General features: G+C 71.9%; 112 protein-coding genes, 1 pseudogene and 1 riboswitch (2 of these 114 only partly in view). Of the genes and pseudogenes, 84 read left to right on the top strand and 29 right to left on the bottom strand.

From position 1 onward, the window contains the following. Positions 1 to 648: the 3' portion of an anti-sigma factor gene (locus AC4H2S_RS13940; RefSeq protein WP_491497577.1), read on the top strand. The gene continues 129 nt to the left of window position 1, outside the view; only the last 648 of its 777 coding nucleotides appear in the window; the start codon falls outside the window, past its left edge; the stop codon is at positions 646 to 648. Positions 649 to 709: 61 nt separating this feature from the next. After that, on the top strand, positions 710 to 2,284 hold the full coding sequence (locus tag AC4H2S_RS13935) for a glutamate synthase-related protein (RefSeq protein ID WP_491497576.1): 1,575 nt from the start codon (positions 710 to 712) through the stop codon (positions 2,282 to 2,284). Positions 2,285 to 2,306: 22 nt separating this feature from the next. On the opposite strand, the gene AC4H2S_RS13930 is transcribed toward AC4H2S_RS13935, so the two are convergent. Further along, positions 2,307 to 3,749: an alpha,alpha-trehalose-phosphate synthase (UDP-forming) gene (locus tag AC4H2S_RS13930; RefSeq protein WP_491497575.1), complete on the bottom strand. Its 1,443-nt coding sequence runs from the start codon at positions 3,747 to 3,749 to the stop codon at positions 2,307 to 2,309. Between the two features lie 202 nt (positions 3,750 to 3,951). Here AC4H2S_RS13930 and napA point away from each other — a divergent pair, with 202 nt between their 5' ends. The 5 genes from napA to AC4H2S_RS13905 all read left to right on the top strand — a co-directional run bounded on the left by napA (position 3,952) and on the right by AC4H2S_RS13905 (position 7,542). Beyond that, positions 3,952 to 4,245: a nucleoid-associated protein NapA gene (napA, locus tag AC4H2S_RS13925; RefSeq protein ID WP_186340256.1), complete on the top strand. Its 294-nt coding sequence runs from the start codon at positions 3,952 to 3,954 to the stop codon at positions 4,243 to 4,245. A 37-nt stretch (positions 4,246 to 4,282) separates the two neighbouring features. Then, a complete protein-coding gene (locus tag AC4H2S_RS13920) occupies positions 4,283 to 4,831 on the top strand; it encodes a LytR C-terminal domain-containing protein (RefSeq protein ID WP_491497574.1) in 549 nt (182 codons plus the stop codon). Positions 4,832 to 4,909: 78 nt separating this feature from the next. After that, positions 4,910 to 5,746 (top strand): trehalose-phosphatase, encoded by an 837-nt coding sequence (otsB, locus tag AC4H2S_RS13915; RefSeq protein ID WP_491497573.1) that lies wholly within the window; start codon positions 4,910 to 4,912, stop codon positions 5,744 to 5,746. 76 nt (positions 5,747 to 5,822) lie between these two features. Further along, a riboswitch (SAM riboswitch) is annotated at positions 5,823 to 5,963 on the top strand. 10 nt (positions 5,964 to 5,973) lie between these two features. Further along, the gene (thrC, locus tag AC4H2S_RS13910) at positions 5,974 to 7,251 is read left to right on the top strand and encodes a threonine synthase (protein WP_491497572.1); all 1,278 of its coding nucleotides are present in this window, start codon (positions 5,974 to 5,976) and stop codon (positions 7,249 to 7,251) included. A 15-nt stretch (positions 7,252 to 7,266) separates the two neighbouring features. Further along, entirely contained in the window at positions 7,267 to 7,542 is a 276-nt protein-coding gene (locus AC4H2S_RS13905) for a MoaD/ThiS family protein (RefSeq protein ID WP_491497571.1), read from the top strand. Positions 7,543 to 7,574: 32 nt separating this feature from the next. Here AC4H2S_RS13905 and AC4H2S_RS13900 read toward each other — a convergent pair whose 3' ends face one another. Both AC4H2S_RS13900 and AC4H2S_RS13895 read right to left on the bottom strand, forming a co-directional pair. Next, a complete protein-coding gene (locus AC4H2S_RS13900) occupies positions 7,575 to 8,051 on the bottom strand; it encodes a GDYXXLXY domain-containing protein (protein WP_491497570.1) in 477 nt (158 codons plus the stop codon). Then, entirely contained in the window at positions 8,048 to 9,292 is a 1,245-nt protein-coding gene (locus AC4H2S_RS13895) for a DUF2157 domain-containing protein (protein WP_491497569.1), read from the bottom strand. The genes AC4H2S_RS13900 and AC4H2S_RS13895 overlap by 4 nt, the downstream gene beginning before the upstream one ends. Before the next feature lie 165 nt (positions 9,293 to 9,457). On the opposite strand from AC4H2S_RS13895, the gene AC4H2S_RS13890 reads away from it, so the two are divergent. The 24 genes from AC4H2S_RS13890 (at position 9,458) to AC4H2S_RS13775 (ending at position 38,214) form a co-directional block, all read left to right on the top strand. Beyond that, the gene (locus AC4H2S_RS13890; protein WP_491497568.1) at positions 9,458 to 10,330 is read left to right on the top strand and encodes a hypothetical protein; all 873 of its coding nucleotides are present in this window, start codon (positions 9,458 to 9,460) and stop codon (positions 10,328 to 10,330) included. Further along, entirely contained in the window at positions 10,327 to 11,187 is an 861-nt protein-coding gene (locus tag AC4H2S_RS13885) for an ATP-grasp domain-containing protein (protein WP_491497567.1), read from the top strand. Before AC4H2S_RS13890 ends, AC4H2S_RS13885 begins: the two co-directional genes overlap by 4 nt. Before the next feature lie 201 nt (positions 11,188 to 11,388). After that, positions 11,389 to 12,039, top strand: coding sequence for a TadE/TadG family type IV pilus assembly protein (locus AC4H2S_RS13880; protein WP_491497566.1), 651 nt, complete (start codon positions 11,389 to 11,391; stop codon positions 12,037 to 12,039). 5 nt (positions 12,040 to 12,044) lie between these two features. Beyond that, a complete protein-coding gene (locus AC4H2S_RS13875; RefSeq protein ID WP_491497668.1) occupies positions 12,045 to 13,805 on the top strand; it encodes a hypothetical protein in 1,761 nt (586 codons plus the stop codon). 355 nt (positions 13,806 to 14,160) lie between these two features. After that, complete coding sequence (gene groL / locus AC4H2S_RS13870) at positions 14,161 to 15,789, top strand: chaperonin GroEL (protein ID WP_491497565.1); 1,629 nt, start codon at positions 14,161 to 14,163, stop codon at positions 15,787 to 15,789. Between the two features lie 314 nt (positions 15,790 to 16,103). After that, positions 16,104 to 16,631 (top strand): hypothetical protein, encoded by a 528-nt coding sequence (locus tag AC4H2S_RS13865; RefSeq protein ID WP_491497564.1) that lies wholly within the window; start codon positions 16,104 to 16,106, stop codon positions 16,629 to 16,631. Between the two features lie 303 nt (positions 16,632 to 16,934). Then, on the top strand, positions 16,935 to 18,197 hold the full coding sequence (locus AC4H2S_RS13860; protein WP_491497563.1) for an MFS transporter: 1,263 nt from the start codon (positions 16,935 to 16,937) through the stop codon (positions 18,195 to 18,197). Between the two features lie 29 nt (positions 18,198 to 18,226). Further along, positions 18,227 to 21,928: a nitrate reductase subunit alpha gene (locus AC4H2S_RS13855; RefSeq protein WP_491497562.1), complete on the top strand. Its 3,702-nt coding sequence runs from the start codon at positions 18,227 to 18,229 to the stop codon at positions 21,926 to 21,928. An 18-nt stretch (positions 21,929 to 21,946) separates the two neighbouring features. After that, a complete protein-coding gene (narH, locus tag AC4H2S_RS13850) occupies positions 21,947 to 23,602 on the top strand; it encodes a nitrate reductase subunit beta (RefSeq protein ID WP_491497561.1) in 1,656 nt (551 codons plus the stop codon). Beyond that, on the top strand, positions 23,602 to 24,300 hold the full coding sequence (narJ, locus tag AC4H2S_RS13845; RefSeq protein WP_491497560.1) for a nitrate reductase molybdenum cofactor assembly chaperone: 699 nt from the start codon (positions 23,602 to 23,604) through the stop codon (positions 24,298 to 24,300). The genes narH and narJ overlap by 1 nt, the downstream gene beginning before the upstream one ends. Continuing rightward, entirely contained in the window at positions 24,297 to 25,025 is a 729-nt protein-coding gene (gene narI, locus AC4H2S_RS13840) for a respiratory nitrate reductase subunit gamma (RefSeq protein ID WP_491497559.1), read from the top strand. Before narJ ends, narI begins: the two co-directional genes overlap by 4 nt. Positions 25,026 to 25,028: 3 nt before the next feature. Further along, entirely contained in the window at positions 25,029 to 25,499 is a 471-nt protein-coding gene (locus tag AC4H2S_RS13835; protein ID WP_491497558.1) for a hemerythrin domain-containing protein, read from the top strand. A gap of 16 nt (positions 25,500 to 25,515) precedes the next feature. Next, positions 25,516 to 25,848 carry a cupin domain-containing protein gene (locus AC4H2S_RS13830; RefSeq protein ID WP_491497557.1) on the top strand — a complete coding sequence of 111 codons (333 nt, stop codon included), beginning with the start codon at positions 25,516 to 25,518 and terminating at the stop codon, positions 25,846 to 25,848. 28 nt (positions 25,849 to 25,876) lie between these two features. Beyond that, a complete protein-coding gene (locus AC4H2S_RS13825; protein ID WP_491497556.1) occupies positions 25,877 to 26,422 on the top strand; it encodes a nucleotidyltransferase family protein in 546 nt (181 codons plus the stop codon). Positions 26,423 to 26,512: 90 nt separating this feature from the next. Beyond that, positions 26,513 to 27,391, top strand: coding sequence for an AAA family ATPase (locus tag AC4H2S_RS13820; protein ID WP_491497555.1), 879 nt, complete (start codon positions 26,513 to 26,515; stop codon positions 27,389 to 27,391). After that, positions 27,388 to 28,521 carry a vWA domain-containing protein gene (locus AC4H2S_RS13815; protein ID WP_491497554.1) on the top strand — a complete coding sequence of 378 codons (1,134 nt, stop codon included), beginning with the start codon at positions 27,388 to 27,390 and terminating at the stop codon, positions 28,519 to 28,521. The genes AC4H2S_RS13820 and AC4H2S_RS13815 overlap by 4 nt, the downstream gene beginning before the upstream one ends. Further along, complete coding sequence (locus tag AC4H2S_RS13810) at positions 28,514 to 29,647, top strand: XdhC family protein (protein WP_491497553.1); 1,134 nt, start codon at positions 28,514 to 28,516, stop codon at positions 29,645 to 29,647. The genes AC4H2S_RS13815 and AC4H2S_RS13810 overlap by 8 nt, the downstream gene beginning before the upstream one ends. Positions 29,648 to 29,710: 63 nt before the next feature. Then, positions 29,711 to 30,613, top strand: coding sequence for an exonuclease/endonuclease/phosphatase family protein (locus AC4H2S_RS13805; protein WP_491497552.1), 903 nt, complete (start codon positions 29,711 to 29,713; stop codon positions 30,611 to 30,613). Between the two features lie 515 nt (positions 30,614 to 31,128). Further along, positions 31,129 to 32,346, top strand: coding sequence for an AfsR/SARP family transcriptional regulator (locus AC4H2S_RS13800; protein WP_491497551.1), 1,218 nt, complete (start codon positions 31,129 to 31,131; stop codon positions 32,344 to 32,346). Between the two features lie 141 nt (positions 32,347 to 32,487). Continuing rightward, positions 32,488 to 33,549 (top strand): ScyD/ScyE family protein, encoded by a 1,062-nt coding sequence (locus AC4H2S_RS13795; RefSeq protein WP_491497550.1) that lies wholly within the window; start codon positions 32,488 to 32,490, stop codon positions 33,547 to 33,549. 138 nt (positions 33,550 to 33,687) lie between these two features. Next, positions 33,688 to 34,173 carry a (2Fe-2S)-binding protein gene (locus tag AC4H2S_RS13790; protein WP_491497549.1) on the top strand — a complete coding sequence of 162 codons (486 nt, stop codon included), beginning with the start codon at positions 33,688 to 33,690 and terminating at the stop codon, positions 34,171 to 34,173. Further along, a complete protein-coding gene (locus AC4H2S_RS13785) occupies positions 34,170 to 36,650 on the top strand; it encodes a xanthine dehydrogenase family protein molybdopterin-binding subunit (RefSeq protein WP_491497548.1) in 2,481 nt (826 codons plus the stop codon). Before AC4H2S_RS13790 ends, AC4H2S_RS13785 begins: the two co-directional genes overlap by 4 nt. Further along, entirely contained in the window at positions 36,647 to 37,492 is an 846-nt protein-coding gene (locus AC4H2S_RS13780; protein ID WP_491497547.1) for an FAD binding domain-containing protein, read from the top strand. Before AC4H2S_RS13785 ends, AC4H2S_RS13780 begins: the two co-directional genes overlap by 4 nt. A 2-nt stretch (positions 37,493 to 37,494) precedes the next feature. Beyond that, positions 37,495 to 38,214 (top strand): SRPBCC family protein, encoded by a 720-nt coding sequence (locus AC4H2S_RS13775; protein WP_491497546.1) that lies wholly within the window; start codon positions 37,495 to 37,497, stop codon positions 38,212 to 38,214. 3 nt (positions 38,215 to 38,217) lie between these two features. Here AC4H2S_RS13775 and AC4H2S_RS13770 read toward each other — a convergent pair whose 3' ends face one another. Further along, positions 38,218 to 38,829, bottom strand: a complete 612-nt coding sequence (locus AC4H2S_RS13770) for an alpha-ketoglutarate-dependent dioxygenase AlkB (protein ID WP_491497545.1) — start codon at positions 38,827 to 38,829, stop codon at positions 38,218 to 38,220. A 120-nt stretch (positions 38,830 to 38,949) separates the two neighbouring features. On the opposite strand from AC4H2S_RS13770, the gene AC4H2S_RS13765 reads away from it, so the two are divergent. Continuing rightward, a complete protein-coding gene (locus AC4H2S_RS13765; protein WP_491497544.1) occupies positions 38,950 to 39,672 on the top strand; it encodes a GntR family transcriptional regulator in 723 nt (240 codons plus the stop codon). Here AC4H2S_RS13765 and AC4H2S_RS13760 read toward each other — a convergent pair. The 5 genes from AC4H2S_RS13760 to AC4H2S_RS13740 are packed head-to-tail and all read right to left on the bottom strand — an operon-like array spanning position 39,659 to position 45,626. After that, a complete protein-coding gene (locus AC4H2S_RS13760) occupies positions 39,659 to 40,243 on the bottom strand; it encodes an HD domain-containing protein (protein ID WP_491497543.1) in 585 nt (194 codons plus the stop codon). The two genes, AC4H2S_RS13765 and AC4H2S_RS13760, sit on opposite strands and share 14 nt — an antisense overlap. Next, entirely contained in the window at positions 40,240 to 41,106 is an 867-nt protein-coding gene (locus AC4H2S_RS13755; RefSeq protein WP_491497542.1) for an oxygenase MpaB family protein, read from the bottom strand. Before AC4H2S_RS13755 ends, AC4H2S_RS13760 begins: the two co-directional genes overlap by 4 nt. Positions 41,107 to 41,143: 37 nt before the next feature. Next, positions 41,144 to 42,790 carry a DNA repair helicase XPB gene (locus AC4H2S_RS13750; RefSeq protein ID WP_491497541.1) on the bottom strand — a complete coding sequence of 549 codons (1,647 nt, stop codon included), beginning with the start codon at positions 42,788 to 42,790 and terminating at the stop codon, positions 41,144 to 41,146. Between the two features lie 19 nt (positions 42,791 to 42,809). After that, on the bottom strand, positions 42,810 to 43,334 hold the full coding sequence (locus AC4H2S_RS13745; protein WP_491497540.1) for a CGNR zinc finger domain-containing protein: 525 nt from the start codon (positions 43,332 to 43,334) through the stop codon (positions 42,810 to 42,812). Positions 43,335 to 43,355: 21 nt separating this feature from the next. Continuing rightward, positions 43,356 to 45,626 (bottom strand): helicase-associated domain-containing protein, encoded by a 2,271-nt coding sequence (locus AC4H2S_RS13740; RefSeq protein ID WP_491497539.1) that lies wholly within the window; start codon positions 45,624 to 45,626, stop codon positions 43,356 to 43,358. Positions 45,627 to 45,694: 68 nt separating this feature from the next. Between AC4H2S_RS13740 and AC4H2S_RS13735 the strand changes: the two genes are divergently transcribed. Genes AC4H2S_RS13735 through AC4H2S_RS13725 form a run of 3 tightly spaced genes read left to right on the top strand, consistent with a single transcriptional unit; the run spans position 45,695 to position 48,877 of the window. Next, a complete protein-coding gene (locus tag AC4H2S_RS13735; protein WP_491497538.1) occupies positions 45,695 to 46,510 on the top strand; it encodes a PP2C family protein-serine/threonine phosphatase in 816 nt (271 codons plus the stop codon). Next, on the top strand, positions 46,507 to 47,691 hold the full coding sequence (locus AC4H2S_RS13730) for an FHA domain-containing protein (RefSeq protein ID WP_491497537.1): 1,185 nt from the start codon (positions 46,507 to 46,509) through the stop codon (positions 47,689 to 47,691). The genes AC4H2S_RS13735 and AC4H2S_RS13730 overlap by 4 nt, the downstream gene beginning before the upstream one ends. 10 nt (positions 47,692 to 47,701) lie before the next feature. Then, entirely contained in the window at positions 47,702 to 48,877 is a 1,176-nt protein-coding gene (locus tag AC4H2S_RS13725; protein WP_491497536.1) for an RDD family protein, read from the top strand. A gap of 34 nt (positions 48,878 to 48,911) precedes the next feature. On the opposite strand, the gene AC4H2S_RS13720 is transcribed toward AC4H2S_RS13725, so the two are convergent. Continuing rightward, complete coding sequence (locus tag AC4H2S_RS13720) at positions 48,912 to 50,981, bottom strand: S8 family serine peptidase (protein WP_491497535.1); 2,070 nt, start codon at positions 50,979 to 50,981, stop codon at positions 48,912 to 48,914. Positions 50,982 to 51,219: 238 nt separating this feature from the next. On the opposite strand from AC4H2S_RS13720, the gene AC4H2S_RS13715 reads away from it, so the two are divergent. Further along, complete coding sequence (locus AC4H2S_RS13715; RefSeq protein ID WP_186342489.1) at positions 51,220 to 51,615, top strand: cold-shock protein; 396 nt, start codon at positions 51,220 to 51,222, stop codon at positions 51,613 to 51,615. 18 nt (positions 51,616 to 51,633) lie between these two features. Here the strand turns inward: AC4H2S_RS13715 and AC4H2S_RS13710 are convergent, their stop codons facing one another. Further along, positions 51,634 to 53,037 (bottom strand): MFS transporter, encoded by a 1,404-nt coding sequence (locus tag AC4H2S_RS13710; RefSeq protein WP_491497534.1) that lies wholly within the window; start codon positions 53,035 to 53,037, stop codon positions 51,634 to 51,636. Between the two features lie 108 nt (positions 53,038 to 53,145). Between AC4H2S_RS13710 and AC4H2S_RS13705 the strand changes: the two genes are divergently transcribed. Further along, positions 53,146 to 53,928: a DUF3027 domain-containing protein gene (locus AC4H2S_RS13705; protein ID WP_491497533.1), complete on the top strand. Its 783-nt coding sequence runs from the start codon at positions 53,146 to 53,148 to the stop codon at positions 53,926 to 53,928. Positions 53,929 to 53,938: 10 nt separating this feature from the next. Here AC4H2S_RS13705 and AC4H2S_RS13700 read toward each other — a convergent pair whose 3' ends face one another. Both AC4H2S_RS13700 and AC4H2S_RS13695 read right to left on the bottom strand, forming a co-directional pair. Continuing rightward, positions 53,939 to 54,538, bottom strand: coding sequence for a class I SAM-dependent methyltransferase (locus AC4H2S_RS13700; protein WP_491497532.1), 600 nt, complete (start codon positions 54,536 to 54,538; stop codon positions 53,939 to 53,941). After that, positions 54,535 to 54,822, bottom strand: a complete 288-nt coding sequence (locus AC4H2S_RS13695) for a DUF2530 domain-containing protein (protein WP_491497531.1) — start codon at positions 54,820 to 54,822, stop codon at positions 54,535 to 54,537. Before AC4H2S_RS13695 ends, AC4H2S_RS13700 begins: the two co-directional genes overlap by 4 nt. A gap of 67 nt (positions 54,823 to 54,889) precedes the next feature. Here AC4H2S_RS13695 and AC4H2S_RS13690 point away from each other — a divergent pair, with 67 nt between their 5' ends. From AC4H2S_RS13690 to AC4H2S_RS13655, 8 genes and pseudogenes are all read left to right on the top strand, one after another. Beyond that, positions 54,890 to 56,377: an NCS2 family permease gene (locus tag AC4H2S_RS13690; RefSeq protein ID WP_491497530.1), complete on the top strand. Its 1,488-nt coding sequence runs from the start codon at positions 54,890 to 54,892 to the stop codon at positions 56,375 to 56,377. Between the two features lie 114 nt (positions 56,378 to 56,491). Further along, complete coding sequence (locus AC4H2S_RS13685; protein WP_491497529.1) at positions 56,492 to 56,935, top strand: MarR family transcriptional regulator; 444 nt, start codon at positions 56,492 to 56,494, stop codon at positions 56,933 to 56,935. A gap of 56 nt (positions 56,936 to 56,991) precedes the next feature. After that, a pseudogene (locus tag AC4H2S_RS13680) lies at positions 56,992 to 58,248 on the top strand (MFS transporter); the annotation flags it as partial. A 198-nt stretch (positions 58,249 to 58,446) separates the two neighbouring features. Further along, positions 58,447 to 58,818 (top strand): 30S ribosomal protein S12, encoded by a 372-nt coding sequence (rpsL, locus tag AC4H2S_RS13675; RefSeq protein ID WP_135266726.1) that lies wholly within the window; start codon positions 58,447 to 58,449, stop codon positions 58,816 to 58,818. Further along, positions 58,818 to 59,288 carry a 30S ribosomal protein S7 gene (gene rpsG / locus AC4H2S_RS13670; RefSeq protein ID WP_135838828.1) on the top strand — a complete coding sequence of 157 codons (471 nt, stop codon included), beginning with the start codon at positions 58,818 to 58,820 and terminating at the stop codon, positions 59,286 to 59,288. The genes rpsL and rpsG overlap by 1 nt, the downstream gene beginning before the upstream one ends. 86 nt (positions 59,289 to 59,374) lie before the next feature. After that, positions 59,375 to 61,492 (top strand): elongation factor G, encoded by a 2,118-nt coding sequence (gene fusA, locus AC4H2S_RS13665; protein ID WP_491497528.1) that lies wholly within the window; start codon positions 59,375 to 59,377, stop codon positions 61,490 to 61,492. 74 nt (positions 61,493 to 61,566) lie between these two features. Continuing rightward, entirely contained in the window at positions 61,567 to 62,760 is a 1,194-nt protein-coding gene (gene tuf, locus AC4H2S_RS13660) for an elongation factor Tu (protein ID WP_491497527.1), read from the top strand. A gap of 108 nt (positions 62,761 to 62,868) precedes the next feature. Next, on the top strand, positions 62,869 to 63,459 hold the full coding sequence (locus AC4H2S_RS13655) for a mismatch-specific DNA-glycosylase (protein WP_491497526.1): 591 nt from the start codon (positions 62,869 to 62,871) through the stop codon (positions 63,457 to 63,459). A 67-nt stretch (positions 63,460 to 63,526) separates the two neighbouring features. On the opposite strand, the gene AC4H2S_RS13650 is transcribed toward AC4H2S_RS13655, so the two are convergent. The 10 genes from AC4H2S_RS13650 to AC4H2S_RS13605 all read right to left on the bottom strand — a co-directional run bounded on the left by AC4H2S_RS13650 (position 63,527) and on the right by AC4H2S_RS13605 (position 75,008). Continuing rightward, positions 63,527 to 63,820 (bottom strand): VOC family protein, encoded by a 294-nt coding sequence (locus AC4H2S_RS13650; protein WP_491497525.1) that lies wholly within the window; start codon positions 63,818 to 63,820, stop codon positions 63,527 to 63,529. Further along, positions 63,817 to 65,181 carry a transaminase gene (locus AC4H2S_RS13645; protein WP_491497524.1) on the bottom strand — a complete coding sequence of 455 codons (1,365 nt, stop codon included), beginning with the start codon at positions 65,179 to 65,181 and terminating at the stop codon, positions 63,817 to 63,819. The genes AC4H2S_RS13650 and AC4H2S_RS13645 overlap by 4 nt, the downstream gene beginning before the upstream one ends. 7 nt (positions 65,182 to 65,188) lie before the next feature. Continuing rightward, positions 65,189 to 66,646: an NAD-dependent succinate-semialdehyde dehydrogenase gene (locus AC4H2S_RS13640; RefSeq protein WP_491497523.1), complete on the bottom strand. Its 1,458-nt coding sequence runs from the start codon at positions 66,644 to 66,646 to the stop codon at positions 65,189 to 65,191. After that, on the bottom strand, positions 66,646 to 68,022 hold the full coding sequence (gene gabT / locus AC4H2S_RS13635) for a 4-aminobutyrate--2-oxoglutarate transaminase (RefSeq protein WP_491497522.1): 1,377 nt from the start codon (positions 68,020 to 68,022) through the stop codon (positions 66,646 to 66,648). The genes AC4H2S_RS13640 and gabT overlap by 1 nt, the downstream gene beginning before the upstream one ends. Beyond that, positions 68,019 to 69,302, bottom strand: a complete 1,284-nt coding sequence (locus tag AC4H2S_RS13630) for a saccharopine dehydrogenase family protein (RefSeq protein WP_491497521.1) — start codon at positions 69,300 to 69,302, stop codon at positions 68,019 to 68,021. The genes gabT and AC4H2S_RS13630 overlap by 4 nt, the downstream gene beginning before the upstream one ends. 31 nt (positions 69,303 to 69,333) lie before the next feature. Continuing rightward, complete coding sequence (locus AC4H2S_RS13625) at positions 69,334 to 70,224, bottom strand: ABC transporter permease (RefSeq protein WP_491497520.1); 891 nt, start codon at positions 70,222 to 70,224, stop codon at positions 69,334 to 69,336. Position 70,225: 1 nt separating this feature from the next. Beyond that, positions 70,226 to 71,140 carry an ABC transporter permease gene (locus tag AC4H2S_RS13620; protein ID WP_491497519.1) on the bottom strand — a complete coding sequence of 305 codons (915 nt, stop codon included), beginning with the start codon at positions 71,138 to 71,140 and terminating at the stop codon, positions 70,226 to 70,228. Further along, positions 71,137 to 72,237, bottom strand: coding sequence for an ABC transporter ATP-binding protein (locus AC4H2S_RS13615; RefSeq protein WP_491497518.1), 1,101 nt, complete (start codon positions 72,235 to 72,237; stop codon positions 71,137 to 71,139). Before AC4H2S_RS13615 ends, AC4H2S_RS13620 begins: the two co-directional genes overlap by 4 nt. 1 nt (position 72,238) lies before the next feature. Beyond that, positions 72,239 to 73,492, bottom strand: a complete 1,254-nt coding sequence (locus AC4H2S_RS13610) for an ABC transporter substrate-binding protein (RefSeq protein WP_491497517.1) — start codon at positions 73,490 to 73,492, stop codon at positions 72,239 to 72,241. Between the two features lie 70 nt (positions 73,493 to 73,562). Beyond that, positions 73,563 to 75,008, bottom strand: a complete 1,446-nt coding sequence (locus AC4H2S_RS13605) for a gamma-aminobutyraldehyde dehydrogenase (protein ID WP_491497516.1) — start codon at positions 75,006 to 75,008, stop codon at positions 73,563 to 73,565. A gap of 196 nt (positions 75,009 to 75,204) precedes the next feature. Here AC4H2S_RS13605 and AC4H2S_RS13600 point away from each other — a divergent pair, with 196 nt between their 5' ends. The 3 genes from AC4H2S_RS13600 (at position 75,205) to trmB (ending at position 77,844) form a co-directional block, all read left to right on the top strand. Continuing rightward, entirely contained in the window at positions 75,205 to 75,663 is a 459-nt protein-coding gene (locus AC4H2S_RS13600) for an Lrp/AsnC family transcriptional regulator (RefSeq protein WP_491497515.1), read from the top strand. Then, a complete protein-coding gene (locus AC4H2S_RS13595; protein WP_491497514.1) occupies positions 75,660 to 77,048 on the top strand; it encodes an aspartate aminotransferase family protein in 1,389 nt (462 codons plus the stop codon). Before AC4H2S_RS13600 ends, AC4H2S_RS13595 begins: the two co-directional genes overlap by 4 nt. A gap of 64 nt (positions 77,049 to 77,112) precedes the next feature. Then, a complete protein-coding gene (trmB, locus tag AC4H2S_RS13590; RefSeq protein ID WP_491497513.1) occupies positions 77,113 to 77,844 on the top strand; it encodes a tRNA (guanine(46)-N(7))-methyltransferase TrmB in 732 nt (243 codons plus the stop codon). Here the strand turns inward: trmB and AC4H2S_RS13585 are convergent. Further along, the gene (locus AC4H2S_RS13585; RefSeq protein ID WP_491497512.1) at positions 77,820 to 78,242 is read right to left on the bottom strand and encodes a hypothetical protein; all 423 of its coding nucleotides are present in this window, start codon (positions 78,240 to 78,242) and stop codon (positions 77,820 to 77,822) included. The genes trmB and AC4H2S_RS13585 overlap by 25 nt on opposite strands. Positions 78,243 to 78,742: 500 nt before the next feature. On the opposite strand from AC4H2S_RS13585, the gene rpsJ reads away from it, so the two are divergent. The 25 genes from rpsJ to AC4H2S_RS13460 all read left to right on the top strand — a co-directional run bounded on the left by rpsJ (position 78,743) and on the right by AC4H2S_RS13460 (position 92,715). Then, positions 78,743 to 79,051, top strand: a complete 309-nt coding sequence (rpsJ, locus tag AC4H2S_RS13580) for a 30S ribosomal protein S10 (protein ID WP_008360994.1) — start codon at positions 78,743 to 78,745, stop codon at positions 79,049 to 79,051. Positions 79,052 to 79,059: 8 nt separating this feature from the next. Beyond that, the gene (gene rplC / locus AC4H2S_RS13575) at positions 79,060 to 79,725 is read left to right on the top strand and encodes a 50S ribosomal protein L3 (RefSeq protein WP_491497511.1); all 666 of its coding nucleotides are present in this window, start codon (positions 79,060 to 79,062) and stop codon (positions 79,723 to 79,725) included. Between the two features lie 2 nt (positions 79,726 to 79,727). After that, positions 79,728 to 80,609 carry a 50S ribosomal protein L4, sunset domain variant gene (gene rplD / locus AC4H2S_RS13570; protein WP_491497510.1) on the top strand — a complete coding sequence of 294 codons (882 nt, stop codon included), beginning with the start codon at positions 79,728 to 79,730 and terminating at the stop codon, positions 80,607 to 80,609. After that, complete coding sequence (gene rplW, locus AC4H2S_RS13565; RefSeq protein WP_186342465.1) at positions 80,606 to 80,911, top strand: 50S ribosomal protein L23; 306 nt, start codon at positions 80,606 to 80,608, stop codon at positions 80,909 to 80,911. Before rplD ends, rplW begins: the two co-directional genes overlap by 4 nt. Before the next feature lie 24 nt (positions 80,912 to 80,935). After that, positions 80,936 to 81,772 (top strand): 50S ribosomal protein L2, encoded by an 837-nt coding sequence (gene rplB / locus AC4H2S_RS13560; protein ID WP_491497509.1) that lies wholly within the window; start codon positions 80,936 to 80,938, stop codon positions 81,770 to 81,772. Positions 81,773 to 81,777: 5 nt separating this feature from the next. Further along, entirely contained in the window at positions 81,778 to 82,059 is a 282-nt protein-coding gene (gene rpsS, locus AC4H2S_RS13555) for a 30S ribosomal protein S19 (protein ID WP_090969263.1), read from the top strand. Continuing rightward, the gene (gene rplV / locus AC4H2S_RS13550) at positions 82,056 to 82,499 is read left to right on the top strand and encodes a 50S ribosomal protein L22 (RefSeq protein WP_491497508.1); all 444 of its coding nucleotides are present in this window, start codon (positions 82,056 to 82,058) and stop codon (positions 82,497 to 82,499) included. The genes rpsS and rplV overlap by 4 nt, the downstream gene beginning before the upstream one ends. Next, complete coding sequence (gene rpsC / locus AC4H2S_RS13545; protein WP_491497507.1) at positions 82,499 to 83,317, top strand: 30S ribosomal protein S3; 819 nt, start codon at positions 82,499 to 82,501, stop codon at positions 83,315 to 83,317. Before rplV ends, rpsC begins: the two co-directional genes overlap by 1 nt. 4 nt (positions 83,318 to 83,321) lie before the next feature. Continuing rightward, a complete protein-coding gene (gene rplP, locus AC4H2S_RS13540) occupies positions 83,322 to 83,741 on the top strand; it encodes a 50S ribosomal protein L16 (protein WP_491497506.1) in 420 nt (139 codons plus the stop codon). Next, positions 83,741 to 83,983 (top strand): 50S ribosomal protein L29, encoded by a 243-nt coding sequence (gene rpmC, locus AC4H2S_RS13535; protein ID WP_491497505.1) that lies wholly within the window; start codon positions 83,741 to 83,743, stop codon positions 83,981 to 83,983. The genes rplP and rpmC overlap by 1 nt, the downstream gene beginning before the upstream one ends. Then, the gene (gene rpsQ / locus AC4H2S_RS13530; RefSeq protein WP_491497504.1) at positions 83,980 to 84,261 is read left to right on the top strand and encodes a 30S ribosomal protein S17; all 282 of its coding nucleotides are present in this window, start codon (positions 83,980 to 83,982) and stop codon (positions 84,259 to 84,261) included. The genes rpmC and rpsQ overlap by 4 nt, the downstream gene beginning before the upstream one ends. 103 nt (positions 84,262 to 84,364) lie before the next feature. Beyond that, positions 84,365 to 84,733, top strand: a complete 369-nt coding sequence (gene rplN, locus AC4H2S_RS13525) for a 50S ribosomal protein L14 (RefSeq protein ID WP_056887123.1) — start codon at positions 84,365 to 84,367, stop codon at positions 84,731 to 84,733. A gap of 3 nt (positions 84,734 to 84,736) precedes the next feature. After that, entirely contained in the window at positions 84,737 to 85,090 is a 354-nt protein-coding gene (rplX, locus tag AC4H2S_RS13520) for a 50S ribosomal protein L24 (protein WP_491497503.1), read from the top strand. Between the two features lies 1 nt (position 85,091). Continuing rightward, positions 85,092 to 85,658, top strand: coding sequence for a 50S ribosomal protein L5 (rplE, locus tag AC4H2S_RS13515; RefSeq protein WP_186342458.1), 567 nt, complete (start codon positions 85,092 to 85,094; stop codon positions 85,656 to 85,658). A 1-nt stretch (position 85,659) separates the two neighbouring features. Further along, positions 85,660 to 85,845, top strand: coding sequence for a type Z 30S ribosomal protein S14 (locus AC4H2S_RS13510; protein ID WP_011757321.1), 186 nt, complete (start codon positions 85,660 to 85,662; stop codon positions 85,843 to 85,845). Positions 85,846 to 85,914: 69 nt separating this feature from the next. Further along, entirely contained in the window at positions 85,915 to 86,334 is a 420-nt protein-coding gene (rpsH, locus tag AC4H2S_RS13505) for a 30S ribosomal protein S8 (protein WP_135838853.1), read from the top strand. Positions 86,335 to 86,368: 34 nt separating this feature from the next. Next, complete coding sequence (rplF, locus tag AC4H2S_RS13500) at positions 86,369 to 86,911, top strand: 50S ribosomal protein L6 (RefSeq protein ID WP_491497502.1); 543 nt, start codon at positions 86,369 to 86,371, stop codon at positions 86,909 to 86,911. 1 nt (position 86,912) lies between these two features. Next, positions 86,913 to 87,296, top strand: coding sequence for a 50S ribosomal protein L18 (rplR, locus tag AC4H2S_RS13495; protein WP_491497501.1), 384 nt, complete (start codon positions 86,913 to 86,915; stop codon positions 87,294 to 87,296). A gap of 40 nt (positions 87,297 to 87,336) precedes the next feature. Beyond that, entirely contained in the window at positions 87,337 to 87,951 is a 615-nt protein-coding gene (gene rpsE, locus AC4H2S_RS13490; protein ID WP_491497500.1) for a 30S ribosomal protein S5, read from the top strand. Continuing rightward, a complete protein-coding gene (gene rpmD / locus AC4H2S_RS13485; protein WP_056599717.1) occupies positions 87,951 to 88,133 on the top strand; it encodes a 50S ribosomal protein L30 in 183 nt (60 codons plus the stop codon). Before rpsE ends, rpmD begins: the two co-directional genes overlap by 1 nt. Position 88,134: 1 nt before the next feature. Beyond that, positions 88,135 to 88,575: a 50S ribosomal protein L15 gene (gene rplO / locus AC4H2S_RS13480; RefSeq protein WP_491497499.1), complete on the top strand. Its 441-nt coding sequence runs from the start codon at positions 88,135 to 88,137 to the stop codon at positions 88,573 to 88,575. A gap of 190 nt (positions 88,576 to 88,765) precedes the next feature. Next, the gene (gene secY, locus AC4H2S_RS13475; RefSeq protein WP_491497498.1) at positions 88,766 to 90,061 is read left to right on the top strand and encodes a preprotein translocase subunit SecY; all 1,296 of its coding nucleotides are present in this window, start codon (positions 88,766 to 88,768) and stop codon (positions 90,059 to 90,061) included. Then, positions 90,062 to 90,637 carry an adenylate kinase gene (locus AC4H2S_RS13470; protein WP_491497497.1) on the top strand — a complete coding sequence of 192 codons (576 nt, stop codon included), beginning with the start codon at positions 90,062 to 90,064 and terminating at the stop codon, positions 90,635 to 90,637. It abuts the gene before it with no gap. 15 nt (positions 90,638 to 90,652) lie between these two features. After that, on the top strand, positions 90,653 to 91,477 hold the full coding sequence (gene map, locus AC4H2S_RS13465; protein ID WP_491497496.1) for a type I methionyl aminopeptidase: 825 nt from the start codon (positions 90,653 to 90,655) through the stop codon (positions 91,475 to 91,477). Between the two features lie 206 nt (positions 91,478 to 91,683). After that, the gene (locus AC4H2S_RS13460; RefSeq protein WP_491497495.1) at positions 91,684 to 92,715 is read left to right on the top strand and encodes a TerC family protein; all 1,032 of its coding nucleotides are present in this window, start codon (positions 91,684 to 91,686) and stop codon (positions 92,713 to 92,715) included. A 27-nt stretch (positions 92,716 to 92,742) separates the two neighbouring features. Here the strand turns inward: AC4H2S_RS13460 and AC4H2S_RS13455 are convergent, their stop codons facing one another. After that, on the bottom strand, positions 92,743 to 94,170 hold the full coding sequence (locus AC4H2S_RS13455) for a serine/threonine protein kinase (RefSeq protein WP_491497494.1): 1,428 nt from the start codon (positions 94,168 to 94,170) through the stop codon (positions 92,743 to 92,745). Next, on the bottom strand, positions 94,167 to 95,339 hold the full coding sequence (locus AC4H2S_RS13450) for an FHA domain-containing protein (RefSeq protein ID WP_491497493.1): 1,173 nt from the start codon (positions 95,337 to 95,339) through the stop codon (positions 94,167 to 94,169). Before AC4H2S_RS13450 ends, AC4H2S_RS13455 begins: the two co-directional genes overlap by 4 nt. Before the next feature lie 184 nt (positions 95,340 to 95,523). Here AC4H2S_RS13450 and AC4H2S_RS13445 point away from each other — a divergent pair, with 184 nt between their 5' ends. From AC4H2S_RS13445 to rplQ, 11 genes are all read left to right on the top strand, one after another. After that, complete coding sequence (locus AC4H2S_RS13445; RefSeq protein WP_491497492.1) at positions 95,524 to 101,775, top strand: Ig-like domain-containing protein; 6,252 nt, start codon at positions 95,524 to 95,526, stop codon at positions 101,773 to 101,775. Between the two features lie 19 nt (positions 101,776 to 101,794). After that, positions 101,795 to 102,766 (top strand): AAA family ATPase, encoded by a 972-nt coding sequence (locus tag AC4H2S_RS13440; protein ID WP_491497491.1) that lies wholly within the window; start codon positions 101,795 to 101,797, stop codon positions 102,764 to 102,766. A 7-nt stretch (positions 102,767 to 102,773) separates the two neighbouring features. Beyond that, positions 102,774 to 103,955 (top strand): DUF58 domain-containing protein, encoded by a 1,182-nt coding sequence (locus tag AC4H2S_RS13435; protein ID WP_491497490.1) that lies wholly within the window; start codon positions 102,774 to 102,776, stop codon positions 103,953 to 103,955. Continuing rightward, on the top strand, positions 103,952 to 106,414 hold the full coding sequence (locus tag AC4H2S_RS13430) for a transglutaminase-like domain-containing protein (RefSeq protein WP_491497489.1): 2,463 nt from the start codon (positions 103,952 to 103,954) through the stop codon (positions 106,412 to 106,414). The genes AC4H2S_RS13435 and AC4H2S_RS13430 overlap by 4 nt, the downstream gene beginning before the upstream one ends. Before the next feature lie 201 nt (positions 106,415 to 106,615). After that, positions 106,616 to 106,837: a translation initiation factor IF-1 gene (infA, locus tag AC4H2S_RS13425; protein WP_056599768.1), complete on the top strand. Its 222-nt coding sequence runs from the start codon at positions 106,616 to 106,618 to the stop codon at positions 106,835 to 106,837. A 64-nt stretch (positions 106,838 to 106,901) separates the two neighbouring features. Beyond that, the gene (rpmJ, locus tag AC4H2S_RS13420) at positions 106,902 to 107,015 is read left to right on the top strand and encodes a 50S ribosomal protein L36 (RefSeq protein ID WP_004008316.1); all 114 of its coding nucleotides are present in this window, start codon (positions 106,902 to 106,904) and stop codon (positions 107,013 to 107,015) included. 260 nt (positions 107,016 to 107,275) lie between these two features. After that, entirely contained in the window at positions 107,276 to 107,650 is a 375-nt protein-coding gene (rpsM, locus tag AC4H2S_RS13415) for a 30S ribosomal protein S13 (RefSeq protein WP_491497488.1), read from the top strand. A gap of 82 nt (positions 107,651 to 107,732) precedes the next feature. Continuing rightward, the gene (rpsK, locus tag AC4H2S_RS13410) at positions 107,733 to 108,128 is read left to right on the top strand and encodes a 30S ribosomal protein S11 (protein ID WP_056906616.1); all 396 of its coding nucleotides are present in this window, start codon (positions 107,733 to 107,735) and stop codon (positions 108,126 to 108,128) included. A 29-nt stretch (positions 108,129 to 108,157) separates the two neighbouring features. Continuing rightward, positions 108,158 to 108,766: a 30S ribosomal protein S4 gene (rpsD, locus tag AC4H2S_RS13405; RefSeq protein WP_491497487.1), complete on the top strand. Its 609-nt coding sequence runs from the start codon at positions 108,158 to 108,160 to the stop codon at positions 108,764 to 108,766. A 122-nt stretch (positions 108,767 to 108,888) separates the two neighbouring features. After that, the gene (locus tag AC4H2S_RS13400) at positions 108,889 to 109,905 is read left to right on the top strand and encodes a DNA-directed RNA polymerase subunit alpha (RefSeq protein ID WP_056599781.1); all 1,017 of its coding nucleotides are present in this window, start codon (positions 108,889 to 108,891) and stop codon (positions 109,903 to 109,905) included. 102 nt (positions 109,906 to 110,007) lie between these two features. Continuing rightward, entirely contained in the window at positions 110,008 to 110,577 is a 570-nt protein-coding gene (rplQ, locus tag AC4H2S_RS13395; protein ID WP_491497486.1) for a 50S ribosomal protein L17, read from the top strand. Between the two features lie 72 nt (positions 110,578 to 110,649). Here rplQ and AC4H2S_RS13390 read toward each other — a convergent pair whose 3' ends face one another. The 3 genes in view from AC4H2S_RS13390 to AC4H2S_RS13380 are tightly spaced (at most 30 nt apart) and all read right to left on the bottom strand, a layout consistent with a single transcriptional unit that may run on beyond the window. Continuing rightward, entirely contained in the window at positions 110,650 to 111,606 is a 957-nt protein-coding gene (locus AC4H2S_RS13390) for a ketopantoate reductase family protein (RefSeq protein ID WP_491497485.1), read from the bottom strand. A 30-nt stretch (positions 111,607 to 111,636) separates the two neighbouring features. Continuing rightward, a complete protein-coding gene (locus AC4H2S_RS13385) occupies positions 111,637 to 112,203 on the bottom strand; it encodes a maleylpyruvate isomerase family mycothiol-dependent enzyme (RefSeq protein WP_491497484.1) in 567 nt (188 codons plus the stop codon). Continuing rightward, positions 112,203 to 112,697: the 3' portion of an SRPBCC domain-containing protein gene (locus AC4H2S_RS13380; protein WP_491497483.1), read on the bottom strand. It continues 24 nt past the right edge of the window; only the last 495 of its 519 coding nucleotides appear in the window; its start codon lies off the right edge, out of view; the stop codon is at positions 112,203 to 112,205. Before AC4H2S_RS13380 ends, AC4H2S_RS13385 begins: the two co-directional genes overlap by 1 nt.

Genomic DNA, 112,697 nt, shown 5'->3' with positions numbered 1-112,697 from the left:
CGCCGCCGCACCGGCGCCGACGCGCTGGTCGCGCCGCCCCCGGGTCTGCGCGAGCGGGTGCTCGCCGAGGTGCGTGCCGGCGAGGCGCCGGTCCCGCTCCCGGCGACCACGTCCGACCCCGCCCAGCCGGAGACGTCCGAGACGTCCGGGAGGGCCGGACGCCCGGACCGCTCCGACCAGGCGCCCGGCCGCCGCGGCGTGCCCCTGTGGCTGGCCGGGATCGCTGCCGCACTCGCCCTCCTCGCGGGCGTCGGGCTCGGACGCGTCGGCACGGGCGAGGAGGTCCCCGAGGCCGTCGAGCCGCCCACCGACACCGGCACGGTGGTCGCGGCCGCGTCCCTGACCGCCCTCGACAGCGACGCCGCACGCGGCGAGGCCAGCGCGGTGCGCCACGACGACGTCTTCACCATCCGGGTCTCCGCCAGCGAGCTGGGCGACGAGCCGGGCGTGCGCGAGGTCTGGCTGATCAACGTCGATGGCAAGCGGATGATCTCGATCGGCCTGCTCGCCGCCGGCGACGAGGGCGAGTTCGCCGTCCCGATGCGGCTCATCGACGAGGGCTACCGCATCGTCGACATCTCGATCGAGCCCGACGACGGCGATCCCACGCACTCCGGGGTGAGCCTTGCCCGCGGCGAGCTCGCCTGAGCCCCCCCCATCGGGACGGGTCGTCCTCGACAACGCGTCGCGGGACGGCTAGGAACGAGGGATGAAGTGGAGGTACGCGATCCTCGGCGGCACCGCGGCGGCGGCGGCCGCGACGACGGTGCACGACCTCGTCCAGACCAAGCACGCGATCATCCGCAACTTCCCGGTGGTCGGCCACGCCCGCTTCTTCCTCGAGAGGTTCGGGCCCGAGCTGCGTCAGTACATCGTCACCAGCAACGACGAGGAGCGCCCCTTCAGCCGTGACCAGCGGAGCTGGGTCTACGCCAGCGCCAAGCTGGAGAACAACTACTTCGGCTTCGGCACCGACAACGACGTCGAGCGCGTCGAGGGCTACCCGATCATCAAGCACCGCACGTTCACCGGCCCGGGCGCGGCGACCATGCCGCACGCCCAGGAGGAGATCGTGCTGCCGTGCGCCAAGGTGATGGGGGCCGCGCGCGGGCGCACGCACGCCTTCCGCCCGTCGTCGGTCGTCAACATCTCCGGCATGAGCTTCGGCTCGCTCTCGGGCAAGGCCGTCGAGGCGCTCAACCGGGGCGCGGCGATGGCCGGCTGCCTGCAGAACACCGGCGAGGGAGCGCTGTCGCCCCACCACCGCCACGGCGGCGACATCGTCTTCCAGATCGGCACGTCCTACTTCGGCTGTCGCGACGAGCAGGGCCGCTTCGACCTCGACCGGCTGGTCGAGGTCGTGCAGTCGGCGCCGGTGCGCGCGATCGAGATCAAGCTCAGCCAGGGCGCCAAGCCCGGCCTCGGCGGGATGCTGCCCGGGGAGAAGGTCAGCAGGGAGATCGCGGAGATCCGCGGCATCGAGGAGGGCAAGGACTGTGCCTCACCGAGCCGCCACACGGTCTTCCACGACATCGACTCGCTGCTCGACTTCGTGGAGACGGTCGCCCAGGCGACCGGCCTGCCGGTCGGCATCAAGTCGGCGGTCGGCAACCTCACCATGTGGGACGAGCTGGTCGAGGCGATGTCGGCGGGCAGCGGCTCGGCGCGGCGCGGCGTCGACTTCGTCAACATCGACGGCGGGGAGGGCGGCACCGGCGCGGCGCCGATGATCTTCGCCGACTCCGTGGCCTACCCGTTCCGCATCGGCTTCAGCCAGGTGTGGCGGCGCTTCGCCGCGGCCGGTCTCAGCGACGACGTGGTGTTCGTCGGGGCGGGCAAGCTCGGCGTGCCGGAGAACGCGGTGGTCGCCTTCGCCCTCGGCGCCGACATGGTCAACGTCGGCCGCGAGGCGATGATGTCCATCGGCTGCATCCAGGCCCAGAAGTGCCACACCGACCACTGCCCGGTCGGCATCGCGACGCAGAGCCCGCGCTACACCCGAGGCCTCGACGTGAGCCTGAAGAGCGTCCGCGCCGCCAACTACATCCGCTCGCTGCGACGCGACCTGCTCAAGGTCTCCGAAGCGGTGGGCGTCGTGCACCCGGGCCTGATCGGGCCGGGCGACATCGACATCGTCGACGGCACCCGCACCGCAGTGGGGCTGGCGGAGGTCTACGGCTACGACCCGGCCTGGCCGCGGCTGCGCGACGACCTGGCGCGCGGGATCGAGGAGATCATGGTCGCCCAGGACGAGACGGCGCCATCGCGGCGCGCGCCGGCCTGAGCGCCGGTGCGGCGCGTCGCGGCTAGCGAGCGCTGGAGCGGCGCACCGTCTTGTCGTGGTGGTCGGGCAGCTCCTCGAGCTCGCGCAGGAAGTCGGCGGCCCACCGGGCCACGTCGTGCTGCACGACCGTCTTGCGCATGGCACGCATCCGGCGCGAGGTCTCCTTGCTGCCCGCCGCGTAGGCGTCGAGCAGGGCCGCCTTCATGCCGTCGATGTCGTAGGGGTTGACCAGCCAGGCCTGGCGCAGCTCCTGGGCGGCCCCGGCGAACTCCGAGAGCACGAGCGCGCCGTCGTCGTCGAAGCGGCACGCGACGTACTCCTTGGCGACGAGGTTCATCCCGTCGCGCAGCGGGGTCACGACCATGATGTCGGCGGCGCGGTAGAGCGCGGCCATCTCCTCGCGCGGGTAGGACGAGTGCATGTAGGAGATCGCCGGCCGGCCGATGCGGCCGTGGTCGCCGTTGATGCGCCCCACCAGCAGCTCGATGTCGTCGCGCAGGATGCGGTACTGCTCGACGCGCTCGCGCGAGGGTGTCGCGACCTGGACGAAGACGGCGTCCTCGACGTCGATCTGGCCGTCGCGGATGAGCTCGCCGAAGGCACGCAGGCGGGAGTGGATGCCCTTGGTGTAGTCGAGGCGGTCGACGCCGAGGAAGATGCGCCGCGGGTTGCCGAGCGCCTCGCGGATCTCGGCCGCCCGCGTGGCCACGCCCTCGGACCGGGCGAGCTCCTCGAAGCCGGCGGTGTCGATCGAGATCGGGAACGCCGTGGCCCGCACCGGGCGGCCGTCGGGGAGGTAGATGGTGTCGCGGTGGGTCTTGTGGCCGACCCGGCTGCGCACCAGCCGGACGAAGTTGGCCGCGGCCCCCGGGAGCTGGAAGCCGATGAGGTCGGCGCCGAGCAGCCCCTCCAGGATCTGGCGGCGCCACGGCAGCTGGGAGAACAGCTCGGCCGGGGGGAACGGGATGTGGAGGTAGAACCCGATGCGCAGGTCGGGGCGCTGGGCGCGCAGCATCTGCGGGACGAGCTGGAGCTGGTAGTCCTGCACCCACACGGTCGCGCCGTCGGCGGCGACCTCGGCGGCCCGGTCGGCGAAGCGCTGGTTGACCGTGACGTAGGAGTCCCACCACTCACGGTGGAACTCCGGCTTGGCGACCACGTCGTGGTAGAGCGGCCACAGCGTGCCGTTGGAGAAGCCCTCGTAGAACTCCTCGACCTCGCGCGCGCTCATCGACACCGGCACCAGCGAGAGCCCGTCCTCCACGAACGGCTCGAAGTCGTCGTCGTCAGCCGATCCCGGCCAGCCGATCCAGGCGCCGTCGTTGGACCGCAGCACCGGCTCGAGGGCCGTCACCAGCCCGCCGGGGGAACGGCGCCACGAGTCCGTCCCGTCGGGAAGGCGTACGCGGTCCACGGGCAGCCGGTTGGCCACGATCACGAGGTCTGCCTGCGGGGCTTGGCTCACGCCGCAACCCTAGCGACGAACCCGAGGCGCGCAGACCACCCCGCGGTGTCCCCGTCCTACGGTCGCCGTGCGGGCCGCACGGGCGCCGGAGGTTTTGTCCAGACGACTCGCCGGAGGCGAATGACATGGTTGTCGTTCGTCGCCTAGACTCGTCCTCGTCCGCCCGGTCACGGGCGACGTGGGGTCGAGGAGGAGATGGCACATGGACGCCGCCAAGCACATCGCAGCCGAGCAGGAGACTGCGGCCGGGCTGAGCCAGCGCGACCGCGACATCCTCGAGTTCGAGCGGCACTGGTGGAAGTACGCCGGCGCCAAGGAGCAGGCCGTCCGCGAGAAGTTCGACATGTCCTCGACCCGCTACTACCAGGTGCTCAACGCCCTCATCGACCGTCCCGAGGCCCTCGAGGCCGACCCGCTCCTCGTGCGCCGGCTGCGCCGCCTGCGCGCCTCCCGGCAGCGCCAGCGCTCCGCGCGGCGGCTCGGGTTCGAAGTCTGACGCCGCACCCGCCCACTCACGATTGGTCACCTTCCCCATGACCTCCTTCCCCAGCCCCAGCCCCAGCCCCGGCCGCACGCCGTCGCGTGGTCGTGACGAGCGCGGCGTCGCCTTCCCGTCGCCGCTCGTGATGCTCTCGGTCATCGCCGTCGCGATGGCCTCGATCACCTTCGTCGCCACCCGCGACCAGGCGCCGACCGAGCGCCGTGTCGACACCGCCACGATCGCCAGCGCCAGCCAGGAGCCGTCGGCCGAGCCGGCCCCGGCGCCGTCGGAGAAGCCGAAGCCCAAGCCCAAGCCGCAGGTCAAGCGCGGCGAGGTCTACGTCGAGGTCTACAACAACTCCGGCATCCGCGGCCTCGCCGCGGAGACCGCCGCCAAGGCGACGGGGGTGGGCTGGGCCGTGGTCGGCGAGGACAACTGGCAGGGCCTGATCCCGACCAGCACGGTCTACTTCCCGCCGCGGCTCAAGGCGGCCGGCAAGCAGCTCGCGCTCGACCTCGGCATCACGCGCACCGTGCCCGCCGTCGGCGTGATGAAGCGCGATCGGCTCACCGTCATCCTCACCGCCGACGCACCCCGCTGACCCGACCCGGCGTGCCGATCCCGGGCGGGGGGCGGACGACGTCCGCGCGCGGGCGCGTCGCATGGTTGGGTTGACCCCATGGAGTTCACCTCCGACGACGCGCGCGCCCACTACGACGCCGTGCGTGACGTCCTCGCCGGCGCGGTCGTCGGCCTCGACTTCGACGGGACGCTGTCGCCGGTCGTCGACGACCCCGAGGCGGCCCGGCTCCACCCCGCGGCGCCGGGCGTACTGCTCGACGTCGCCGAGGCGGTGCGCGCCGTCGCCGTGATCACCGGGCGCCCGGCGCGCCAGGCGATCGCGATGGGCGACCTCGACGCGCTGGGCGACGCCATGCTCGACCGCGGCGCCGAGCTCTTCGTCTTCGGCCAGTACGGCAACGAGCGCTGGTCGGCGACCGAGCCGAGGATCAGGTCTCCGCGACCCCCGGCGGGCCTCGCCAGCTTCGAGCGCGAGCTGCCCGCGGTGCTGCGCGGCGCCGGCGCCGCCGACGCCTGGGTCGAGGAGAAGGGCCTCGCGGTCGCGGTCCACACCCGGCGGATGGACGACCCGGCCGGCGCGTTCGCGCGCCTGGTCGAGCCCATCGCCGCCCTCGCCCAGCGCCACCGGCTGAGCATCGAGCCCGGCCGCAACGTGATCGAGATCAGGTCGTCCGACATGCACAAGGGCCACGCCCTGCGCACGTTCGTCGCCGAGCAGGAGGCGACCGGGGTCGTCTTCGCCGGCGACGACCTCGGCGACGTCGAGGCGTTCGAGGCGGTGCGCGCGCTGCGGGCCGACGGGCTGCCGGGCCTCGTGGTGTGCTCGGCCTCGACCGAGCAGCCCGCCCTCGTCCGGCTGGCCGACGTGATCGTGGACGGGCCTCCGGGCGTCGTGGAGCTGCTGTCCGCCCTGACGGCGCCCTCGCTCGCCTGACCATCCCTCGGCCTCCGACGTGACCACATCGTGGACTCGATGTGCACATGGTGAGACGGCCTGCCTAGGCTGAGCGTGCTCATCACGAGGGACTGAGGGAACGGCCCGACGAAGTCCCGGCAACCACCCGTGTGCCTCCTGTCCGGACACCCCTCCGGCAGTCACGGGAGCAGGTGCCAAATCCGACCCCAGCGAGAGTCGCGGGGACAGATGAGAAGGAGGACTTCATGAGCACCCTGCTGGACCAAAGCACCACCGAGTCGCCCCGGTTCCGCGAGCGCGCCTTCGGCAACGCCCGCGCCCTTGCCTGCCGCGAGTGCGGCCACGAGGTCGTCCTGGGCCCGTCGTACGCGTGTCCGGAGTGCTTCGGGCCGCTCGAGGTGGCCTACGACTTCCCGGCCGTGACCCGCGAGGAGATCGCGGCCGGCCCGCCCAACATCTGGCGCTACAAGGCGCTGCTGCCGGTGCCGTCCGACATCGAGCAGAGCCCCAACACCGAGCCGGGCTTCACCCGCCTGCTGGAGGCGAAGAACCTCGCCCGCGAGCTCGGTCTGGACAAGCTGTGGGTCAAGGACGACTCGACCAACCCCACCAACTCCTTCAAGGACCGAGTCGTGGCCTGCGCGCTCAGCGCGGCGCGCGAGCTCGGAGCGAAGGTCTTCGCCTGCCCCTCGACCGGCAACCTGGCCAATGCCGTCGCCGCCGCGGGCGCCCGCGCCGGGATCACGACCGTCGTCTTCATCCCCAGCGACCTCGAGAAGCCCAAGCAGGTCAACTCGGCCGTCTACACCGACCGTCTCGTCGCCGTCGACGGCAACTACGACGACGTCAACAAGCTCGCCTCGGAGATCGCGGGCGAGGAGGAGGGCTGGGCGTTCGTCAACGTCAACGTGCGCCCCTTCTACGCCGAGGGCTCCAAGACGCTGGGCTACGAGATCGCCGAGCAGCTCGGCTGGCGGCTTCCCGACCAGGTCGTCATCCCGGTGGCCTCCGGCTCGCAGCTCACCAAGGTCGACAAGGCCTTCCAGGAGCTGGTCGCGCTGGGCCTCGTCGAGGACAAGCCCTACCGGATCTTCGGCGCCCAGGCGACCGGCTGCTCGCCGGTGTCGGTTGCCTACAAGGCGGGCACCGACGCCATCCGCCCGGTCAAGCCCGACACCATCGCCAAGAGCCTCGCGATCGGCAACCCGGCCGACGGGATCTACGTGCTCGACATCTGCCGCCGCAGCGGCGGCGCCGTCGAGGACGTCACCGACGAGGAGGTGCGCGAGGGCATCCTGCTGCTGGCCCGCACCGAGGGCATCTTCACCGAGACCGCGGGCGGCACCACTGTGGGCGTGCTCAAGAAGCTCGTCGAGACCGGGCAGCTCGACACCTCGCTCGAGACCGTCGTCATCAACACCGGGATGGGCCTCAAGACCCTCGACGCCGTCGCCGACCGCGTCGGACCCGCCGCCACCATCGCACCGTCCTACGACGCCTTCGTGGCGTCCGGCGTGCTCTGAGAGGAAGATCAAGGCATGAGCGTGTCCGTCCGCATCCCGACGATCCTGCGCACCTACACCGGCGGTGAGTCGGAGGTGAGCGCCGAGGGCGCCACCCTGGCCGCCGTCCTCGACGACCTCGACGCGAGCTACGCCGGCATCAAGGGCCGCATCCTCGACGAGGCCGGCCAGCTGCGGCGGTTCGTCAACGTCTACGTCGGCAACGACGACGTCCGCTTCCTCGACGACCTCCAGACCGCCACCCCGGACGGGGTCCAGATCTCGGTGATCCCGGCGGTCGCCGGGGGCTGAGCCGAGGGCGCTCCGACGACCGCCCGCGGGCGTCAGGGCGCTCGTACGTCGACGACGGCGGCGTTGCCGCGCGAGTCGATGCGCAGCTCGGCGAGCGCGCCGTCGCGCAGCCGGTCCTCCATCTCCTGCGCCCGGTCCTGCGGCAGGAACCAGCTCTCGATCCCGCAGCGGACCTGCCACGACCGGTCCTCGCACGCGAGGTAGGGGCCCCGGTCGGGCCGGGTGCGCGACCACCGGTCGCCGACCCACACCCCGTCGTCCTCGACGAGCGTGAGGTAGACGTCGCCCGACTCGCCGCGGTCCGGCGCGTCGAGGCGCAGGTCGGGGTAGTCCAGCGCGACGTAGGCGCCGCGGAACGGGTCGATGGGGTCGAGCGGTGCCACCCGCACGACGTAGCTGTCGCCCGCCAGCCGGGCCGAGAGCTGCGGCGCCACGGCCACACCAACGAGGGCCAGCTGGCACACGGCCACCACTGCGGTGGTCAGGGCGGGGGACAGGCTGCGGGTCATCGGTCGGTTCCCTTCGGGGTGGTCGGTGCGGCGGCCTCGACGGCGTCGAGGGCCTGGGCGAGCTCGCGGCGGGCCCGGTCGAACAGGAAGCCGGTGCCGAGGAAGACGGTGCCGAGCACCACGAACAGCCAGGCGCCGGTGACGATGGGGGCGAAGACCGCGAAGCTCTGGAAGGTCGTGAACACGACCAGCCCGAGCATCGCCATCCAGGTCAGCGACGGGTGCTCGCGCACGGTCCCGATGGCGACGAGGGCCACGGCCAGCACGACGTAGGCGAGGATCGAGATCGCGGCGCGGGCCCAGTCGGCGCCGTCGACGTCGGAGGTGTCGGCGCCGGTGTCCCAGAGGCTGAGCGCCACGGCCACGAGGAGGACCGCGAGGGCGCCGAGCGGCTCCAGGACCGGCGTCCCACGCCGGACGACGCTGGCGGCGACCGTCGCGACTGCGGCCAGGGCGAGGGCGAGCACCAGCCAGGTCGACCAGGCCGGGCCGTCGCCGCCGACGCCGGGGATCGCGGCGACGAACAGGGCCAGCAGGGCCGCGCCGCCGGCGACGGTGCGCCAGGTCCACGCGAAGGCATCGACCCAGCCGTCGTGCAGGACCGCGAGCGCGGCGGCGAGGACCGAGCCCGCCCCGAGCAGCACGACGACCGTGGTGGCGTCCTGCGCGTCCCACAGCGGCTGCATGAACCACCAGGTGACGCCCGTGGCGACGCCGACCAGGAACGGCATGTGGGCCCGGGCCAGGTAGGCGTGGAGGAGCGCCGCCACGGACCACAGGCCGACGAGGCGGGGCTCGTAGGCCGGGACCTGCAGGGACTGCGCCGCCTGGAAGACCAGGGCGCCGGCGCCGAGGGCGGCGAGGAGCCGCAACGCGCCGACGAGCGGCCGCGAGGCGTGCCGCGCGGCCAGTGCCTCGCCGCCCACCAGGAACCCGAGCCACAGCGCCGCCACGGTGGCGAAGCGAACCGCGGGGGAGAGCTGGTCCAGGTTGGCGGCGACGAGCCACACGAGTCCGACGCCGACGAAGCCGGCGCCGAGGTAGAGCAGGGCGCGACCCACGCCGACGCGGGCGTGCTGATCGGAGCGGTAGCGCGAGGACAGGCGCGCGGCCTGCTCCTCGGTGAGGATCCCCTCGGCGGTCCAGGCCGCGATCTCGCCGCGGAGCCAGACGAGCTGTCGCGGCGCGACCGCTCGGGGGGCGGGAGGCGGCGCCGTCGTGGAGGAGGAGGTGTCGGTCATGGCCCTACCGTGGCGTGGACCGCGCGGGTTGTCCTGAGTACATCGACCCATCTCGCGCCGCCGTTCGGGCACGACCCGCCCCAGTGGGCGTCGTACGCCCCGTGGAGCCGGGCGTGCGGTGCGGGGATCGCGCTCGGGGTGGGTGGGTCAGGCTAGGGTTCGCGGGTGCGCACCACTGCCCGACGAGCCAGCCAGGCCGTCAAGAAGGCGGCCAGGAAGGCAGGCCGGATGCAGGCATCGCCCGTGCCTGCCGAGCCCGAGCCGCTCGACCCCAAGGCCGAGCGCCGTCGCCGGCTGCTGGCGAGCAACCTGACCGAGCTCGCCATCGAGTTCCGCACCGACAAGTGGGGCGTGCACCGCTACACCCCCCACTACGAGCGCCACCTGCAGCACCTGCGCGGCGAGTCGTTCACGCTCCTCGAGCTCGGGATCGGCGGCTACAAGAAGCGCCGCAAGAGTGGTGCGTCGATGAAGATGTGGCGCTGGTTCTTCCCCAAGGCCCGCATCGTCGGCCTCGACATCGAGGACAAGTCGTGGCTCACCCGGGGCCACATCCACACCTACCTGGGCGACCAGACCGATCCGGAGATCCTCCAGCGGATCATCGACGAGCAGGGTGCCCCGCTGGTCGTCATCGACGACGGCAGCCACATCCCCGCCCACGTCCGTGAGTCCTTCCGCATCCTGTTCCCGCTGCTGCCCGACGGGGCCATCTACTGCATCGAGGACATCCAGACGTCCTACTGGCCCGCCTGGGGCGGCCAGTTCGACCCGCGGGCTCCGGGCACGTCGATGGATCTGGTCAAGGACCTCATCGACGGCCTCAACCACGAGGAGTTCCTGCTCGAGGGCTACGAGCCCACCTACACCGACCAGTGGGTCCGGGCCGTGCACTGCTACCACAACCTGGTGATCATCGAGAAGGGCGACAACCGCGAGGGCACCAACCGCGACCGGGTCGCCCACGAGCTCTACGGCGCCTCCGAGCTGCCCGACGACACCGACACCGACGCCGCCGGCGGCTCCGACCCCGCATGAGCGTCCTGCTCGCCACCAGCGGTGACCTGCCGCAGGGGGAGCCCGGCGCGGGCGTCCTCGACGCCGTCCTGCGCGAGCGCGGGCTGGACGCGGCCTGGGCGCGGTGGGACGACCCCGCGGTCGACTGGGACGCGGCCGAGCTCGTCGCCGTCCGCTCGACCTGGGACTACGTCACCCGCCACCGCGACTTCCTCGCCTGGGCGGCCTCCCTCGACCAGTCGCGCCTGCTCAACGGCGCCGACGTGTTCGCCTGGAACCACGACAAGCGCTACCTGACCGAGCTCGGCGACCTGCCGGCCGTGCCGACCCTGCTCGCCGACGACCGCGCCGAGCTCGCCGAGGGCGTACGCCGCTTCGGCACGGCGGTCGTCAAGCCGCGGGTGGGAGCCGGGGGAGCGGGCCTGCTGGTGGTCACCGACCCCGACGACCCGCGCCTGGGCCGGCCGGTGCGCAGCCACCCCGACTACCCCGAGGTCGACGGCCCGTGGGTCGTCCAGCCGCTCGTCGAGTCGATCCGCACCGACGGGGAGGCGTCGGTCTACGTCCTCGACGGCCGCGTCGGCCAGCGCTTCGACAAGCGGCCCGGCGAGGGTGACGTCCGGGTCAACGAGGAGTTCGGCGGCAGTGTGCGCCCCGTCGCGACCGGCGACGTCGCCGACCTGGTGGCGCGGGCCCACGACGCCATGAGCGAGCGCTTCGGCCGCCTGATCGACTACCTCCGCGTCGACCTGCTGCGCTGGGACGGCGACTGGGTGGTGAGCGAGCTCGAGCTGATCGAGCCCGGGCTCTACCTCGACGTCTCGCCCGCCAACGCCGAGCCCTTCGCCGACCTGCTGGTGGACCGCCTCCAGTGCTGACGGACGCGCGGGTGCGACCCGGTGTCCGGGCGGCGGAAAGATAGCCCGAACGGGCTATGTGAAAGGTCTCGTTGGGCGGCGCGGTGACCACGCTCCTGCCCCGATGATGAGTCGACCTGTCTGCGGCGCCTGATGGCACCGCCCCAGTGGCAGGTCGACAAGTCGCTGCGCGAGGGTGCGCGGCACCATGGGAGGAACGTCATGGGACAGTCGCGACAGCGCGTACGCGGAGAACGAGGTGCCGCCGCCGTCGAGTTCGCCCTCGTCGTCCCGATCCTGCTGCTCTTCATGCTCGGAACGCTGGAGCTCGCACTCTTCATGAAGGACAACGTGTCGATGAGCAGCAGCGTGCGCGCGGGCGCTCGCACGGCGTCAGCTGCGGCGGATGCCGGCCCCGGCACCTGCGAGGCGAGCGCCAGTCCGCCGCCGTGCAGCCCGGCGTCCGCCCCGCGCTTCGCCCAGCTGGCGGCCGACACGATGCAGACCGCCGGCACGGCGATGAGCGCCGAGGACATCCAGTGGGTGATGGTCTACAAGGCGAACGCCCAGGGCTTCCCCGGCACGGGCTCGAGCATCCCCACGAGCTGTCCGGCCAAGTGCGTCAAGTACGTGTGGGACGCCGGCCTGGGCAAGTTCCGCTTCTCGAGCGGGTCGTGGGCGTCGAGCTCGGTGAACGCCTGCGTCAACGCGGCGGACGGGGACGCGGTCGGCGTCGCCCTGCGCGCGGACCACAAGTGGTTCACCGGCCTGGTGAGCGGGCTGATGGGTGGCGACACCGAGATGACCGAGCGGACCGTGATGAAGTTCGAGCCGCTGGAGAACGACCTCTGTGCGCCCGGGGAGCACCCGTGACGAGGATGATGGTGAGGCCTTTCAAGCGGTTGCTCCAGCGGCGTGACGAGGTCGGGGCGACGGCCCTCCTCGTGGCGCTCTTCTTCTCGTTCATCGCTCTGCCCCTGGGTGCGGTCAGCGTCGACATCGCTCGTCTCTACGTGGAGATCCAGCGCGTGCAGGCAGCGGCCGACGCGGCCGCCACCGCCGGCGTGACCTTCATGCCCGACGACTTCGACCTCGCTGCCGCGCGGGCTCGCGAGATCGCGGAGGACAACGGCTTCCCCAACAGCGGTAGGACCAGCGTGCACGTGGAGGTCGGGGCGAAGCCGACGCAGCTCAAGGTGACAGTGAGCTCACGTGTCGACAACGCCTTCGCTAGCACGTTCGGGGTCACGGACTCGGTGATGTCGCGCTCCGCCGTCGCCGACTACAACGGACCGGCGCCCATGGGCAGTCCGTGCAACACCTTCGCCAACGAACCGCCGGGCACACCCATGCTCGGCCCGGCCGGGAGCAAGCTCTCCGCGCCGCCATACGCGAGCTGCTCCACCAACCCTGAGTTCTGGGCCAACATCGGCGGGCCCGACTGGCCGAAGGACAATGGTGACCGTTTCATGACTCGGACGTGCGCCAGTGGCACGTCCGGATGCTCGGGCACCACGAACAACGAGTTCGACCCGCGGGGCTACTTCTACATCGTCCGCATCGCTCCGTCCGCGGTGGGACGCCAGGTGCGCATCCAGCTCTTCGACCCGGCCTTCGTGGAGCAAGGTGACTATTGCGAGGCGGGGCCGGGGGGAGGCACTCCGACCGCCGACAGCTGGAACCCGTTCGTCCACGACGCCAGGACCCGCTACAAGGTGCAGTCGCAGACCGACACGAACGAGTTCTGCACCGGCGACGTGCTCTCGTCGTCGTCGGGCACGGCGCCGGTCACGTCGTTCGGACTCCGCGGGGCGACCATCACGAACGACCCGCGTGTTGCGCCCCCGATCACCGCTTGTGCGCGCCAGTATCCCGGCTACAAGAAGGCCGCCGCCACGCGAGATCGACTGCGGAGCACGCACGCGACCTATGACGCGAACGTCGCTCGTCTGTTCCACCAGTGGGTGACGTTCTGCGACTTCACGCCCTCCCATCCCGGCGACTACTACCTTCAGGTGCGGACCAACGTCGCCCTGAACACCTCAAGCCCGGACCCCAACGGGGGGTACAGGGGGAACGCGGCCGTGTTCGAGGCGGCCGACAACACGTCGGTCCGCGGGCACGGTGCCAACCGCTTCGCCATCCGCGCCTACCCGGTCTCCGGATCCCTCCCGGCCGGAGCGGTCTCGGTGTCTGCCTACGAGCGCATGGCCATCTACGCCAACGCAGATGGCGCGACCACACAGTTCAATCTGGTCCGCGTCATTCCCGCGGCGGCCTCGAAGACGCTGGTGTTCAGCTTCTTCGACGTCGGTGAGGGCGCCAATGGCGGAACAATGCGGGTGCTTGCCCCGACGGACTCGAACATGACTGGATCGATCCCGAACTGTCGAGGATCGGGCAAGGTGACGGGCCCTCTCGTCCACTGCCAGATCTCCGGCATCTCGAGCGCTGCGGGTTGGAACGGCAAGACTCAGGAGATCCGGGTGCCGATCCCGAGCACCTACGAGTGCGCGGTGACGAGTCCCGGAGGGTGCTGGTTCCGGGTGGAGGTGAACTTCGGCCCCGGCAAGCCGGTCAACGACTCGACCACGTGGACCGCGGTCATCGACGGGGAGCCCGTCCGGCTCATCGAGTAGGCGCCTCTCGCCCGTGGGGTAGTCAGGGACATACAGGTAGGTCGGCGGGTCGAGAACCGACCAGGCCGTCCCTGACTACCCGAGAAGGACCAGGCCAGCAGCTCGGTCGACTCGCTCGTGCGCAGGATGTCGAGCCGACGAGCGGCCTTCGGCCCGACTCGCAGCGTTTGCACTCTCCCGGTGCGAGTGCTAAACATGAGGTTGGCACTCTCGTCACGAGAGTGACAACGACCTGGGTGACGCTGAGGTCTGCAGAAGCCGGCGTGAATGGATCGCCGGCGGAGCGGATCGTCCGTCGCGGGCAGCCCGCCCGGCGTCGACACACAGACTCATGTCGATAGGAATCGCACGCGATATGGCCAAGCTGATTGCTTTCAACGAGGAGGCCCGCCGCGGCCTCGAGCGAGGGATGAACACCCTTGCCGACGCGGTCAAGGTCACCCTCGGCCCCAAGGGCCGCAACGTCGTCCTGGAGAAGAAGTGGGGCGCCCCCACGATCACCAACGACGGTGTCTCGATCGCCAAGGAGATCGAGCTGGAGGACCCCTACGAGAAGATCGGCGCCGAGCTGGTCAAGGAGGTCGCCAAGAAGACCGACGACGTCGCCGGTGACGGCACGACGACGGCCACCGTCCTGGCCCAGGCCATGGTTCGCGAGGGCCTGCGCAACGTCGCGGCCGGCGCCAACCCGATGGGTCTCAAGCGCGGCATCGAGGCCGCCGTCGCCGCCGTGTCCGAGCAGCTGCTCGCCATGGCCAAGGACGTCGAGACCAAGGAGCAGATCGCCTCGACCGCCTCGATCTCCGCCGCAGACACCACCGTCGGCGAGATCATCGCCGAGGCGATGGACAAGGTCGGCAAGGAAGGCGTCATCACCGTCGAGGAGTCCAACACCTTCGGGCTGGACCTCGAGCTGACCGAGGGCATGCGGTTCGACAAGGGCTACATCTCGGCCTACTTCGCGACCGACCTCGAGCGCATGGAGGCCGTGCTGGAGGACCCCTACATCCTCATCGCCAACTCCAAGGTGTCGACGGTCAAGGACCTGCTGCCGCTGCTCGAGAAGGTCATGCAGTCCGGCAAGCCGCTGCTGATCATCGCCGAGGACGTCGACGGCGAGGCCCTCTCGACCCTGGTGGTCAACAAGATCAAGGGCACCTTCCGCTCCGTGGCCGTCAAGGCCCCGGGCTTCGGCGACCGCCGCAAGGCCATGCTGCAGGACATCGCCATCCTCACCGGTGGCCAGGTCATCTCCGAGGAGGTCGGCCTCAAGCTCGAGTCCGCCGGCCTGGAGCTGCTCGGCCAGGCGCGCAAGGTCGTCATCACCAAGGACGAGACCACCATCGTCGAGGGTGCCGGCGACCAGGGCCAGATCGAGGGCCGGGTCAACCAGATCCGCGCCGAGATCGAGAAGTCCGACTCCGACTACGACCGCGAGAAGCTCCAGGAGCGTCTCGCCAAGCTGGCCGGCGGCGTGGCCGTCATCAAGGTCGGCGCGGCCACCGAGGTCGAGCTCAAGGAGCGCAAGCACCGCATCGAGGACGCCGTTCGCAACGCGAAGGCTGCCGTCGAGGAGGGCATCGTCGCCGGCGGTGGCGTGGCGCTCGTCCAGGCCGCCGACGTCGCGTTCGCCAAGCTCGAGCTCACCGGCGACGAGGCGACCGGTGCCGAGATCGTCCGCAAGGCGACCGAGGCCCCGCTCAAGCAGATCGCCGTCAACGCCGGTCTCGAGGGTGGCGTCGTCGCCGAGAAGGTGCGCAACCTCGAGGCGGGTCACGGCCTCAACGCCGCGACCGGTGACTACGTCGACATGATCGCCGAGGGCATCATCGACCCGGCCAAGGTCACCCGCTCGGCGCTGCAGAACGCCGCGTCGATCGCCGCGCTGTTCCTCACCACCGAGGCCGTCGTGGCCGACAAGCCCGAGAAGACGCCGGCCATGCCCGGCGGCGACATGGGTGGCATGGGCGGCATGGACTTCTGATCGACTGATCAGGTCCACCAGCTCCACCAGCTCCACCAGCAGGGCCCCCGCTCCGGCGGGGGCCCTGTTGCATGTGTGGGGCCCGACCTCCACGACCTGTTCGACGTCTCCGCGAGCTCAACGAGATCCTCGGCAGGATCCGGGCGTCGGCCGACTGGCGAACCGGGTCGAGGAGGAGGATGAGATCGAGACGGCGCAACGACCGAGCCCGTGACCCCGCCGCGAGCCATGCCGGGGAACCCGGCCACCCGCCACCACGTCGGACCGGAGAACGGGAGGCCCGCGCCGCCCGTACGACGAAAGGGATGCCCGCCATGAGCCGACACACCACCCGACGCCACCCGGCCCACCTGCTCCCCGCAGCGGCCGCGGGCCTCGTCCTCGCCCTCACGCTCGCCGGCTGCGGTGCGGAGGACGACGGCGCGCCCACGTCCGAGCCGACCGCGAGCGAGTCCACGACCCAGGCCGAGTCCCCGTCCGAGACCACCGCGGAGCCGCTGGTCCTCACGGTCGACGGCTCGAGCGCCGGCAAGTGCGCCATGCCCTCCCCGGAGGTCCTCTCGACGTTCGACACGGCGTTCGAGGGCACCGTGACCTCGGTGGCCGACGGGACGGCGACGCTCGAGGTCGAGCAGTGGTACGCCGGCGACGAGACGCCCACCGTCGTCGTCCAGGCGCCGAGCAAGGCCCTCGAGGACCTCCTGATGGCCGTCGACTTCGAGGAGGGACGCACCTACCTCGTCAGCGCCGACGGCGACCGGGTCACGCTCTGCGGCTTCACCGCGGAGGCCTCCCCCGAGCTCGAGGCGCTCTACGACCAGGCGTTCGACGCCGCGCAGTGACGGGCCCTGCGAAGGGCACCGACCCCGAGTGATTCGCCGAGTCGGCGCATCCTGACACCCATCGCGTGCAGGATGCGCCGACTCGGCGTCGTCTCGGCGTCAGGACGCGCCGCCTCGACCTGGGGGACCGGGCCGATCGGCCCGGGCCCAACGGGCGCCACGGGGGTGCGAAGGGGTGGTCCGGCCCCGGCAGTGAGGCCCTAGCGACCCTGATCGCGGCGCGCGTAACTTCGGGAGCACATCGCACAGAGCCCGAGCTGTCCGGTGGGTATCGGTTGGTTCCTCCACCACCAGGAGCACACGATGAGCGCCACGACCGCACCCCGGAGCCCGGGGAACCCGTGGGTGATGCTGGCCCTGGCGACGATCGGCTTCGCGGTCAACTTCTGGGCGTGGGCGCTGATCAGCCCCCTGGGCCCGCTCTTCCTCAAGCAGGGTGCCGACAGCCCGCTCGGCAAGCTCAGCCAGTCCGAGGTGTCGTTGATGGTCGCCGTCCCCGTGGTGGTCGGCTCGCTCGGGCGCATCGTGGTGGGGGCGCTGACCGATCGCTACGGCGGCCGGCTGATGTTCCCGATCGTGTCCGGCGTGTCCATCGTGCCGGTGCTGTTCGTGGCCTTCTTCGCCCTCGACTCCTACGCGCTGGTGCTGATCGGCGGCTTCTTCCTCGGCATCGCCGGCACGGCCTTCGCCGTCGGCGTCCCCTTCGTCAACGCGTGGTTCCCGCCCGAGAAGCGCGGCCTCGCGGTCGGCATCTTCGGTGCCGGCATGGGCGGCACGGCGATCAGCGCCCTGACGACCGTCCCGCTCTGGGAGGACCTCGGGCGGACCGCCCCCTTCCTCATCACCGCGGGGGTCCTGGCGGTCTACGCGGTGGTCGCCTGGGTGGTCATGCGGGACGCACCCGGCCGCGTCGCGCCGAGCACCAGCCTCGCCGCGCGGGTGTCGGCCAACGCCCGCCTGCCGATCACCTGGCAGGCCAGCGTGCTCTACGCGGTCGCGTTCGGGGGCTACGTCGCGTTCTCGGTGTTCCTGCCGACCTACCTCAAGACCGCCCACGGGCTCGAGCCCGCCGACGCGGCCAACCGGATGGCCGGCTTCGTGGTGGTCGCGGTCGTGATGCGACCCGTCGGCGGATGGCTGTCGGACCGGCTCGGCTCCATCCCCGTGCTCGCCGCCGGCTTCGCCGTGGTGGCCGTCTGCGCGGCGATCGCCGCGCCGAACCCGCCCGTGACGGCGGCCGACGGGAGCTACCTCACCCTCGGCACGGTCACCTTCCTGGTGATGGCCGCGGCGCTCGGCTCCGGCTCCGGCGCGACCTTCGCCCTGATCGCCCAGGCCACCGAGCCCGCCCGCGTCGGCGGGGTGACCGGCCTCGTGGGCGCGGCAGGCGGGCTCGGCGGCTTCGTGCCGCCCCTGCTCATGGGGTGGATCTACGGCCAGACCAACTCCTACGCCATCGGTCTGTGGCTGCTCGCCGTGACCTCCGCGCTCACCCTGGTGCTGACCGTCACCCTCGTCCGCCGCACCGCGGCGACGTCGGCCGCCGCTGCCCGCGTCGCCGCCTGAGCGTTTCGACCTCCACGAAAGGGCCCGACGTGACCGACCTCGAGAACCAGCTCCAGAAGGCCCTCATCGGCGGCCGCCGGTTCTTCACCAAGGCGGAGGTGAGCGACGACGATCGCACGCTGTACGCCCACGGCGGTCGCGAGGGCGACGCCTTCTACCGCGACCGCTGGAGCCACGACAAGGTCGTGCGGTCCACGCACGGGGTCAACTGCACCGGATCGTGCTCGTGGAAGGTCTACGTCAAGGACGGGATCATCACCTGGGAGGCGCAGCAGACCGACTACCCCAGCACCGGGCCCGACCGCCCCGAGTACGAGCCCCGCGGCTGCCCGCGCGGCGCGGCGTTCAGCTGGTACACCTACAGCCCCACCCGCGTGCGCTACCCCTACGTGCGGGGCGTGCTGCTCGAGATGTTCCGCGCGGCCAAGCAGAAGTACGGCGACCCGGTGGTCGCCTGGGGGTCGATCGTCCAGGACGAGGAGCAGGCCGGGGCCTACAAGAAGGCGCGCGGCAAGGGCGGCCTGGTGCGGGCCACCTGGGACGAGGTGACCGAGATCGTCGCCGCCGCCCACGTCTACACCGTCAAGCGGTGGGGTCCCGACCGCATCGCCGGCTTCTCGCCGATCCCCGCGATGTCGCCGGTGTCCTACGCGTGCGGGGCCCGGTTCCTCGAGCTCGTCGGCGCCCCCATGCTGTCGTTCTACGACTGGTACGCCGACCTGCCCAACGCCTCGCCGCAGATGTTCGGCGACCAGACCGACGTCCCGGAGTCCGGTGACTGGTGGGACGCCGGCTACCTGATGATGTGGGGCTCCAACGTCCCGCTCACCCGCACCCCGGACGCCCACTGGATGACCGAGGCGCGCTACCGGGGCCAGAAGGTGGTCGCGGTGGCGCCCGACTACGCCGAGAGCGTGAAGTTCGCCGACGAGTGGGTGAGCCCGGCCCCGGGCACCGACGGCGCACTGGCGATGGCGCTGGGCCACGTCGTGCTCAAGGAGTTCTTCGCCGACTCCAGCACGCCGTTCTTCGAGGCCTACAACAAGCAGTACACCGACCTCCCGCACCTGGTCTGCCTCGAGCCGGCGCCCGACGGGAGCTACCGCCCCGGCAAGTTCCTGGTCGAGGGCGACCTCGGCGGCACCAGCGAGAACGCCATGTGGAAGCCCGCCGTCGTCGACGCCACGACCGGCGCGGTGCGCATCCCGCACGGCTCGATCGGGCACCGCTACGGCGAGGCGGGAGCCGGGAAGTGGAACCTCGAGCTCGGCGACATCGACCCCGCCCTGAGCATGTACCGCGACCACGAGGGCGGCACCCGCGAGTCCGTCGAGGTCGTGCTGCCACGCTTCGACGCCCCCGGCGGCAAGGTCGTGCACGAGCGCCGGGGCGTGCCTGTGGCGCGGGTGGGGGACCACGTGGTGACCACCGTGCTCGACCTCATGCTCGCCCAGTACGGCGTCGCCCGCCCGGGCCTGCCCGGCACCTGGCCGCGCACGAGCGAGTCGGACCCGCACGGCTACGACGACCCGGCCGTGCCGGCCACCCCCGCCTGGCAGGAGCAGCACACCGGGGTGCCGGCCGCCCAGGTGGCCCGGCTCGCGCGTGAGTGGGCGCGCAACGCGATCGACACCGAGGGCCGGGGGATGATCCTGCTGGGGGCGGGCGTCAACCACTGGTTCCACTCCGACCAGATCTACCGCGCGATCCTGGTGCTCACCACGATCACCGGCGCGCAGGGCCGCAACGGCGGCGGCTGGGCGCACTACGTCGGCCAGGAGAAGATGCGCCCGCTCATGGGCTTCCAGAACATGGCCTTCGCCCTGGACTGGCACCGCCCGCCGCGCCACATGAACCAGACGGCCTACTGGTACGTCAACACCTCGCAGTACCGCTACGACACCTTCACCGCCGACGACCTCGACTGCGGCACGGGCGTCTTCGCCGGCCGGACGGTGATGGACCTGCTGGCCCAGTCGGTGCGGCTGGGGTGGTCGCCCTCCTATCCCACCTTCGACCGCAGCAGCCTGCAGCTCGCCGACGACGCCGAGGCGGCCGGCATGGAGGCCCCGGCGTACGTCGCCCAGCAGCTGAAGGAGGGCAGCCTGCGCTTCGCGGTCGAGGACCCGGAGCACGAGGACAACCACCCCCGGGTGCTGTCGCTGTGGCGCTCCAACCTCCTCGGGTCCTCGGCCAAGGGCAACGAGTACTTCCTGCGCCACCTGCTCGGCACCGACTCGGCCGCCACGGCGGTGGAGGCGGCGCCCGACAAGCGGCCCCGCGACGTCGTGTGGGCGGACCGGGCTGCGGAGGGCCGGCTCGACCTGCTCCTGACGATCGACTTCCGGATGACGTCGTCGACGATCCTCAGCGACGTCGTCCTGCCGGCGGCGACCTGGTACGAGAAGCACGACCTCTCCAGCACCGACATGCACCCCTTCATCCACTCCTTCAACCCCGCGATCGCGCCGCCGTGGCAGACCAAGTCGGACTGGGACGCGTGGAAGCTGATCGCGAAGAGGTTCTCCGAGCTGGCCGTCGACCACCTCGGCACCCGTCGCGACGTGGTGGCCAAGCCGCTGTGGCACGACACCCCCGAGGCGATGGCCACCGAGCACGGCGTGGTCCAGGACTGGAAGACCGGCGAGGTCGAGCCGGTGCCGGGCAGGACGATGCCGGTGATCGCCGTCGCCGAGCGCGACTACACCGCGGTCTTCGACAAGCTGACCTCGATCGGCCCGCTCCTGGAGAGGGCCGGGATGGTGACGAAGGGCGTCGCGTACGACGCGACGCGTGAGGTGGAGATCCTGCGCCAGCGCAACGGCGTCGTCCACGGCGGCGTCGGCGACGGCCAGCCACGGCTGGAGACCGACGTGCACATGGCCGACGCGATGCTGCACCTCTCGGGCGTCTCCAACGGCCACCTCGCCACGCAGGGCTTCCGCTTCCTCGAGAGGCGCACGGGCGCCGAGCTGGCCGACCTCGCGGCCGAGCACGAGGGCAAGCAGATCACCTTCGCCGACACCCAGGTGGCCCCGGTGCCCGTGATCACCTCGCCGGAGTGGTCGGGCTCGGAGTCGGGGGGACGGCGCTACAGCCCGTTCACGGTCAACATCGAGCGCAAGAAGCCCTTCCACACGCTGACCGGGCGCCAGCACTTCTACCTCGACCACGACTGGTTCCTCGGGATGGGCGAGATGCTGCCGGTCTACCGCCCGCCGCTCGACATGACCGCGCTGTTCGGTGAGGTGCCGTTGGGCGAGCAGACCGAGCTCGGCGTCTCGGTGCGCTACCTGACCCCGCACAACAAGTGGTCGATCCACTCCGAGTACCAGGACAACCTGTTCATGCTGTCGCTCTCGCGCGGCGGCCAGGCCGTGTGGATGTCCGACCGCGACGCGGCGAAGGTCGGGATCCGCGACAACGACTGGATCGAGATGGTCAACCGCAACGGCGTCGTGGCGGCCCGCGCGATCGTCAGCCACCGGATGCCGGAGGGCACGGTCTACATGCACCACGCCCAGGACCGCCTGATCGACGTGCCGCTGACCGAGCGCGACCGCAAGCGCGGCGGGATGCACAACAGCATGACCCGGATCCTGATGAAGCCCAACCACATCGTGGGCGGCTACGCCCAGCTGGCCTACTTCTTCAACTACATCGGCCCGATCGGCAACAACCGCGACGAGGTCACCATGATCCGCAAGCGGACCACGCCGGTCGAGTACTGAGCGGGACGGAGCACTGACATGCGCGTGATGGCTCAGATGGCCATGGTGATGAACCTCGACAAGTGCATCGGGTGCCACACGTGCTCGGTGACCTGCAAGCAGGCCTGGACCAACCGGGCCGGCACGGAGTACGTCTGGTTCAACAACGTCGAGACCCGCCCGGGGCTGGGCTACCCCCGGACCTACGAGGACCAGGAGGAGTGGCAGGGCGGCTGGGTCCGCAAGCGCGACGGTCGCCTGGCGCTCCGCGCGGGCGGGCGGATGAAGAAGCTGCTCACCATCTTCTCCAACCCCAAGCTGCCCTCGATCGAGGACTACTACGAGCCCTGGACCTACGACTACGAGACGCTGACGAGCTCGCCGCAGTCCGACACGTTCCCGGTCGCCCGGCCCAAGAGCCTCATCTCCGGCGAGAACATGAACGTCGAGTGGTCGGCCAACTGGGACGACGACCTCGGCGGCTCGCAGGAGCACGCGGCCCGCGACGTGATGCTCAAGGGCATCGAGGACAAGGTGCGCCTGGAGTTCGAGCAGACCTTCATGTTCTACCTCCCGCGCATCTGCGAGCACTGCCTCAACCCGTCGTGCGCCGCGTCGTGCCCCAGCGGCGCGATCTACAAGCGCGAGGAGGACGGCATCGTCCTGGTGGACCAGGACCGCTGCCGCGGCTGGCGCATGTGCGTCTCGGGATGCCCCTACAAGAAGGTCTACTTCAACCACAAGACCGGCAAGGCCGAGAAGTGCACCTTCTGCTACCCCCGGGTCGAGGTCGGCATCCCGACCGTGTGCTCGGAGACGTGCGTCGGACGGCTGCGCTACATCGGCCTGATGCTCTACGACGCCGACAAGGTGCTGGAGGCGGCGAGCATCGAGGACGAGCACGCGCTCTACGACGCCCAGCGCGCGTGCTTCCTCGACCCGCACGACCCCGAGGTCCGGCGCGCGGCGGAGCAGGCCGGCATCCCGGGCGACTGGATCGACGCCGCCGGGCGCTCGCCGGTGTGGGCGCTGATCAACACCTACGAGGTCGCCCTGCCGCTGCACCCGGAGTACCGCACGATGCCGATGGTCTGGTACATCCCGCCGCTGTCGCCTGTCGTCGACGTCGTGCGCGACACGGGGGAGGACGCCGAGGACCGGGGCAACCTGTTCGCGGCCATCGACACCCTCCGCATCCCCGTGGAGTACCTCGCCAACCTCTTCACCGCCGGCGACACAGCCCCGGTCGACCGGGTCCTGAAGAAGCTCGCCGCGATGCGGTCCTACATGCGCGACATCAACCTCGGCCGCGACCCCGACGAGTCGATCCCGGCCGCCGTGGGCATGACGGGCGAGCGGATGTACGAGATGTTCCGGCTGCTCGCCATCGCCAAGTACTCCGAGCGCTACGTCATCCCGCCGGCCCACGCCGAGCAGGCGCACGCGCTCGAGGAGCTGGCCACCGACTGCCCGGTCAACGACTACGGCGGCGGGCAGCAGGACCTGTTCGGCGAGGGGTCGGGCTATCCGACGCCGGTCGCGGTCGACAACTTCCGGATGCTGCAGGACCGTCAGACCTCCGACACGCTCGCCACTCCCGACGACAAGGGCTCGCGGGTCAACCTGCTCAACTGGGACGGCAAGGGCACCCCGACCGGGCTGTTCCCGCCGCGCGACGGCGAGGGCGGGTCGTGATGCTCCGTCGTCGGTCGCGCCGACCCGACCCGCAGGCCGCCCGGGTCTGGGCGGTCTGCTCGGCCCTGCTCGACTACCCCACCGCCGACCTGGTCGACTCCCTCGACGACCTCGAGGCGCTGGTGCCCGGGCACCCGCAGCTGGCCCCGCTCCTCGAGCACGCCCGCCGCACCCCGCTCGACCGGCTGCAGCAGGACTACGTCGCCACCTTCGACCACACGCGCAAGTGCGCCCTCTACCTCACCTACTTCGCCTACGGCGACACCCGCCGCCGCGGGGCCGCGCTCCTGGCCTTCAAGGACGCCTACCGCCGGGCCGGGGTGGAGTGGGACGACGCCCTCGGCGAGCTGCCCGACCACCTGTGCGCGGTGCTGCAGCTGGGGGCGACCGTCGACGCCGACGTCGCCCGCGGCCTGCTCCTCGAGCACCGCGCCGGCGTGGAGATGCTGCGCCTCGCGCTGACGGGCTGGCGCAACGACGACGGCTCGACCGGGTCGCCCTGGGCGGCCGCGCTGGTGGCGGTCTGCGACACCCTCCCCGAGCTCGCCGGCACCGACGCCGACGCCGTGCGCCGCCTCGTCGAGCAGGGCCCGCCCGCCGAGCAGGTCGGGCTCGCGGGCTACGCCGCCGACCCGGCCCTCGCCAGCGGCCCCGCCGTCATCTCGCCCGCCACCATCCCCGTAGGAGCCCCCCGATGAGCGTCTTCCTCTGGGTCATCGTCCCCTACCTGTGCCTGGCGGTCTTCGTCGTCGGCCACGTGTGGCGCTACCGCTACGACAAGTTCGGCTGGACCACCCGCTCCTCGCAGCTCTACGAGGGGCGCCTGCTCAGGCTCGGCTCGCCGCTGTTCCACTTCGGCATGCTCGGCGTGGTCGCCGGCCACATCATCGGTCTGCTCATCCCGCGGTCGTGGACCGAGGCGGTCGGCATCGACGACGAGCTCTACCACTACATCGCGGTGATCGGCGGGCTGATCGCCGGGCTGATGGCGCTGACGGGCATGGTCATCCTGATCTACCGCCGGCGCACGGTGGGCCCGGTGTTCTCCGCCACCACCGGGATGGACAAGGTGATGTACGCCTTCCTCGGCGCGGCCATCGTGCTGGGCATGTGGAACACCATCGCCGGCTCGATCTTCAGCCTGGGCGGTGAGTACAACTACCGGGAGGGCGTCTCGGTCTGGTTCCGCTCGTTCCTCGCCTTCCAGCCCGACCCCGACCTGATGGCCGACGCACCGATCGGCTTCCAGCTCCACGCCCTGGTCGCGTTCGGCCTGTTCGCCCTGTGGCCGTTCACCCGGCTCGTGCACGTCTTCTCCGCGCCCGTCGGCTACCTGACGCGGCCCTACATCGTCTACCGCTCCCGGGACGACATCCCACTGGGCACGGCCGCGCCGCCCCGCGGGTGGGACCGGGTGGGCTGAGCCATGTGCCACTACTGCGGCTGTCGCCAGATCCCGCTGATCCGCGACTTCATCGCCGAGCACGAGCTGGTGCTCGAGCTCGGCGAGCGCGCCCTCGAGCAGGCCGGACACGGCGCGTTCGAGCAGGCGGGCGCCACTGTCGAGACGATGCGCGCCGAGCTGAGCAGCCACTGGCAGGGGGAGGAGGAGGGCGTCTTCGCACTGATGCGCACCGACGAGCTCTACCGCCAGCACATCGACCCGCTGGTCGACGAGCACCGCGAGCTCGGCGCGCTGCTCGCCCGCCTCGACCTGGGCAGTGCCGACGACCGCGACCTCCTGCGCCACGAGATGACCGAGCTGCGGCTCCACATCTCCAAGGAGGAGGACGGCATCTTTCCCGTCACGCTGGTGGAGTTCAGCGGCCCCGAGTGGGACGCTGCGATCGCGGCCTGGGAGCGGGCCCACCCCGGCCGCACCGTCTCGACCCGCTGACACCAGGAGCACGCCCATGCAGATCACGTCGTTGACCGCCCTCGCCACCCAGCAGCTGGAGACCGCCCGCACGGCCAGCGCGGGACGCTCGGCCGTGACCGTGCACGGCGGTCGCGAGCACGACCTGCGCCAGACCCTGATCGCCATGACGGCCGGGACCCGGCTCGGGGAGCACGAGGCGCCCGGCGAGGCCACCTTGCAGGTGCTCGAGGGCGAGGTGACCCTGCACGCCGGCGACGAGTCCCACGACCTCGCGGCGGGCGACCACGGAGTGATCCCGCCCCACCGCCACGACCTCGTCGCGCGCACCGACGCCGTGGTGCTGCTGACGGTGGCCACCCGCGCCTGAGCAGGCGCCCGGGCCCTACGGTGGGCCCATGACCGCGGGCCTCCTCCTCGCTGCCGGCGCCGGGGAGCGCTTCGGCGGCCCGAAGGCACTGGCGCGCGACGACGACGGGACGTCGTGGCTGCTGCGCTCGGTGCAGGCGCTGCGCCCGTGCGCCGAGATCGTCGTCGTGCTGGGCGCCGAGGCCGAGCGCGCCGCGGCGCTGCTGCCCATGTCGGTCGCCCGCATCCGGGCCGACGACTGGGCCGAGGGGATGGGCGCCTCGCTGCGCGCCGGCCTCGAGGCGCTCACCCCCACCGGGCACGACTCCGTGCTCGTCTCGCTCGTCGACCTGCCCGACGTCGACGGAGCGGTCGTCACCCGCCTCCTCGCCGCCTCGCGCGGGCGCGCCGACCTCGCGCGGGCGGCGTACGACGGGGTGCCGGGGCACCCGGTGCTGCTCGGCCGCGACCACTGGCCGGGCGTGGTGGCCTCTGCCCGCGGCGACCGCGGGGCACGCGACTACCTCGCCGCCCACGACGTCGCGCTGGTCGAGTGCGGCGACCTGGCGAGCGGCGCCGACGTCGACCGCCGGTGAGGGGCGCCCGCCCGCCCGTGCGCGTGCATGTGCACGTGGCTGCTCGCGTTCCAACGTCGAGCCAACGTGCCGGGTCGTAGCCTGACCCGCATGGTGCACGGGATCGACTCCGCCGCCGACGTCGCCGCCCGGCTGGGCGCGACCGGCTACCTCTCCGACGACGAGCTGGCGACGGTCGTGTTCCTCGCCGCGCGGATGCAGCGCCCGCTGCTGCTCGAGGGCGAGCCGGGCACCGGCAAGACCGCCCTCGCCGAGGCCCTCGCCGAGAGCCTCGACCTGCCCCTCGTGCGGCTGCAGTGCTACGAGGGCATCGACGCCAGCCAGGCCCTCTACGACTGGGACTTCCCGCGCCAGATCCTGCACCTGCGGGCGCTGGAGGCCGGTGGCGCGGTCGATCCGGACGAGGCCGAGAAGAGCCTCTACGACGAGCGCTTCCTGCTCGCGCGCCCCGTCCTCGCCGCCCTGCGCCAGGCCCCGGCGGTGCTGCTGGTCGACGAGGTCGACCGCGCCGACGACGAGTTCGAGGCGTTCCTGCTCGAGGTGCTCTCCACGTGGCAGGTGACGATCCCGGAGTTCGGCACGGTCTCCGCCCTCGAGCCGCCGCTGGTGGTGCTCACCTCCAACCGCACCCGCGAGCTGCACGACGCGCTCAAGCGCCGGTGCCTCTACCACTGGATCGACCACCCCGGGCTCGCGCGCGAGGTCGAGATCGTCCGCTCGCGCGCCCCCGAGGTCAGCGAGGAGCTCGCCCGACAGGTCGTCGGCGTGGTCCAGGAGCTGCGCGGGCGCGACGACCTGCTCAAGCCGCCCGGCGTCGCCGAGACGCTCGACTGGGCTCGCGCGCTCACCCACCTCGGCGCGACCGACCTCGACCTCGCGTCCGCGGCCACCACGCTCGGCGCGCTGCTGAAGTACCGCGAGGACGCCGACCGGGTGCGGGCCGCGCTCGACCGGATGCTGTCCAGATGAGCGAGATGAGCGAGGTGCGCCACGCCGCCGACGAGGTGCTGCTCGCCTTCACCCGCGCGCTGCGCGCCTCCGGCGTGCCGGTCACCCAGGACCGCGCGCACGGCTTCCTCGCCGCGGTCGCCGCCGTCGGCGCCGGCGACCGGCAGGCCACCTACTGGGCCGGGCGCGCCACGCTGTGCGGCTCGCCCGACGACCTCGCCCGCTTCGACGCGGTGTTCGCCGCGTGGTTCGACCCGCGCGACGGCCTGCCGCGAGCCCATCGCCACGAGGCGTCGCGCCCCTCCACCGCCCACCTGCTCCCCGAGTCCGAGGGGCCGGGCGGGTCGGGGGAGGACGAGGAGGACGTGGTCCGCGCGATGGCGTCGGAGGCCGAGGTGCTGCAGCACCGCGACGTGGCGACGCTCGACGCGGCGGAGAAGCGGCGGCTGGCCGCGATGTTCGTCCGGCTGTCGCTGCACCCGCCGGTGCGGCGCACCGCCCGCCACCGTCGTTGGCACCGGGGACGGCTCGACGCCTCGCGCACCCTGCGCAACTCGCTGCGCCACCTCGGCGAGCCCGGCGAGATCGCCTGGCGCCGGCGGGGCACGCGTCCGCGCCGCGTGGTGCTGCTCGTCGACGTCAGCGGCTCGATGAGCGCGTACGCCGACGCGCTGCTGCGGCTGGCCCACCGCCTGACGCGCTCGGCGCGCGCGGCGGGCGGCACCGTCGAGACCTTCACCGTCGGCACCCGGCTCACCCACGTCACCCGCGCGCTCGGCTCGCCCGACGCGAACCGCGCGATCGTCGCGGCGGGCGACGTGGTGCCCGACTGGTCCGGCGGCACCCGGCTCGGGGAGACCCTGCGGGTCTTCCTCGACCGCTGGGGGCAGCGCGGGATGGCCCGCGGTGCGGTCGTGGTCGTCTTCAGCGACGGCTGGGAGCGCGGCGACGCCGGGCTGCTCGGCGAGCAGATGGCACGCCTGCAGCGCATCGCGCACCGCGTGGTCTGGGTCAACCCGCACCGCGGCAAGCCGGGCTACGAGCCGCTCCAGGGCGGGGTGGTGGCGGCGCTGCCCCACTGCGACGACTTCCTCGCCGGGCACTCCCTGGCGACCTTCGCCGACCTCACGGAGGTGATCGCCCGTGCGTGACGTGCTGTCCGAGCTGCTGCAGTGGTGGGACGCCGGCGAGACGATCGGGGTCGGCACCGTGGTGGCGACCTTCCGCTCCGCCCCGCGCCCTCCCGGTGCCTCCATGCTGGTCGGCCCCGACGGCACGGCCGTCGGGTCGGTGTCGGGCGGCTGCGTCGAGGGCGCCGTCTACGAGCTCGCCCAGTCGGTCATGGCGAGCGGCGCGCCGGTGCTCGAGCGCTACGGCGTCTCCGACGACGACGCGTTCGCGGTCGGGCTGACCTGCGGCGGCATCCTCGACGTCTTCGTCGAGCAGGTCTCGCGCGAGACGTTCCCCGAGCTCGGCGAGGTGGCGGCCGACATCGAGGCCGGACGCCCGGTGGCCCTCGCGACCGTGATCGAGCACCCCGACCCCGACCGGGTCGGGCGGCGCCTGGTCGTCCGGCCGGAGGGCCCGGCGCAGGGCAGCCTCGGGTCGTCGCGCGCCGACGCCGCGATCCACGACGACGCCCTCGGCCTGTTGGCCGCGGGCACCAACGCGACCCTGACCTACGGCCCCGACGGGGAGCGGCGCGGGGAGGGGATGCGGGTGTTCGTGTGGGGGTTCGCCCCCAAGCCGCGGATGCTCGTGTTCGGCGCCATCGACTTCGCCGCCGCCGTCGCCAAGGTCGGCTCGTTCCTCGGCTACCACGTCACCGTCTGCGACGCCCGGCCCGTGTTCGCGACGACCTCGCGCTTCCCGGGCGCCGACGAGGTGGTCGTCGACTGGCCCCACCGCTACCTGCGGGCCGAGCTCGACGCCGGCCGCGTCGACCGGCGCACCGTGCTGGCGGTGCTGACCCACGACCCGAAGTTCGACGTGCCGCTGCTCGAGGTCGCCCTGCGCCTCGACGACGACGTGCGCCCCGCCTTCATCGGCGCCATGGGCTCGCGGCGCACCCACGAGGAGCGGTTGGCCCGGCTCGTGGAGGCCGGGCTGGGCGAGGCCGAGCTGTCGCTGCTGTCGTCGCCGATCGGGCTCGACCTCGGCGCCCGGACGCCCGAGGAGACGGCCGTGTCGATCGCCGCGGAGATCGTCGCGCGCCAGTGGGGAGGCTCGGGCGAGCGGCTCGCGTCCACCCGGGGCCGGATCCACCACGACGACTGACCGGCCCCCGCGACCGACCGCGCCGATTCGCCGGGTCCGCATACCTCGCCTACGCTCGACGGGATGTTTTTGCTGCTCCCGCTCCACCACGTCCTCGTCCGCCTGAGCGCCCTGGCCGCCGCGACCGTACTGCTGGTCGCCGGCACCACGCTGGCCGGCTCTCCAGCGCAGGCGCTCGAGGAGGCACGGCCGCAGGCCGCCGACCGGGTCCCGGCCGGCCGCTTCAGCATGGCCACGCTGAACCTGAAGAAGGGGATGGGGGTCCGCGGGATGCGCCACGACATCGGTCGCGTGCTGCAGAGCGGCGCCTCCGTGGTCGGGTTCCAGGAGCGGCTGTTCAGCCGCCCCGCGCTGCGGGCGAGCCTGCCGAAGTCGTGGACGCTGCTGATGCCGAGTGGCCCCACCGGCACCGACGACAACCCGATCGCCTTCGACAAGGACGTCTGGAAGCTGCAGCGCACCCGGTCCGTCCTCCTGACCGGCACGACCTGGCGGCGCCAGACCGGGCGGACCGCGCACGACCAGTACGGCGTCGTGGCGGTGCTCCGCCACCGCGTCAGCGGCCACGTGGTCCGTGCGGTGAGCTTCCACCTGCCCAACCACCTCCACAACCGCCGCACCGGCGGGCCCAACTACGCCAACCGCGCCGGCGTCCACGCGATGTGGCGGATGGCCGCGCGGATCCGCGGGTTGAAGCAGAACGCGCCGGAGCCGCACCAGTTCGTCGGCCTGTGCGACTGCAACGTCACCGAGAACCGGGACACCACCGACGACCTCGTCAAGGGGCGGATCACCAAGCCGCTGCGCCTCGAGACCAACTACAGCGCCACCGGCCGCACGGGCTCGGGCATCGACTACGTGATGGCCGAGCGCAGGGCGGACTTCCGGATCGACTCCTCCCGGACCTACCGCCACCTGGTCACCGACCACCCGGGCATCGTCGCCACCTTCACGCGCGCGCGTTGAGGCCGGGCCCGTCCGCCGGACGGGCCAGCGGGCGCCTGCCGTCGGGTGCGCGGCCAGCCGAGCGCCCTTCGTGGGAGAGGGGTGGGCTCGGTCCGTGGTCGGCGCGCCCCGGGGGCGAGCATGCCGGTGGCCCCGTCATCGTGGGGACTGGCGGGGTGTGGGCGGGGTCGTGGTCGGCGGGTCGCGGGACCCGGGCTCGACCGGCGGCGGGACGCGTGCGGTGGTGCCGGTGGGGTCGCGTCGGTAGTGATGGCTGTGGGGGCTGGTCCACTCGTACGCCCTTGGCGCGAGCCGCTGGTAGCGCCAGACGCTGCCCTCCCACCACCCGAGCAGCCCCGCTAGGACAGTCTCGTCCCCGCTGGGACACCCGTATCCGGGTGGTTGAGCGGGGTCGTGACCGCTTGAGGACGCCCGGGTCGGCCCGCGGCAGGCCACCGCGACTGACCCACTGGTCCGCTTCCCCTGTGATCGCGATCACGCGGGGGCTAGGTTGGCCGCGACCACCGGGAGGCGCCATGACCAGCGATGACCTGCACGCCCGACGCGTGGACACCGTGCGCGCCTGGACGCGATTCGTCGAGGCCGGCGACGCCGACGCGGTCCGTCCGGAGATCCTGCGCAGCTGGGAGCTGTCCGGCGTGGTGTCTCCCGACGTGACGCAGGCCCCGCTCGACGACGAGGGCGACACCGCCGAGCTGTGGAACGCCTCCCCGCTGCAGACCGCCGTCACCCGCGTGCAGGACGAGCTGCGGCGCACCGCCGAGGACGGCGACCTCGTCATCGCGGTCACCGACGACCAGACCCGGATCCTGTGGACGTACGGCGGCCGGGTGATGCGCCGCAAGGCCGAGACCGTCAACTTCGTGCCCGGCGGTCGCTGGGACGAGGGCAGCGTCGGCACCAACGCGCTCGCGATCGCGGGGCGCACCGCCGCCCCCTCGATGGTCTTCAGCGCCGAGCACTACGCGGAGGTCGTGCACAACTGGGTCTGCTGGGCCGCGCCGGTCTTCGACCCCGCCACCGGGCGCCCGCTGGGCGTGATCGACCTGTCGACGACGTGGGACCGCACCCACCCCATCGGCCTCGCGACGGCGCGGGTGATGGCCCGGCTCATCGAGGGCGCGCTGCCCGCCGACCGGCGTACGACGCTCGCCGGGGACGCCGCGCCGGCCGAGGCCGGGCTCACCCTCACCCTCCTCGGCACCGCGCAGGTGTGGCTCGACGGCCAGCGCCTGCTGCTCAACCGGCGCCAGACCGAGATCCTGGCGCTGCTCGCCCTGCACCCGTCGGGCCTGTCGGTCGAGCACCTCCACGCCCTGCTCTACGGCGACGCCTCGGTGACCACCTCGACGCTCAAGGCCGAGGTCTCCCACCTGCGGGCCGCGCTGGCTGGCCAGCTCTCCTCGCGGCCCTACCGGCTCACGATGCCGGTGGCCACCGACGTCGAGGAGGTGCAGCGGCTGCTGCGCCGCGGCGAGGTGCGGGCCGCGGTCCGGGCCTACGGCGGCGACCTCCTGCCCGGCACCGACTCGCCCGCGCTGGCGCAGATGGGCGACTACCTCGCCGTCAGCGTGCGCGAGGCCCTGCTGGCCACTCCCGACCCCGACGCGGTGCTGCGCTACAGCGAGCTCGCGCCCTACGACACCGCCGTGGTGGAGGCCTGCCTGGCGGCGCTGCCGGCGCACCACCCGGTCGCCCCGCTGCTCAAGGGCAGGCTCGCCAGCGCCCGCTGAGACCCGCCCCATTTGTGGGGAGGGGCCGCGCCAATTCGTGGGTAGATCGGCCGATCGGGCTGGCGCCCGCCGATCCGGCGCCACGATCCTGCCTCGAGGTGCCGCGCCGGGGAGGGTGCGGCCACGTACGAGGGAGAGAGCATGGCCGCAACAACACGACGCGCGATGGCGGCGGGAGCCGCCGTCCTGCTCGCGGGGGGCCTCCTGGGCAGCCCCGCCCACGGTGCCACGGGACCCGAGCCGACGACGGTGGCGAAGAAGCTCGTCTCGCCGCTCAGCATGGTCGTCGCCCGCGACGGCACCGCCTACGTCGCCCAGAACTTCGCCGGGCTGCTGACCGCCGTCGCCCCCGGCGGCAAGCCGGAGGTCGTGTTCGCGGCCCCGAAGAAGACCGAGGTCGGAGGGCTCTCCGAGTCCGGCGGCACCCTCCGGTTCACGACCACCAAGGGCCCGAGGACGGCGCTGTGGTCGATGCGGCCGGGCAGCAAGGCGAAGAAGGTCGCCGACCTGGCGGCCTATGAGCGCACCCGCAACCCGGACGCCAAGGTCGCCTACGGCCTCGAGGGCGGTCTCGACCCCGCGTGCGCTGCGCAGATGCCGCCCGAGGTGCCGCCGGCCTACACCGGCATCGTCGAGTCGCACCCCTACGGCACCACGGTGCACAAGGGCACGACCTACGTCGCCGACGCGGCCGGCAACACGATCCTCGCGGTCAAGCCCAACGGAAAGGTCTCGACCCTCGCCGTGCTGCCGCCGGTGCCGGTCGTCATCACGCCGGCGGCGGCGGCCAACAAGCTGCCGGCCTGCACCGTCGGCAAGACCTTCAACTTCGAGGCGGTGCCCACCGACGTCGAGGTGGGCAAGGGCGGGTGGCTCTACGTCACCCTGCTGCCCGGCGGCCCCGAGGACGGCAGCACCGGCGCCCAGGGCCGACTGGTCAAGGTGAAGGTCGCGACCGGCAAGGTCCGCGAGGTGGCGAGCGGGTTCGCCGGTGCCACCGGCGTCGCGGTCGCCGACAACGGCGACGTCTACGTCGCGCAGCTGTTCGGCGGCCAGGTCTCGCGCATCAAGGCCGGCACCACCACGCCGCGGCCCTACGCCGAGGTGATGATGCCGGCGGCCGTGGAGTGGGCCGACGGCGATCTCTACGTCAGCGCGCAGGTGCTGTCGGAGAAGCCGAAGGGCGTGGTGCTGCGCTACTGAGCGGCTGCGGGGCGCCGCACGGGCGAGCGACGCCTCCGTGCGTGGGAGTGGCTGGTCCACACCGACCAACCGGGTGCCAACCCGGCCCGACCTAGCGTCGGCGCCGAGTGACCCACCTCACACGCCCGGAGGCGCCGCATGACCAAGATCGAACTCACCGTCGACGGAGCGGCGGTCTCCGACGACGTCGAGCCCCGGATGCTGCTGGTGCAGTACCTGCGCGAGCGGCTCGGCAAGACCGGGACCGTGATCGGGTGCGACACCTCCAACTGCGGGGCGTGCACCGTCCACCTCGACGGCACGAGCGTGAAGTCGTGCAACGTGCTCGCGGTGCAGGCCGCCGGCCGCACCGTCACCACGATCGAGGGGCTCGCCGACGCGGCCGAGGGAGACCTGCACCCGGTGCAGGAGGCGTTCCGGGAGTGCCACGGCCTCCAGTGCGGCTTCTGCACGCCGGGGATGATCATGCAGGCCGTCGACCTGCTCGCCGAGAACCCCCAGCCCACCGAGGACGAGGTGCGGCTGGGCATGGAGGGCAACCTCTGCCGCTGCACCGGCTACCACAACATCGTGCGCAGCGTGCTCCACGCCGCCGACCGGACCGCAGCGGGTGAGCGCGCATGAGCACCACGCAGGACCGCCCCGCCGCCGAGATCGGCAAGGACCGGCGCCGCAAGGAGGACCAGCGGCTGATCACCGGCCGCACCCGCTGGACCGACAACATCACGCTGCCGGGGATGCTCCACCTCGCGATGGTGCGCAGCCCGTTCGCCCACGCGAGCATCGCCTCCATCGACGTCGAGGCCGCCAAGGCCTCGCCCAACGTGGTCACCGTGCTGACCGGCAAGGACTTCGGCGAGGAGCTCGGCGTGTGCATCAACGCCTGGCCCATCACCCCCGACCAGAAGACGCCCGCCCACTCGCCGATGCCGGCCGACCGCGTCGCGTTCGCGGGCGAGGTGGTCGCGGTCGTGGTCGCCCGCAGCGCCGCCGGGGCGCGCGACGCCGCGGAGCTCGTGGACGTGGAGTACGACGAGCTGCCCGCCGTCGTCGGGATCAAGAAGGCGCTCGAGGACCAGGTCCTCGCCCACCCCGACCTCGGCACCAACAAGTCGGCCCTGTGGGTCTTCGACTCCCAGGAGGCCGGGACCGGCAGCGACGTGGAGGCGGCCATCACGGAGGCCCGCACCAACGGCATCCTCATCGAGCGCGAGTACCGCCAGCAGCGGCTGATCCCCGCCTTCATGGAGCCGCGCAGCGTCGTCGTCGACCCCACGGGGGAGCAGCTGACGATGTGGTCCGCGACGCAGATCCCGCACATCCTGCGCTTCGCCCTGGCCGCCACCACCGGCGTACCCGAGTCGAAGATCCGGGTCATCGCCCCCGACGTCGGTGGTGGCTTCGGCGGCAAGCTGCAGACCACCCCCGAGGAGTGGATCGCCTGGGCCGTCGCGCGCCGGCTGTCCAGGCCGGTCAAGTACACCGAGACCCGCAGCGAGAGCCTGATGGCGGCCCACCACGGTCGCGACCAGGTGCAGACCCTGACCCTGGCCGCGGACCGCGACGGCCGGGTGACCGGCCTGAAGGTGCACCTCGACGCCGACCTCGGCGCCTACGTCGCCGTCGTCGGTGGCGGCGTGCCGGTGCTCGGTGCGTTCATGTTCAACGCGATCTACAAGTTCCCCGCCTACCGCTTCGAGTGCCAGACGGTGCTGACCAACACCACGTTCACCGACGCCTACCGCGGCGCCGGCCGGCCCGAGGCGACCTACGCGATCGAGCGGTTGATGGACGAGCTCGCCGCGGAGGTCGGCGTCGACCCGCTCGAGATCCGCGAGCGCAACTGGATCACGCACGAGGAGTTCCCGTTCACCACGGTGGCCGGGCTCGAGTACGACAGCGGCAACTACGAGGCCGCCACCGCCAAGGCCAAGGAGTCGTTCGGCTACGACGCGCTGCGCGCGGAGCAGCGGGAGCGCCGCGAGCGCGGTGACCGGGTGCAGCTCGGCATCGGCGTGTCGACCTTCACCGAGATGTGCGGTCTCGCGCCGAGCCGGGTGCTGGGCAGCCTCGACTACGGCGCCGGCGGCTGGGAGCACGCGAGCGTGCGGATGCTCGCCACCGGCAAAGTCGAGATCGTCACCGGCGCCAGCGCCCACGGCCAGGGCCACGAGACGGCGTTCAGCCAGATCGTCGCCGACCGCCTGGGGGTGCCCTTCGAGGACGTCGAGGTGCTGCACGGCGACACCCAGATCGCCCACAAGGGCCTCGACACCTACGGCTCGCGCTCGCTCGTCGTCGGCGGCGAGGCGCTCGTGCGGGCCGTCGACAAGGTGGTGGAGAAGGCCAAGCACCTCGCGGCTCACCTGCTCGAGGCCAGCGCGGACGACCTCGACTACGCCGGCGGCCGGTTCTCCGTGCGCGGCACCGACCAGGGGGTGTCGATCCAGGAGCTCTCGACCGCGGCCTTCGCGGCGCACGACTATCCCGAGGACATGGAGCCGAGCCTCGACGCCGACGCGACCTTCGACCCGGTCAACTTCAACTACCCGCACGGCACCCACCTGTGCGCGATGGAGGTCGACACCGAGACCGGCGCGGTGAAGATGCGCAAGTACACCTGCTGCGACGACATCGGCACGATCATCAACCCGCTGATCGTCGCGGGGCAGGTGCACGGCGGCCTGGTGCAGGGGATCGCCCAGGCGCTGTGGGAGGAGGCCGTGCACGACGAGTCGGGCACGCTGGTGAGTGGGTCGTTCGTCGACTACCTCCTGCCGACGTCGGCCGACACGATCTCCTTCGACGTCGTCCACACCGACGAGCCCAGCATCTGCACCACCAACTCGCTCGGCACGAAGGGCGTCGGCGAGGCCGGCACCATCGCGTCCACGCCGGCGGTCGTCAACGCCGTCGTCGACGCCGTACGACACCTCGGCGTCGCCGACGTCCAGATGCCGTGCACGCCCGAGCGCGTGTGGCGCGCGATCCAGGGCAGCCGGGCGGGCGGGGCGACCGAGACGCCCCCCGACGCGATGCCCCACTTCCAGGAGGGCGCGCTCAACCAGGACCCCACCTCCGGTGAAGGAGCAGCCCAGTGATCCCGGTGCAGTTCGACTACCTCGCCCCCACGTCGGTCGAGGAGGCGCTGGCCGCGCTCGGCCGCCACGGCGACGACGCCAAGATCCTGGCCGGCGGGCAGAGCCTGCTGCCGGTCCTGCGCATGCGGCTCAACGCCCCCGAGGTCGTCATCGACCTCGGCGGCATCTCCTCGCTGCGGGGCATCCGCGACGACGGCGACGCCATCGTGATCGGCGCGATGACCACCCACCACGACGTGCGCGACCACCCCCTCGTCAAGGAGCACGCCCTGCTGCTGTCGAAGGCCGAGGCGGAGGTCGCGGACTCGCAGATCCGGCACCGCGGCACCTTCGGCGGCGCTCTGGCGCACGCCGACCCCGCCGGCGACCTCGGCGCGCCGGCGCTCGCGCTGGGCGCCCAGTTCGTCATCGCCGGCCCGGGCGGCACGCGGACGGTCGGTGCCGACGACTTCTTCGTCGACCTCTTCGAGACCGCCATCGGCGAGGACGAGATCCTCACCGAGGTGCGGATCCCCAAGCACACCGGTTGGGGGGCCCACTACGAGAAGTTCGTCCGGGTCGCCCACCAGTGGCCGATCGTGGCGGTCGCCGCGACGGTGCACGGGTCGATCGACGAGGCGAGGGTCGGCCTGACCAACATGGGCTCGACGCCGTTGCGCGCCCGCGCCACCGAGGCGGCGCTGGCGGGCGCCGCGGCGACCGAGGACGGCGTGCGCGAGGCGGCGCAGCTCGCGTCGGAGGGCACCAGTCCGCCGTCGGACCTCAACGGTGCGGCCGACTACCGCCAGCACCTCGCCCGCGTGCTCACCGGGCGGGCCGTGCTCGCGGCTGCGGGGTCGTAGGCGTGGAGCTCAGTCATCGCTTCACCGTCCCGATCGGCGTCGAGGAGACCTGGGCGCACTTCAACGACATCGCCTCGGTCGCCGAGTGCTTCCCGGGCGCCCAGGTCACCGAGGCCGACGAGGAGTCGTTCGCCGGCTCGGTGAAGGTCAAGCTCGGCCCGATCGCCCTGCTCTACAACGGCAGCGGCACCTTCGTGGAGAAGGACCCCGAGGCCCACCGCTTCGTCGTCGACGCCAAGGGCAAGGACAAGCGGGGCAACGGCACCGCCGGCGCCACGGTGACGGTCTCGATGGCCGACGCCGGGGGCTCCACCGACGTCTCGGTCGCGACCGACCTGTCGATCACCGGCAAGCCGGCACAGTTCGGGCGCGGGGTGATGCAGGACGTCTCCGACAAGCTGCTCGGCCAGTTCGTCGCCTGCCTGGAGCAGCGACTCGCGGCCCCCTCTCCTCCGACGGGCGGTGAGCAGGCAACCGGATCGGCGGCCGGAAGGGTTGCTGGCTCACCGCCGGCGTACGCGGCTGCGACGGGCGGTGAGCAGGCAACCGAATCGGCGGCCGGAAAGGTTGCTGGCTCACCGCCCGAGGTGGCCGAGGCGCGGGAGCCGGGGGCGCTCGACCTCGGCAGCACGGTGCTCCCGGTGCTCGCCCGGTCCTACTGGAAGCAGGCGGTCGCGGTCGTCGTGGGCCTGCTCGTGCTGCGCCGGCTGCTCAGGAGGTAGGGCTCAGAACACATTGAGCGGGCGGTACTGGACCGAGATCCGCGGCCCGGCGTGGGCGACCTTGGGCACCGCGTGCTCCCACGTGCGCTGGCACGACCCGCCCATCACCAGGAGGTCGCCGTGGCCCATGGTGATCGCGATCGACGCGCCCCCGCCCCGCGGCCTCAGCAGCAGGCGCCGCGGGTCGCCGACGCTGATGATCGCGACCATCGTGTCGGCCGAGCGGCCGCGGCCGATGGTGTCGCCGTGCCACGCCACGGAGTCGCGACCGTCGCGGTAGTAGCAGCAGCCGGCGCTCATGAACGGCTCGCCGAGCTCGGGCAGGTAGTGCTCGCTCAGCTCGGCGCGGGCCCGGTCGAGCGCCGGGTGGGGCAGGGGGTCGGCGGCGAGGTAGGTGTGGACCAGGCGCGGCACGTCGACCACCGCGTCGTACATCTCGCGCCGCTCGGCGCGCCACGGCACCCGCTCGACGAGCGCGGTGAAGACGTCGTCGGGCGCGGCGAGCCAGTTGCGCTGGACGTCGACCCACGCGCCGTGGGAGAGCCGCCGGCGCTCCGGGGCGAGCCCGGCGTGGTCGGCGGCGGTGTCGGCGAAGAGGGACGTCTGGAAGTCCACGGGCACGATGCTACCCCAGATGTTCGAACACCCATTCGAACATAAAGAAATCGTCAAGGCTTAACCGTGGTCTCGCCCAAAGTGCAGACGCCCGCCCGGCCCAGTCCTAGCCTGAGGTGCATGGATCCCGTGGACCTGGTCGTGCCGCGTCAGAGGGCGTTGAAACACGTCCAGGTCCGTGAGCACGTGCGTGGCCTGATCGAGGCCCAGCCCCCGGGATCGGCCGCACCGTCCGAGCGCGAGCTCGTGGCCCGCTTCGGCGTCGCGCGGATGACCGTGCGCCAGGCGCTCGACGCGCTGGTCGCCGAGGGCCTGCTCGAGCGCATCCCCGGCCGCGGCACCTTCGTCGCCCAACCGCCCAAGACCGCCGGCCGGCTCACCTCCTTCACCGAGGAGATCCGCCGCCGCGGGATGCTGCCGGAGTCGCAGACGCTCCTCGCCCGCGTGGAGCAGGCGGGGCCGGGCGTGGCCCGCGCCCTCGACATTTCACCCGGCGACCCCGTGCTCCACTGGCGCCGCCTGCGGCGCGCCGACCAGGCCATCGTCTGCGTCGAGGACGCCTACCTCAACGAGGTGCTGCTCCCCGGCTTCCTCCAGCACGGCACGCCCACCAGCCTCTACGAGGCGCTCGCCGCCCGCGGCCTGCGCCCGACCGAGGTCGAGGACTCGATCAGCGCCGACAGCGCCAGCGCCGAGGAGGCGACGATCCTCGAGATCGCCGAGGGCGACCCCGTGCTGCGCCACGCCCGCCGCGCGGTCTCCGACGGCCGCATCGTGGAGGTCTCGCGCACCTGCTACCGCCACGACCGCTTCACGGTCTACCTCCAGCTCACCGACCGCTGAGCCCGGCGAGCTCCCGCTCCAGGTTCGCCCGGGCGGCGTCCTCCCACAGCTCGCGCGCCTGCGGCGTGGCGAAGAGGTGCGCTCGCTCCACGAGGTCGCGCAGCACCGCTGCCCGGCCGGCCCGGAAGTCGTCGTCGCCGACGTGCGCGAAGTCGGCGCGCACGCCCGCCGCGTAGGAGTCGTAGCGGGGCCGCGGCGCGGCCAGGATGGCCAGGTCGGCGTCGCTGAGCGCTGCGCCGGCACCGTCGCCGGCCTCGGGGTCGTGGCGCGCGGTCAGCCGCACCAACCGGGCCACCTCGCCGGCGTAGGCGTGCGGCAGGGCGTGCTCGGCCCACGCGGCGGAGCGCTCCTCGTCGTCGTCGGCACCGTCGTAGACCGCGTCGTGGAACCACGCGGCGAGCCGTGTCGTGGTGGGGTCGAAGGCGGCACCCGCGGCGGCGAGTCGGTCGAGCCGGTCGAGCACCTCCTCGAGGTGCAGCAGGTCGTGGTAGCCCGGGCGGTCCCAGGCCGCGAGGAGCGCGTCGCGCAGCGCCTCGTGGTCGGCCAGGGGCCAGCGCGCCGCGAGGCTCACCGCGCGGTCGCCGCCTGCAGCTCGCGGGCCTCGGCGTGGCCCGAGGCCATCGCCCACCGGATGGTGCGGGTGGCCGCGGCGCCCAGCACCCGGTTGGTGACTGGCGGCACCGGCGGGAGGCGCAGCTCCCGGCGGGCGTCGGCGGGCAGCAGCCCGATCGCGGCCGTGGCCAGCGACAGGTAGCCGGGCCGCGCGGCCAGGGGCAGGTCGGGGTGCAGCAGCAGGAAGCGGATCGCCTCCCGGGCGGCCGGGGTGCCGCGGAGCTCGGGAGCGTAGGCCGCCAGCGTGGCGCGCAGGTCGTCCTCCGACCGCGGGGCGTCGACGACGCCGAGGTGCTCCGCCGCGACGGCGGCCTGGGCGACGTACTCGTCGCGCTCGGGGCCGACGAGAGGGCGGTGGCCGTAGCGGTCGTGCGCGACGAGGAAGCTGTCGATCTCCGCGGCGTGCACCCAGCCGAGCAGGTGCGGGTCGGAGGCGGCGTACGGCGTGCCGTCGGGCAGGGTGCCGGTCACCGACTCGTGCGCGCGCTGGACCGCGCGGATCATCTGCAGGGCGTCCTGCTCCGCCCCGAACGTCGTCATCGCGATGTAGGTCGACACCTGCGCGAGCCGGCCCCACATGTCGCCCCGGTAGCCCGAGTGGTCGGCCACGCCCTGCATGGCGGCGGGGTGCAGCGACTGCAGCATGACCGCGCGGATGCCGCCGACGAACATCGACGCGTCGCCGTGGACGCGGCCGATGGGGGAGCCGGGCTCGAACCAGCGCGGTCCGGGCGTGCCGTGCACGCGCTGCCGGTTGCGCGGGCCGTCGGGGCCGGCCACCTTGCGGAAGAGCTCGGCGCCGAGGCGGTCACGAAGGGTCACGCTGCCGAATCTAGCCACGGCCCCGAAAGCCGGTGCGTCAGGCGTCGGCCGGGAGGTCGCCGGCGTCGACGATCCGGTAGGCGTAGCCCTGCTCGGCGAGGAACCGCTGCCGGTTCTGCGCGAAGTCGGCGTCCACGGTGTCGCGGGACACGATCGTGTAGAAGTGGGCGCTGCGTCCCTCGGTCTTGGGCCGCAGCAGCCGGCCCAGGCGCTGGGCCTCCTCCTGCCGCGAGCCGAACGACCCGCTCACCTGGATCGCCACCTCGGCCGAGGGCAGGTCGATCGAGAAGTTGGCGACCTTGCTCACCACGAGCAGCCCGATCTCACCCGAGCGGAACGCGTTGAAGAGCCGCTGGCGCTCCTTGACCGGCGTCTCGCCCTTGATCACGGGGGCGTCGAGCATCTCGGCGAGCTCGTCGAGCTGGTCGATGTACTGCCCGATCACCAGGGTCGGCTGGCCGGCGTGCTGGCGCACCAGGCGGCGTACGACGTCGATCTTCGCGTGGGTGCACGAGGCGAGGCGGTAGCGGGTGTCGGGGTCGCTGGTCGCGTAGGCCAGCCGCTCGCCGTCGGGCAGGCTGACGCGCACCTCGACGCAGTCGGCCGGCGCGATCCAGCCCTGCGCCTCGATGTCCTTCCACGGGGCGTCGTAGCGCTTGGGCCCGATCAGCGAGAAGACCTCGCCCTCGCGGCCGTCCTCGCGCACCAGCGTGGCGGTGAGGCCGAGGCGGCGGCGCGCCTGCAGGTCGGCCGTCATCCGGAAGATCGGCGCCGGCAGCAGGTGCACCTCGTCGTAGACGATGAGGCCCCAGTCGCGGGCGTCGAGCAGCTCGAGGTGCGGGTAGACGCCCTTGCGCCTGGTCGTCATCACCTGGTAGGTCGCGATGGTGACCGGGCGGACCTCCTTCACCGAGCCGGAGTACTCGCCGATCTCGTCGGCGGTGAGCGACGTGCGCGCGACGAGCTCGTCCTTCCACTGCCGTGCGCTCACGGTGTTGGTGACGAGGATGAGCGTGGTCGCCCCCGCGTGCGCCATCGCGGCGGCGCCGACGATCGTCTTGCCCGCGCCGCAGGGCAGCACGACGACGCCGGAGCCGCCGTCCCAGAACGACTCGGCCGCCTCGCGCTGGTAGGGCCGCAGGGCCCAGCCGTCCTCGGCGAGGTCGATGTCGTGCGCCTCGCCGTCGACGTAGCCGGCGAAGTCCTCGGCCGGCCAGCCGAGCTTGAGCAGCGCCTGCTTGAGGTTGCCCCGCTCGCTGGGGTGGACCGCGACGCTGTCGTCGTCGATCCGCGAGCCGATCATCCCGGCGACCTTCTTCGCGCGCAGCACCTCCTCGAGCACGGGCCGGTCGGTGGACGACAGGACCAGGCCGTGGACGGGGTGCTTCTCCAGGCGGAGCCGTCCGTAGCGGCCCATCGTCTCGGCGACGTCGACGAGCAGCGCGTGCGGCACGGCGTAGCGCGACCACGTCAGCAGCGCGTCGACGACCTGCTCGGCGTCGTGACCGGCGGCGCGCGCGTTCCAGAGCCCGAGCGGGGTGAGGCGGTAGGTGTGGATGTGCTCGGGGGAGCGCTCGAGCTCGGCGAAGGGCGCGATCGCCTTGCGGGCCTCGGCGGCCGACGGGTGGTCGACCTCGAGCAGCAGCGTCTTGTCGGACTGGACGATGAGGGGGCCGTCGTTCATCGGCGGACTCGCGACCGGCTCATCCGGCGGCGGCCTTCTGGCGGGCCCGGAACGCCGCGACGTTGGCCCGCGAGGAGCACCGGTCCGAGCAGTAGCGGCGCGACTGGTTGGGGGAGGTGTCGACGTAGACGTGGTCGCAGCGCGGCTCCGAGCAGGTGCCCAGCCGGGTGGCGCCGAGGTCGCAGACCAGGGTGGCCAGGCCCATCAGCGCCTCGCCGATGAGCAGCTCGGCGACCGACGCGGCACGGTTGGCGACGTGCATGTGGAGGTTGCCGGGGTCGTGGTCGGAGATCATCGGCGTGATCGGGTGCTGGGCGAGCAGGGCGTTGAGCGAGCTCACCACCAGCTTGACGTCGTCGGCGTCGGAGGCCTCGAAGACCGGGCGCAGCTCGGCCTGGAACGCCTGCACGGACTCCACGTCGCCGGGGACCAGTGAGCGGTGCAGCCACGAGCGGTCGGCGAGGTGCTCGCGGAGCCCCTCCTCGTCGGGCAGCTCGGCGTTGACGAGCGCGGCAGCACGCTCGGCGTACCGGATGAAGTCCATGGCTCCAGTCTACGGACGCGATCACGCGGTGCGGACGCGTGTGATGCGGTGCACGGCGAACTCCCGCACGTCGTCGGCGCGGTGGTCGTAGGCCGAGAGCCGGCCGCCGTCGAGGCGACGCGGGTCGACGACCCGCTCGCCGGTGGCGCCGTGGTTGTCGACGTAGCCGATGACGACCGTGCTGCCCGCCTCGATCGCCTCGCGGAGCGCCGCCAGCGCGCCCGACGGCGTCGTGGTCGCCTCGGCGCTGCGCGGCCGGGACGACTCGGCCCGGTCACCGGCACGGATGGCTGTCGCGACGGCCTGGACCTGCGCGGCCCGCCGCGCCTCGACCGCACCGGCGGGCCGGCGCCCGCGGCGCGGACGGGCGCGCTGCAGGTCGGGACGGCTCACCCGCACGGTGCCGTCGGCGGCCTCGACGACGGGCGCGGCACCGAGCTCGCGCAGCCGCGGCAGGAGGACGTCGAGGGGGGAGGTGGCGATCGCGACCGTCGGTGCGAGCAGGCGCAGGCCCAGGCTCCGCCCGCGCGGGTCGTGCACGAGCGCGGCCAGCGCCGCCTCGTCGTCGGCGCGCAGGAACGCCTCCGCGTGGCCGACCCGGATGCTGCCGAAGGTGCGCGCGACGTCCTCGACCAGGAACTCCAGGGGCTGCGGCACGGGCGTCTGCGACACCGAGGTCAGGAAGTCGCGCACCTCCCCGCTGGACCACCCGGCGTCGAAGCCGCGCCGCAGCGAGCCCGAGCTGAAGCGGTAGACCGTCGCGCCCCCGCGCGACTCGACGTCGGCGAGCAGGTGCAGCCGGCGCGCCACCTCGGTCTCGAGGGGGCCGGGCGCGACCGCCGTGAGGTCGGCCTGCAGCAGCACGTGGTCGACGGGCTGGGGCAGGTGGGCGTCGATCGCCGCGGCGGCCGCGGGCAGGTCGCCGGCCGCCACGTGCCGGCCGCTGGGCGGCAGGCCGCCCGCGCCGCTGACCCCGAGGGCGGCTGCCTCGGCCAGCGCGGCGGCGACCAGGTCGGAGAAGATCGTGGGCCGGCGCGGGCGCAGCCAGCCGATCCGCTGCACGAGCGAGGCGACGCCGGTGCCGACCGCGAGCACCTCGCCCTCGGGCACCTCGGCCAGCACCTGCAGGGCGAGCCGGCGGGCCTCCTCGGCGAGCCCGCTGGAGAGCTCGGGCGCCAGGGCGTTCCAGGCCTTGCCGGCCGCGTCGCGCGAGCCCACCAGCGACGGCATCCGGGTGCTCGCCAGCCAGCCGCCGACCAGCCGGGCCCACCGCTCCGAGATCGGCAGGCCGGACCAGACGTCGAACTCCTCGGTCGGCAGCCAGGCGGGCGTGCCCTCCCGGTCGGCCGCCTCGGCGACCAGGCCGGCCGCGAGCGCGACCTCGACGATCAGCGCGGCCCCGGCCTCGTCGACGTGCAGCTCTCGCGCCACCGACTTGAGGTCGCGGACCGCCAGCCCTCCGCTGCGCAGGACGTTCGGGGGCTCCACGCCCCAGTGGTCGAGCAGCAGCTCGACGCGGCGTACGACGTCGAACGCCGCACCGGCCGCGGTGCGCGCCACCAGGACGGGGTCGCGGGGCGAGGTGGCGAGCACCGGCACGTCGTCCACCGGCTCGCGGGTGGTCCGGCCCCCGCGCAGGGCCAGGCCGACCTCGCCCGGCAGCACGACCGCGTCGCCCTCGCGGGGCACGAGCAGGCGACGGCTGAGGAGCTCCTCGGCCGGGGAGCGGGCGTCGGCGGGGGACACGGTGCGGCGGGCCGAGCCGGTCGTGCCCTCGCCGCCGTGCTCGTCGACGTGGCGCAGCAGCGCCGCCGCGGCCGGCGACAGCTCGGCGATCCGGGCGGCCACCTCGGCGGGGCTCGCCGGGTCGGGGCTCGAGGGTCGCAGGCCGCTGACCAGGCCGGGCATCCCGCGCATCGCGTCGGCCACGCCGGTGAGGGCGCGCACCCCGCCCGGGCCCTCCCAGGCCAGCGCCAGGTCGAGCAGTCGCCGCAGCGCCGCCGCGGTGCGCGCCTCGTCGGCGTTGACGATCGAGATCACCTGCGCCGAAGTGGTTTGACCTGCAACCAGAAGGGCATCAAGGACGGAGAGCTCGAGGCGGTCCAGGCCGTCGAGGGCGCGGTGGATCGACGAACGAGTGGCAGCGCGCGAGGCCAGCTGCGAGGAATCCTGAGGGGCGGGTGTGGCGAGATCCGGACGGGCCGAGAGCAGCGCCACGAGCCGCTCGTCGGGCCAGCTGCGCAGCTGCTCGGCGAGGGTGCGTGCGGGTGTCGCCCGCGGTGAGCTGGACATCCCTCTTACGCTACTCGCCGGGTCGGCACCGCGGCCCCACATCTCGACACGGGGCGAAGAGGGCCGACATGCTTGACGTTGATCTGCACCACGGCGCGTCGACGGACGTCGGGCTGGTGCGCAAGGTCAACGAGGACTCCTACCTCGTCGCGCCGCCCGTCTTCGTCGTCGCCGACGGCATGGGCGGGCACTCCGGCGGCGACGTCGCGAGCCAGATCGTGGTCGAGGAGTTCCAGCGCCTCGCCGAGGCCTACGACCCGCGCCGCGGGGCCGAGCTCGTCTCCGCGGCCTTCGCGCGGGCCCAGTCGCGGATCGTCGACTACGGCGACGCCCACCGCGCGCTCCACCCCGGCTGGCACGCCGGCACCACCGCCGTCGTGGCCGTGCTCGTCGTCGACGACGGGGTGACGAAGTGGCTCCTGGCCAACCTCGGCGACTCCCGGATCTACCGCACCGTCGACGGCCGCCTCGAGCAGGTCAGCGTCGACCACTCGGTCGTGCAGGAGCTCATCGACGCCGGGCACATCACCGCCGAGCAGGCATCGGTCCACCCCGAGCGGCACGTCATCACCCGGGCGCTGGGCAGCCCGGAGGGCATCCGGCCCGACTTCTTCCTCCTGCCCCTCGGCTCGGTCGAGCGCCTCCTGCTGTGCAGCGACGGGGTCACCGGGATGATCGAGGACAAGGAGATCGAGGGGATCCTCGACTCGGTCGACGACCCGCGCGACGCCGCCGACACGCTGGTGCGGGCAGCCGTGGCGGCCGGGGGTCGCGACAACGCCACGGCGGTCGTCGTCGATGTGGTGGGATTGGTCAAGGACGCGACCTACGACTCCCAGCGCCAGCTGCAGAGTCTCGAATCCAAGCTGGGGGGACGACAGTGAGCACTGAGGCCAGGTTCGCGCCGGGAGACTGGTACGCCGTGGTGGGAGACCGGGTGACCGTGCTGCTGCCGGGCAGCCAGCGCGGCCGCGTGGCCGGGCTCTGGGACCTCGCCGACTCCGGGGCAGGCGCCGACGCGCTGCTCGACGAGCTGCTCGCGGGCGGCCTGTCCTCGCTCGACCACTTCGCCCTCGTCGCGCACAGTGACGACGCGACGCGCCTCATCGTGCGCGGCGCCCCCACCGCGACGGTCGCCTCCACCGGCGAGGACGAGATGGTCACGGCCGCAGCCGGAGCCACGTGGGCCGAGCGGGTGCTCCCCGGGGTCACCAGCGTGCGGGTGACCCTCACCGGGGAGGGCACCGCCGACCTCCCCCTCACCGCCGGCCTGGCCCGCGTCTCGGTGGTCGAGTTCGGTGCGCCGTCGGCCGCCGGGGAGCCGCTCGCCGAGGCCGAGCCGTTCGCCGCCGCGGCCCAGCAGCCCGCCGTCCCGGAGCCCGCCGTTACGGAGCCCGACGTCCAGCAGCCCGCGCCCCTCCCCCCGGAGCTCCCCGCGCAGCCCGATCCTCCCGTCGAGCCCGTCTCTCCCGCCGAGCCCGTCGCCGAGCCCGCCGCTCCCGCCGGCGACCTCCTCGCGTCCCCCGCCGTCGCCTCCGTGGCGCCGATGGAGTTCGGCGCCCCTGGCGACGACCCCACGCCCACCGGCGAGACCCCGGTGGTGGCCGACGACTGGTCCGACCGCGACGGCCAGACGCAGGCCGGCGACCGGGTCCCCGACTTCGACCGACCGCCCGTCCCGGGGCAGGAGATCGCCCCCGACGTGGTCCCGCAGCCCGTGGCCTCGCTGGTCTTCTCCACCGGCGACGTCGTGGCGGTCGACCGCACCGTGCTGGTGGGCCGTGCCCCCGAGGCGCGGCGCTTCGCCTCCCACGAGCAGCCGCACGTCGTGACCGTGCCGAGCCCGCAGCAGGAGATCTCCTCGACCCACCTCGAGATCCGGCCGGGCGCGGGCGCCGACCACGGTGCCGCGATCGCGACCGACCTGGGCTCCACCAACGGCACCGTCCTCGCCCAGCCCGGTCTCGACCCCGAGGACCTCAAGCCCGGCATCGCCGTCAGCCTGATCCCCGGCGCCGTCCTCGACCTCGGCGACGGGGTCACCATCCAGGTGACCAACCCCTGAGCAGCGCCCCGTGACCCAGCACCCGCACGCCCTGACCTACCCCGTCGCCGAGCTCGACCGGCGCTTCGTCGCGTTCGCGATCGACCGCCTCCTCGCCTGGGGCCTGATCGCCGCCGTCGGCGTCGGGACCGTGTTGTTCGTCTCCGACGACCCCTGGACGGTGGTGGCCGCGGTCGCCGGCGCGACCGTGCTGCTCTGGCTGGTGCAGGCGGTGGTGCTCGGCATCAGCGGGACCTCGCCCGGCAAGGCGCTCACCGGGCTCCGGGTGGTGCACCACGGCACCGGCACCCCGATCGGCGTCGGACCGGCGTTGCTCCGCCAGCTCGTGCTGGGCGTGGCCGGGCTCCCGACGTTCGGCATCGGCGTGGCCACCCTCGCCTGGACGGCCGTGGAGGACCGCGGCCGGCAGCGCCGCGGCTGGCACGACCACCTGGCGCACACCGTGGTGGTCGACGTACGACCGGCCGTCGAGGTCGCCGACGCGTCGGTCGAGGAGGCCCCGCGCCACATCGTCAACCTCACCGCCATGCGTCTGGTGCCGGCCCCGCCGGTCGAGCCGGTGCGGACCCCCGAGCGCCCCGAGCACTCCACGCGCCGCCATGCGCTCCCGGTCGACCCGACCCGGCCGGCCCCCGCTCCCGCGCACCGGTCCCAGCCGCCATCCCAGCCGCAGTCCCAGCCGCAGCCGCGCCAGCAGCCCCAGCCGGTGCCGCAGCCCCAGCCGCGCCAGCAGCCGCAGCCGGTGCAGCAGGCGCGGTCCGCCCCGCCCCCGCAGTGGGCCCCGCCCCCGGTCCGGCAGCCGGTCCCGGTGCCGGCCCAGCCGCCCGCCGCCGCGGCGATGCCGCCGGCCCCGGCGCGCTGGCGGGTGCACTTCGACAACGGCGAGAGCTTCGTGATCGCCGGGCTCGCGCTGGTCGGACGCCGTCCCGAGCCGCGCGCGGGCGAGCAGGTGGCCCACCTGGTCCCGCTGTCCTCGGCCGACATGTCGGTCTCCAAGACGCACGCCCAGTTCGGCCCGGCCTCCGACGGCACGCTCGTCGTCATGGACCGCGGCTCCACCAACGGCACCGTGCTCGTGCGCCAGGGCGTCGCGCGCCAGCTCGCCCCGGGCAAGCCCGCCGCGCTCGTCGACGGCGACAAGGTCGTCTACGGCGACCGCGAGATGGTCGTCTCCCGGGAGGGCTGAGCGGGTCCCCGTCGTCCGCGCAGTGGGCGGTGGGTCAGCGGGTGAGGGCGACCGGCACGCGGGTCACGCCGCCGCGGGCACCGCGCCACACGAGCATGCCGTCGTCGAGCTGGCCCGGGGCGGTGGGCCCGGTGACGGTGACGGTGAAGTCGGCCGACTCCCCGGGCGCGAGGCGTACGGCGAGGGGCTGCACCCGCACGCGGTGGGAGGAGAAGCCGCGGGCGATCACCGAGAAGTACTCCGGGCGGGTGCCGATGTTGGTCACCGTGCGCACCGCGCGCTGGCGACGCGCCGGCATCAGCACCGAGCTGGTGTTGAGCCGCGAGAGGGTCTGGCGGCGCAGCGCGCGACGCCACTGCTCCGGTGCCACGTCGAGGGCGAGGTGGGCGGTGGGCGCCTGGCTGGGAAGCGCGCCGGTGCCCTGCGCGAGGGGGGAGGCGCCCGGGACGGGACGGGCCGACGTCACCAGCAGCGACCGGACGACCGCCGCGGACCGCTCGGGGTGCCGGGCCCGCACCAGCGCCGCGAGGCCGGCCGCGTGCGCGGTGGCGGCGGAGCTGCCGCTGAAGACGCCCCAGCTGCGGCCGGTGGACTCCGGCAGCGCGCCGAGCACGGCGTCGCCGTCGGCGACGGCGTCGGGCTTGAGCGCGACGCCGCGCGGGTCTCCCGAGGCGCTCCACCGGGCCGTGCGCCGCGTGCCGGGCCGTCCGGCGTCGCGCGACATGGTCACCCGGGCCTCGGGGTGGCGGGCCACCCACCGGCTGAACGAGCGCCCCGCCCGCGCGGGCAGGTGGACGGTCGGCACGGCGTGGAGGTCGGCCGTGATCGCGCCGGGACGCCGGTTGACCAGCACCATCGCACGGCCGCCTGCCTGCGCGACCGACTCGGACTTGTCGATGCGGCCGATCGCGCCACGCTCGCAGATCACGATCCGGTCGGCCACGAGGCGGGAGTCGAGAGCCCCGAGGCGGCACTGGGCGGCCTCCCGGCGCGAGACGCCAGGAGCCGCCGCGCGCCGCGCGGGCACGGCGCGACCGCGCACCTGCGAGGGCCGGCCGCCGCCGGTCCACGAGCGGCCGTCGGGCAGCGTGACCCGGCCGCGCGACATTCGGCCCACGGCGGAGCCGACCGTCGTGACCCACGGCGCGGCGTGGGCGGCGTAGGCCGCGCCGCCGGTGTTGCCGGAGGCGCCGACGACGACGATGTCGGCCTCGGCCGCGCCCAGCAGCGCGAGCTGCAGGGTGTCGATGCGCTCCCCGCCGGAGAGGGCGAGGCTGAGCACGTCGACCCCGTCGGCCACCGCGGCGTCGACCGCGGAGACCACGTCGGCGGTGGAGCAGCCGTCGTCGGCCGGGTCGGGCGCGCCCCAGCAGGCCTTGTAGGCGGCGATCCGCGCCTGCGGGGCGACGCCGCCGAAGAAGCCGGCGTCCCGGTCGTCGACCCGGACGCTGACGCCGGCGTTGCCGGCCGCGACGGAGGAGACCTGGGTGCCGTGGCCGAGGGCGTCGAGCGCCGAGAGCGACTCCGAGGAGCGCACCCGGTCGGGGCCGAAGCCGTCGACGTACCACCGCGCCCCGACGATCTTGCGGGTGCAGTCGTCGGCGCTCCAGCCCTCGCCCTCGGCGCACGTGCCGGCGAAGTTCTCCGGGTCGGCGCCGAGCCCGGGGACCTCGGCGAAGGCGGGCGACTGCGGCGCGATGCCGGAGTCGACGACACCGACCACGATGCCGGCGCCGCCGCGCAGGCGTGGGCTGGCGGCAGCGGCGCGGACGGCGGCCAGCGACGTCTGCCCCGCCATCGGCCGGATCGTGTCGGGCTCGGCCGACGCCACCGCGGGCTGGGCCTCGAGCGCGAGCAGCTGCTGCTCGGTCAGCCGCACGGCGAAGCCGTTGAGGGCCGTGGTCCAGCGGTAGACCGGCGCGCCCGCCCCGACGGCCGCGAGGACGGCGTCCTGCTCGGCCAGGAGGTCCGGCGCCTCGGCACGGCCGGCGGACGTGCCGGCGCCCGCGAGGGTGACGAGCGTGAGCTCGCCGGTGTCGGAGGCGGGGGAGTCGTCGGCGAGGGCGGTGCCGTGGGCGGCGAGCCCGGCGCCGAGTGCGAGCACGGCGCAGCCGATCAGCCGTCCTGCCCGTCGTGCCCGCACGTGTCCTCCCGCTCGCAGATGTGACCCCAGCCGCCCCCAGCGCGGTGAGACCCCCGAGCGTCCCATGGTTCCAGCAGACATGTCACCAGATCACAGGACCCCCGACAACCTGCTGGGCGCGACTCGTGGCCGCCCCCTATCCTGTGCCCGGCTGCGTGGTTCCACGTGGCTCCGGACGCAGAGCTGAGTGGGGTGGACCGTGCCGACTGGCAAGGTGAAGTGGTACGACGCGGAGAAGGGCTTCGGCTTCCTGTCGCAGGAGAGCGGCCCGGACGTCTACGTCCACGCCGACGCGCTGCCCGAGGGCACCACCTCCCTCAAGGCGGGCACCAAGGTCGAGTTCGGCATCGCCCAGGGCCGGCGCGGCGACCAGGCCCTCCAGGTGCGGGTGCTCGACGCACCGGCCTCGGTCGCGCGCAACCAGCGCAACGCCCAGCGCAAGCGGCCCGAGGACATGGTCACCATCGTCGAGGACCTCATCAAGATGCTCGAGGGCGTCGAGGAGACCTACCGCCGCGGCCGCCACCCCGAGCGCGCGGCCGCGCGGGGCACGGCGAAGGTGCTCCGCGCCCTCGCCGACGAGCTCGACGCCTGAGCTGACGCCTGACGTCGTTCAGGCGCGGGCCGGATCGGTGCGCCCGGGTCGGCTGAGCAGCACGAACGTCGCCCACGCCCCGAGCACGCCGGCGGCGATGCCGAGGCCGAGCTGGGGCATCAGCGGCATCGCGATGCCCACGAAGCCGCCGATCACCCACGCCAGCTGCAGGGTGGTGTCGGAGCGCGCGAACGCGCTCGCCTGGATGCGGCTGGGGATGTCGCGCTGGATGGTCGAGTCGAGCGACAGCTTGGCCAGCGCCTGGGCGAGCCCCGCGGTGAGCCCGAGCAGCACCAGCGTCACCACCCCGTAGAACACCGCGGCCAGCGTGGCCACCACGGCGTCGGCCAGCAGGGCGAGCACCACGGTCATCGCCGGGTTGAGCCGGCGCAGCACCGACCCGATCGTGATGCCGAGCGTGTTGCCGAGCCCGGCCGCGCCGATCACCAGGCCGAGCAGGATCTCCGGTCTCCACTCGCCGATCGGGTTGTCGCGCAGCAGGAACGCCATGAACATCGTGAGGAACCCCGAGAGCCACCGGGGCCCGCAGTTGGCCCGCAGCGCGAACGCCACGGCGGCCGGGATGCGGGTGCGCGGCCGGCGCCCGGTCCGGTCGTCGTCGGCGGAGCCGGTGAGCACCATCTCGCCCTCGCCGTGGCTGGCGTCGACCTTCTGGGGCAGCCGGATCGCCCAGATCGTGGCGAGGACGAAGATCACGAAGCCGTAGCGCAGCGACCACTCCGGGCCGAACGTGGAGGCCAGGATCGCGAGCGGCGCGGACAGGCCGGCGCCGACGACGCCCGCGAGGGAGACGCGGGCGTTGGCCTTGACCAGCGTCAGGTCGGGGGGCAGCAGCCGCGGCACGGCGGCCGCCCGGGTCACGCCGTAGGCCTTGGAGGCGACGAGGCAGCCGAGCGCGGCCGGGAACAGCCACGCCGACTCGGTGACGACCGCGGTCGCGAGCACCCAGCAGAGGAAGCCGCGGGTGGCCATCGTCGCGCCGACGGCCCACCGGCGGCCGTGGCTGAAGCGGTCGAGGAACGGGCCGATCAGCGGCGCGACGATGGCGAACGGCAGCATCGTCAGGCCGAGGAACAGCGCGACCTGGCCGCGTGCCTCACCGGTGGGCACTTGGAAGAACAGGGTGCCGGCGAGCGAGATCGCCACGGCCGCGTCGCCGGCGGCGTTGAACGCGTGCAGCTCGATGAGGCGTGAGAGTCCCGAGTCCCCGGCACCCTCCGCGCGGGCGGCGCGCCGCGCCTGGGCGACCGCGAAGTGGCCCGCGCTGCCCGCGCCGCGCCCGGCGGCCCGCACGCCCCGGGCGGCGCCGGAGAGCGAGCGGCGCACGGCTCCGTGACGAGGTGTGCCGGGGGCGTCCGCGGCCCGCGGTCCTGCGGCGGGATCGGGGCGCTCGGACGTCACGGGGACCATCTTGGACTACCCGGCCGACGCCCGTGACCGACATCCCGGTCCTGTCCCAGCGGTCGTCCCGACGGGACAGGACCACCGGTCGTTTGCGATGATGCACACGTGATCGCTCTCCCCACCCGCGCCGGCAAGGCCGACTCGGTCCTCGCCAAGGCCGTCGAGCTCGCCCGCACCGTCGTCCTCGAGGTCGCCGACCCGACCGACGTGGGCGACCACCTCGGTGCGCGCGCCGAGGGGGAGCGCGTGGTCACCCACCACTTCGCCTGCCTGCGCGCCGGCTACCCCGGCTGGTACTGGTCGGTCACCCTGACCCGCGCCAAGCGCGGCAAGGACATCACCGTCAACGAGGTCGTCCTGCTCCCCGGCGACGACGCGATCGTGGCGCCGCCGTGGGTGCCCTACAAGGAGCGCCTCCAGCCCGGCGACCTGTCCCCGGGCGACCTGCTGCCCGTCGAGGACGAGGACGTCCGGCTGGTCCCCACCTACCTCGTGGGCGACGACCCGCTCGACTCCGACGACCGCGCGCAGGTGCGCCGGGTGGCCGAGGACCTCGGCCTCGGGCGCGTGCGCACGCTGAGCCGCGAGGGCATCGACATGGCCGCCGAGCGGTGGTACGCCGGCCCCGGCGGCCCCGACTCGCCGCTGGCGAAGGGCGCCCCGGAGACCTGCTGGTCGTGCGGCTTCCTGGTGCGGCTCAGCGGCTCGCTGGCCGACCGGTTCGGCGTGTGCGCCAACGGCAACGCCAACGACGACGGCCGGGTCGTCACCTTCGACCACGGCTGCGGCGCCCACTCCGAGGTCAAGCTCGCGCGCAAGCAGCAGCCGATCCCGATGCCCGACCACGTCTTCGACACGCTGGTCGACGACGACCTCGAGCCGATCTGACCGGACCGGCTCAGGCCCGGGCCAGCACCCACACGGCGTAGTCGTCGACCGGCTCGTGCAGCTGATAGCTGCCGAAGCGGTGCACCACCCGCAGTCCCGCCGACTCCGCGTCCGCCACGAACTCCTCGGCGGGGTAGGTGCGGCTCCCGGCCTTGACGGCCGTGAGGTGGAAGCCCACGAGCGCCCGCCCGGTGGGGGAGAGCAGGTCGCGCACCCGGGCCAGCACGGACCGCTCGGTGCCCTCGCCGAGGAAGATCATCACGTTGCCGACGAGCACGGCGAGGTCGAAGGTGCCGAGCTCGGCCGGGTCGAGCGCCAGCGCCTCGTGGGGCAGCACCTCGAGGTCGGCGTACGTCGCCTGCGACTGGGCGCGCAGCGCCGGGTCGGGCTCCGTCGCGACGACGTCGTGCCCGCACGAGCGCAGCGCGGCGGCCACCCGGCCCATGCCCGAGCCGATGTCGATGATGCGGGCCCCGCGGGGCACCAGGGCGTCGGCGAGCCGTGCCTCGCCAGACATGTCGACGCCCTGCTCGACGAGGTCGGCGAAGTGGCGGCCGTAGCCGCGGTTGGCCTCCCCGGCCAGCTCCCAGCGCGTCGGGGGCAGGGTCATGCCCCGTCCTGCCTGGAGGCGCGCTCCTTGCGCCGGCGCCGGCAGTACTCCAGCCCGCACAGGCCCAGGCCGAACCCGGCCAGACAGGTCCACAGCCACCAGGTGCGCCCGCTGTCCTCGAGGGCGCCCCAGAAGGGCAGCAGGCCCAGGAAGCCGAGCAGCCACAGCACGGTGCCGACCTCGGTGGTGCGCACGCCGTCGACGTCGAGCGGCTCGACCGGCGCCACGATGTAGGTCCGCCGGCCGATCTCGTGCCGCATCGGCTGCTCGTCACCCAGGTCCACGCCTCAACGCTACACGCGCGCGGACGCTCACCCCGAGGGCGGCGCAGACGTGCCACACTGCGGTTCCGTGAGCGAGAAGACGCAGACAGCATCCCAGCGGCCGCAGGGCTCCGGCCTCGACGGGTTCTTCCAGATCAGCCAACGCGGATCCACCGTCGGTCGTGAGGTGCGCGGCGGCGTCGTCACCTTCTTGACGATGGCCTACATCATCGTGCTCAACCCGCTCATCCTCGGCTACGTGCCTGACTCGACCGGCGCCTTCCTCGGCGGCGGCGCCGAGCCGGGCAGCGGCATCCCGGCCATCGCGGCCGGCACCGCGCTGGTCGCAGGCGTGCTCACGATCGCGATGGGCGGGTTCGCCAACTTCCCGCTCGCGCTCGCGGCCGGGCTCGGGCTCAACGCGTTCGTGGCCAACACGATCGCCCGCGAGACCACCTGGGGTGCGGCGATGGGCCTGGTCGTCCTCGAGGGCATCGTGATCCTGGCCCTGGTGCTCACCGGCTTCCGCAAGGCGGTCTTCCACGCCGTGCCGCAGCAGCTCAAGGTAGCGATCTCGGTCGGGATCGGCCTGTTCATCGCGCTCATCGGCTTCGTCGACGCCCGCGTCGTGACCCGCGTCCCCGACGCCTTCACGACCACCGTGCCGGTGCAGCTCGGCGCCGACGGGCACCTCGGCGGCTGGCCGGTGCTGGTGTTCTGCCTGGGCCTGGCCCTGATGATCGGGCTGTGGGTGCGCAAGGTGCGTGGCGCGATCCTGATCTCGATCCTGGTCACCACCGTGGTCGCGGTGGTCGTCGAGGCGATCGGCGACCTGGGCGCCTCGTCGGCCGACAACCCGAAGGGCTGGTCGCTCAGCGTGCCCACGCTGAGCGGCGACGTCGTGGCCCTGCCGTCATTCGACACCTTCGGCGAGTTCGACCTCTTCGGCGCCTTCGACAGCGCCGGCACCGGTGTGCTCGCCGCCCTGCTCCTGATCTTCTCGCTCATGCTCGCCGACTTCTTCGACACGATGGGCACGATGACCGCCATCGGCGCGGAGGCCGGGCTCAACGACGCGGACGGCACGCCGCCGCACACGCAGCGCATCCTCATCGTCGACTCGGTCGCGGCGATGGCCGGTGGCGCCGCCGGGGTCTCGTCCAACACGTCCTACATCGAGAGCGCCTCGGGCGTCGGGGAGGGCGCCCGTACGGGCCTGGCCTCCATCGTGACCGGCGCGCTGTTCCTCCTCACCATCTTCTTCACGCCCCTCGTCGCGGCCATCCCGTCCGAGGCCGCCGTCCCGGCGCTGGTGCTGGTGGGCTTCCTGATGATGCAGCAGGTCTCCGAGATCGACTGGCGCGACCTCGAGCTGGCGATCCCCGCCTTCCTCACCGTCGTCCTGATGCCCTTCACCTACTCGATCTCGGTCGGCATCGGCGCGGGCTTCGTGGCCTACGTGTTCATCAAGGTGGTCGTGGGCAAGGCGAAGTCCGTCCACCCGCTGATGTGGCTCGTCGCCGGTCTCTTCGTCGTCTACTTCGCCTACACGCCGATCGACCGCTGGCTGTCCTGACCCGCGTCCCCGGGGCTCGCTGCCCCGGGGGCTCCCCACCCGGGCCGGTCGTGTGACCGACCTGACGTCGAGGTCGTGGAATGGTTAGCAGAGGTAATGACTTATGCTAACGATATGCCGTTCTCCGACCTGCGCTCCGACGCTGGGCTCGCCTCCGAGCTCCGCGCCGGGGTCATGCGCCTGCGCCGTCGCCTCGCCGCCGAGCGCCACCCCGACAACGACCTGAGCATCCCGCAGATGGTCGTGCTCGGCCTGCTCGTGCGGATGGGCGACCAGACCGTCGGCGACCTGGCCCGCGCCGAGCGCGTCCAGCCCCCGTCGATGACCCGCACAGTCAACTGCCTGGAGGGCGACGGCTACGTCGAGCGCCGCCCCCACGACACCGACGGCCGACAGGTCGTCGTGTCGATCACGGACGCCGGGCGCGCGGCCGTGCTGGCCGACCGCCAACGGCGCGATGCCTGGCTGGCCCAGCGGCTGGCCGGGCTGACCCGCGCCGAGCGCGCTGCGCTCCGCGACGCCGCGCCGATCCTGATGCGGCTCGCCGCCGCCGACTGACCACCTGACCGATGCACGACTGAGGAGTCACCACGAGCCCCACGTTCCGTTCCCTCTCCAACGCCAACTACCGCCGCTACGCAGCCGGCGGTGTGGTGTCCAACACCGGCACCTGGATGCAGCGCGTCGCCCAGGACTGGCTGGTGCTCGAGCTCGCCGTCGGATCGGGCGGCACCGCGCTCGGCATCACGACCGGGCTCCAGTTCCTGCCCGTCCTGCTGCTGACCCCGTTCGCCGGCCTGGTCGCCGACCGCATGCCCAAGCACCGGCTGCTGCAGCTGACCAACCTCGGCATGGCGCTGCCGGCGGCCATCCTCGGCCTGCTCGCCATCACCGGGGTCGCCGAGGTGTGGCACGTCTACGTCCTGGCCTTCGTGCTCGGCTCTGCCTCGGCGTTCGACGGCCCCGCCCGCCAGTCGTTCGTCTCCGAGCTGGTCGAGCCCGGCGACCTCACCAACGCCGTCGGCCTCAACTCCGCGAGCTTCAACGCCGCCCGGCTCGTGGGCCCCGGCCTCGCCGGCGTGCTCATCGCCGCGTTCGGCGGGGGAGCGGTCGCCACCGGCTGGGTGATCCTGCTCAACGCCGTGTCGTACGCCGCTCCCATCTGGTCGCTGCGCCACCTCGACACCAGCCGGATCGCCGCTGCGGCGCCGGCCGACCGCGGTCCCGGCGCCATCCGCGAGGGCGTCGCCTACGTGCGCGCCCGGCCCGACCTGATGCTCGTGCTCGGCCTGGTCTTCTTCGCCGGCACCTTCGGGCTCAACTTCCAGATCACCTCCGCGCTCATGGCGACCGAGGTATTCGGCAAGGGCCCGCAGGAGTTCGGCCTCCTCGGCACCTTCCTGGCCGTCGGCTCGCTCACCGGTGCGCTGCTGGCCGCCCGGCGCGCCCAGGTCCGCCACCGGCTCGTCGTCGGCGCCGCCGTGGCCTTCGGTGCCACCGTGGTGCTGGCCGGGCTGATGCCCTCCTACCTCACCTTCGCGCTGCTCGCGCCGGTCACCGGCCTCACGGCGCTGACGTTCATCACGAGCGCCAACACCTACATGCAGCTGCACACCGACGCGGGGGTGCGCGGGCGCGTGATGGCGCTCTACCTGATGATCTTCATGGGCGGCACGCCCGTGGGTGCGCCGATCATCGGGTGGATCGGCCAGGAGTACGGTGCTCGCTGGACGCTGCTCGGCGGCGGCCTGCTGACCATCGGCGGGGCGGTCCTCTGCGCGGCCCTCTACCTCAGGACCGAGCGCGCGCGCCGGGCGCAGGCCCCCCAGGCGAGCCGCCGGGACGTGCAGGCGGCACCGGCGGCATTTTGACCCTGCCGTGAGGCCCGAGTAGCCTCAATCCTCGTGTCTGGCCCGTCCAGACCCATGCCCATGCTCGGAACTCGCGGCGTCCACTGCCGCGGCCCCGGCTGGCCACGGATTCGCAACAGGCACACGCAACAGCGCAGCACACCCGAGCCCGGCACCGCGCCGAGCCGTGAAGAGCAGACAGAGAGAGGGAACCACCCGGTGCCCACCATCAACCAGCTGGTCCGCAAGGGCCGCCAGGACAAGGTGTCCAAGAGCAAGACGCCTGCCCTGAAGGGATCTCCGCAGCGCCGAGGCGTCTGCACCCGCGTCTACACGACCACCCCGAAGAAGCCGAACTCCGCCCTCCGCAAGGTCGCCCGCGTGCGCCTGAGCAGCGGCGTCGAGGTCACGGCCTACATCCCGGGTGTCGGTCACAACCTGCAGGAGCACTCGATCGTGCTCGTCCGCGGCGGCCGTGTGAAGGACCTTCCCGGCGTCCGCTACAAGATCATCCGCGGCTCGCTCGACACCCAGGGTGTCAAGAACCGCAAGCAGGCCCGCAGCCGCTACGGCGCGAAGAAGGAGAAGTAATGCCTCGCAAGGGTCCCGCTCCCAAGCGCCCCCTCGTCGTCGACCCGGTCTACGGCTCCCAGCTGGTCACCCAGCTCGTGAGCAAGGTCCTGCAGGACGGCAAGAAGGCCGTCGCGCAGCGCATCGTCTACACCGCCCTCGAGGGCTGCCGCGAGAAGACCGGCACCGACCCGGTCGTCACGCTCAAGCGCGCGATGGACAACGTCAAGCCGGCCATCGAGGTCAAGTCCCGCCGCGTCGGCGGCGCGACCTACCAGGTCCCGGTCGAGGTCAAGGCCAACCGCTCCACCACGCTGGCGCTGCGCTGGCTCGTGGGCTACGCGGCCGACCGCCGCGAGAAGACCATGGCCGAGCGCCTGATGAACGAGATCCTCGACGCCAGCAACGGCCTCGGTGCCGCTGTGAAGAAGCGCGAGGACACCCACAAGATGGCCGAGTCCAACAAGGCCTTCGCCCACTACCGCTGGTGACGGCGAGGGGCCGCACCCGCTCCACGCGGCGTGCGGCCCCTCACCCCACGAGCCCCCACCAACTTCCGAGGGACTGAGACACAACAGTGGCTGTCGACATCACCACCGACCTCAACAAGGTCCGCAACATCGGCATCATGGCGCACATCGACGCCGGCAAGACGACCACCACCGAGCGCATCCTGTTCTACACCGGCATCACCTACAAGATCGGTGAGGTCCACGAGGGTGGCGCCACGATGGACTGGATGGAGCAGGAGCAGGAGCGCGGCATCACCATCACGTCCGCCGCGACGACCTGCTGGTGGAAGGACCACCAGATCAACATCATCGACACCCCCGGCCACGTGGACTTCACCGCCGAGGTCGAGCGCTCGCTGCGCGTCCTCGACGGCGCCGTGGCGGTCTTCGACGGTGTGGCCGGTGTGGAGCCGCAGACCATGACGGTGTGGCGCCAGGCCAACAAGTACTCCGTCCCCCGCATGTGCTTCGTCAACAAGCTCGACCGCACCGGCGCGGACTTCTTCCGCTGCGTCGACATGATGGTCGAGCGCCTCAACTCCACCCCGCTCGTGCTCCAGCTGCCCATCGGCGCGGAGTCCGACTTCCTCGGTGTCGTCGACCTGGTCGGCATGCGTGCCCTCACCTGGCGCGGCGAGACCAAGATGGGTGAGGACTACGAGGTCGAGGAGATCCCGGCCGACCTCGCCGAGCAGGCCGCCGAGTACCGCGAGAAGCTCATCGAGACGCTCGCCGAGGCCGACGACGAGATCATGGAGAAGTACCTCGAGGACGGTGACGGTGGCTTCACCGTCGAGGAGCTCGAGGCCGCCATCCGCCGCGCGACCCTGGCCGACAAGGTCAACCCGGTCCTGTGCGGCACCGCGTTCAAGAACAAGGGCGTCCAGCCCCTGCTCGACGCCGTCGTGAAGTACCTCCCCTCGCCGCTCGACATCGACGCCATCGTCGGTCACTCGCCGCGCGACGAGGAGGAGTCGATCTCCCGCAAGCCGTCGGACGACGAGCCGTTCTCCGGTCTCGCCTACAAGATCGCCTCCGACCCGCACCTGGGCAAGCTGATCTACGTCCGCGTCTACTCGGGCAAGCTCGAGGCCGGCTCGACCGTGGTCAACTCGGTCAACGGCAAGAAGGAGCGGATCGGCAAGGTCTACCAGATGCACGCCAACAAGCGTGAGGAGATCGCGTCGGTCGGCGCCGGCCAGATCGTCGCCGTCATGGGCCTCAAGGACACCAAGACCGGCCACACGCTGTGCGACCCGAACAACCAGGTCGTGCTCGAGTCGATGACGTTCCCGGCCCCGGTGATCGAGGTCGCGATCGAGCCCAAGACGAAGAGCGACCAGGAGAAGCTCGGCACCGCGATCCAGCGTCTCTCCGACGAGGACCCGACCTTCACGGTCAAGACCGACGAGGAGACCGGCCAGACGATCATCGCCGGCATGGGCGAGCTCCACCTCGAGATCCTCGTCGACCGCATGAAGCGCGAGTTCCGCGTCGAGGCGACCGTCGGCAAGCCGCAGGTGGCCTACCGCGAGACCATCCGCAACAAGGTCGCGAACCACAGCTACACCCACAAGAAGCAGACCGGTGGTTCGGGCCAGTTCGCGAAGGTCGTCATCTCCCTCGAGCCCAACATCGACCCGGAGACGGGCACCGGTGCGGGCTACGAGTTCGTCAACAACGTCACCGGTGGTCGCGTGCCGAAGGAGTACATCCCCTCGGTCGACCAGGGCGGCCAGGACGCCATGGAGTTCGGCGTGCTCGCCGGCTACCCGATGGTCGACGTGAAGTTCTCGCTCGAGGACGGCGCCTACCACGACGTCGACTCGTCCGAGCTCGCGTTCAAGATCGCCGGCAACCAGGCCTTCAAGGAGGCCGCACGCAAGGCCAAGCCCGTGCTGCTCGAGCCGATGTTCGCCGTCGAGGTGACGACCCCGGACACCTTCCTGGGCACCGTCATCGGCGACATCAACTCGCGCCGCGGCCAGATCCAGGCACAGGAGGAGCGTCACGGCGACATGGTCGTCAACGCCCTTGTGCCGTTGTCCGAGATGTTCGGGTACGTTGGCGACCTGAGGTCCAAGACCTCCGGTCAGGCGTCGTACTCGATGGAGTTCGACTCGTACGCCGAGGTTCCCACGAACATCGCCGACGAGATCGTCAAGAAGGTCCGCGGCGAGTAAGCACGCACCGGATCCTCGGCACCAGCACCACCCCACACCCACGAGTCACGTAACAACAATCAGGAGGAGCCCCAGTGGCTAAGGCGAAGTTCGAGCGGACCAAGCCGCACGTCAACATCGGCACCATCGGTCACATCGACCACGGCAAGACGACGCTGACCGCGGCGATCACCAAGGTGCTGCACGACAAGTACCCGGACCTCAACGAGGCTTCGGCGTTCGACCAGATCGACAAGGCTCCCGAGGAGCGCCAGCGCGGCATCACGATCTCGATCGCGCACGTCGAGTACCAGACCGAGGCGCGCCACTACGCGCACGTCGACTGCCCCGGTCACGCCGACTACATCAAGAACATGATCACCGGCGCGGCGCAGATGGACGGCGCGATCCTCGTGGTCGCCGCCACCGACGGCCCCATGCCGCAGACCCGCGAGCACGTGCTGCTCGCTCGCCAGGTCGGCGTTCCCGCCCTGGTGGTCGCGCTCAACAAGTGCGACATGGTCGACGACGAGGAGCTCATCGAGCTCGTCGAGATGGAGGTGCGCGAGCTCCTCTCCGAGTACGAGTTCCCGGGCGACGACATCCCCGTCGTGCGCGTGGCGGCCTTCCCGGCGCTGCAGGGCGACGCCAAGTGGGGCGACTCGATCGCCGAGCTCATGCAGGCCGTGGACGACTACATCCCGACCCCCGAGCGCGACACCGACAAGCCCTTCCTCATGCCCGTCGAGGACGTCTTCACGATCACCGGTCGTGGCACCGTCATCACCGGTCGCATCGAGCGCGGCATCGTCAAGGTCAACGAGGAGGTCGAGATCATCGGCATCCGCGAGGGCTCGCAGAAGAGCACCGTCACCGGTGTCGAGATGTTCCGCAAGCTCCTCGACGAGGGCCAGGCGGGCGAGAACGTCGGTCTGCTCCTCCGTGGCACCAAGCGCGAGGACGTCGAGCGCGGCATGGTCGTGATCAAGCCGGGCACGACCACCCCGCACACCAACTTCGACGCCTCGGTCTACATCCTGTCGAAGGACGAGGGCGGCCGTCACACGCCGTTCTTCAACAACTACCGTCCGCAGTTCTACTTCCGGACCACGGACGTGACGGGCGTCGTGACCCTGCCCGAGGGCACCGAGATGGTCATGCCGGGTGACAACACCGAGATGTCGGTCGAGCTCATCCAGCCCATCGCCATGGACGAGGGCCTGCGCTTCGCCATCCGCGAGGGTGGCCGCACCGTGGGCGCCGGCCGCGTCACCAAGATCACCAAGTGATCCCCGCCGGTCGCTGACCGGCACCCGCACCACCCGAGACCCCGTCTCCCGCAAGGGAGGCGGGGTCTCGTGCATGCACCCGTGGACCGCCCCGGCAGGATGGGCGCCATGGGGTTCACCAAGGCAGAGCTGGAGGCGTTCCGCGACGTCGAGGTGCCCGACCTGCTCCCGGACGCCGGCCAGCCGCTGCGGCTGCTGTTCGTCGGCATCAACCCCGGCCTGTGGACCGCCGCCACGCAGTCGCACTTCGCCCGCCCCGGCAACCGGTTCTACCCGGCGCTGCTGCGGGCCGGGATCATCCCGTGGCCCATCGCCCCGGCGGCCGGCATGAGCGACGAGGACCGCGACGAGCTGCGCCGGCGCGGGATCGGCATCACCAACGTGGTGCCGCGGGCCACGGCCCGGGCCGACGAGCTGACCCCGGTCGAGCTGAAGGAGGGCGGGCAGCGGCTCCGCGAGCTCGTCGCCGAGAGGCGCCCCACCGTCGTCGCGGTCGCCGGCATCACCGCCTACCGCACCGCGTTCGGCGAGGCCGGTGCCCGGGTCGGTGAGCAGCCCGGGCGCTGGGGCGTGTCGCGGGTGTTCGTGGTGCCCAACCCGTCGGGCCTCAACGCGCACGAGACCGTGGAGACGCTCGCCAGGGCGTACGCCGAGGCGGCCCTGGCCGCGGGGGTCGTCGACCGCCTGACCGGCGGATAAGCGTCAGGACGCGCCGACTCGACCCTGTCCGGGTGTCAGGACGCGCCCACTCGACCTCGGGAGGGCGTCAGCCCATGTCGACGCCCTCGAAGTCCTCGGGCGTGTAGTCGCGACGCTCCACCAGCACCATCCAGTTGCCGGAGTTGTCGCGCATCAGCGCCTCCACGCCGTAGGGGCGCTCCTCGGGCTCCTGGAGGAACTCCACGCCCTTGGCGCGCAGGCTCTCGTAGGTCGCGCGGCAGTCGTCGACGGTGAGCCCGACGCCAGGGAGGCCGCCCTCGGCGAAGCGTCGGTCGAGGTCGTCGCGCGCGCGTCGCAGGTGGACCAGGACGTCGCCGGGGACCCGCCGCTGCCCGCTCATCCGAGCAGCGCCTCCACGGCCCCGCGGAACGCCGCGGTGTGGGCGTCGACGTCGGACTGGTCGTGGGACGGGGAGAACAGCGACATGTTGTGGAACGGGGCGAGCAGGACGCCGCGGTTGACCGTCCAGAGGTGGAAGAAGGCGTCGAGCTCCTCGTCGACGGCGGCGGCCGCCTCGGCGCCGGTGCGCGGGGGAGGGCAGAACCAGTACTCCGCACGGCACCCCAGCCGTTGCACGTGCCAGGGCAGGTCGTGCTCGGCGATGACCGCGCGGATGCCGTCGGTGAACCGCTCCGCCAGCGGGATCGAGACGTCGAAGTCCTCCTGGCGCAGCGCCGTGGTCAGGGTCGCGCGGACGGCGGCCATCGCGAGCGCCGATCCCGACAGGGTGCCCCCGACGCCGGCGACGTCGATGTCGTGGCCGAGCATCGGGCCCTCCAGCCGGCCGGCCACCTCCTCGCTCATGCCGTAGGCGGCGACCGGGATGCCGCCGCCGATCGGCTTGCCGATGACCACGAGGTCGGGCTCGAGGCCCCACGCCGCGGTGGCGCCGCCGGGGCCGGCACAGATGGTGTGGGTCTCGTCGTTGACGAGCAGCACCCCGTGGCGCCGGGTGACCTCGCGGACGCCGGCGAGGTAGTCCTCGTCGGGGAGCACGATGCCGATGTTGGTGAGGGCGGGCTCCATGAGCAGGCAGGCCACGTCACCCTCGGCGAGGCGGGCGTCGAGCGCGTCGAGGTCGTTGAACGGGACGACCGCGGTGGTCGTCGCGACGTCGACCTGGGGACCGAGGGCGCCCGGGCGCGCCACCACGCGGTCGCCGGTCCGGCCGTGCTCGAGCACGGCCAGCGTCTCGTCGACCGTGCCGTGGTAGCACCAGTCCATGACGGCGACGCGCGGGCGGCCGGTGAGGTGGCGGGCGAAGCGGAGCACGAAGCGGTTGGCGTCGGTGGCGGTCATCGCCATCTGCCAGCGGGGCAGGCCGAAGCGGCGGCTGAGCTCGCCGGCCACCCACGCCGCGTCCGTCGACGGCAGCATGGTCGTGATGCCGCGCTCGGTGCGCTCGCGGACCGCGTCGGCGACGGCGGGCAGGCAGTGGCCGGTCATCGAGCCGGTGTCGCCGAGGCAGAGGTCGACGTAGTGGATGCCGTCGACGTCGGTGAAGCGTCCTCCTGCGGCCGACTCGACGAAGAGCGGGAAGGAGCCGGGCCAGCGGGTCATCCAGGGCATCGGCACGCCGGCCAGGAGGTGCTCGCCCGCCGCGGCGGCCAGCCGCGCCGAGGTCGGGTGCAGGTCGACGAAGCGCTGCTCCTCCTCCGCGTGCAGCGCGGCGAGCCGACCACGGTCGACCCTCGCCGTCATCGGCGCCTCACAGGGCGCTGCCGACGTACTTGGTCTCGAGGTACTCCTCGATGCCCTCGAAGCCGCCCTCGCGGCCGAACCCCGAGTGCTTCACGCCCCCGAAGGGCGCCGCGGGGTTGGACACGATGCCGGTGTTGACCCCGACCATGCCGAACTCCAGCGCCTCGCTGACGCGCAGCACGCGGGCGTGGTCGCGGGTGAAGACGTAGGCCACCAGGCCGTACTCGGTGTCGTTGGCGCGCCGCACGGCCTCGGCCTCGTCGGCGAAGGTGGCGATCGGCGCCACGGGACCGAAGATCTCCTCGCGGAACACCCGGGCGCCCGGGGGCACGTCGACGAGCACGGTCGGCGGGTAGAAGTGGCCGGCCCCGTCGGGGATCGCGCCGCCGACCAGGGCGCGGGCGCCGGCGGAGACGGCGTCGTCGACGAGCTCGTGGACCCCCGCGCGCGCCTTGTCGGTGATCAACGGGCCCACGTCGACGCCGTCGCGGGTGCCGTCGCCGACCGTCAGCGCACCCATCCGCTCGGCGAAGCGGCGGGAGAACTCCTCGGCGACCGACTCGTGCACCAGGAACCGGTTGGCCGAGGTGCAGGCCTCGCCGATGTTGCGCATCTTGGCGAGCATCGCGCCCTCGACCGCCGCATCGAGGTCGGCGTCGTCGAAGACGAGGAACGGGGCGTTGCCGCCCAGCTCCATCGACACCCGCAGGAGCTGGTCGGAGGCCTGGGCGACGAGCACCTTGCCGACGGCCGTCGACCCGGTGAAGGTCAGCTTGCGCAGTCGGGGGTCGGTGATGATCGGCTCGCAGAGCGCGCCGGAGTCGGAGGTGGTCACCACGTTGAGCACGCCGGGCGGCAGGCCCACCTCCTCCAGCAGCGCGGCGAGCGCGAGCATGGTGAGGGGCGTCTCGGCGGCGGGCTTGACGACCATCGTGCAGCCAGCGGCGACGGCCGGGCCGATCTTGCGGGTCCCCATCGCCAGCGGGAAGTTCCACGGGGTGATCATCAGCGTCGGCCCGACCGGGCCCTTCATGGTGATCAGCCGGGTGTTGCCGCTCGGGGCGGGGGAGTAGCGGCCGTGGATGCGCACCGCCTCCTCGGCGAACCAGCGGAAGAACTCGGCGCCGTAGGTGACCTCGCCCCGCGCCTCGGCGAGCGTCTTGCCCATCTCGAGGGTCATCAGCCGGGCGAAGTCGTCGGCCCGCTCGGTGAGCAGCTCGAAGGCGCTGCGCAGGATCTCCCCGCGCACCCGGGGCTCGGTGGCGCGCCACTCGGCCTGGGCCGCGGCCGCGGCCGCGAGGGCCCGCTGGCCGTCGGCCGGCGTCGCGTCGGCCACGCTGGTCAGCACCTGCTCGTCGGCGGGGTTGCGCACCTCGAGGGTCCGGCCCCCCTCGGCGTCGACCCACGCCCCGCCGATGAGGAGCTGGGTGGGCACGGTCTCGATCACGGAGTCAGTCACGGCCATCACCCCACCTTGCCACCGACCGCCTCGTTGAAGGCGGCCTCGAAGAGGTCGAGTCCCTCGGCGAGCAGGTCGTCGTCGATCGCGAGCGGGGGCAGGAACCGGAAGACGTTGCCGAAGGTGCCGCAGGTCAGGGTCACCAGCCCGCGCGCCGAGCAGGCGCGGTGGACGGCTGCCGCCAGCGCCGGGTCGGGCGTACGCCCGGGACCGTCGCCGACGAGCTCGACCGCGAGCATGGCGCCCCGGCCCCGGATGTCGCCCACCCGGTCGGGGTGCCGCTCGGCGAGGGCGCGCAGCCGCGGCACGAAGGCCGCCTCGATCTGGCGTGCCCGGGCCGGCAGGTCCTCGGCCTCCATCGTCTCGATCGCCGCGAGGGCCGCCGCGCAGGCGACCGGGTTGCCGCCGTAGGTGCCTCCCAGCCCCCCGACGTGGACCGAGTCCATCACCTCCGCGCGCCCGGTCACCGCGGCCAGCGGCAGCCCGCCCGCCATGCCCTTCGCGGTCGTCACCAGGTCGGGCACGACGCCCTCGTGGTCGCACGCGAACCAGTCGCCCGTGCGCGCGAAGCCGGTCTGGATCTCGTCGGCGATGAGCAGGATGCCGTGCTCGCGGCACCAGTCCGCGACGCGGGCGAGCCAGCCGGGCGGCGGGACGATGAAGCCGCCCTCGCCCTGGATCGGCTCGATCAGCACGGCGGCGCAGCTGTCCTCGCCGACCTGCGTGTGGACCGTGTCGACGAAGGCGTCGAACGCCTCCTCGGCGCAGGCCTCCGCCCCGCCGGGCCAGCGGTAGGGATAGGCCATCGGCGCGCGGTAGACCTCGCCGGCGAAGGGCCCGAAGCGGTGCTTGTAGGGCATGGTCTTCGCGGTCAGGGCCATCGTGAGGTTGGTGCGCCCGTGGTAGGCGTGGTCGAACACCACGATCGCGTCGCGGCCCGTGTGGTGGCGGGCGACCTTCACCGCGTTCTCCACGGCCTCCGCGCCGGAGTTGAACAGCGCCGAGCGCTTGTCGTGCTCGCCGGGGGTGAGCTCGGCCAGCTTCTCGCAGACCGCGACGTACTCCTCGTAGGGCGTGACCATGAAGCAGGTGTGGGTGAAGTCGGCGACCTGTCGCTGCACGGCCTCGACCACGCGCGGCGCGGCGTTGCCGACGCTCGTCACGGCGATGCCCGAGCCGAAGTCGATGAGCTGGTTGCCGTCGACGTCGCGCAGGATGCCCCCGCCGGCCCGCTCGACGTAGACCGGCAAGGTGGTGCCGATGCCGGCGGAGACGGAGGCGAGCTTGCGGGCGTGCAGGGCCTGCGAGCGCGGCCCGGGGATCTCGGTGGCCAGGATGCGCTGCTGGGAGAGCGGGGCGCGGGTGTCTCGGGGGGTGCTCACGAGCGGTCCTCCATGTGCCAGGGAGAGCCGTAGCCCTCCGGTCTGGGCGTGGCGAGCAGGTCGAGGAAGGGCTGGGGCGCCATCGCCTCGGGGCCCAGGACGCCGCTGCCCGACCAGGTGCCGTCGGCCAGCAGCTCGAGGGCCACCACGGGGTTGATCGCGGTCTGCCAGACCACGCACTGCGCGCCGTAGTCGCGCATCGAGTCGGCGTTGTCGACCACGTGGTAGAGGTAGGTCGAGCGCGGCCGGCCGTCCTTGCCGGTGCCCCTCACCCAGACCCCGGCGCAGGTCTTGCCCTCCATCCGCGGTCCGATGGTCGCCGGGTCGGGCAGGCAGGCCGCGACCACGTCGCGGGGCGAGACCTCCACGCCCTTGACGCGCACCGGCTCGGTGGAGTCGAGGCCGAGGGTGTGCAGCGTGCGCAGGATGCCGATCATCTCCTCGCCCAGGCCGTACTTGAAGCTCACCCGGTCGGCCTCGATCCAGCGGGGCATGAGGAGCACCTCCTCGTGCTCGACGTGCACGCACTCGACCGGGCCGATCCCCTCGGGGAAGTCGAAGACCTCCGGCTCGGAGAAGGGCGGCAGCGTGAAGAACCCCGACTCCAGGTCGCCGCCGCCCCTCTCGCGCTCCCAGACCACGGGAGGGTTGAGGCACTCCTCGATGATCGTCCACATCGAGAAGCCGGGGGCGAACACCTCGTTGCCGTCGTCGTCGCGGATGACCAGGTTGGCGCCGTCGCGGGTGCCGATCTCGTCGATGTGGTCGAACAGCTCGTCGGCGGCGTAGCGCGCCAGGACGTCGGAGAGGCCGGGCTCGACGCCGATGCCGAGCAGCGCGAGCCGGCCGGCGGCCTCCCACTCGGCGGCTCGTGCGAACTGCTCGTCGCCGAGCTTGACGCCGACCTTCTCGTGGGGCGCGTCGGGGTGCGGCACGGACAGGCTCATCGCCATGTCGAGGTAGTCGGCCCCGGCGGCGAGCGCCCCGGTGAAGATCGGCATCACGAACCGCGGGTCCACCGCGTTGAACACGTGGGTGGCGCGCACCTGCCGGGCGAGCGCCGCCACGGCGTCGGTGTCGGAGGCGTCGACCTGCGCGGCGCTGAGGCGCTCGTCGCCCGGACGACGCCCGCGCGCCGCGGCGACGGTGCGCTCGGCCCGCGCGAGGTCGTAGTCGGCCACCACCCAGGCCTCGAAGAAGTCGCGCTCGACGGCGATCCGGGCGGCGGCGTCGCCGACACCGCCCGCCCCGACCATCAGCACGCGCATCGGTTGAGCCACGTCGTTGTCTCCTCGGTCTCCCGCGTGGGGGTCAGTTCTTGTACTTCGACGAGCGCAGCGAGCTCACGACCTGTGCGCCCACCACGAGCAGGACGGCGAGCACGAACATCGAGAAGCCGATGACGTTGGCCTCGGCCGGGATGCCGCGCCGCGAGGCGACGTAGACGAACTTGGGGAACGTCGACTCGTTGCCGGAGACGAAGTTGGTGATGATGAAGTCGTCGAACGACAGCGAGAAGGCGAGCATCGCCGCGCCCAGGATGCCCGGCAGGATCAGCGGGAAGGTGACCTTCCAGAAGGTCTGCAGCGGGTTGGCGTAGAGGTCCTGCGCGGCCTCCTCGATGCGCGGGTCGAGCGACTGGATGCGCGCCTTGACGGTCACGACCACGAAGCTCAGGCAGAACATGATGTGGGCGAAGACGATCGTGCCGAAGCCGAGGCTGATCCCGACGTCGGCGAAGCCCTGCACGAAGATCGTGAGCAGCGCCGCGCCCATCACGATCTCGGGCGTCGCCATGGGCACGAAGATCAAGATGTTGCTGGCCTCCTTGCCGCGGAAGCGGTAGCGCACCATCGCCAGGGCCATCATCGTGCCGAGCACCGTGGCGACGAGGGTGGAGATGGCGCCCACCTGCAGCGAGGTCACCAGCGACTCGCAGGCGCCCGGAACCCCGCACGGGTCCTGCCAGTGCTCCCAGGTGAACCCCTGCCAGACGATGTTGGTCTTGCCGTGGTCGTTGAAGGAGAACGCGAAGGTGTAGGCCACCGGCAGGAAGAGGTAGACCAGCACCAGGATCGCCGCCAGGACGGCGAAGTGGTTGGCCAGCCACAGCTGGGCCCGCTTGGCGGCCGAGGGCCGGTAGGGCGCGGAGGTCGAGGTGGTCTCCTGCGCCGGCGCCGGGGGCCGTGTCGTGGTGGCCATGTCAGATCAGCTCCTCGGTGCCGAAGCGGCGGACGTAGAGGAACACCATCGCCAAGATGGCGGCCATCAGCGTGAACGACAGGGCAGCGGCGACGGGATAGCCGCCGGGGATCGCGAGGAACTGGTCGTTGATGACGTTGCCGACCATCTTCCCGCGCTGGGGGCCGAGGAGCTCCATGTTGACGAAGTCGCCGGCCGCGGGGATGAACGTCAGCAGGGTGCCGGCGAGCACCCCCGGCATCGACATCGGCAGGGTCACGGTGCGGAAGGTGGTGAAGCCGTTGGCGTAGAGGTCGCCCCCGGCCTCGATGACGCGGGGGTCGGCCCGCTCGAGCGAGGCGTAGATGGGCAGCACCATGAACGGCAGGAAGTTGTAGGTCAGGCCGGCGACCACGGCGACGGGGGTGTTGATGATGGCGCCGCCGGGCAGCAGGTGCAGGAAGTTCAGCACGGTGGCGACCGGGCCCTCGTCGGCGAGGATCTGCGACCAGGCGAACGTGCGGAGGATGAACGAGGTGAAGAACGGCGCGACGACGCAGATCATCATCAGGTTGCGCCACCGGCCGGCCTTGAACGCCATCGCGTAGGCGAGCGGGTAGGCCACGACGAAGGCCAGCAGCGTCGCGAGCCCGGCGTAGAGGAACGAGCGCGCGAAGTGCGGCGCGTAGTCGGTCAGCGCGCTCGCGTAGTTGGCGAAGTTGAGGTCGCGGTAGTAGTAGCCGGGGAAGCCGGGGTAGCGGCTCTGCAGGCTGACCGAGGCCAGCTGCACCAGCGGCAGGATGAAGAAGACGCCGAGCCACAGCACGCCCGGGAGCAGCAGGAGGTAGGCCGTCCAGCTGCGCTTCCTGGCCTGCGGGGCCACGGGGGCCGGGGCGATCGGCGCGTCGCCGGCCGCCACGTGGGCGAGCCCGCTCATGCGGGTGCCACGGGGACGCCGAACGCGTGATCGGAGTTCCAGGTCACCCAGACCTCGTCACCCGGGCGCAGGCAGAGCGGCTCCACGTCGAGGTTCTGCTCGTAGCAGCTCCACGTCGTCCCGCTGGGCATGTCGACGAGGTAGCTGGTCGCCACGCCGAGGAACGACACGTCGCGCACCACGCCCTTCACGTCGTTGCCCACGCCGTCGGGTTGCCTGCGCGAGACCGTGACCTTCTCCGGGCGTACGCCGAACACCACCTGGCCGTCGTGCACCTGCGAGCGGCTGCGGAGGATCTTCACCTTGGTGCCGACGACGTCGGCGACGAGGTGGTCGCCGTCGGTGCCCTCGACGGTCGCCACGCCGGTGTTGGCCTGGCCGACGAAGTTGGCCACGAACTGGGTGCGGGGGAGGTCGTAGAGCGCCTCGGGCGGGCCCAGCTGCTCGATCCGGCCCTTGTTCATCACCGCGACCGTGTCGGCCATCGTCATGGCCTCCTCCTGGTCGTGGGTGACGTGGATGAAGGTCAGCCCGACCTCGGTCTGGATGCGCTTGAGCTCGACCTGCATCTCCCGGCGCAGCTTGAGGTCGAGGGCGCCGAGCGGCTCGTCGAGCAGCAGCACCTCGGGGTGGTTGACCAGGGCCCGCGCGAGCGCGACCCGCTGCTGCTGCCCGCCGGAGAGCTGGGCGGGCTTGCGGGCGGCGAACTGGGTCATCTGCACCAGCTCGAGCGCCTCGTCGGCCCGCTGGGCGGCGTCCTTGTCCTTGCGGCGCTTGGGACCGAACTCGACGTTGTCGCGGATCGTCAGGTGCGGGAACAGGGCGTAGGACTGGAACACCGTGTTGACCGGCCGCTCGTAGGGCCGCGACCCGGTCAGGTCGGTGTCGCCGATCATCACCCGGCCCGCGGTGGGCTGCTCGAGCCCGGCGACCATGCGCAGCGTCGTGGTCTTGCCGCAGCCCGAGGGGCCGAGGAGCGCGAAGAACGAGCCCCGGGGGACGGTGAGGTCGAGGTCGTCGACGGCCGTGAAGTCGCCGAACTCCTTGGTGACGCTCTCCAGCCTGAGGTCGCCACGCGCCTCGCGGAATCCAGCCATGTCAGTTCCCCATCACCTTCGTGGACCACAGGTCGGCGAACTCGATGTCCTCGTCGGCGTCGAGCGCGCGGAACTGCTGGATGTTGCTCTCGGAGATGAAGTCCGCCGTGGGGAAGATCCACGGGCTCTCGGCCAGCTCGGGGTCGAGCTTCTCCATCTCGGCCTGGGCACCCTCGACCGGGCACACGTAGTTGACCCACGCGGCGACCTGCGCGGCCACGGCCGGGTCGTAGTAGTAGTCCATGAGCTTCTGGGCGTTGCTGCGGTGCGTGGACGTGATCGGCACCATCAGGTTGTCCGACCAGAGGGTGCCCCCGGACTCGGGGATGGTGAACGTCCAGCTCGGGTCGTCGGTGTCGTAGGCGAGGACGAAGATGTCGCCGCTCCAGGTGATGCCGGCGACGGCGTTGCCGCTCGTGAGGTCCTCCATGTAGGAGTTGCCCTTCACCTTGCGGATGTAGCCCTCCTCGATCTTCTGCTCGATGAAGTCCAGCGCCTTCTCGAACTCCGCGCGGCCCCAGTCGCTGTCGATGTCGACGCCCTGGCTCTGCATCACCAGCCCGGCGCTGTCGCGGAACTCCGAGAGCACCACGACGCGGCCCTTGAGGTCGTCGGCCCACAGGTCGTCGAGCGACTTGAGCTCGCGCCCGACCTTGTCGCGGTTGTAGCCGATCCCGGCGAAGCCGCTCTGCCAGGTGACCGAGTAGTTGCGGCCGGGGTCGAACGAGACGTCCTTGAGCGGCTGGAGCAGGTTGTTGACGACCCTGGGCATCTGGATCAGCTGGAGCGGCTGGCAGAGCTGGTCGCGGATGACCCGCCCGGCCATCCAGTCGGTGAGGGTGAAGATGTCGCGGTCGATGCTCTGGCCGGCGCGCAGCTGCGGGGCGACCTTGGCGTAGTAGGAGTCGTTGTCGTCGACGTCCTCGGTGTAGCTGACCGTGATCCCGGTCTGCTCCATGAACGCCTCGAGCGTCGGCGAGCGGGTCTCCTTGCCGTTCATGTCGAGGTAGGCCGTCCAGTTGGCCCAGTTGATGATCTTCTCGGTGTCCGAGACGTCGGTGGGCAGGTCGAGGCTGGTCAGCCCGCCGGACGCCGGCGGCGCGGGCGGGGCGCAGCCGGTCAGCGCCAGCCCGGCGCCGGCGGCGACGCCGGTGCCCAGCAGTGCCCGTCGGCTCAGGCCGCCGCCGGCGGCCGCCGCCAGCGCGGCGGCGGGCGGCGAGAGGGGGCGCCGGGCGCGCCGGGTGATCGGTGCCATCAAGAAGTCCTCCGCTCGTCCCCGAGTGATCTGGTGTGGTGCTGCTGGTGGGTGCCGGCCCGCGTCCGGCTCACGACTCGATGCTGGCCATGACGTGCTTGATCCGGGTGTAGTCCTCGAAGCCGTACATCGACAGGTCCTTGCCGTAGCCCGACTTCTTGTAGCCGCCGTGCGGCATCTCGGCGACGAGCGGGATGTGGGTGTTGATCCACACGCAGCCGAAGTCGAGGGCCTTCGACATCCGCATCGCCCGGCCGAAGTCCTTCGTCCACACCGAGGAGGCGAGACCGTAGTCGACGCCGTTGGCCCACCGGATCGCCTCGTCCTCGTCGGTGAAGCGCTGCACGGTGATGACCGGCCCGAAGATCTCGCTCTGGATCGCGTCGTCGTCCTGGCGCAGCCCCGACAGGACCGTGGGCTCGAGGAAGTAGCCGTCGCCGAGGTCGGTGCGGCGGTTGCCCCCGGCCGCGACGGTGGCGTGCGAGGGCAGGTCCTCGACGAAGCGGCTGACCCGCGCGAGCTGGGTGGCGTTGTTGACCGGGCCGAAGAGGGCGTCGGGGTCGTCGGGCAGGCCCACCGGAGCCGAGGCCCGGGCGTAGTCGGCGAGCGCGGCGACGAAGTCGTCGTGGATGCCGGGCGCGACCAGCACGCGGGTCGCGGCCGTGCAGTCCTGGCCGGCGTTGAAGTAGCCCGCGATCGCGATGCCCTCGACGGCCGCCTCGATGTCGGCGTCGTCGAACACCACGACCGGCGCCTTGCCGCCGAGCTCGAGGTGGACGCGCTTGACCTGCGGCGCGGCGCTGGCGGCCACCTCGGCCCCGGCCCGGACGGACCCGGTGATCGCGACCATCGCGGGCGTCGGGTGCTCGACCAGCAGCCGCCCGGTCTCCCGGTCCCCGGTGACCACGTTGAGGGTGCCGGCGGGCAGGTGCTCCGCGGCGAGCTCGGCCAGGCGCAGCGTGCTCGTGGGCGTCGTGTCGCTCGGCTTGAGGACCACGGTGTTGCCGGCCGCGAGCGCCGGGCCGATCTTCCACACCGCCATCAGCAGCGGGTAGTTCCAGGGAGTCACCTGGCCCACGACCCCGATCGGCTCGCGCCGGATCCACGACGTGTGCCCGGCGAGGTACTCGCCCGCGGCCCGGCCCTCGAGCACCCGAGCCGCGCCGGCGAAGAACCGGAGCTGGTCGACCATCGGCGGGATCTCCTCGCTCGCGGTCAGCGCCCTGATCTTGCCGGTGTTCTCCGACTCGAGGGCGATCAGCTCCTCGGCGTGCTCCTCCACCGCGTCGGCGATCGCGAGGAGCGCCTGCTGGCGCTCGCTGGGCGTGGTGCGCCCCCACTCGCCGAAGGCCTGCTCGGCGGCCGCGTAGGCGGCGTCGACCTCCTCGGCCCCGCTGACCGGCGCATGGGCCACGACCTGGCCGGTGGTCGGGTCGACGACCTCGCTCGTCGCGCCGGGGCCACCGTCGACGTAGGTGCCTCCGATGAAGTTGCGCAGCATGCGTGGGCTGGTCACGAGAAGTCCTCCCGGGTCGGGTGCGGTGAAGGGAGGGTAGGACGTGCCGGCGCGCAATCGCCATAGTTCTTCCCGGCCAATGTGCGGGAAACGCAGAATTAACGGCCGCGACACACGGATTCCACGCAGGGCGACTTGCGGACCATGGGCCATCACCCTCACCATTGCGCCATGAGCCAGCCACGGGAGCACGGGCATGCCTGAGGGACAGGTGCGCCTCGACGCGACCGCCAAGCGCATCATCGAGCTGCTCCAGGAGGACGGCCGGATCTCCTACGCCGCGATCGCGAAGGCGGTGGGGCTGTCCGAGGCCGCCGCCCGCGCCCGGGTGCAGAAGCTGCTCGACTCCGAGGTGATGCAGGTCGTCGCGGTCACCGACCCGACCCAGGTCGGGTTCGCCCGGCAGGCGATGATCGGTGTGCGCACCGAGGGCGACCCCATGCAGGTGGGCGACCGGCTCGCCGAGCTCCGCGAGGTCGACTACGTCGTCACGACGGCCGGCAGCTTCGACCTCCTCGTCGAGGTGGTGTGCGAGGACGACCCGCACCTGCTCGACGTGATCCGTCAGGTCCGCGAGCTCGAGGGCGTGGTCTCCTCCGAGACCTTCGTCTACCTCAAGCTCAACAAGCAGCACTACAACTGGGGAACGAGATGAGCCTCCACCCGTACGACGAGTCCTTCGACCACCAGGCCGCGGGGCGCGACCACCTCTGGTTGCACTTCACGCGGCACTCGACCTACGAGGACGGCGGCGAGATGCCGCTGATCGTCAGGGGCGAGGGCCACAAGATCTGGGACAGCCACGGCCGCGAGTACATCGACGGCCTCGCCGGCCTCTTCGTGGTCCAGGTCGGCCACGGCCGCGAGGAGCTGGCCGAGGCCGCGGCCCGGCAGGCCAAGGAGCTGGCCTTCTTCCCGCTGTGGTCCTTCGCGCACCCCCGCGCGGTCGAGCTGGCCGACCGCATCGCCGCGATGGCGCCCGGCGACCTCAACCGGGTCTTCTTCACCACCGGCGGCGGCGAGGCCGTGGAGTCGGCCTGGAAGCTCGCCAAGCAGTACTTCAAGCTCACCGGCAAGCCCGGCAAGCACAAGGTCATCTCGCGCGCCGTGGCCTACCACGGCACCCCACAGGGGGCGCTGTCGATCACCGGCATCCCGCCGCTGAAGGAGATGTTCGAGCCGCTGGTGCCCGGCGCCCACAAGGTGCCCAACACCAACTTCTACCGCCGCCCGGAGTTCGTCGGCGACGACGAGAAGGCCTTCGGCCGCTGGGCCGCCGACCGCATCGCCGAGGCGATCGAGTTCGAGGGCCCCGACACGGTCGCCGCGGTGTTCCTCGAGCCCGTCCAGAACGCCGGCGGCTGCTTCCCGCCGCCGCCCGGCTACTTCGAGCGGGTCCGCGAGATCTGCGACGAGTACGACGTGCTGCTGGTCTCCGACGAGGTCATCTGCGCCTTCGGCCGGGTGGGGCAGATGTTCGGCGCCGCCGAGTTCGGCTACCAGCCCGACATCATCACCTGCGCCAAGGGCATGACCTCCGGCTACTCGCCCATCGGCGCGATGATCGCCAGCGACCGGCTGTTCGAGCCGTTCAAGAAGGGCACGACCGCCTACGCGCACGGCTACACCTTCGGCGGCCACCCGGTCTCCTCCGCGGTGGCGTTGGCCAACCTCGACATCTTCGAGCGCGAGGGGCTCACCGACCACGTGCAGCAGAACGCCCCGGCGTTCCGCGCCACGCTCGAGAAGCTGCTCGACATCCCGATCGTCGGCGACGTGCGCGGGCACGGCTACTTCTACGGCATCGAGCTGGTCAAGGACCGCGAGACCAAGGAGACGTTCGACGACGCGGAGTCCGAGCGGCTGCTGCGCGGCTACCTCTCCGGCGCGCTGTGGGATGCCGGGCTCTACTGCCGTGCCGACGACCGCGGCGACCCGGTCATCCAGCTCGCGCCCCCGCTGATCATCGGCCAGCCCGAGTTCGACGACATCGAGCAGCGGCTGCGCTCGGTGCTCACGGGCGCGCTCGCGCACCTCTGAGGCACCGCCGCCCGCCGGCCGGCGCTGATGTGCGTCCGGCCGGGGGAGCGGGGAGGATGGGCGCGTGAACGACGTCGTACGCCCTGCCCGCCCGCACCGCAAGCTCACCGAGGACGGGCGGCGGATGCGCGAGGTGCTCACCTACTCGCGCCGGGGCAGCCGCTTCACCCCGCGCCAGGCCGAGTCCTGGGCGGCCCACCACGCCGACTGGGTGATCCCGGAGGACGCCGTCGACCGCCCCGGCTTCTCGCTGACCGAGTGGTTCGGGCGCGAGGCCCCGTTGATCGTCGAGATCGGCTCGGGCATCGGCGAGGCCACCTCGGTGCTCGCCGCCGCGCGTCCCGAGCACAACGTCCTCGCGCTGGAGGTGTGGCTGCCCGGCATCGCCGACTCGCTCTGGCGGGTCGCGGAGGCCGGCGCCGACAACGTGCGCTTCTGCTCCGTCGACGCCGTCTGGTCGCTGGAGAACCTGCTCGGCCCCGCCAGCGTGGCGGAGCTGTGGACCTTCTTCCCCGACCCGTGGCGCAAGACCAAGCACCGCAAGCGGCGCCTGGTCAACCCTGCCAACGCCGCGCTCGCCTCGTCGCGGCTCGTGCCCGGCGGTGCCTGGCGACTGGCCACCGACTGGGCCGACTACGCCACGCAGATGCGTGAGGTGCTCGACGCCGAGCCGACGCTGGTGGGCGGGCCCGTCGAGCGGTGGGCCGAGCGCCCGGTCACCCGGTTCGAGCGCAAGGGCCGCGACGTGGGCCGCGACATCGTCGACCTCTGCTACCGGCGGTCCGTGCGGGACTGATCGAGCACGAGCCCCGCCTCGCGGAGCAGGTGCTCGAGCCGCAGCCGCTCGGCGTCGCGCTCGGTGCCCTCGGGCAGCTCGCTCATCAGGTCGGGCACCTCGAGCGTCCCGGCCGCCTGCGCGAGCAGGTCGTCGTAGGCCGCCATCGTGCCGCGCCGTCGCGCCATCGGGGTGCCCGGTGCCGGGGCGAGGGCCACCCGGCGCACCCGCCGCACGTCGGCGGCCAGCTCCTCGATCGCCGGCGCGGACGTCGGCCCGGCGGGCGGGCTCGGCGGAGGCGGGGCCAGGCGCCTCCTCACCCGGCGCACGACCCGGTCGAGCTCGGTCGGGCACACGGCCCAGCCCATGACGCCTGCCAGCGCCAGTGCGCAGAGGACGAACACGACCATGGCGGCCATGCCTCGACGGTAGGTCGGCCCGGGGGAGAGGGCAAGAGTCGCTCCTGGCGGCGATCAGGCGTAGGCTGGAGCTTGCTTCCGGCACCGCTCGCGCGGTGTCGGAGAGCCCCCGGAGCCGGACGTCGTCGGAGCCGTGCCCTGCGATTTGGTGTGGGCGTGCGGAGTCTGTCAAGATGTTCCGGTTGCTCCGGCGGGTCGCCGGGGTGCTGCACACCTTGACTTCTGAATCGCGTCTCCTTGATCGAGCCAGTCGTCTGCGTGCGCCGCACCGGATCACCTTGGTGATCGGAGACCCGACCAGATCCGACAACCGTCGGGTGCCACCCAGAGCAGTACCGATCCTCACGGGGTCGTGTCCGAAGCCCGATTTTTCCAGTCGGGGGTGCGACACGCCCGACCGCGGGGGTCGGAGGGTGGAGGAGAGACAGGCGGCACTCGCCCACCAGGGGCGAGGGACCGAAACCAGACCAGGCGTACGAGATCGAAGAGGACAGGGACCTATGGCGGGACAGAAGATCCGCATCAGGCTCAAGGCCTATGACCACGAGGTGATCGACACCTCGGCGCGGAAGATCGTGGACACCGTCACCCGTACGGGTGCGAAGGTCGCCGGCCCCGTGCCGCTGCCGACCGAGAAGAACGTGTACTGCGTCATCCGTTCGCCCCACAAGTACAAGGACTCCCGCGAGCACTTCGAGATGCGCACCCACAAGCGCCTGATCGACATCATCGACCCGACGCCGAAGACCGTCGACTCGCTGATGCGTCTCGACCTGCCTGCCGGTGTCGACATCGAGATCAAGCTCTGAGGCGCGACATGGCTAAGACTTTCGAACGCAACGTCAAGGGACTGCTGGGCACCAAGCTCGGCATGACCCAGCTCTGGGACGAGAACAACCGCGTCGTCCCCGTGACCGTCATCGCCGCGAGCACCAACGTGGTGACCCAGGTCCGCCAGCCCGAGGTGGACGGCTACAACGCCATCCAGGTCGGCTTCGGCGAGATCGAGGCCCGCAAGGTGAACTCGCCCGAGACGGGTCACTTCACCAAGGCCGGGGTCACCCCCCGTCGCCACGTCGCGGAGATCCGCACCGCGGACGCCGCCTCCTACACCGTGGGCCAGGAGCTCGGGGTCGACACCTTCGCCGCGGGCGAGGAGATCGACGTCACCGGCACCAGCAAGGGCAAGGGCTTCGCCGGCACGATGAAGCGTCACGGCTTCTCCGGCGTCTCCGCCTCCCACGGTGCCCACCGCAACCACCGCAAGCCCGGCTCCATCGGCGCCTGCGCCACCCCGGGTCGCGTGTTCAAGGGCACCCGCATGTCGGGCCGCATGGGCAACGACACGGTGACCACCCAGAACCTGACGGTGCACGCCGTCGACGCCGACAAGGGCCTGATCCTGCTCAAGGGCGCCGTTCCCGGCCCCCGCGGCGGACTCGTGGTCCTGCGCTCGGCGGCCAAGAAGACGCAGGAGGCCTGAGCATGGCTGTCAAGACCGTCAAGGTCGACCTCCCCGCCGAGATCTTCGACGTCGAGGTCAACATTCCCCTGATCCACCAGGTCGTCGTGGCCCAGCAGGCCGCCGCGCGCCAGGGCTCGCACTCCACCAAGACCCGCGGCGAGGTCCGCGGCGGTGGCCGCAAGCCCTACAAGCAGAAGGGCACCGGCCGCGCCCGCCAGGGCTCGACCCGCGCCCCGCAGTTCGCCGGCGGTGGCACGGTCCACGGCCCGCAGCCGCGCAGCTACGACCAGCGCACCCCCAAGAAGATGAAGGCCGCCGCCCTGCGCGGTGCCCTCTCGGACCGGGCCCGCAACGACCGCGTCCACGTGGTCGACACCCTGGTGTCGGGCGACAAGCCCTCCACCAAGGCCGCGCTGGCCGCGCTGACCTCGCTGACCGACCGCGTGGGCTACCTCGTGGTGCTCGAGCGCTCCGACGCGATCACCTGGCTCTCGCTGCGCAACGCGCCCGAGGTCCACATCGTCGCCGTCGACCAGCTCAACACCTACGACGTGCTCGCTGCTGAGGACGTGGTCTTCACCAAGGGCGCCTACGACGTCTTCGTGGGTGGCGCCTCCTCCGCTCCGGCCGCGAGGTCGGAGAAGGTCGAGACCGAGCAGGCTGCGCCCGCCGCGACCGAGCAGGCCACCGACGAGCCGGCCCTGCCGGCCGGTGCGAAGGCCCCGCTCAAGAGCGGCAAGAACCCCAAGGGCTACGAGGTCCAGGGCCTGCAGTCCGGCAGCTACCTCGTCGAGGGCGACGCCGGCTACGACGTCTCGGGCGGCGACTTCTGGTTCAAGTCCGCCGAGGACGCCGAGGCCGCCGGTCTGACCCGCGCCGACGAGAAGGAGAGCGACAAGTGAGCACCCTGCACAAGGACCACCGCGACGTCCTGATCGCCCCGGTCGTGTCGGAGAAGAGCTACGGCCTGCTCGACGCCAACAAGTACACCTTCATCGTCCACCCGGACGCCAACAAGACCGAGATCAAGATCGCGGTCGAGAAGGTCTTCGACGTCAAGGTCACCTCGGTCAACACGATCAACCGCCAGGGCAAGACCCGTCGCACCCGCTACGGCCTGGGCAAGCGGCCCAACACCAAGCGCGCGATCGTCAGCCTCGCCGAGGGTCACCGCATCGACATCTTCGGAGGTCCGGTCTCCTGACCGGGCTCCTGACTAGGAACTGATATGGCTATCCGCAAGTACAAGCCGACCACCCCGGGCCGTCGTGGCTCGTCGGTGGCCGACTTCGTCGAGATCACCCGGTCCACGCCCGAGAAGTCGCTGACGCGCCCGCTGCCCAAGAACGGCGGCCGCAACAACCAGGGCCGCATCACCACCCGGCACAAGGGTGGCGGTCACAAGCGCGCCTACCGCATCATCGACTTCCGTCGCTACGACAAGGACGGCGTCCCGGCGAAGGTCGCTCACATCGAGTACGACCCCAACCGCACCGCGCGCATCGCGCTGCTGCACTACGCCGACGGCGAGAAGCGCTACATCGTCGCGCCGCGCGGCCTGACGCAGGGCACCGCCGTGGAGTCCGGCCCCAACGCCGACATCAAGCCCGGCAACAACCTGCCGCTGCGCAACATCCCGGTCGGCACGACCATCCACTGCGTGGAGCTGCGTCCGGGCGGCGGCGCGAAGATCGCCCGCTCGGCCGGCAACTCCGCCCAGCTGGTCGCCCGTGAGGGCAGCCGCGCCACGCTGCGCATGCCCTCGGGCGAGATGCGCTTCGTCGACGTGCGCTGCCGCGCGACGATCGGCGAGGTCGGCAACGCCGAGCAGTCCAACATCAACTGGGGCAAGGCCGGCCGCATGCGGTGGAAGGGCGTTCGCCCGACCGTCCGCGGTGTCGTCATGAACCCGGTGGACCACCCGCACGGTGGTGGTGAGGGCAAGACGTCCGGTGGACGTCACCCCGTCTCCCCCTGGGGCAAGCCCGAGGGCCGCACGCGCAAGCGCAAGGCCAGCGACTCCCAGATCATCCGTCGTCGCAAGTCCGGCAAGGGTAGGAAGTAACCGACATGCCTCGCAGCCTCAAGAAGGGCCCCTTCGTCGACGACCACCTTCAGAAGAAGGTGGACGCCGAGAACGAGAAGGGCAGCCACAACGTCATCAAGACCTGGTCGCGCCGGTCGATGATCGTGCCCGACATGATCGGTCACACCATCGCCGTGCACGACGGTCGCAAGCACGTCCCCGTCTTCGTGACCGACTCGATGGTCGGCCACAAGCTCGGGGAGTTCGCCCCGACCCGCACCTACCGCGGGCACGTCAAGGAAGACCGGAAGGGACGCCGTCGATGAGCACCACCGAGCGCAGCCGCACCAGCGCGCGCCGCGAGTCGCTGCTCGGCGACCAGCCGGGCGCGTACGCCAGCGCCCGCTACGTGCGGATCACCCCGATGAAGGCCCGCCGTGTCGTCGACATGGTCCGCGGCCTCCAGGTCGACGAGGCACTGACCCTGCTGCAGTTCGCGCCGCAGGCCGCCTCCGAGACCGTCTACAAGGTGCTCGAGAGCGCCATCGCCAACGCGGAGACCACCGAGGGCCTCAACCGGGCCGACCTCGTGCTCTCCGTCGCCATGGTCGACGAGGGCCCGACGATGAAGCGTTGGCGTCCCCGTGCCCAGGGCCGGGCGACGCGCATCAACAAGCGCACCAGCCACATCACCCTCGCGGTGCAGCCGGCCGACGTGCTGGCCACGAAGAACGGCCGCGCCAACAAGAACGGAAGGGGTGCCTGATGGGTCAGAAGATCAACCCCAACGGCTTCCGCCTGGGCATCTCCACCGACCACAAGAGCCGTTGGTACGCCGACAAGCTCTACAAGTCCTACGTCGGTGAGGACGTCGCCATCCGCAAGCTGCTCTCCAAGGGCATGGAGCGGGCCGGCATCTCCAAGGTCGAGATCGAGCGCACCCGTGACCGCGTGCGCGTCGACATCCACACCGCCCGCCCGGGCATCGTCATCGGTCGCCGCGGCGCCGAGGCCGACCGCATCCGCGGCGAGCTCGAGAAGCTCACCGGCAAGCAGGTGCAGCTCAACATCCTCGAGGTCAAGAACCCCGAGGTCGACGCGCAGCTGGTCGCCCAGGGCGTCGCCGAGCAGCTCTCGGGCCGTGTGCAGTTCCGTCGCGCGATGCGCAAGGCGATGCAGACCTCGATGCGCTCGGGCGCCAAGGGCATCCGGATCCAGTGCTCGGGCCGGCTCAACGGCGCCGAGATGTCGCGCACGGAGTTCTACCGCGAGGGCCGCGTGCCCCTGCACACCCTCCGCGCCGACATCGACTACGGCTTCTACGAGGCCCGCACCACCTTCGGCCGCATCGGCGTGAAGGTCTGGATCTACAAGGGCGAGGTCGCCGGCACCCGTGCCGAGCGCCAGGCCCAGCAGGCCGCCCGCGCCGGTGCCCCCGGTCGCGGTGGCCGTCCCACCACCCGTGGCGGCGACCGTCCGAGCCGTGGCTCGCGCGGCGACCGCGCTCCTCGCACCGAGGCCCCTGCTGAGACCGCAGCGGCCCCCGCCGCCGAGGCTGCACCAAGCACCGGACAGGAGGCCTGACCTCATGTTGATGCCCCGTCGCGTCAAGCACCGCAAGCAGCACCACCCCAAGCGTCGTGGCGTCGCCAAGGGCGGCACCACGCTCGCCTTCGGTGACTTCGGCGTCCAGGCGGTCGAGGGTCACTACGTGACCAACCGGCAGATCGAGTCGGCTCGTATCGCCATGACCCGCCACATCAAGCGAGGCGGAAAGGTCTGGATCAACATCTACCCGGACCGTCCGCTGACCAAGAAGCCGGCCGAGACCCGCATGGGCTCCGGCAAGGGCTCGCCCGAGTGGTGGGTGGCCAACGTCAAGCCCGGCCGCGTCATGTTCGAACTCTCCGGCGTCGACGAGACCACTGCCCGCGAGGCCATGCGCCGCGCGATGCACAAGCTCCCGATGAAGTGCCGGTTCATCTCCCGTGAGGCCGGTGAATTCTGATGGCTACCAAGCTGAACGCCCACGAGCTCGACGAGCTCGACGCACCCGCCCTCGAGGCCAAGCTGCGCGAGGCCAAGGAGGAGCTGTTCAACCTGCGGTTCCAGGCCGCGACCGGCCAGCTGGAGAGCAACAGCCGGCTGCGCGTGGTCAAGAAGGACATCGCCCGGATCTACACCGTGGTGCGCGAGCGCGAGCTCGGCATCCGCACCACCCCGGGCACCAACGAAGAGGCGAAGGCATGAGCGAGAACACTGCCACCCAGTCCGCTGAGCGCAAGCAGCGCAAGGTCCGCGAGGGCCTCGTCGTGAGCGACAAGATGGACAAGACCATCGTCGTCGCCGTCGAGGACCGCGTGAAGCACGCCCTGTACGGCAAGGTGCTGCGCAAGACCTCGCGTCTCAAGGCGCACGACGAGACCAACCAGTGCGGCGTCGGCGACCGGGTCCTGATCATGGAGACCCGCCCGCTGTCGGCCACCAAGCGCTGGCGCCTCGTCGAGGTCCTCGAGAAGGCCAAGTGACCTGAGGCCCCGGCCTCGTGCTCCACATCTTCCACACATCAGTTCGGCCAGGCTCGCTCCCCGCTGAGGGTGCGAGAACCAGCTCGACAACCAGGAGAAATCAATGATCCAGCAGGAGTCGCGACTCAAGGTCGCCGACAACACCGGTGCGAAGGAGATCCTCTGCATCCGTGTTCTCGGTGGCTCTGGGCGTCGCTACGCCGGCATCGGTGACGTCATCGTCGCCACCGTCAAGGACGCGATCCCCGGTGGCAACGTCAAGAAGGGCGACGTCGTCAAGGCCGTCATCGTGCGCACCGTCAAGGAGCGTCGCCGCGCCGACGGTTCCTACATCCGTTTCGACGAGAACGCCGCCGTCATCCTCAAGAACGACGGAGAGCCGCGCGGCACGCGCATCTTCGGCCCCGTCGGCCGCGAGCTGCGCGAGAAGCGCTTCATGAAGATCATCTCGCTCGCCCCGGAGGTGCTGTGAGAGATGGGTAAGCACATGAACATCAAGAAGGGCGACACCGTCAAGGTGATCGCCGGCAAGGACAAGGGTGCCCAGGGCAAGGTCATCTCGGTGCTCCGCGAGGAGGACCGCGTGATCGTCGAGGGAGTCAACCTCGTCAAGCGCCACACCAAGTCCGTCCAGCAGACCAACACCACCGGCGGCATCATCACCCGCGAGGCGCCCATCCACGTCTCCAACGTGATGCTCGTCGAGGGCGACGGCGTCACCCGGGTCGGCTTCCGACGCGACGAGGTCACCAAGCGCCGTCCCGACGGCTCGACCTACGCCGCGGCTCGGTCGGTCCGCGTGTCCCGCAAGAGCGGCAAGGAGATCTGAGATGGCCGAGACCCAGACCACTGAGATTCCCCGTCTCAAGGCGCGCTACCGCGAGGAGATCGTCCCCGCCCTGCGCTCGGAGTTCGAGATCGCCAACATCATGCAGGTGCCCGGCCTGACCAAGATCGTGGTCAACATGGGTGTCGGCGAGGCTGCGCGCGACTCCAAGCTGATCGAGGGCGCGATCCGCGACCTCACCGCGATCACCGGCCAGAAGCCGGCCGTGACCAAGGCCCGCAAGTCCATCGCGCAGTTCAAGCTGCGCGAGGGCATGCCGATCGGCGCCCACGTCACGCTCCGCGGCGACCGCATGTGGGAGTTCCTCGACCGCCTGCTGTCCCTGGCGCTGCCCCGCATCCGCGACTTCCGTGGGCTCTCGCCCAAGCAGTTCGACGGTCGCGGCAACTACACCTTCGGTCTCACCGAGCAGGTCATGTTCCACGAGATCAACCAGGACAGGATCGACCGGTCCCGCGGCATGGACATCACCGTCGTGACCACCGCCACCAACGACGACGAGGGCCGCGCGCTGCTCAAGCAGCTCGGCTTCCCGTTCAAGGAGAACTGACATGGCGAAGACTGCGCTCAAGGTCAAGGCCGCCCGCAAGCCGAAGTTCGCTGTCCGCGGCTACACCCGCTGCCAGCGCTGCGGCCGCCCCAAGGCCGTCTACCGCAAGTTCGGCCTGTGCCGGATCTGCCTGCGGGAGATGGCCCACCGCGGCGAGCTCCCCGGCGTCACCAAGTCCTCCTGGTAATTCACTCACACACGTTGAAGGTCCCGCGGCCGCGAGCCGCGGGAAACCACGACGAGAAAGAACCCCATCATGACGATGACTGACCCGATCGCAGACATGCTCACGCGTCTGCGCAACGCCAACCAGGCGTACCACGACGTGGTGTCGATGCCCTACAGCAAGATGAAGGCCGGCCTCGCCGAGATCCTCAAGCAGGAGGGCTACATCACCTCCTACGACGTCGCGGACAACGTGAGCGCCGAGGGCGAGCCCGCCGTGGGCAAGACGCTGACCGTGACCCTCAAGTACGGCCGCAACCGGGAGCGCTCGATCGCCGGCGTGCGCCGCATCAGCAAGCCCGGCCTGCGCGTCTACGCCAAGAGCACCAACCTGCCCAAGGTCCTCGGGGGCCTCGGCGTCGCGATCATCTCGACGTCGCAGGGCCTGCTGACCGACCGCCAGGCGAACCAGAAGGGCGTGGGCGGCGAAGTCCTCGCCTACGTCTGGTGACCCGGACCATCTGAGACCAGGAAGAGAGAGAAGCATGTCGCGCATTGGCAAGCTCCCCATCGCGGTCCCGTCCGGTGTCGACGTCGCGATCGACGACTCGCTGGTGACCGTCAAGGGCCCCAAGGGCACCCTGTCGCACACCATCGCCTCGCCGATCACGGTCGCCAAGGGCGAGGACGGCATCCTCGAGGTGCAGCGTCCCGACGACGACCGCACCAGCCGCTCGCTGCACGGACTGACCCGCACGCTGATCCACAACATGGTCGTCGGCGTGACCGACGGCTACGAGAAGAAGCTCGAGATCGTGGGCGTGGGCTACCGCGTCCTGCCCAAGGGCCCGACGCAGCTGGAGTTCCAGCTCGGCTACTCGCACCCGATCATCTTCGACGCCCCCGAGGGCATCACCTTCACTGTCGAGGGACCGACCAAGCTCGGAGTCGTCGGCATCGACAAGCAGCTCGTCGGAGAGGTCGCGGCCAAGATCCGCAAGCTCCGCAAGCCTGAGCCCTACAAGGGCAAGGGCGTGCGCTACTCCGGCGAGCACATCCGCCGCAAGGTCGGAAAGGCCGGTAAGTGACATGGCGATCTCGCTGTCCAACAACAAGCACACCGCCCCGCGCGTTCGCGCCCGTCTGCGCCGCCAGGCGCGCGGTCGCAAGCGGATCCACGGCACGACCGAGCGCCCGCGCCTGGTCGTGACCCGCTCGGCGCGTCACATCACGGTGCAGGTCGTCGACGACCTCGCCGGTGCGACGCTGGCCTACGCCTCGTCGATGGAGGCCGACGTCCGCAGCGCGGGCGGCGACAAGACCGACCAGGCCAAGAAGGTCGGCGCGCTCGTGGCCGACCGGGCCAAGGCGGCTGGCATCGACGACGTGGTCTTCGACCGCGCCGGCAACAAGTACCACGGTCGCATCGCGGCCCTGGCTGACGCCGCCCGTGAGGGCGGCCTCCAGTTCTGATCGCCCGACACCCAGAAATGATGATTAAGGAGCAAGTCTCATGAGCGGAGCCCAGCGCGGACAGCGCGGTGGCGAGCGCCAGTCTGGTGACCGTCGCGGACGCGACAACGGTCGCAACCAGGCTGACAAGACCGCCTACATCGAGCGCGTCGTGGCGATCAACCGAGTCGCCAAGGTCGTGAAGGGTGGTCGTCGCTTCAGCTTCACCGCCCTCGTGATCGTCGGCGACGGTGAAGGTCTGGTCGGCGTCGGCTACGGCAAGGCGAAGGAAGTTCCCGCGGCGATCGCCAAGGGTGTCGAGGAGGCCAAGAAGCACTTCTTCAAGGTCCCCCGCATCCAGGGCACGATCCCGCACCCGGTGCAGGGCGAGAAGGCTGCAGGCGTCGTCCTGCTGCGTCCCGCCGCCCCCGGTACCGGCGTCATCGCCGGTGGCCCGGTGCGTGCGGTCCTCGAGTGCGCCGGCATCCACGACGTGCTGAGCAAGTCGCTCGGCTCGTCCAACCAGATCAACATCGTCCACGCGACCGTCGAGGCGCTGCGGATGCTCGAGGAGCCCGAGGCCGTGGCTGCTCGCCGCGGCATGCGGGTCGAGGACGTCACCCCGGCCGCCCTGCTCAGGGCGCGCGCCGAGGGCGCTGCGGAGGTGTCGGCCTGATGGCTCAGCTCAAGGTCCAGCAGAAGCGCGGGCTGGTCGGCCTCAAGGCCAACCAGCGCGAGACGCTTCGCTCGCTCGGTCTGAAGCGGATCGGCGACGTCGTCGTGAAGGAAGACCGCCCGGAGATCCGGGGCATGATCAACACTGTCCGTCACCTGGTGACGTTCGAGGAGGTGGAGTGACATGACGCTCAAGCTGCACCACTTGCGTCCCGCTCCGGGCGCCAAGACCGCCAAGACCCGCGTGGGTCGCGGTGAGGGCTCCAAGGGAAAGACCGCGGGTCGCGGCACCAAGGGCACCAAGGCGCGCTACCAGGTGCCTGCTGCCTTCGAGGGTGGCCAGATGCCGATCCACATGCGCCTGCCCAAGTTGAAGGGCTTCAAGAACCCCTTCCGCGTGGAGTTCCAGGTCGTCAACCTCGACCGGCTCGGCGAGCTGTTCCCCGACGGTGGCACCGTGACCGTCGAGGACCTGGTCGCCAAGGGTGCCGTTCGCAAGAACCAGCCCGTCAAGGTCCTGGGCCAGGGCGACATCTCCGTCGCCGTCCAGGTCAGTGCCGACGCGTTCTCGAGCTCCGCCAAGGAGAAGATCGAGGCCGCCGGCGGCTCCGTGACCGTGTCCTGAGGCCACGATCTCGCTCATCCGGTGAAGGCCTGGCCGCACAGTGGGAACTGTCGGCCGGGCCTTTGTCGTTGAGCGGGGAAGCAGGTCCCACCCCGGCTGTTAGGCTTCCCCGGGCCCTCTGCCGTACGACGGCGAGGGTGTCTCGTCCGCCCGCCGATCCTGGCCGGGCACCCATACGAAAGAGGAACCAGTGCTAGGCGCGTTCGCCAACGCTTTCCGGACTCCGGACCTGCGGCGCAAGCTGCTCTTCGTCCTGCTGGTCATCACGATCTTCCGGCTCGGCTCCCAGGTGCCCACCCCCGGTGTGCACGTCGCCAACGTCCAGGCGTGCATCAACCAGCTGGAGGAGGGCGGGCTCTACAGCCTGATCAACCTCTTCTCGGGTGGTGCGCTGCTGCAGCTCACCATCTTCGCGCTGGGGATCATGCCGTACATCACGGCCTCCATCATCCTCCAGCTGCTCGTCGTGGTGATCCCACGGCTCGAGGCGCTGAAGAAGGAGGGGCAGGCCGGGCAGACGAAGATCACCCAGTACACGCGCTACCTCACCCTGGGCCTGGCCGTCCTCCAAGCGACCGGCATCGTGGCCCTCGCCCGCAACGGCGCCCTGCTGCAGGGCTGCACGCGCGACCTGCTGCACGACGACGGCACCGCGACGTTCCTCGTCATGGTCATCACCATGACCGCGGGCACCGCGGTCATCATGTGGCTCGGCGAGCTGATCACCGACCGCGGCATCGGCAACGGCATGTCGATCCTCATCTTCACCCAGGTCGTCGCCACCTTCCCGGCCGCGCTGTGGGGCGTGCAGACCTCGCAGGGCTGGGTCACCTTCGCCATCGTCATGGTCATCGGCCTCGTCCTGGTCGCGGGCGTCATCTTCATCGAGCAGGCCCAGCGCCGCATCCCGGTGCAGTACGCCCGCCGGATGGTCGGGCGCAAGATGTTCGGCGGCAACTCGACCTACATCCCGCTCAAGGTCAACCAGGCCGGCATCATCCCGGTCATCTTCGCCTCGTCGCTGCTCTACCTGCCGGCGATGGCGGTGCAGTTCAACCCCGAGAGCCAGAACCCCGTGCTCGACTTCATCGGGACCTACTTCGTCAACGGCGACCACCCGCTCTACATGGCGACCTACTTCCTGCTGATCATCTTCTTCACGTACTTCTACGTCTCGATCACCTTCAACCCTGTCGAGGTGGCGGACAACATGAAGAAGTACGGCGGCTTCATCCCCGGGATCCGGGCGGGCAAGCCGACCGAGGACTACCTGTCCTACGTCCTGTCCCGCATCACGTTCCCTGGAGCGCTCTACCTCGGCCTGATCTCGTTGGTCCCGCTCGTCGCGTTCGCGATGATCCAGGCCAACCAGAACTTCCCGTTCGGCGGCACGTCGATCCTCATCATGGTCGGCGTCGCGCTCGACACCGTGAAGCAGATCGAGAGCCAGCTCCAGCAGCGCAACTACGAAGGATTCCTGAAGTAGATGAGACTCATCCTGATGGGCCCGCCCGGGGCCGGCAAGGGCACGCAGGCCCGCTTCGTGGCCGAGCACTTCGGCATCCCGGCGATCTCCACCGGCGACATCTTCCGGGCCAACGTCAGCCAGGGCACGCCCCTCGGTGTCGAGGCCAAGCGCTACATGGACGCAGGCGAGTACGTCCCCGACGAGGTCACCAACCTGATGGTGCGCAACCGCATCGACGAGGACGACGCCGCACCGGGCTTCCTGCTCGACGGCTACCCCCGCACCCTGGCCCAGGTGGGCGAGCTCGACGAGATGATCGGCTTCACCGGCCACCGCCTCGACGCCGTCGTGGTGCTCACGGTGGACGCCGAGGAGCTCGTCCAGCGACTGCTCAACCGCGCGGTGACCGACGGGCGCACCGACGACACCGAGGACGTCATCCGGCGCCGCCAGGAGGTCTACGCCGAGCAGACCGAGCCGCTCATCGAGGTCTACCGCGAGCGCGGCATCCTGATCGAGGTCGACGGGATGGGCGAGGTCGACGAGGTCACCGAGCGCATCTTCGGGGCCCTCGACGCCGTCATGCAGAGCTGAGGGCTGGTCGCACCCATGGGCTTCCGCGACCGCGGGATCGAGATCAAGACCCCTGAGCAGATCGACCTGATGCGGGTCGCCGGACTGCTGGTGGGGCAGACCCTCGAGCTGCTGCGCTCCGCGGTCCGGCCCGGGGTGACGACGCTCGAGCTCGACACCCTCGCCGAGACCCACATCCGCGACCACGGTGGCGTGCCGTCGTTCAAGGGCTACAGCCACCCGCCGTTCCCCGCGACGATCTGCGCGTCCGTCAACGACGAGGTCGTGCACGGCATCCCCGGCCCGCGCACGCTCGCCGAGGGCGACGTGATCTCGATCGACTGCGGCGCGATCGTCGCCGGCTGGCACGGCGACGCCGCCATCACGGTCCCCGTGGGCGAGGTCTCCGACGACGTGGCCGAGCTGCTGAGGGTGACCGAGGAGTCGCTCTGGCGCGGGATGGCCGCTGCCCGGCTCGGCGGGCGGGTCTCCGACATCAGCCACGCGGTCGAGACCTACGTGCGCTCCCAGGGCCGCTACGGCATCCTCGAGGACTACACCGGCCACGGCATCGGCACCGAGATGCACATGGCGCCCAACGTGCCCAACGTCGGGCGCCGCGGCCGCGGGCCCTCGATCGTGGAGGGCCTCGCGCTCGCGGTCGAGCCGATGGTCACCCTCGGCAGCAAGCACACCGACCTCCACGAGGACGAGTGGACCGTCGCCACCGTCGACGGCTCCTACGCCGCCCACTTCGAGCACACGTTCACCGTGACCCCCGAAGGGGCCTGGGTGCTCACCGCCGTCGACGGCGGCCGCGAGCGGCTGGCGGCGCTCGGCGTCCCATTCGGCGGACGCTGACCCTGGGGTTCGTGCCCACCTCGACGGGCGTGACAGACTGACGCGGTTGGAGGGGAGTATTCCCTGGTAGTGGTGTCGTCAGTACGGCGTCCGCGCGAGCGGCGCCCGGTGCCACTGGTCCGCCCGGGTCGGGCGGGCGGAAGAGACCTCTGGCGTCCGTGCCGTGCACGGACCCCGATCTCGCCTCATCCCTAGGAGCAAGCAGCGTGGACGTACCCACCTGGGTCTGGATCGCCACTGGCGTGGTGACCCTCGCGATCTTCACCTTCGACCTCGCCGTGGTCGGCCGCCGGCCGCACGAGCCGAGCATGAAGGAGTGCGCGACCTACCTGTCGATCTACGTCGGCATGGCCATCCTGTTCGGCCTCGGCGTCTGGTACTCCGCAGGCGGAACGCCGGCGCTGGAGTTCTACTCCGGCTGGCTGGTGGAGTACTCGCTCTCCATCGACAACCTCTTCATCTTCATCATCATCATGGCGAAGTTCGCGGTGCCCCGCGAGCTCCAGCAGTACGCCCTGATGATCGGCATCGTGATGGCCCTGGCGATGCGGGCGGTCTTCATCGCCGTCGGCGCCGCGGCGATCAACAACTTCAGCTGGGTCTTCTACCTCTTCGGCCTCTTCCTCGTCTACACGGCGATCAAGCTGGCCAAGGAGGGCTCGGAGGACGAGGACGACGAGTTCGAGGAGAACAAGCTCGTCGCGTTCGTCGAGCGCCGCTTCCCCGCGACCTCGGAGTGGCACGGCAAGAAGCTGATCGTGAGCGGGGAGCAGGCGAAGAAGATGATCACGCCGATGTTCATCGTGATCATCACCCTCGGCACGACCGACCTGCTGTTCGCGCTGGACTCGATCCCGGCCATCTTCGGCATCACCAAGGAGCCCTACCTGGTGCTCACGGCCAACATCTTCGCGCTGATGGGCCTGCGCCAGCTCTACTTCCTCATCGGCGGCCTGCTCCAGCGCCTGATCTACCTGTCCTACGGCCTGGCGTTCCTGCTGGCCTTCATCGGCGTGAAGCTGTTCTTCCACGCGCTCCACGAGAACGAGCTTCCGTTCATCAACGGCGGCCAGCACCTCGACTACGCCTGGCTGGAGATCCCGATCTGGCTCTCCCTGGTGGTCATCGTGGCCACGCTCGCGATCACCGCGGTCGTGTCGCTGTGGGCCTCGAGCCGGATGTCGGACCAGGAGCAGGACGCGGCCACCGGGCCGCGCCGCGACTGGGAGGACGACTGACCACGGCCTGACGCCGGGACCCGCGGGTCAGGACACGCAGGTGCTCGCACTGGGCGAGTTGTCCGACCCGCGGGTCATCCGCACATCGAGGCACACCGGGTCGTCGGTGCGGACGAGCAGCCGCCTGCGGGTCGTGGTGCCGTACTCGTCGGTGTCGTCGCGGTGCCAGCCGAACGAGTCGCCCGGCTCGACCGGCACCGGCGGGCGCCAGGTGAACAGCACGCCGCGCGGCGTGCGGGCGCCGTTGAGCGTGACCGCCTCGGTGAGCACGTCGGGCACCACGTCGGCCGGCGTCTGCGACTCGGTCGGCACGACCACCCCGGGGTCCTCGCGGCGGTCGTCCCCGCCGAGCAGGAGGAAGCCGAGCACCACGGCGAGCAGCGCCGCCCCCACGCCGGCCCAGACCAGTGCGGGCACGTGGCCGCGCTGTTGCTCCTCGCCCTCGCCCACGGGGACGGGGTCCTGCGCGGCGATGCGCCGCGGACCGCTCGCGGAGATCACGGTGACGGGCTTCATCGCCGTGGCGTCCTCGGCCTCCTCGGCGCGCGCGGCGGCCTCGCCGGCCGGTGAGGCGCTGACCGACGAGTCGGGACGGTCGCCCTCGACGGCCACCGGCGTGCGCGGCCAGCCGGCGGCGGCCTCGATCCGCTGGAGCGCCCGGGCCAGCTCGAGGGCGCTGGCGGGCCGGTGCTCGGGGCGCTTGGACAGGCACTGCTGCAGCAGCCGGTCGAGCGCCGGCGGGACGTCGGGGCGCTGGGTGGCCGGCGGGGCGGCGTGCAGGATGCGGGCGCTGAGGGCACGGGTGGAGTTGTCGCCGGACGGGATCGAGAACGGCGAGCGTCCGACCAGCAGGTGCCAGATGGTGGCGCCGAGGGAGTAGACGTCGGAGGCCACCGAGCCGTTGGAGCGGCCGTCGAGCAGCTCCGGCGGCGACCACGGGTAGGAGATGCGGACGTCGTTGTCGCCCTCGATGTCGGCGATGTGCCCCGCGATGCCGAAGTCGGTGAGCGCCGGCTCGTGGTAGCTGGTGACCAGCACGTTGCTCGGCTTGATGTCGCGGTGCAGGATGCCCGAGCGGTGCGCGGTCTCGATGGCACTGGCCAGCTTGATCCCGGTGGAGACGGCGTCGACGGGTGCCATCGGGTTGGCACGCACCCGCACGCCCAGGTCGGGCGGCGGGCAGTAGCGCATCACCAGGAACGGCCGGCCGCCCTCGGCCGTCACCCCGGCGGTGATCACCGAGACGATGTAGGGGTGGTCGGCCAGGCGCGCCATCGCGTTGGCCTCGGCCGTGAAGAGGTACTTCTCCCGGTCGGTCAGCGGCACGTCGGGGCGCACGACCTTGACCGCGACCCGCTGCCGCGGCCACTGCTGCTCGTAGAGGAACACGTCGGCGAACCCGCCGCTGCCCAGGTGCTCGACGAACGCGAACCCCGGGATGACTGGGGCGCTCACCGGGCGACCGCCCCCGACTCGAAGCGCACGCTGTAGACGTGCGCCATGTCGAGGACGGTGCCGGGCTCGAGGACGTAGGCGTCGCCGGGCCGCATCCGCTCGGGGTCACGCCCCGGCGGCGCGATGGTGGTGCCACCGCGGCTCTCGAGGTCGCGGGCGACGACGTCCCAGCCCTCGAGCTCGATCTGCAGGTGGCGGCGCGAGACGAACGAGTGGTCGGAGGGCAGGTGGACCAGGTGCGGCCAGTCGGTGCTGCCCTCGGGCGGCGCGGGCTTGCGGCCCAGGATCACGCCGCGGTCCAGCGGCACCACCTCGCCGGTCGGCAGCCGAAGCCCGCCCAGGGGCGGGCGGTCGACGCGACGCGGCTCCTGCGGGGCGACGCGCTGGTGGCACACCCGGCACTGCGGCGCGGCCGGGGGAGTGAGGTGGCCCAGCGGGCAGCTCACCGCGAGCACGGTCGGGACCGTGCTGTGCGCGAGGTGCGAGGGGCGCAGCGTCGTTGACCCGTCGTGGTCGTCGTCGGACGCCCCGGCGGGGGCGGGCGCGGGCCGGATCGTGGTGTGCGCGCCCTCCTCGATCCGCTGCATGAGGAGCGGGTCCGGCTCGGAGGTGTCGACCAGGGAGCCGGTGTCCTCGACGCGGTGGCGCACGCGGGTGCGTGGCGGCGGGCCGTCGGGCCCCTTGGCGGCGAGGATGTCGGCGGGGATCCCGTCGATGAGCGCGGTGGACGCGGCCGGGGGAGGAGCGCCCTCGTCGACACGCGGTGCGGGGGCGGGGCGCGTCGAGACCGGCGTCAGCTCCACGCGGTCGGCGGCCACCACCCCGCCCACGAGGCGCCGGGTCGGCGCCGGGTCGCCGGGGTCGGCGCCGCCGTCGAGGGCCAGCACGCGGGACGGGCCGGAGAGGCGTACGTGGCCGGAGCCCCGCGACAGCGTGCTCGAGGCTCCCGAGGTGAAGTCGGCCAGGGCCAGGCCGGGCGGGTCGCCGTCGAAGGCCTTCTCCGCGATGGCGAGCACCCGCTCGGCGACGCTCGGGCCCGACGGTGCGCTCAGCGACAGTGCGTCCCAGATGTCCTGGAGCACCTGCTCGTCACCGGGGTCGGTGAGCAGCACCCAGTGCGCCCCCCGGCCGACGAGCACGCCGGTCCCGCTGGCGTACCGCGCTTCCACGATCAACGTCGGCTCCCCTCGTGCACCGCCACGGCGCCATCATCACCCATCACACCAGTCCCGCGCACATGGTCTGGACTTCTCGAAAACTTGTCGAACCCCGGAGGCATACTTACCCTCCTCTGGGGGATCGCGGCGGGCGCACCCCCATCCGTGGGGCCAAGGGGGGACCGACGTGGCACGTGTGAGCGCTCTGCGTCGGCACCGGGCGGGCATCGCCTCCGGTGTCGCCCTGGCGATCACCACCGCCGCGGTCGTCGTCTACGCCGTGACCGCCGACGGGTACAAGTCGCACGAGGCCGAGCTCAACGACGGCGGCGTCTGGGTCGTCAACGGCAAGCTGGGCTGGTCGGGCCGGCTCAACAAGCCGATCAACCAGCTCGACGGCGTGGTGCCCGGCGACAACGGCAAGGCTCGCCTCGACGTGGTGCAGGACGGCGCCGCGGTCGTCACCCTCGATGCCGGCACCAGCCGCGGGCAGGTGATCGAGACCAGCAGGCTGGAGGCCCAGGACGGTGGCTCGGCCGCCGTGCCCGCGTCGGGCGACGTCGCGATGGCGGGCGGCACGCTGGCCACGGTCGACGCCGAGACCGGCGAGGTGTGGGCCGTGCGCTACGACGACCACCTGGGCAAGCCCGTGGTGAGCGCCGTCGACCGGCAGGCCGAGCCGGTGGCCGAGGCCGGGGAGGGCGCCGCCCTCGCGGTGAGCCAGGCCGGCACGGTGGTGGTGACCTCGACCGACGAGGGCACCCTCACGACGCTGTCGCCCTCCGACGCGACCTTCCGCGAGCCGCGCACCACCGACCTCCCCGGCGATGCCGGCCAGGTCTCCGACGTCACCACGGTGGGCGAGCGCGTCGTCACCCTCGACGCCGAGGCGGGCGTGCTGGGCGTCGTCGGCGGCGCCACCGTCTCCGTCCCGCCGGGCAGCCGGCTCCAGCAGGCCGGTCCGGCCCACGACGCCGTGCTGGTGGGAGCGCCCGAGGGACTGCTGAGCGTCGACCTCGACTCCGGCGACGTCACGACCGTCTCGGACCGGTCGGGGACGCCGGTCGAGCCGGTCCGCCTCGGTGCGTGCGTCTACGGCGCCTGGTCCGGCGGCCTCGGCGCCGTCGCGGTCCAGTGCGGCTCCACCGAGGTCGAGGAGAACAACCTCGGCGGCAACGCCACCAGCCTGGCGTTCCGGGTCAACCGGGGCGAGATCGTGCTCAACGACGCCAACAGCGGCACGGTGTGGGACGTCCAGCAGGACAAGCCGATCCGCATCGACAACTGGGAGGCGTTCACCTCCAAGAAGAAGAACAAGGACGACGACGAGGAGAACGAGAACCAGGCCGAGGCCGACCGGCGCCCGCCCCGCGCCAAGCCGGACTCCTACGGCGTCCGCGCCGGGCGCACCACCGTGCTGCACCCGCTCGACAACGACTCCGCTCCCGAGGGGCGCCTGCTGAGCATCGTCGACGTCGACCAGCCGTCCGGCGGCGCGCGCGTCGAGATCAGCCCCGACGGCCAGACCCTCGTGCTGCAGATGCCCGAGGACGCCCGGCCGGCGCGGTTCGACTACTTCATCGACGACGGCCGCAACGGCCTGTCCGCGCACGCAACCGTCGACATCGAGGTGCGCGGCGAGCAGCAGAACGAGCCGCCGGCCGTCCGCACGGGGTGGAAGAAGCCGACCTACAAGGTCCCGCACGGCGGCGAGCTCGCGGTGCCCGTCCTCGCCGACTGGCGTGACGACCGCGACGGCGACACGCTGCTCCTCGACTCCGCCCAGGCGGTCGGCGGGGAGCAGTCCGGGGCGGCCGCGCGCACCACGGCCGACGGGCGGATCCGGTTCACCGCCCCGACCGGCGCCGCCGACGGCCAGCAGCTGGTGCGGGTGGAGTTCGCGGTCACCGACGGCCGCTCCGCCCCGGTCAAGAAGTCGATGAGCTTCCAGGTGCAGGCGCCGAAGGACCAGAAGGCCTACGCGCCGCAGGCCGAGCCCGACGTCGTGCGCGGCGAGGTCGGCAAGCAGATCAAGATCCGCCCGCTGCTCAACGACCTGCCCGGCTCCGACCCCAACGCCCCCGACGCCGAGCTGTCGCTGGGCGGCAAGGTGCCGCAGCAGCCCAACGCCAAGATCGTCTCCGACCTCGAGTCCGGCCAGCTGACGTTCACCGGCGAGCGCGCCGGCACCTACTTCCTCAGCTACGACGCCGGCTTCGGCAACGCCCCCCTCGACCAGGGCACCATCCGCGTCGACGTGAGGGCGCGTCCCAAGCGCTCGGCCGACCCGGTGGCGATGCCCGACACCCTGACCGTCTACGGCCAGGCCCCCGGCATCGTCGACGTGCTGGCCAACGACCTCGACCCGGGCGGCGGCCTGCTCGTGGTGCAGCGCGCCGCCGCGGACCGGGCCGACCAGCTCGACGTGGCGATCATCGACGGCCGCTGGCTGCGCATCTCCGCGACCGGTCCCGACCTGGCGCCGGCGACGCAGACCGTCTCCTACACGATCAGCAACGGCGCCAGCTCGGGCGTGCGCGGCGAGGTGGTCGTCACCCAGCGACCCGCCCCGGCCGACAACACCCCGATCACCGTCACCGACCGGGTCGTGGTGCGCGCGGGCGCGGGCGTCGCGGTGCCGGTGCTCGACAACGACGTCTCGCCGGCCGGCGACCGCCTGACGCTGCTCAACGACCTCTCCAGCACCGACACCCCCGGCCGGCTCCCCGTCGTCGCGCCCATCGACGTGACCGGCGACGTGGGCCGGGCGTTCGTGTCGGGCCGGGTCGTGCGCTACGTCGCGCCGGAGCAGGTCGCGGAGCGCGACACCTACTCCGTCACCTACGTGGCGCAGAACCTCGAGGGCAAGCGCGCCGAGGGCGTGCTCAAGGTGACCGTCGTGCCGGCCGACGACCCCAACGACGCACCGGAGCCGCCGACGCTCGAGGGGCGGGTGGTCTCCGGCGACGTGGTAAAGGTGCGGGTGCCCGGCGTCGGGGTCGACCGCAACGGCGACCCGGTCACGGTCACCGGCATCACGTCCGCCCCGCGGCTGGGGCGGATCGAGGCCATCGGTGGCAACTTCCTGGAGTACCAGGCCTACCCCCGCACCGTGGGCACCGACGAGTTCACCTACTCCGTCGTGGACTCCCAGGGCGCGTTCGCGACCGGCACGGTCCGGGTGGCCGTCGTCGAGCCCGGCCAGCCCCAGCCGCCGCTCGCCGTCGAGGACCGGCTCACCGTCGAGCCCGGCCGCACGGCCACCTTCGACCCCCTGGCCAACGACTTCATCGCGTCGGGCGACTCCGTCGAGGTCGAGATCCTCGACGGCCCCGCCGGGGCGCGCCTCGACCCCGAGACCAACCTGGTGACGGTCCCCGCCCCCGGGTCGGTGGCCGCGCCGCCGACCGTGCTCGTCTACCGGGTCACCAACGGCATCGACGAGTCGCGCGCGACGATGACCCTGACCACCGCCGACGACTACGACAACCCGCCGGTCGTCTACGACGCGTTCGGGCGTGCCGACGACAGCGAGAGCGTCGTGGTCGACGTCCTCGAGGGCGCCTACGACCCCGACGGGTCGGTCGACGACCTCGAGCTCGTCGACGTCTCTGGCGACCCCTCGGCCCGGGTGGTCGACGGGGTGCAGGTGCGCGCCGACCGGGGAGCGGCCCCCAAGGTGCTGCCCTTCGAGGTGCGCGACGCCGACGGCGCCACCGCCGCTGCGTCCGTCTACATCCCGCCCACCGGCGACGGCCTGCCCTACGTCAAGAACGGCGCGCTCATCGAGCTCGACCCGGGCGAGAGCACGACGGGCAAGATCTCCGACTACATAGCGGCACCCGACGGCAGGCAGGTGCGCCTCGCCTCCGGCCGCCGCTCCTGGTCCGCCTCGCCCGCCGCGCTCACCGTCGGGCCCGACGGCGACAACCGCTTCACCCTCTCGGCGCCGGCCGGCTTCCGCGGTCCCGGATCGGTCCTCGTGGAGGTCACGACCGCCGCCGACGCCAGCGGGAACGAGGACACCGCCACGACCGAGGACGGGGTGACCGCGGTGCTGTCCATCCCGGTGCTCGTCGGCGACGACACCCCCTCGCTCGAGTGCCCCACCACCGTGATCCCGATGTCGGCCGGGCAGCGCTACGACCTCGACATCGCGAGCTACTGCAAGGTCTTCACCGTCGACCCGCGCGACGCCGCGTCGCTGGAGTTCAGCGCGGAGTGGAGCCAGGGCCTCGACGGCGTGGAGGCCGGCAGCCCGCAGGGGTCGGTCGTCGCGGTCACCGCCTCGCAGGCCGCCACCGAGGGTGGCCAGGCGGTGCTGGCCGTGCGCGCCGGTGAGAGCAACGTCCAGGAGGTGCGCTTCCGGCTGGCGCAGGCGCCGCCGCCGCGGCTGCTGCCGATCCGGGTCGAGACGATGGAGGCGGGCCAGACCCGCACCTACGACATCGCCGCCTACCTCGAGGGGGGCGTGGCCGACCCCGACCCGACGATCGTCTCCGTGCAGAACACCGGCACCCCGGGCGTACGCGCGTCCGTCAGCGGCAGCCGGCTCACGCTCACCGCCGCCAAGGACACCCGCGGCGCGGAGGCCAGCTTCCGCCTCGTGGTCAGCGACGTCTCCGCAGGGGACCCGCCTTCCTCCCGCGTGGCGGAGGGCCGCATCCAGTTCGAGGTCGTCGGCGTCCCCCAGGCACCCGGCGAGCCGCGGCCCTACACCCTGTCGGAGGAGGTCGGCACCATCAAGATGGGATGGGCCCCTCCGGGCGACGACGGCGGAGCGCCGATCCTCTACTACTGGGTGCGCGAGGAGAAGACCGGCGCCCGGCAGCGCTGCGACACCAACGAGTGCGTCTTCCGCAAGCTCAAGAGCGGCGGCAACTACAGCTTCCGCGCCCAGGCGGTGAACCGCGTGGGGCCGAGCGAGTGGAGCGGCCTGTCGCGCTCGGCGCGGGCCGACACCCAGCCCGGCCGGGTCCAGGACATCCGGATGGTGAGCCGCGGCGACGGGCAGATCACCATCGCGTGGGACAAGCCCTCCACCGACACCTCCCGGATCCTCGACTACACGATCACCTGGCGCGGTGGCCAGGCCGTCGTGCCGGGCAGCTCGACGAGCTACCCCGCGTCCGGGCTCGACAACAACCAGCGCTACGAGTTCACCGTCAAGGCACAGAACAAGGTCGGCTACTCGCTGCCGCGCACGTCGGGGGAGATGCAGCCGCTCGGCACGCCGGCCGCGCCCGCCGCCCCGTCCGTCGCCGACCTCGAGGCGGGCGCCAACCAGACCAACATCCGCATCTCGTGGCCGGCGGTGCTCCCCGAGGGCCCCGGCCCGACCATCTACACGGTGAACTACTCCAACGGCCAGAGCTCCGGCGCCGTCCCCGGCTGCCAGCGGACGGCGTCGCTCACCTGCACGCACACCGGCGTGCCCTACGACGGCCTCACCTACACCTACACCGTCGTCGCCAGCAACCAGCCGGGCGACCAGCCCGGCAAGCGCTCGCAGCCCAGCGCCGGCACGTCGATCCTGGCCGTCGGCCGTCCGGCGGCGTGGGGCTCCTTCCAGGCGGCCGCTACAGGGGCGAGCCAGGAGGTCCAGCTGCAGTACACCGTGCCGGACTCGCGCGGCAGCGCCAGCAAGGTCGAGATCCTCGTCGCCGGGGGGGTCGCTCGGACGTTCAACCAGCAGACGGGCGCGGTCACCACCCGTGTCCAGGTGCCGAGCAACGAGCAGCCCTATCCGGTGCAGCTGCGGGTGTGCAACGAGGACGCTCCGGCCGGGTGCACCTTGAGTGCTCAGCAGAACGTCCAGGCATTCGGTCCCCTCGACGGAATGCTGAACGAGATCGGCGCACCGACGATCGACGGCCGGAATGTCACGTGGACCATCTCGGGCACCAGCAACGGGGATCCGGCACAGCTGGCGATCCGCATCAACGGGGGTCCGGCCCAGGTCGTGAACCTCGGCGGCGTGGGTGCGTTCAGCCAGCCGTTCAGCCACACCACTAGTGACTTCGACGAGGTGGTGCGGATCGACGTGACCCTGCAGGACGCCAACCCGTCCACGCGCGGCTCGTCCTCGAGAGGGAGGGTCGACCGGAGTGGACCGCCGCCACCGCCGTCTGTCGTCGTGGCGAAGGGTGCCGCATGCGACGACGACGACTCCACTGTGCAGGACTGCCGCCAGTTCAGCTGGCAGCCGGACTGCGTCGAAGCATCGTGCGCCTTCGTCCAGCTTCGCATCTCGGGGCTTCGACAGGGTGACTCGATCTCCTGCAGGGTCGACAACGCAGGCGATCCCGGCTGGTGGGACGAGAACCGGTCGTGGAACTTCACCAAGGACGGCGACTGGCAGATCGCGTACTACTACCGCACGGGCGTCACGACGGCGCTGTGCTCGTGGCGTGGGCAGGACTTCCTGGCCGCTCCGGCCAACTGGTGACAAGGAGAGTGTGTACAAGATGACGATCAGCCACGAACAGGCCGAGTGGTTCAAGTCGACCTTCGACCAGCTCACCGACAACATGGAGAAGGCCGTCCTCGGCAAGCGCCACGTCGTCCGGCTGGCGTTGACCTGCCTGCTCTCCGAGGGGCACATCCTGCTCGAGGACTTCCCGGGCACCGGCAAGACCATGCTGGCGCGCGCCCTGGCCAACACCGTGCAGGGCAGCCACGCCCGCATCCAGTTCACGCCCGACCTGCTGCCCTCCGACGTCATCGGCGTCACGGTCTACGACCAGCACAAGGGCACCTTCGAGTTCCACCCGGGGCCGATCTTCCACACGATCGTGCTGGCCGACGAGATCAACCGGGCCTCGCCCAAGACCCAGTCGGCGCTCCTCGAGGTGATGGAGGAGGGCCGCGTCACCGTCGACGGCGTCGCCCACCCGGTCGGCAGGCCGTTCCTGGTGATCGCCACCCAGAACCCGATCGAGCAGGCCGGCACCTACCGCCTGCCCGAGGCCCAGCTCGACCGCTTCCTGATGAAGACCTCGGTCGGCTACCCCGACCGCCAGGCGACCGTCGAGCTGCTCAACAACGCCGCCGTCCGCGACCGCGCCGCCCTCGTCACCCCGGTGATCACCGCCGCCACGATCGCTCAGATGAGCGGCCTGGCCGACAAGGTCTACGTCGACCCCGCAGTCGTGGGCTACGTGGCCGAGCTCGCCGAGGAGTCGCGCCGCCAGCCGCACGTCAAGCTCGGCCTGTCCCCCCGCGGGTGCCTGGCGTTCGTGCGGGTCGCCAAGACGTGGGCCGCCGCCGACGGTCGCGACCACGTGGTCCCCGACGACATCAAGGACCTGGCCGAGCCGGTGCTCTCGCACCGCCTGCTGCTCGACGCCGAGGCGCAGTTCAGCGGCGTCGACGTGCAGACGGTCATCTCGCGCCTGCTCGACGCCGTGGCCCCGCCGACCGACCGCGTGGGGGTCTGAGCCCTCGATGAGGCAGCGGTTGAACGACGTGCTCGGGGTCCTCAAGCCGATCGGCTGGCTGGTCCTCGGCCTGGGCCTGGGTGCGCTCCTGGTGGCCACCTTCACGCAGTGGCGTGAGCTGGCGGTCCTCGGCGCGGGCTGCCTGCTGCTCGTCGTGCTCGCGCTGCCGTTCCTCCTGGGGCGCACGTCGGTGTCGGTCGACCTCCGGCTCCAGCCCGAGCGCGTCGCCGCGGGGGAGTCGGTGGCGGCGGGTGTCCTGGTGGTCAACCGGGCGTCCACCCGGCTGGTCCCGACCACCCTCGAGGTCCCGGTCGGGTCGGCGGTGCACCGCTACGGCATCCGCTCGCTGGCCCCCGGCGCCACCCACGAGGAGTCGTTCACGATCCGCACCGAGCGCCGTGGGGTGATCGCGGTCGGCCCGGCGATGACCCGGCGCGGCGACCCGATCGGCATCTTCTCCCGCGACGTCGTCTGGACGCCGGTGCGCGAGGTGCTGGTGCGTCCGCCGCTGGTGCCGATGGAGTCGCTCGGCGCCGGCCTGCTGCGCGACCTGGAGGGCGTCTCCACCGACGCGGTCAGCCAGAGCGACCTCGCCTTCCACGCCCTGCGCGAGTACGTCCCCGGCGACGACCTGCGCCACATCCACTGGCGCTCGTCGGCGAAGGTGATGGCCTCGACCGGCGAGTCGGCCCTGCTCGTGCGGCAGTACCTCGACACCCGGCGCAGCCACGCCACGATCGTCGTCGACGACCGGCTCGACTCCTGGTCGGACCCGGACGACTTCGAGACCGCGATGACCGTCGCGGCGTCCATCGCCGTGCGGGCCGTGCTCGACGAGTTCGACGTCTCGTTCGTGTGCGGCAGCCACGCCTCGTCGGGGTCCGACGGCCACCTCGCCCTCGACGCCGTGTGCCGGGCGGACTTCGGCGAGCGCGGCATCGTGGAGTCGGGACGGCAGGCCAGCATGCTGGCGCCCGACACCAGCCTCGCGTTCTTCGTCGGCGGCAGCGAGTCGCCGTTCACCGACCTGCTGCGCGCCTCCGCCGCCTTCCCGCCGGAGGTGCGCCGCTTCGCCATCGTGATCGACCCCCGGGGCAACAGCCGCGTGACCGAGACCCTCGGCCTGCCCGTGCTGCACCTCGCCGCCAAGGAGGACCTCGGCGGCCTGCTGAGGTGGAGCGTGCGATGAGGCGCGACAGCACCACGACCGGCAGCCGCACCCGCGTACGGCCCCACGCACTCGTGCCCGACCTGCACGGGTGGGTCGACATCGCCTTCACGCTCGCGCTCGCGGCGGTGGCGCTGCTCGCGTTCGGCACCTCCTTCACCGGCTCGACCTACCTCGTCCTCGGCATGCTCGGCGCCGTCGTCGCCGTCGTCGTGACCCACCTGACCCGGGCCGCCGGCTGGCCCGTCGTGTCGTCCGTCGTGATCTGCCTCGTGCTGTTCTTCGTGCTGGGCGGGCCGCTGGCCCTGCGCTCCCTCGGCGACACCTACACACTGCCGGGGCCCACGACCCTGGCCCGGGTCGCCGACCAGGCGGTCTTCGGGTGGAAGGACCTGCTGACCACGCTCCCGCCGGTCGACGGCGACGGCCCGCTGCTGGTGCTGGCGTGGCTGTCCGGGATGGTCGCCGGCCTGGTCGGCCTCGCCCTCGCGCAGCGCCGGCCCCGGCGAGCCTGGGTGGCCGCGCTGCTGCCCGTCGCGGGGATGACCGTGGTGCTCGCCGCCGTGATCCTGCTCGGCGTGCGCCGCCCCCAGTCCCTGCTGCTGCAGGGCTCCGTCTTCACCGCGCTCGCCCTCGCCTGGCTCGCGCTCCGCGCCCGCCGCGCGAGCGCGACCGTCCACGGCGGCACGACGTCGTACGTCCGCGGCGTCGGCGCGGTGGTGATGCTCGCGCTCGCGGCGGCGCTCGCGCAGCCGGTCAGCGCGATCATCGTCGGTGACGACTCCCGGCGCGCGGTCGCCCGCAACTGGGTCGAGCCGCCCTTCGACATCGGCCGCTACCCCTCGCCGCTCGCCGGCTTCCGCAAGTACGTCGACCTCAAGGGCCGCGTCGACCCCGCCAACGTCTACGACAAGACGCTGCTCGACATCGAGGGCGTCCCCGCCGGCACACGGGTGCGGTTCGCCGCGATGGACCGCTACGACGGGATGGTGTGGGGCGCCACCGACGACGCACTGCCCGGCCCGGGCGACGACTCCTTCCAGCGGGTCTCCTCCACCATCGACAACCCCGTCGAGGGCGAGCCGGTCGACGCCACCGTGACCCTGGGGGAGGGGTGGACGGGGGTGTGGCTGCCCACGGTCGGTGCGCTGCGCTCGGTGGAGTTCGAGACGGGCGACGCACGCGCCACGGCCGAGGTGTTCCGCTACAACCTGGCCACCTCGACCGCGGTGGTCCCCACGGGACTGCAGAGCGGCGACCGCTACTCCTTCACCGCGGTCCAGCCCGACGACGAGCTCACCGAGGAGACCGTGGGGTCGGCCGAGGTGTCCCCGCTGCCGGCGGGCGCGGCGTTCATCCAGGGGCCGAGCGAGAAGTGGACCGAGGGTGCCGGCGGCGACCCGATGGACCGGGTGCTCGCCGCGGCCGAGCACCTGCGCACCGAGGGCAGGTACTCCGACGGCATCGGCCGCACCGAGCGCATCTACGTGGCCGGCCACAGCGCCTGGCGGCTCTCCGACGAGTTCGTCAACGCCCCGCAGATCGTCGGCAACGACGAGCAGTACGCCGCCACCATGGCGCTGATCGCCAACGACATCGGCGTGCCGGCGCGGGTCGTGCTCGGTGCGGTCGTGCCCGACGGTGGCCGGGTGACCGGCAGGGACGTCTCTGCCTGGGTCGAGCTGCGCGCCGCCGACGGGTCCTGGCGCACGCTGCCCACCGAGGCGTTCATGTCGACCACCCCTCCGGCCGACCAGCTGCCCGAGACCAACACGCCGATGTCCGGCACCGTCATCCCGCCGCCGAACCCGATCCCGCCGCCGTCCGACGCCGGCGAGCAGAGCGACGCCGACCTCAAGGAGCGCAAGGCCACCCGCAAGAAGAAGGCCGAGGAGGACGAGGACGCCCTCATCCCCGGCCTGCCCGCCTGGGTCGGATGGGTGGTGACCTACGTCGGGCTGCCGCTGCTCGCGATCGCCCTGCTGCTCGCCGCCGTGGTCGGGCTGAAGGCGCTGCGCCGGCACCGCCGCCGCAGTGCGGCCTCGCCCTCGGCCCGGTTCGTGGGTGCCTGGCGTGAGCTGGTCGACCACGCCCGCGACCTGGGCCAGCCGGTCCCGCTGGGGCCGACGGTCACCCGTCGCGAGCAGTCGGCCGGCATCGTGTCCGCGCAGGCGGCGGCCCTGGCCCGCCGGGCCGACGGCTTCGTCTTCGGCCCGAGCGTGCCCGAGGTGGGGGCGGCGACGACCTACTGGGAGTCCGTCGACGCCGAGCGTCGCGCCATGTCGCACGAGGTGGGCCGGTGGCAGCGGCTGCGCGCCGCGGTCAGCCTCCGCTCGCTGCAGCCCACGACGTCGTCGCCCGCGCGCGCCGACGACGAGGGGCTCGCGGCGGGTCCGGCCCCCGCGTCCGGGCGTGTCCCGTCGTTCGCCCGGCGGGTGCGCGGCCTCGCTGATTGGCGTTCTCGCCGGACGCCTGACTAAACTGGTGCGTCGGCCCAACGTGGGCTGTGTTCGTGGCGCCTCGCGGCTGCCCAGGATCTCGTGTGATCGTCGCTGACGCTCGCGCGTGCTCCGGGAAGAGGCTCCCCCGGACCGCCTCACGAGGTCCACCGGCCACCTGCTCGCAGGTGCCGGGCGGTTCCCGGGCCACGGTAGACAACGAGACAACAGATTGTGGAGGACATGCCGAAGAAAGAAGGCGTGATCGAGATCGAGGGCACCGTCGTGGAGGCCCTTCCCAATGCCATGTTCCGCGTGGAGCTGGCCAACGGGCACAAGGTGCTCGCCCACATCAGCGGCAAGATGCGCCAGCACTACATCCGGATCCTCCCCGAGGACCGGGTCGTGGTGGAGCTCTCGCCCTACGACCTCACCCGGGGTCGGATCGTCTACCGCTACAAGTAAGTGATCGAGCCTGCGAGACCACCGATCTGCGCAGGTGCCAGCCGAGTAGCAAGGATTCGTTGACATGAAGGTCAACCCGAGCGTCAAGCCCATCTGTGACAAGTGCAAGGTCATCCGCCGTCACGGCCGGGTCATGGTCATCTGCGAGAACCCGCGTCACAAGCAGCGCCAGGGGTGAGCGACCTCGCCCCGATCCGGCGGAGCCGGAGCGGGACGAGCAGCGCGAGCCGCGCAGCCGCTTGCGGCAAGCGGGCCTGAACCCGAAACCCCAGCAGATCGACCGCAGCACCTGACAACTGAAACACCACACAACGTGATCGCTAGGTCGGGCACCACCCGACTGAAGTCACCTCCGGAGCACTGGCCGGAGCCCACCCGAGGCGGGATGGGACGCGACACGACCAGAAACCACTGCGAGAACAGACAAGGAACCGCCACATGGCACGCCTCGTTGGTGTCGACCTCCCGCGCGACAAGCGCATCGAGATCGCGCTCACCTACATCTACGGCATCGGCCGTACCCGCGCCCAGCAGATCCTGGCCGCCACCGGCGTCGACCCGAACGCCCGGGTCCACACGCTCGGTGACGAGGAGCTGGTCAAGCTTCGCGATGAGATCGAAGCCAACTTCAAGATCGAGGGTGACCTCCGCCGTGAGGTCCAGGCGGACATCCGCCGCAAGATCGAGATCGGCAGCTACCAGGGTCGCCGCCACCGCATGGGCCTCCCGGTCCGCGGTCAGCGCACCAAGACCAACGCGCGCACCCGCAAGGGCCCCAAGCGCACCGTCGCCGGCAAGAAGAAGGCGAAGTGATCTGCTCCCCTCACCGGGCGCAGCGCTGATCACTTCAGTCCCCACGCAAGCTTCAAGACCAGACCTCATCAGGAGTTAGTGAATGCCTCCCAAGAGCCGCGCGACCAAGGTCCGCCGCAAGGAGAAGAAGAACGTCGCTCAGGGCGAAGCCCACATCAAGAGCACGTTCAACAACACCATCGTCACGATCACCGACCCGACCGGTGCGGTGATCTCGTGGGCCTCTGCCGGCACCGTCGGCTTCAAGGGCTCGCGCAAGTCGACCCCCTTCGCCGCCCAGATGGCTGCCGAGGCCGCGGGCCGTCGCGCCATGGACCACGGCATGAAGAAGATCGACGTCTTCGTCAAGGGCCCGGGCTCGGGTCGTGAGACCGCCATCCGGTCGCTGGGTGCCATCGGCCTCGAGGTCGGCACCATCCAGGACGTCACGCCCACCCCGCACAACGGATGCCGGCCGCCCAAGCGCCGCCGCGTCTGAGCCCGAGACTGAGAAAGAGAGACTGACACATGGCCCGCTACACCGGTCCCATGACCCGCAAGTCGCGCCGTCTCGGTGTCGACCTCGTCGGCGGCGACGCTGCCTTCGAGAAGCGTCCCTACGCCCCCGGCCAGCACGGCCGCGGTCGCATCAAGGAGTCCGAGTACCTCCTGCAGCTGCGTGAGAAGCAGAAGGCTCGCTTCACCTACGGCGTGATGGAGAAGCAGTTCGTCCGCTACTACAAGGAGGCCAGCCGTCGCCAGGGCAAGACCGGCGACAACCTCCTGCAGCTCCTCGAGTGCCGCCTCGACAACGTGGTCTACCGCGCCGGCTTCGCCCGGACGCGCCGCCAGGCCCGCCAGCTCGTCGTGCACGGCCACTTCCTGGTCAACGGCAAGAAGGTCGACATCCCGTCCTTCCAGGTCACCGACCACGACATCATCGACGTGCGCGAGAAGTCGCTCGAGCTGACCCCGCTGATCGTCGCCCGCGAGACCCACGGCGAGCGCGTCGTCCCCGCCTGGATGGAGGTCATCCCGTCGCGGATGCGCATCCTCGTGCACCAGGTCCCGGTCCGCGCGCAGATCGACGTTCCGGTCCAGGAGCAGCTGATCGTGGAGTTCTACTCCAAGAAGTGATCCACCGCCGGTGGCCGCCTCCGGGCGGCCGCCGGCGCAGCTCGTCCCATTCCTTCTTCTCCGCCAACCTCATCAGGTTCGGATCCGTCAAATAGTGGGTGGATCCGGAAAGGAAAAACTCCGTGCTTATTGCTCAGCGCCCGACCCTCACGGAAGAGACCGTCGACGAGTTCCGCTCGCGTTTCGTCATCGAGCCCCTCGAGCCCGGCTTCGGCTACACCCTTGGCAACTCGCTTCGTCGTACGCTCCTCAGCTCCATCCCGGGTGCCTCGGTCACCAGCATCAAGGTCGACTCCGTCCTCCACGAGTTCTCGACGATCGAGGGCGTCACCGAGGACATGACCGAGATCATCCTCAACCTCAAGGGCATCGTCGTCTCCTCCGAGCACGACGAGCCGGTCGTGATGTACCTGCGCAAGTCCGGTGCCGGTGACGTCACCGCCGCCGACATCACCCCGCCCGCCGGTGTGGAGGTGCACAACCCCGAGCTCAAGATCGCCACGCTGTCCGACAAGGGCAAGCTGGAGATGGAGCTCGTGGTCGAGCGCGGGCGCGGCTACGTCTCCGCCGTGCAGAACAAGGGCGCCGACAACGAGATCGGCCGCATGCCGGTCGACTCGATCTACAGCCCGGTCCTCAAGGTGACCTACAAGGTCGAGGCCACCCGTGTCGAGCAGCGCACCGACTTCGACAAGCTCGTCATCGACGTCGAGACCAAGCCGTCGATCCGTCCCCGCGACGCGATCGCCTCGGCCGGCAAGACGCTGGTGGAGCTCTTCGGCCTGGCCCGCGAGCTCAACGTCGAGGCCGAGGGCATCGACATCGGCCCGTCGCCCGTCGACGAGCAGCTCGCCGCCGACCTGGCCCTGCCGGTCGAGGACCTGCAGCTCACGGTCCGCAGCTACAACTGCCTCAAGCGCGAGGGCATCCACACCGTGGGTGAGCTCATCTCCCGCTCGGAGCAGGACCTGCTCGACATCCGCAACTTCGGCGCGAAGTCGATCGACGAGGTGAAGGCCAAGCTCGTCGAGATGGGTCTCTCGCTCAAGGACAGCGCGCCCGGCTTCGACCCGCACGCCGCCCTCGCCGCCTACGGCGACGACGACGACGACGCGTTCATCGAGGACGAGCAGCTCTGACCTGCGGCCCCGGGGCTCCCGGGGCCACCCCACCAAACCGACCGGCGTGCGCCGGTCGTCTACCCGGGTACCTGACACGGCCCGAGAGAAGGAAGGCACCACATGCCCAAGCCCAAGAAGGGTCCCCGCCTCGGCGGCAGCCCGGCCCACCAGCGCCTCATGCTCTCCAACCTGGCGACCGCCCTGTTCGAGCACGGCCGGATCACCACCACCGAGACCCGCGCGCGCCTGCTGCGCCCGGTCGCGGAGAAGCTGATCACCAAGGCCAAGCGGGGCGACCTGCACAACCGGCGTGAGGTCCTCAAGACCGTCCGCGACAAGTCGGTCGTGCACACCCTGTTCACCGAGATCGCGCCGACCTTCGCCGAGCGTCCCGGTGGCTACACCCGGATCACCAAGATCGGCCCCCGCAAGGGCGACAACGCCCCCATGGCGGTCATCGAGCTGGTGACCGAGGCCTACAGCCCCAAGGCTCCCTCGACCAAGAAGACCGAGGCTGCTGCCGCGCCGGCGCCCGCCGCCGACGCCGCTCCTGCCGAGGTCAAGGCCGAGGACGTCGACGGCCAGACCGAGGTCGTGGAGACCGAGGCTGCCGACACCGAGACCGCCGAGGCGCAGGCCCAGGGCGACGGTGCCGAGGTCGAGGCCCCGGCCGACGACGCCAAGGCCTGATCCACCGCTCCACCGCGAGGCCCGCCACCCCACCGGGGTGGCGGGCCTCGCGCGTTCTCCGGGTCGGGGGAGTCAGAGGCGGGCGAGGACCTCGGCGGCGTCGAGGCTGCGCGGGGGGCCGCCGGTGGCGACCAGGTGCCGCGTCGCCGCGACGACCGACTCGTTGACGGGGGTCGGCAGGCCGATGAGTCGTCCCTGGAGCACGATCTCGCCGGCGAGGTAGTCGATCTCCGAGTCCCCGGTGCCGCGCGCGAGGCTCTGCCAGGTGGACCCGCCGCGGCGCTCGATGTCGGGCCGGCGCTGCAGGATCGTCCCGCGCCGCTCCCGGTCCTCCTCGGCGGGGGTGACGGTGAGCCCGGCCGCCTCGAGGACGCGCTCGCCCTCCGCCTGTGCCCGCTCGGCGAGCTCGTCGGCCACCTCGCCCTCGGCGAACGACGCGTCGACGCCGTTGCCGAGGTTCATCACCAGCTTGCGGCGCTTCCTGGCCATGATGTCGTCGCGCTCCGCCGAGTCGATCCGGGCGGCGCGGAGGTCGGCGGCCACGCCGGCCGTCGTGGCGTCGGTGCCGCCGGGGAAGCGGCCGATGTCGAGGATCGCCGGGGTCGGGTGGCACGACGCGACCACGACGCCGGGCTCGAGGTGGGTGGCGGGCAGCATCACGCAGATCGCGTACGTCCGGGCGAACAGTCGCAGGGCGGCGGTCTCGGTCGCGACGCCGTTGGTCGCGCAGACGACCGGGACGTCCTCGGGTGCGTGGGCGCGCAGGTCGGCGAGCGCGGTCGCGGCCTGGTGCGACTTCACCGCCAGCAGCACGACCGTGTCGTCGGTCCACACGACGTCGGCGGCCGTGTCGGTGGCCGGGGCGTCGACGCGATGGCGGCCGTCTCCGGCGTCCAGGACGAGCCCGTCGCGTCGGATCGCCGCCAGGTGCTCTCCCCGGGCCACCAATGTGACGTCACGCCCGGCCAGGTGGAGGTAGGCCCCGACGACCCCGCCGACGGCGCCCGCGCCGTACACCACGTATCGCATGCCACGACCCTACGGAGGCCCGTCACGGCGTCAGCGGGGGGACCGCCACCCGGGATCGCGACCGACGAAGCCCATCAGCTGGTCGACGACGGGTGCGTCGTCGGCCACCGGGACTGCGGGACCGTACTGGCCGGAGTCGCGCAGGAGCTGCTCGATCGGCCGCATCCCCGCCAGCAGGCGCGCGGCGAAGTCCTCGTCGAGCCGGGCCTCCTGGCCGCTCGCGCGGGCGAGGTCCCACGAGTGCATGAAGACGTCGGCGGTGTAGAACTGGTCGGTCGCGTCGGCGAGCCGGTGGCTGCCGGCCCGGGGGTGGGCGAAGGGCTCGTCGCCATGCTCGTCGAGCAGCGACTGGACGGCCGCGGCGTGGTGCTGCCACGCGGCGACCGGGTCGTCGGCGACCGAGGGGCCGGCGGGCAGCTCGACGCCGCCGCCGGCCAGGAAGTGGGGGAACCACTCCACGAGGTGGCCCACGACGTCGCGGGCGGTCCAGCCGTCCACGGGCGCGGGCGCGGACCAGTCGGAGGTCTGCGCCACCAGCCGGCCGAAGCCGTCGGCGACCGCGGCGTGGCGCCCACCCGGGGCGTCGGGGAGTGCCATCAGAGCGCGCCCTCGGCGAGCATCCGGTCGATGGCGGCGTAGCCGTCGTTGACGCCGACCTCCATGCCGCTGCGCAGCCAGCCGTCGCGGGCCTCGAAGGAGTCGCACAGGCTGAGCGCGTGCAGCCGGGTGCGTCCGTCGCCGAGGTCCTCGAAGGTCACCGTCTCGAGGGAGACCTCGTCGGGCATCCCGTCCCAGGTGAACGTCTGCACGATCCGGTCCTCGCGCACGGTGTGGAAGCACCCGCGGAACGAGGTCTCGAACTCCTCGCGGCCGTCGCTGCCGCGCGCGGTGTAGCTCCAGCCGCCGCCGTCGCGGGCGTCCCAGTGGGTGATGTCGGCACCGACGCCGTCGGGGCCGATCCACTGCGCGTAGAGGACGGGGTCGGTGTGCGCGCGGAACAGCTGGGCGGGGGTGGCGTCGAAGTCGCGCCAGACGTGGATGGCGGGCACCTCGCTGTCGGGCTCGATGGCGGCCTCGGGGTAGCGGGTGGA

This window comes from Nocardioides sp. Z13_37, assembly GCF_058355585.1.
The sequence above is the reverse complement of the archived record's forward strand: the minus strand, read 5'-3'. Positions and strand labels throughout refer to the sequence as shown.

Bases quoted from the DNA above. Each gene is read 5' to 3' on its own strand.
- AC4H2S_RS13935 (WP_491497576.1), top strand. From the start codon at position 710: ATGAAGTGGAGGTACGCGATCCTCGGCGGCACCGCGGCGGCGGCGGCC.
- napA (WP_186340256.1), top strand. From the start codon at position 3,952: ATGGACGCCGCCAAGCACATCGCAGCCGAGCAGGAGACTGCGGCCGGG.
- AC4H2S_RS13920 (WP_491497574.1), top strand. From the start codon at position 4,283: ATGACCTCCTTCCCCAGCCCCAGCCCCAGCCCCGGCCGCACGCCGTCG.
- otsB (WP_491497573.1), top strand. From the start codon at position 4,910: ATGGAGTTCACCTCCGACGACGCGCGCGCCCACTACGACGCCGTGCGT.
- thrC (WP_491497572.1), top strand. From the start codon at position 5,974: ATGAGCACCCTGCTGGACCAAAGCACCACCGAGTCGCCCCGGTTCCGC.
- AC4H2S_RS13905 (WP_491497571.1), top strand. From the start codon at position 7,267: ATGAGCGTGTCCGTCCGCATCCCGACGATCCTGCGCACCTACACCGGC.
- AC4H2S_RS13900 (WP_491497570.1), bottom strand. From the start codon at position 8,051: ATGACCCGCAGCCTGTCCCCCGCCCTGACCACCGCAGTGGTGGCCGTG.
- AC4H2S_RS13895 (WP_491497569.1), bottom strand. From the start codon at position 9,292: ATGACCGACACCTCCTCCTCCACGACGGCGCCGCCTCCCGCCCCCCGA.
- AC4H2S_RS13885 (WP_491497567.1), top strand. From the start codon at position 10,327: ATGAGCGTCCTGCTCGCCACCAGCGGTGACCTGCCGCAGGGGGAGCCC.
- AC4H2S_RS13880 (WP_491497566.1), top strand. From the start codon at position 11,389: ATGGGACAGTCGCGACAGCGCGTACGCGGAGAACGAGGTGCCGCCGCC.
- AC4H2S_RS13875 (WP_491497668.1), top strand. From the start codon at position 12,045: ATGATGGTGAGGCCTTTCAAGCGGTTGCTCCAGCGGCGTGACGAGGTC.
- groL (WP_491497565.1), top strand. From the start codon at position 14,161: ATGGCCAAGCTGATTGCTTTCAACGAGGAGGCCCGCCGCGGCCTCGAG.
- AC4H2S_RS13865 (WP_491497564.1), top strand. From the start codon at position 16,104: ATGAGCCGACACACCACCCGACGCCACCCGGCCCACCTGCTCCCCGCA.
- AC4H2S_RS13860 (WP_491497563.1), top strand. From the start codon at position 16,935: ATGAGCGCCACGACCGCACCCCGGAGCCCGGGGAACCCGTGGGTGATG.
- narH (WP_491497561.1), top strand. From the start codon at position 21,947: ATGCGCGTGATGGCTCAGATGGCCATGGTGATGAACCTCGACAAGTGC.
- narJ (WP_491497560.1), top strand. From the start codon at position 23,602: ATGCTCCGTCGTCGGTCGCGCCGACCCGACCCGCAGGCCGCCCGGGTC.
- narI (WP_491497559.1), top strand. From the start codon at position 24,297: ATGAGCGTCTTCCTCTGGGTCATCGTCCCCTACCTGTGCCTGGCGGTC.
- AC4H2S_RS13835 (WP_491497558.1), top strand. From the start codon at position 25,029: ATGTGCCACTACTGCGGCTGTCGCCAGATCCCGCTGATCCGCGACTTC.
- AC4H2S_RS13830 (WP_491497557.1), top strand. From the start codon at position 25,516: ATGCAGATCACGTCGTTGACCGCCCTCGCCACCCAGCAGCTGGAGACC.
- AC4H2S_RS13825 (WP_491497556.1), top strand. From the start codon at position 25,877: ATGACCGCGGGCCTCCTCCTCGCTGCCGGCGCCGGGGAGCGCTTCGGC.
- AC4H2S_RS13820 (WP_491497555.1), top strand. From the start codon at position 26,513: ATGGTGCACGGGATCGACTCCGCCGCCGACGTCGCCGCCCGGCTGGGC.
- AC4H2S_RS13815 (WP_491497554.1), top strand. From the start codon at position 27,388: ATGAGCGAGATGAGCGAGGTGCGCCACGCCGCCGACGAGGTGCTGCTC.
- AC4H2S_RS13805 (WP_491497552.1), top strand. From the start codon at position 29,711: ATGTTTTTGCTGCTCCCGCTCCACCACGTCCTCGTCCGCCTGAGCGCC.
- AC4H2S_RS13800 (WP_491497551.1), top strand. From the start codon at position 31,129: ATGACCAGCGATGACCTGCACGCCCGACGCGTGGACACCGTGCGCGCC.
- AC4H2S_RS13795 (WP_491497550.1), top strand. From the start codon at position 32,488: ATGGCCGCAACAACACGACGCGCGATGGCGGCGGGAGCCGCCGTCCTG.
- AC4H2S_RS13790 (WP_491497549.1), top strand. From the start codon at position 33,688: ATGACCAAGATCGAACTCACCGTCGACGGAGCGGCGGTCTCCGACGAC.
- AC4H2S_RS13785 (WP_491497548.1), top strand. From the start codon at position 34,170: ATGAGCACCACGCAGGACCGCCCCGCCGCCGAGATCGGCAAGGACCGG.
- AC4H2S_RS13765 (WP_491497544.1), top strand. From the start codon at position 38,950: ATGGATCCCGTGGACCTGGTCGTGCCGCGTCAGAGGGCGTTGAAACAC.
- AC4H2S_RS13750 (WP_491497541.1), bottom strand. From the start codon at position 42,790: ATGAACGACGGCCCCCTCATCGTCCAGTCCGACAAGACGCTGCTGCTC.
- AC4H2S_RS13745 (WP_491497540.1), bottom strand. From the start codon at position 43,334: ATGGACTTCATCCGGTACGCCGAGCGTGCTGCCGCGCTCGTCAACGCC.
- AC4H2S_RS13740 (WP_491497539.1), bottom strand. From the start codon at position 45,626: ATGTCCAGCTCACCGCGGGCGACACCCGCACGCACCCTCGCCGAGCAG.
- AC4H2S_RS13735 (WP_491497538.1), top strand. From the start codon at position 45,695: ATGCTTGACGTTGATCTGCACCACGGCGCGTCGACGGACGTCGGGCTG.
- AC4H2S_RS13700 (WP_491497532.1), bottom strand. From the start codon at position 54,538: ATGACCCTGCCCCCGACGCGCTGGGAGCTGGCCGGGGAGGCCAACCGC.
- AC4H2S_RS13685 (WP_491497529.1), top strand. From the start codon at position 56,492: ATGCCGTTCTCCGACCTGCGCTCCGACGCTGGGCTCGCCTCCGAGCTC.
- rpsG (WP_135838828.1), top strand. From the start codon at position 58,818: ATGCCTCGCAAGGGTCCCGCTCCCAAGCGCCCCCTCGTCGTCGACCCG.
- AC4H2S_RS13655 (WP_491497526.1), top strand. From the start codon at position 62,869: ATGGGGTTCACCAAGGCAGAGCTGGAGGCGTTCCGCGACGTCGAGGTG.
- AC4H2S_RS13650 (WP_491497525.1), bottom strand. From the start codon at position 63,820: ATGAGCGGGCAGCGGCGGGTCCCCGGCGACGTCCTGGTCCACCTGCGA.
- AC4H2S_RS13645 (WP_491497524.1), bottom strand. From the start codon at position 65,181: ATGACGGCGAGGGTCGACCGTGGTCGGCTCGCCGCGCTGCACGCGGAG.
- AC4H2S_RS13640 (WP_491497523.1), bottom strand. From the start codon at position 66,646: ATGGCCGTGACTGACTCCGTGATCGAGACCGTGCCCACCCAGCTCCTC.
- AC4H2S_RS13625 (WP_491497520.1), bottom strand. From the start codon at position 70,224: ATGGCCACCACGACACGGCCCCCGGCGCCGGCGCAGGAGACCACCTCG.
- AC4H2S_RS13620 (WP_491497519.1), bottom strand. From the start codon at position 71,140: ATGAGCGGGCTCGCCCACGTGGCGGCCGGCGACGCGCCGATCGCCCCG.
- AC4H2S_RS13615 (WP_491497518.1), bottom strand. From the start codon at position 72,237: ATGGCTGGATTCCGCGAGGCGCGTGGCGACCTCAGGCTGGAGAGCGTC.
- AC4H2S_RS13610 (WP_491497517.1), bottom strand. From the start codon at position 73,492: ATGGCACCGATCACCCGGCGCGCCCGGCGCCCCCTCTCGCCGCCCGCC.
- AC4H2S_RS13600 (WP_491497515.1), top strand. From the start codon at position 75,205: ATGCCTGAGGGACAGGTGCGCCTCGACGCGACCGCCAAGCGCATCATC.
- AC4H2S_RS13595 (WP_491497514.1), top strand. From the start codon at position 75,660: ATGAGCCTCCACCCGTACGACGAGTCCTTCGACCACCAGGCCGCGGGG.
- AC4H2S_RS13585 (WP_491497512.1), bottom strand. From the start codon at position 78,242: ATGGCCGCCATGGTCGTGTTCGTCCTCTGCGCACTGGCGCTGGCAGGC.
- rpsJ (WP_008360994.1), top strand. From the start codon at position 78,743: ATGGCGGGACAGAAGATCCGCATCAGGCTCAAGGCCTATGACCACGAG.
- rplC (WP_491497511.1), top strand. From the start codon at position 79,060: ATGGCTAAGACTTTCGAACGCAACGTCAAGGGACTGCTGGGCACCAAG.
- rplD (WP_491497510.1), top strand. From the start codon at position 79,728: ATGGCTGTCAAGACCGTCAAGGTCGACCTCCCCGCCGAGATCTTCGAC.
- rplB (WP_491497509.1), top strand. From the start codon at position 80,936: ATGGCTATCCGCAAGTACAAGCCGACCACCCCGGGCCGTCGTGGCTCG.
- rpsS (WP_090969263.1), top strand. From the start codon at position 81,778: ATGCCTCGCAGCCTCAAGAAGGGCCCCTTCGTCGACGACCACCTTCAG.
- rplV (WP_491497508.1), top strand. From the start codon at position 82,056: ATGAGCACCACCGAGCGCAGCCGCACCAGCGCGCGCCGCGAGTCGCTG.
- rpsC (WP_491497507.1), top strand. From the start codon at position 82,499: ATGGGTCAGAAGATCAACCCCAACGGCTTCCGCCTGGGCATCTCCACC.
- rplP (WP_491497506.1), top strand. From the start codon at position 83,322: ATGTTGATGCCCCGTCGCGTCAAGCACCGCAAGCAGCACCACCCCAAG.
- rpmC (WP_491497505.1), top strand. From the start codon at position 83,741: ATGGCTACCAAGCTGAACGCCCACGAGCTCGACGAGCTCGACGCACCC.
- rpsQ (WP_491497504.1), top strand. From the start codon at position 83,980: ATGAGCGAGAACACTGCCACCCAGTCCGCTGAGCGCAAGCAGCGCAAG.
- rplN (WP_056887123.1), top strand. From the start codon at position 84,365: ATGATCCAGCAGGAGTCGCGACTCAAGGTCGCCGACAACACCGGTGCG.
- rplX (WP_491497503.1), top strand. From the start codon at position 84,737: ATGGGTAAGCACATGAACATCAAGAAGGGCGACACCGTCAAGGTGATC.
- rplE (WP_186342458.1), top strand. From the start codon at position 85,092: ATGGCCGAGACCCAGACCACTGAGATTCCCCGTCTCAAGGCGCGCTAC.
- AC4H2S_RS13510 (WP_011757321.1), top strand. From the start codon at position 85,660: ATGGCGAAGACTGCGCTCAAGGTCAAGGCCGCCCGCAAGCCGAAGTTC.
- rpsH (WP_135838853.1), top strand. From the start codon at position 85,915: ATGACGATGACTGACCCGATCGCAGACATGCTCACGCGTCTGCGCAAC.
- rplF (WP_491497502.1), top strand. From the start codon at position 86,369: ATGTCGCGCATTGGCAAGCTCCCCATCGCGGTCCCGTCCGGTGTCGAC.
- rplR (WP_491497501.1), top strand. From the start codon at position 86,913: ATGGCGATCTCGCTGTCCAACAACAAGCACACCGCCCCGCGCGTTCGC.
- rpsE (WP_491497500.1), top strand. From the start codon at position 87,337: ATGAGCGGAGCCCAGCGCGGACAGCGCGGTGGCGAGCGCCAGTCTGGT.
- rpmD (WP_056599717.1), top strand. From the start codon at position 87,951: ATGGCTCAGCTCAAGGTCCAGCAGAAGCGCGGGCTGGTCGGCCTCAAG.
- rplO (WP_491497499.1), top strand. From the start codon at position 88,135: ATGACGCTCAAGCTGCACCACTTGCGTCCCGCTCCGGGCGCCAAGACC.
- AC4H2S_RS13470 (WP_491497497.1), top strand. From the start codon at position 90,062: ATGAGACTCATCCTGATGGGCCCGCCCGGGGCCGGCAAGGGCACGCAG.
- map (WP_491497496.1), top strand. From the start codon at position 90,653: ATGGGCTTCCGCGACCGCGGGATCGAGATCAAGACCCCTGAGCAGATC.
- AC4H2S_RS13440 (WP_491497491.1), top strand. From the start codon at position 101,795: ATGACGATCAGCCACGAACAGGCCGAGTGGTTCAAGTCGACCTTCGAC.
- AC4H2S_RS13435 (WP_491497490.1), top strand. From the start codon at position 102,774: ATGAGGCAGCGGTTGAACGACGTGCTCGGGGTCCTCAAGCCGATCGGC.
- AC4H2S_RS13430 (WP_491497489.1), top strand. From the start codon at position 103,952: ATGAGGCGCGACAGCACCACGACCGGCAGCCGCACCCGCGTACGGCCC.
- infA (WP_056599768.1), top strand. From the start codon at position 106,616: ATGCCGAAGAAAGAAGGCGTGATCGAGATCGAGGGCACCGTCGTGGAG.
- rpmJ (WP_004008316.1), top strand. From the start codon at position 106,902: ATGAAGGTCAACCCGAGCGTCAAGCCCATCTGTGACAAGTGCAAGGTC.
- rpsM (WP_491497488.1), top strand. From the start codon at position 107,276: ATGGCACGCCTCGTTGGTGTCGACCTCCCGCGCGACAAGCGCATCGAG.
- rpsK (WP_056906616.1), top strand. From the start codon at position 107,733: ATGCCTCCCAAGAGCCGCGCGACCAAGGTCCGCCGCAAGGAGAAGAAG.
- rpsD (WP_491497487.1), top strand. From the start codon at position 108,158: ATGGCCCGCTACACCGGTCCCATGACCCGCAAGTCGCGCCGTCTCGGT.
- rplQ (WP_491497486.1), top strand. From the start codon at position 110,008: ATGCCCAAGCCCAAGAAGGGTCCCCGCCTCGGCGGCAGCCCGGCCCAC.
- AC4H2S_RS13390 (WP_491497485.1), bottom strand. From the start codon at position 111,606: ATGCGATACGTGGTGTACGGCGCGGGCGCCGTCGGCGGGGTCGTCGGG.
- AC4H2S_RS13385 (WP_491497484.1), bottom strand. From the start codon at position 112,203: ATGGCACTCCCCGACGCCCCGGGTGGGCGCCACGCCGCGGTCGCCGAC.